The organism is Rhodophyticola sp. (genome assembly GCF_965284195.1).
Classification (GTDB): Bacteria; Pseudomonadota; Alphaproteobacteria; order Rhodobacterales; family Rhodobacteraceae; genus Rhodophyticola.
Genome location: NZ_CBDIRM010000001.1, coordinates 1,906,246 through 2,017,706 on the forward strand (window position 1 = coordinate 1,906,246; position 111,461 = coordinate 2,017,706).

At 64.9% G+C, this 111,461-nt stretch carries 111 protein-coding genes and 1 tRNA gene (1 of these 112 running past the window's edge); 49 read left to right on the top strand and 63 right to left on the bottom strand.

All coding sequences use genetic code 11. The features are described from left to right. The first annotated feature begins 29 nt into the window (after positions 1–29). On the top strand, positions 30–371 hold the full coding sequence (locus ACQ651_RS09500; RefSeq protein ID WP_430449134.1) for a DUF427 domain-containing protein: 342 nt from the start codon (positions 30–32) through the stop codon (positions 369–371). A 27-nt stretch (positions 372–398) separates the two neighbouring features. Here ACQ651_RS09500 and ACQ651_RS09505 read toward each other — a convergent pair whose 3' ends face one another. Then, positions 399–2,087: a chloride channel protein gene (locus ACQ651_RS09505; RefSeq protein ID WP_375552763.1), complete on the bottom strand. Its 1,689-nt coding sequence runs from the start codon at positions 2,085–2,087 to the stop codon at positions 399–401. 169 nt (positions 2,088–2,256) lie between these two features. Between ACQ651_RS09505 and ACQ651_RS09510 the strand changes: the two genes are divergently transcribed. Next, positions 2,257–2,715, top strand: coding sequence for an SgcJ/EcaC family oxidoreductase (locus ACQ651_RS09510; RefSeq protein ID WP_430449135.1), 459 nt, complete (start codon positions 2,257–2,259; stop codon positions 2,713–2,715). Positions 2,716–2,738: 23 nt separating this feature from the next. Here the strand turns inward: ACQ651_RS09510 and recN are convergent, their stop codons facing one another. The 25 genes from recN to ACQ651_RS09635 all read right to left on the bottom strand — a co-directional run bounded on the left by recN (position 2,739) and on the right by ACQ651_RS09635 (position 29,958). After that, entirely contained in the window at positions 2,739–4,397 is a 1,659-nt protein-coding gene (gene recN / locus ACQ651_RS09515) for a DNA repair protein RecN (RefSeq protein WP_227284671.1), read from the bottom strand. Positions 4,398–4,441: 44 nt separating this feature from the next. Beyond that, positions 4,442–5,323 carry an outer membrane protein assembly factor BamD gene (locus tag ACQ651_RS09520; RefSeq protein ID WP_286193313.1) on the bottom strand — a complete coding sequence of 294 codons (882 nt, stop codon included), beginning with the start codon at positions 5,321–5,323 and terminating at the stop codon, positions 4,442–4,444. A 112-nt stretch (positions 5,324–5,435) separates the two neighbouring features. Continuing rightward, complete coding sequence (lpxC, locus tag ACQ651_RS09525; protein WP_430449136.1) at positions 5,436–6,359, bottom strand: UDP-3-O-acyl-N-acetylglucosamine deacetylase; 924 nt, start codon at positions 6,357–6,359, stop codon at positions 5,436–5,438. Positions 6,360–6,605: 246 nt separating this feature from the next. Continuing rightward, positions 6,606–8,171: a cell division protein FtsZ gene (gene ftsZ, locus ACQ651_RS09530; protein WP_430449137.1), complete on the bottom strand. Its 1,566-nt coding sequence runs from the start codon at positions 8,169–8,171 to the stop codon at positions 6,606–6,608. 192 nt (positions 8,172–8,363) lie between these two features. Continuing rightward, positions 8,364–9,698 carry a cell division protein FtsA gene (ftsA, locus tag ACQ651_RS09535; RefSeq protein ID WP_121897061.1) on the bottom strand — a complete coding sequence of 445 codons (1,335 nt, stop codon included), beginning with the start codon at positions 9,696–9,698 and terminating at the stop codon, positions 8,364–8,366. After that, positions 9,695–10,591 (bottom strand): cell division protein FtsQ/DivIB, encoded by an 897-nt coding sequence (locus ACQ651_RS09540; RefSeq protein ID WP_430449138.1) that lies wholly within the window; start codon positions 10,589–10,591, stop codon positions 9,695–9,697. The genes ftsA and ACQ651_RS09540 overlap by 4 nt, the downstream gene beginning before the upstream one ends. After that, on the bottom strand, positions 10,579–11,505 hold the full coding sequence (locus ACQ651_RS09545) for a D-alanine--D-alanine ligase (RefSeq protein ID WP_375552762.1): 927 nt from the start codon (positions 11,503–11,505) through the stop codon (positions 10,579–10,581). Before ACQ651_RS09545 ends, ACQ651_RS09540 begins: the two co-directional genes overlap by 13 nt. 56 nt (positions 11,506–11,561) lie before the next feature. Continuing rightward, entirely contained in the window at positions 11,562–12,500 is a 939-nt protein-coding gene (murB, locus tag ACQ651_RS09550; RefSeq protein WP_375551942.1) for a UDP-N-acetylmuramate dehydrogenase, read from the bottom strand. Further along, positions 12,497–12,790: a hypothetical protein gene (locus tag ACQ651_RS09555; protein ID WP_430449139.1), complete on the bottom strand. Its 294-nt coding sequence runs from the start codon at positions 12,788–12,790 to the stop codon at positions 12,497–12,499. The genes murB and ACQ651_RS09555 overlap by 4 nt, the downstream gene beginning before the upstream one ends. Positions 12,791–12,857: 67 nt before the next feature. Next, entirely contained in the window at positions 12,858–13,106 is a 249-nt protein-coding gene (locus ACQ651_RS09560; RefSeq protein ID WP_121897279.1) for a DUF2484 family protein, read from the bottom strand. Continuing rightward, a complete protein-coding gene (locus ACQ651_RS09565) occupies positions 13,106–13,357 on the bottom strand; it encodes a DUF2484 family protein (RefSeq protein WP_227284679.1) in 252 nt (83 codons plus the stop codon). Before ACQ651_RS09565 ends, ACQ651_RS09560 begins: the two co-directional genes overlap by 1 nt. A gap of 154 nt (positions 13,358–13,511) precedes the next feature. Further along, positions 13,512–14,912 (bottom strand): UDP-N-acetylmuramate--L-alanine ligase, encoded by a 1,401-nt coding sequence (gene murC, locus ACQ651_RS09570; RefSeq protein ID WP_227284680.1) that lies wholly within the window; start codon positions 14,910–14,912, stop codon positions 13,512–13,514. Then, positions 14,909–16,009, bottom strand: a complete 1,101-nt coding sequence (gene murG / locus ACQ651_RS09575) for an undecaprenyldiphospho-muramoylpentapeptide beta-N-acetylglucosaminyltransferase (protein WP_227284681.1) — start codon at positions 16,007–16,009, stop codon at positions 14,909–14,911. The genes murC and murG overlap by 4 nt, the downstream gene beginning before the upstream one ends. Before the next feature lie 4 nt (positions 16,010–16,013). Beyond that, entirely contained in the window at positions 16,014–17,180 is a 1,167-nt protein-coding gene (gene ftsW / locus ACQ651_RS09580) for a putative lipid II flippase FtsW (protein ID WP_227284683.1), read from the bottom strand. Positions 17,181–17,298: 118 nt separating this feature from the next. After that, positions 17,299–17,682 (bottom strand): VOC family protein, encoded by a 384-nt coding sequence (locus ACQ651_RS09585; protein WP_430449140.1) that lies wholly within the window; start codon positions 17,680–17,682, stop codon positions 17,299–17,301. A 51-nt stretch (positions 17,683–17,733) separates the two neighbouring features. Then, positions 17,734–19,137, bottom strand: a complete 1,404-nt coding sequence (murD, locus tag ACQ651_RS09590; RefSeq protein ID WP_430449141.1) for a UDP-N-acetylmuramoyl-L-alanine--D-glutamate ligase — start codon at positions 19,135–19,137, stop codon at positions 17,734–17,736. A gap of 115 nt (positions 19,138–19,252) precedes the next feature. Beyond that, on the bottom strand, positions 19,253–20,338 hold the full coding sequence (gene mraY, locus ACQ651_RS09595) for a phospho-N-acetylmuramoyl-pentapeptide-transferase (RefSeq protein WP_227284686.1): 1,086 nt from the start codon (positions 20,336–20,338) through the stop codon (positions 19,253–19,255). A gap of 12 nt (positions 20,339–20,350) precedes the next feature. Beyond that, on the bottom strand, positions 20,351–21,766 hold the full coding sequence (locus tag ACQ651_RS09600) for a UDP-N-acetylmuramoyl-tripeptide--D-alanyl-D-alanine ligase (protein WP_375551940.1): 1,416 nt from the start codon (positions 21,764–21,766) through the stop codon (positions 20,351–20,353). Then, positions 21,763–23,241: a UDP-N-acetylmuramoyl-L-alanyl-D-glutamate--2,6-diaminopimelate ligase gene (locus ACQ651_RS09605; protein ID WP_227284689.1), complete on the bottom strand. Its 1,479-nt coding sequence runs from the start codon at positions 23,239–23,241 to the stop codon at positions 21,763–21,765. Before ACQ651_RS09605 ends, ACQ651_RS09600 begins: the two co-directional genes overlap by 4 nt. Positions 23,242–23,260: 19 nt before the next feature. Beyond that, positions 23,261–25,045, bottom strand: a complete 1,785-nt coding sequence (locus tag ACQ651_RS09610) for a peptidoglycan D,D-transpeptidase FtsI family protein (protein WP_227284690.1) — start codon at positions 25,043–25,045, stop codon at positions 23,261–23,263. Then, a complete protein-coding gene (ftsL, locus tag ACQ651_RS09615; RefSeq protein WP_227284691.1) occupies positions 25,042–25,392 on the bottom strand; it encodes a cell division protein FtsL in 351 nt (116 codons plus the stop codon). Before ftsL ends, ACQ651_RS09610 begins: the two co-directional genes overlap by 4 nt. Beyond that, complete coding sequence (rsmH, locus tag ACQ651_RS09620; RefSeq protein WP_430449142.1) at positions 25,392–26,402, bottom strand: 16S rRNA (cytosine(1402)-N(4))-methyltransferase RsmH; 1,011 nt, start codon at positions 26,400–26,402, stop codon at positions 25,392–25,394. Before rsmH ends, ftsL begins: the two co-directional genes overlap by 1 nt. Then, entirely contained in the window at positions 26,402–26,932 is a 531-nt protein-coding gene (locus tag ACQ651_RS09625; RefSeq protein WP_375551938.1) for a division/cell wall cluster transcriptional repressor MraZ, read from the bottom strand. The genes rsmH and ACQ651_RS09625 overlap by 1 nt, the downstream gene beginning before the upstream one ends. 671 nt (positions 26,933–27,603) lie before the next feature. Next, complete coding sequence (locus ACQ651_RS09630; RefSeq protein ID WP_430449143.1) at positions 27,604–28,704, bottom strand: Mrp/NBP35 family ATP-binding protein; 1,101 nt, start codon at positions 28,702–28,704, stop codon at positions 27,604–27,606. 66 nt (positions 28,705–28,770) lie between these two features. After that, positions 28,771–29,958, bottom strand: a complete 1,188-nt coding sequence (locus ACQ651_RS09635; protein ID WP_227284695.1) for an MFS transporter — start codon at positions 29,956–29,958, stop codon at positions 28,771–28,773. A gap of 208 nt (positions 29,959–30,166) precedes the next feature. Between ACQ651_RS09635 and ACQ651_RS09640 the strand changes: the two genes are divergently transcribed. Further along, positions 30,167–30,391 carry a DUF1127 domain-containing protein gene (locus ACQ651_RS09640; RefSeq protein WP_121897042.1) on the top strand — a complete coding sequence of 75 codons (225 nt, stop codon included), beginning with the start codon at positions 30,167–30,169 and terminating at the stop codon, positions 30,389–30,391. Positions 30,392–30,751: 360 nt separating this feature from the next. After that, positions 30,752–31,285 (top strand): dihydrofolate reductase family protein, encoded by a 534-nt coding sequence (locus tag ACQ651_RS09645; protein WP_375551935.1) that lies wholly within the window; start codon positions 30,752–30,754, stop codon positions 31,283–31,285. Between the two features lie 377 nt (positions 31,286–31,662). On the opposite strand, the gene ACQ651_RS09650 is transcribed toward ACQ651_RS09645, so the two are convergent. Next, on the bottom strand, positions 31,663–32,115 hold the full coding sequence (locus ACQ651_RS09650) for an Lrp/AsnC family transcriptional regulator (RefSeq protein WP_227284697.1): 453 nt from the start codon (positions 32,113–32,115) through the stop codon (positions 31,663–31,665). Positions 32,116–32,188: 73 nt separating this feature from the next. Between ACQ651_RS09650 and ACQ651_RS09655 the strand changes: the two genes are divergently transcribed. Further along, positions 32,189–32,788: a LysE family translocator gene (locus ACQ651_RS09655; RefSeq protein WP_227284698.1), complete on the top strand. Its 600-nt coding sequence runs from the start codon at positions 32,189–32,191 to the stop codon at positions 32,786–32,788. On the opposite strand, the gene ACQ651_RS09660 is transcribed toward ACQ651_RS09655, so the two are convergent. Both ACQ651_RS09660 and ACQ651_RS09665 read right to left on the bottom strand, forming a co-directional pair. Continuing rightward, entirely contained in the window at positions 32,767–33,090 is a 324-nt protein-coding gene (locus tag ACQ651_RS09660) for a hypothetical protein (protein ID WP_375551934.1), read from the bottom strand. The genes ACQ651_RS09655 and ACQ651_RS09660 overlap by 22 nt on opposite strands. A 64-nt stretch (positions 33,091–33,154) precedes the next feature. After that, the gene (locus ACQ651_RS09665; protein ID WP_430449144.1) at positions 33,155–35,986 is read right to left on the bottom strand and encodes an ATP-dependent helicase; all 2,832 of its coding nucleotides are present in this window, start codon (positions 35,984–35,986) and stop codon (positions 33,155–33,157) included. Between the two features lie 215 nt (positions 35,987–36,201). Here ACQ651_RS09665 and ACQ651_RS09670 point away from each other — a divergent pair, with 215 nt between their 5' ends. Both ACQ651_RS09670 and ACQ651_RS09675 read left to right on the top strand, forming a co-directional pair. Beyond that, on the top strand, positions 36,202–37,335 hold the full coding sequence (locus ACQ651_RS09670; protein WP_430449145.1) for an alpha-hydroxy acid oxidase: 1,134 nt from the start codon (positions 36,202–36,204) through the stop codon (positions 37,333–37,335). Between the two features lie 112 nt (positions 37,336–37,447). Continuing rightward, positions 37,448–40,888: a pyruvate carboxylase gene (locus tag ACQ651_RS09675; protein WP_430449146.1), complete on the top strand. Its 3,441-nt coding sequence runs from the start codon at positions 37,448–37,450 to the stop codon at positions 40,886–40,888. Positions 40,889–40,945: 57 nt separating this feature from the next. Here ACQ651_RS09675 and ACQ651_RS09680 read toward each other — a convergent pair whose 3' ends face one another. Then, positions 40,946–41,182 carry a hypothetical protein gene (locus tag ACQ651_RS09680; RefSeq protein ID WP_430449147.1) on the bottom strand — a complete coding sequence of 79 codons (237 nt, stop codon included), beginning with the start codon at positions 41,180–41,182 and terminating at the stop codon, positions 40,946–40,948. A 311-nt stretch (positions 41,183–41,493) separates the two neighbouring features. Here ACQ651_RS09680 and ACQ651_RS09685 point away from each other — a divergent pair. The 13 genes from ACQ651_RS09685 to ACQ651_RS09745 all read left to right on the top strand — a co-directional run bounded on the left by ACQ651_RS09685 (position 41,494) and on the right by ACQ651_RS09745 (position 55,693). Continuing rightward, positions 41,494–41,568, top strand: a tRNA-Gly gene (locus ACQ651_RS09685). Positions 41,569–41,881: 313 nt separating this feature from the next. Next, the gene (locus ACQ651_RS09690) at positions 41,882–42,586 is read left to right on the top strand and encodes a FadR/GntR family transcriptional regulator (RefSeq protein ID WP_121897033.1); all 705 of its coding nucleotides are present in this window, start codon (positions 41,882–41,884) and stop codon (positions 42,584–42,586) included. Continuing rightward, positions 42,586–43,602 (top strand): ABC transporter ATP-binding protein, encoded by a 1,017-nt coding sequence (locus tag ACQ651_RS09695; protein WP_227284705.1) that lies wholly within the window; start codon positions 42,586–42,588, stop codon positions 43,600–43,602. Before ACQ651_RS09690 ends, ACQ651_RS09695 begins: the two co-directional genes overlap by 1 nt. After that, complete coding sequence (locus ACQ651_RS09700) at positions 43,599–44,690, top strand: ABC transporter ATP-binding protein (RefSeq protein WP_227284706.1); 1,092 nt, start codon at positions 43,599–43,601, stop codon at positions 44,688–44,690. Before ACQ651_RS09695 ends, ACQ651_RS09700 begins: the two co-directional genes overlap by 4 nt. A 38-nt stretch (positions 44,691–44,728) precedes the next feature. Then, positions 44,729–46,240 (top strand): ABC transporter substrate-binding protein, encoded by a 1,512-nt coding sequence (locus ACQ651_RS09705; protein WP_375551929.1) that lies wholly within the window; start codon positions 44,729–44,731, stop codon positions 46,238–46,240. Between the two features lie 80 nt (positions 46,241–46,320). Further along, positions 46,321–47,265 carry an ABC transporter permease gene (locus ACQ651_RS09710; protein ID WP_430449148.1) on the top strand — a complete coding sequence of 315 codons (945 nt, stop codon included), beginning with the start codon at positions 46,321–46,323 and terminating at the stop codon, positions 47,263–47,265. Beyond that, a complete protein-coding gene (locus ACQ651_RS09715; protein WP_227284710.1) occupies positions 47,262–48,143 on the top strand; it encodes an ABC transporter permease in 882 nt (293 codons plus the stop codon). The genes ACQ651_RS09710 and ACQ651_RS09715 overlap by 4 nt, the downstream gene beginning before the upstream one ends. 30 nt (positions 48,144–48,173) lie before the next feature. Then, a complete protein-coding gene (locus ACQ651_RS09720) occupies positions 48,174–49,967 on the top strand; it encodes a gamma-glutamyltransferase family protein (RefSeq protein ID WP_430449149.1) in 1,794 nt (597 codons plus the stop codon). Between the two features lie 25 nt (positions 49,968–49,992). Continuing rightward, positions 49,993–50,748 carry a DUF1028 domain-containing protein gene (locus tag ACQ651_RS09725; RefSeq protein ID WP_430449150.1) on the top strand — a complete coding sequence of 252 codons (756 nt, stop codon included), beginning with the start codon at positions 49,993–49,995 and terminating at the stop codon, positions 50,746–50,748. A gap of 100 nt (positions 50,749–50,848) precedes the next feature. Then, positions 50,849–52,387 carry an acyl--CoA ligase gene (locus ACQ651_RS09730; RefSeq protein ID WP_430450321.1) on the top strand — a complete coding sequence of 513 codons (1,539 nt, stop codon included), beginning with the start codon at positions 50,849–50,851 and terminating at the stop codon, positions 52,385–52,387. Then, complete coding sequence (locus tag ACQ651_RS09735; RefSeq protein WP_430449151.1) at positions 52,384–53,361, top strand: 2-dehydropantoate 2-reductase; 978 nt, start codon at positions 52,384–52,386, stop codon at positions 53,359–53,361. The genes ACQ651_RS09730 and ACQ651_RS09735 overlap by 4 nt, the downstream gene beginning before the upstream one ends. A 180-nt stretch (positions 53,362–53,541) precedes the next feature. Continuing rightward, positions 53,542–54,384: a formate/nitrite transporter family protein gene (locus ACQ651_RS09740; protein WP_227284717.1), complete on the top strand. Its 843-nt coding sequence runs from the start codon at positions 53,542–53,544 to the stop codon at positions 54,382–54,384. A gap of 391 nt (positions 54,385–54,775) precedes the next feature. Further along, on the top strand, positions 54,776–55,693 hold the full coding sequence (locus tag ACQ651_RS09745; protein ID WP_227284719.1) for a YihY/virulence factor BrkB family protein: 918 nt from the start codon (positions 54,776–54,778) through the stop codon (positions 55,691–55,693). Between the two features lie 45 nt (positions 55,694–55,738). Here the strand turns inward: ACQ651_RS09745 and ACQ651_RS09750 are convergent, their stop codons facing one another. Further along, entirely contained in the window at positions 55,739–56,467 is a 729-nt protein-coding gene (locus tag ACQ651_RS09750; RefSeq protein ID WP_227284721.1) for a Crp/Fnr family transcriptional regulator, read from the bottom strand. Positions 56,468–56,565: 98 nt separating this feature from the next. Between ACQ651_RS09750 and ACQ651_RS09755 the strand changes: the two genes are divergently transcribed. Next, positions 56,566–56,931 carry a hypothetical protein gene (locus tag ACQ651_RS09755; protein ID WP_430449152.1) on the top strand — a complete coding sequence of 122 codons (366 nt, stop codon included), beginning with the start codon at positions 56,566–56,568 and terminating at the stop codon, positions 56,929–56,931. A gap of 126 nt (positions 56,932–57,057) precedes the next feature. Further along, positions 57,058–57,228 carry a DUF1328 domain-containing protein gene (locus ACQ651_RS09760; protein ID WP_121897020.1) on the top strand — a complete coding sequence of 57 codons (171 nt, stop codon included), beginning with the start codon at positions 57,058–57,060 and terminating at the stop codon, positions 57,226–57,228. A 147-nt stretch (positions 57,229–57,375) separates the two neighbouring features. Here the strand turns inward: ACQ651_RS09760 and ACQ651_RS09765 are convergent, their stop codons facing one another. Further along, on the bottom strand, positions 57,376–58,188 hold the full coding sequence (locus tag ACQ651_RS09765) for a response regulator (RefSeq protein WP_227285196.1): 813 nt from the start codon (positions 58,186–58,188) through the stop codon (positions 57,376–57,378). Positions 58,189–58,289: 101 nt separating this feature from the next. Here ACQ651_RS09765 and ACQ651_RS09770 point away from each other — a divergent pair, with 101 nt between their 5' ends. The 4 genes from ACQ651_RS09770 to ACQ651_RS09785 are packed head-to-tail and all read left to right on the top strand — an operon-like array spanning position 58,290 to position 62,292. Next, complete coding sequence (locus ACQ651_RS09770) at positions 58,290–58,454, top strand: NepR family anti-sigma factor (RefSeq protein WP_158598932.1); 165 nt, start codon at positions 58,290–58,292, stop codon at positions 58,452–58,454. After that, positions 58,451–59,008: an RNA polymerase sigma factor gene (locus ACQ651_RS09775; RefSeq protein WP_430449153.1), complete on the top strand. Its 558-nt coding sequence runs from the start codon at positions 58,451–58,453 to the stop codon at positions 59,006–59,008. The genes ACQ651_RS09770 and ACQ651_RS09775 overlap by 4 nt, the downstream gene beginning before the upstream one ends. Next, a complete protein-coding gene (locus ACQ651_RS09780; RefSeq protein WP_430449154.1) occupies positions 59,008–60,741 on the top strand; it encodes a sensor histidine kinase in 1,734 nt (577 codons plus the stop codon). The genes ACQ651_RS09775 and ACQ651_RS09780 overlap by 1 nt, the downstream gene beginning before the upstream one ends. A gap of 6 nt (positions 60,742–60,747) precedes the next feature. Further along, complete coding sequence (locus tag ACQ651_RS09785) at positions 60,748–62,292, top strand: phospholipase D-like domain-containing protein (RefSeq protein WP_430449155.1); 1,545 nt, start codon at positions 60,748–60,750, stop codon at positions 62,290–62,292. Here the strand turns inward: ACQ651_RS09785 and ACQ651_RS09790 are convergent. Then, entirely contained in the window at positions 62,226–63,305 is a 1,080-nt protein-coding gene (locus tag ACQ651_RS09790) for an AI-2E family transporter (protein ID WP_375551923.1), read from the bottom strand. The two genes, ACQ651_RS09785 and ACQ651_RS09790, sit on opposite strands and share 67 nt — an antisense overlap. A gap of 117 nt (positions 63,306–63,422) precedes the next feature. Between ACQ651_RS09790 and ACQ651_RS09795 the strand changes: the two genes are divergently transcribed. The 4 genes from ACQ651_RS09795 (at position 63,423) to ACQ651_RS09810 (ending at position 65,744) form a co-directional block, all read left to right on the top strand. Beyond that, positions 63,423–63,620 (top strand): CsbD family protein, encoded by a 198-nt coding sequence (locus ACQ651_RS09795; RefSeq protein WP_227284735.1) that lies wholly within the window; start codon positions 63,423–63,425, stop codon positions 63,618–63,620. Between the two features lie 187 nt (positions 63,621–63,807). Further along, entirely contained in the window at positions 63,808–64,779 is a 972-nt protein-coding gene (locus ACQ651_RS09800) for an amidoligase family protein (protein ID WP_227284737.1), read from the top strand. Beyond that, the gene (locus ACQ651_RS09805) at positions 64,776–65,498 is read left to right on the top strand and encodes a gamma-glutamyl-gamma-aminobutyrate hydrolase family protein (RefSeq protein ID WP_227284738.1); all 723 of its coding nucleotides are present in this window, start codon (positions 64,776–64,778) and stop codon (positions 65,496–65,498) included. Before ACQ651_RS09800 ends, ACQ651_RS09805 begins: the two co-directional genes overlap by 4 nt. An 87-nt stretch (positions 65,499–65,585) precedes the next feature. Continuing rightward, on the top strand, positions 65,586–65,744 hold the full coding sequence (locus ACQ651_RS09810) for a hypothetical protein (RefSeq protein ID WP_430449156.1): 159 nt from the start codon (positions 65,586–65,588) through the stop codon (positions 65,742–65,744). A gap of 96 nt (positions 65,745–65,840) precedes the next feature. Here the strand turns inward: ACQ651_RS09810 and ACQ651_RS09815 are convergent, their stop codons facing one another. The 14 genes from ACQ651_RS09815 to ACQ651_RS09880 form a co-directional block, all read right to left on the bottom strand. Then, the gene (locus ACQ651_RS09815) at positions 65,841–66,764 is read right to left on the bottom strand and encodes a DUF3618 domain-containing protein (protein ID WP_430449157.1); all 924 of its coding nucleotides are present in this window, start codon (positions 66,762–66,764) and stop codon (positions 65,841–65,843) included. Then, complete coding sequence (locus ACQ651_RS09820) at positions 66,754–67,155, bottom strand: phage holin family protein (RefSeq protein WP_430449158.1); 402 nt, start codon at positions 67,153–67,155, stop codon at positions 66,754–66,756. Before ACQ651_RS09820 ends, ACQ651_RS09815 begins: the two co-directional genes overlap by 11 nt. Beyond that, positions 67,152–67,664: a hypothetical protein gene (locus ACQ651_RS09825; protein WP_430449159.1), complete on the bottom strand. Its 513-nt coding sequence runs from the start codon at positions 67,662–67,664 to the stop codon at positions 67,152–67,154. The genes ACQ651_RS09820 and ACQ651_RS09825 overlap by 4 nt, the downstream gene beginning before the upstream one ends. A gap of 35 nt (positions 67,665–67,699) precedes the next feature. Continuing rightward, positions 67,700–67,885, bottom strand: a complete 186-nt coding sequence (locus ACQ651_RS09830) for a hypothetical protein (RefSeq protein WP_227284746.1) — start codon at positions 67,883–67,885, stop codon at positions 67,700–67,702. Positions 67,886–68,046: 161 nt separating this feature from the next. After that, positions 68,047–68,829 (bottom strand): inositol monophosphatase family protein, encoded by a 783-nt coding sequence (locus ACQ651_RS09835; RefSeq protein ID WP_430449160.1) that lies wholly within the window; start codon positions 68,827–68,829, stop codon positions 68,047–68,049. Next, complete coding sequence (locus ACQ651_RS09840) at positions 68,819–69,835, bottom strand: LacI family DNA-binding transcriptional regulator (protein ID WP_430449161.1); 1,017 nt, start codon at positions 69,833–69,835, stop codon at positions 68,819–68,821. The genes ACQ651_RS09835 and ACQ651_RS09840 overlap by 11 nt, the downstream gene beginning before the upstream one ends. Further along, entirely contained in the window at positions 69,832–71,247 is a 1,416-nt protein-coding gene (locus tag ACQ651_RS09845) for a glycerophosphodiester phosphodiesterase (protein ID WP_430449162.1), read from the bottom strand. Before ACQ651_RS09845 ends, ACQ651_RS09840 begins: the two co-directional genes overlap by 4 nt. After that, positions 71,244–72,287 carry an ABC transporter ATP-binding protein gene (locus ACQ651_RS09850; protein ID WP_430449163.1) on the bottom strand — a complete coding sequence of 348 codons (1,044 nt, stop codon included), beginning with the start codon at positions 72,285–72,287 and terminating at the stop codon, positions 71,244–71,246. The genes ACQ651_RS09845 and ACQ651_RS09850 overlap by 4 nt, the downstream gene beginning before the upstream one ends. Continuing rightward, on the bottom strand, positions 72,287–73,114 hold the full coding sequence (locus ACQ651_RS09855; protein WP_227284751.1) for a carbohydrate ABC transporter permease: 828 nt from the start codon (positions 73,112–73,114) through the stop codon (positions 72,287–72,289). Before ACQ651_RS09855 ends, ACQ651_RS09850 begins: the two co-directional genes overlap by 1 nt. Next, entirely contained in the window at positions 73,111–74,409 is a 1,299-nt protein-coding gene (locus tag ACQ651_RS09860) for an ABC transporter permease subunit (RefSeq protein ID WP_430449164.1), read from the bottom strand. The genes ACQ651_RS09855 and ACQ651_RS09860 overlap by 4 nt, the downstream gene beginning before the upstream one ends. Positions 74,410–74,476: 67 nt before the next feature. After that, positions 74,477–75,823 carry an ABC transporter substrate-binding protein gene (locus ACQ651_RS09865; protein WP_430449165.1) on the bottom strand — a complete coding sequence of 449 codons (1,347 nt, stop codon included), beginning with the start codon at positions 75,821–75,823 and terminating at the stop codon, positions 74,477–74,479. Positions 75,824–76,080: 257 nt separating this feature from the next. After that, the gene (kynU, locus tag ACQ651_RS09870; protein ID WP_430449166.1) at positions 76,081–77,271 is read right to left on the bottom strand and encodes a kynureninase; all 1,191 of its coding nucleotides are present in this window, start codon (positions 77,269–77,271) and stop codon (positions 76,081–76,083) included. Between the two features lie 3 nt (positions 77,272–77,274). After that, the gene (locus ACQ651_RS09875) at positions 77,275–78,108 is read right to left on the bottom strand and encodes a tryptophan 2,3-dioxygenase (RefSeq protein ID WP_430449167.1); all 834 of its coding nucleotides are present in this window, start codon (positions 78,106–78,108) and stop codon (positions 77,275–77,277) included. Continuing rightward, the gene (locus ACQ651_RS09880) at positions 78,105–78,935 is read right to left on the bottom strand and encodes an alpha/beta hydrolase (protein WP_430449168.1); all 831 of its coding nucleotides are present in this window, start codon (positions 78,933–78,935) and stop codon (positions 78,105–78,107) included. The genes ACQ651_RS09875 and ACQ651_RS09880 overlap by 4 nt, the downstream gene beginning before the upstream one ends. Before the next feature lie 163 nt (positions 78,936–79,098). Here ACQ651_RS09880 and ACQ651_RS09885 point away from each other — a divergent pair, with 163 nt between their 5' ends. From ACQ651_RS09885 to ACQ651_RS09920, 8 genes are read left to right on the top strand one after another with little or no spacing between them, the layout of a single operon-like run. Next, the gene (locus ACQ651_RS09885) at positions 79,099–81,393 is read left to right on the top strand and encodes a bifunctional salicylyl-CoA 5-hydroxylase/oxidoreductase (RefSeq protein WP_430449169.1); all 2,295 of its coding nucleotides are present in this window, start codon (positions 79,099–79,101) and stop codon (positions 81,391–81,393) included. Next, positions 81,390–82,145, top strand: coding sequence for an SDR family NAD(P)-dependent oxidoreductase (locus ACQ651_RS09890; RefSeq protein WP_430449171.1), 756 nt, complete (start codon positions 81,390–81,392; stop codon positions 82,143–82,145). Before ACQ651_RS09885 ends, ACQ651_RS09890 begins: the two co-directional genes overlap by 4 nt. Then, positions 82,142–82,609 (top strand): MarR family winged helix-turn-helix transcriptional regulator, encoded by a 468-nt coding sequence (locus ACQ651_RS09895; RefSeq protein ID WP_430449172.1) that lies wholly within the window; start codon positions 82,142–82,144, stop codon positions 82,607–82,609. Before ACQ651_RS09890 ends, ACQ651_RS09895 begins: the two co-directional genes overlap by 4 nt. Before the next feature lie 5 nt (positions 82,610–82,614). After that, positions 82,615–83,418, top strand: a complete 804-nt coding sequence (locus ACQ651_RS09900) for an enoyl-CoA hydratase family protein (protein WP_375551907.1) — start codon at positions 82,615–82,617, stop codon at positions 83,416–83,418. Beyond that, entirely contained in the window at positions 83,418–84,575 is a 1,158-nt protein-coding gene (locus tag ACQ651_RS09905; protein ID WP_430449173.1) for an acyl-CoA dehydrogenase family protein, read from the top strand. Before ACQ651_RS09900 ends, ACQ651_RS09905 begins: the two co-directional genes overlap by 1 nt. Positions 84,576–84,579: 4 nt before the next feature. Next, positions 84,580–86,208, top strand: coding sequence for an AMP-binding protein (locus ACQ651_RS09910; protein ID WP_227284770.1), 1,629 nt, complete (start codon positions 84,580–84,582; stop codon positions 86,206–86,208). Between the two features lie 16 nt (positions 86,209–86,224). Continuing rightward, positions 86,225–86,617 carry an acyl-CoA thioesterase gene (locus tag ACQ651_RS09915; RefSeq protein ID WP_430449174.1) on the top strand — a complete coding sequence of 131 codons (393 nt, stop codon included), beginning with the start codon at positions 86,225–86,227 and terminating at the stop codon, positions 86,615–86,617. Next, complete coding sequence (locus ACQ651_RS09920) at positions 86,617–87,027, top strand: RidA family protein (RefSeq protein ID WP_375551905.1); 411 nt, start codon at positions 86,617–86,619, stop codon at positions 87,025–87,027. Before ACQ651_RS09915 ends, ACQ651_RS09920 begins: the two co-directional genes overlap by 1 nt. A gap of 63 nt (positions 87,028–87,090) precedes the next feature. Here ACQ651_RS09920 and ACQ651_RS09925 read toward each other — a convergent pair whose 3' ends face one another. Continuing rightward, entirely contained in the window at positions 87,091–87,831 is a 741-nt protein-coding gene (locus tag ACQ651_RS09925; RefSeq protein ID WP_227284776.1) for an aspartate/glutamate racemase family protein, read from the bottom strand. A 3-nt stretch (positions 87,832–87,834) separates the two neighbouring features. Then, positions 87,835–88,506, bottom strand: a complete 672-nt coding sequence (locus ACQ651_RS09930) for a GntR family transcriptional regulator (protein WP_430449175.1) — start codon at positions 88,504–88,506, stop codon at positions 87,835–87,837. 110 nt (positions 88,507–88,616) lie between these two features. On the opposite strand from ACQ651_RS09930, the gene ACQ651_RS09935 reads away from it, so the two are divergent. Then, positions 88,617–90,308, top strand: coding sequence for a thiamine pyrophosphate-binding protein (locus ACQ651_RS09935; RefSeq protein ID WP_430449176.1), 1,692 nt, complete (start codon positions 88,617–88,619; stop codon positions 90,306–90,308). Between the two features lie 4 nt (positions 90,309–90,312). On the opposite strand, the gene ACQ651_RS09940 is transcribed toward ACQ651_RS09935, so the two are convergent. Continuing rightward, positions 90,313–91,227, bottom strand: a complete 915-nt coding sequence (locus ACQ651_RS09940) for a LysR substrate-binding domain-containing protein (RefSeq protein ID WP_430449177.1) — start codon at positions 91,225–91,227, stop codon at positions 90,313–90,315. Between the two features lie 95 nt (positions 91,228–91,322). Between ACQ651_RS09940 and ACQ651_RS09945 the strand changes: the two genes are divergently transcribed. The 6 genes from ACQ651_RS09945 to ACQ651_RS09970 all read left to right on the top strand — a co-directional run bounded on the left by ACQ651_RS09945 (position 91,323) and on the right by ACQ651_RS09970 (position 97,611). Beyond that, entirely contained in the window at positions 91,323–92,459 is a 1,137-nt protein-coding gene (locus ACQ651_RS09945) for an enolase C-terminal domain-like protein (RefSeq protein WP_430449178.1), read from the top strand. After that, entirely contained in the window at positions 92,456–93,703 is a 1,248-nt protein-coding gene (locus ACQ651_RS09950) for an NAD(P)/FAD-dependent oxidoreductase (RefSeq protein ID WP_227284784.1), read from the top strand. Before ACQ651_RS09945 ends, ACQ651_RS09950 begins: the two co-directional genes overlap by 4 nt. Positions 93,704–93,750: 47 nt before the next feature. Continuing rightward, positions 93,751–94,734 (top strand): TRAP transporter substrate-binding protein, encoded by a 984-nt coding sequence (locus ACQ651_RS09955; RefSeq protein ID WP_430449179.1) that lies wholly within the window; start codon positions 93,751–93,753, stop codon positions 94,732–94,734. An 81-nt stretch (positions 94,735–94,815) separates the two neighbouring features. Further along, the gene (locus ACQ651_RS09960; RefSeq protein WP_375551900.1) at positions 94,816–95,352 is read left to right on the top strand and encodes a TRAP transporter small permease; all 537 of its coding nucleotides are present in this window, start codon (positions 94,816–94,818) and stop codon (positions 95,350–95,352) included. Between the two features lie 4 nt (positions 95,353–95,356). Further along, entirely contained in the window at positions 95,357–96,667 is a 1,311-nt protein-coding gene (locus tag ACQ651_RS09965) for a TRAP transporter large permease (protein WP_227284787.1), read from the top strand. Continuing rightward, on the top strand, positions 96,664–97,611 hold the full coding sequence (locus ACQ651_RS09970; protein ID WP_430449180.1) for a hypothetical protein: 948 nt from the start codon (positions 96,664–96,666) through the stop codon (positions 97,609–97,611). Before ACQ651_RS09965 ends, ACQ651_RS09970 begins: the two co-directional genes overlap by 4 nt. Positions 97,612–97,650: 39 nt before the next feature. Here ACQ651_RS09970 and ACQ651_RS09975 read toward each other — a convergent pair whose 3' ends face one another. The 7 genes from ACQ651_RS09975 to ACQ651_RS10005 form a co-directional block, all read right to left on the bottom strand. Then, on the bottom strand, positions 97,651–98,397 hold the full coding sequence (locus ACQ651_RS09975) for an SDR family oxidoreductase (RefSeq protein ID WP_227284790.1): 747 nt from the start codon (positions 98,395–98,397) through the stop codon (positions 97,651–97,653). A gap of 9 nt (positions 98,398–98,406) precedes the next feature. Then, positions 98,407–99,861 carry an aldehyde dehydrogenase family protein gene (locus ACQ651_RS09980; RefSeq protein ID WP_430449181.1) on the bottom strand — a complete coding sequence of 485 codons (1,455 nt, stop codon included), beginning with the start codon at positions 99,859–99,861 and terminating at the stop codon, positions 98,407–98,409. Between the two features lie 82 nt (positions 99,862–99,943). After that, positions 99,944–101,176, bottom strand: a complete 1,233-nt coding sequence (locus ACQ651_RS09985) for an MFS transporter (RefSeq protein ID WP_227284794.1) — start codon at positions 101,174–101,176, stop codon at positions 99,944–99,946. 49 nt (positions 101,177–101,225) lie between these two features. Next, positions 101,226–102,245 carry a diguanylate cyclase domain-containing protein gene (locus ACQ651_RS09990; RefSeq protein ID WP_430449182.1) on the bottom strand — a complete coding sequence of 340 codons (1,020 nt, stop codon included), beginning with the start codon at positions 102,243–102,245 and terminating at the stop codon, positions 101,226–101,228. Then, positions 102,242–102,829 (bottom strand): heme NO-binding domain-containing protein, encoded by a 588-nt coding sequence (locus ACQ651_RS09995; RefSeq protein ID WP_227284796.1) that lies wholly within the window; start codon positions 102,827–102,829, stop codon positions 102,242–102,244. The genes ACQ651_RS09990 and ACQ651_RS09995 overlap by 4 nt, the downstream gene beginning before the upstream one ends. 89 nt (positions 102,830–102,918) lie before the next feature. Then, complete coding sequence (locus ACQ651_RS10000) at positions 102,919–104,478, bottom strand: trimethylamine methyltransferase family protein (RefSeq protein ID WP_430449183.1); 1,560 nt, start codon at positions 104,476–104,478, stop codon at positions 102,919–102,921. Between the two features lie 108 nt (positions 104,479–104,586). Further along, positions 104,587–105,285, bottom strand: coding sequence for an HAD family hydrolase (locus tag ACQ651_RS10005; RefSeq protein ID WP_227284800.1), 699 nt, complete (start codon positions 105,283–105,285; stop codon positions 104,587–104,589). Positions 105,286–105,369: 84 nt separating this feature from the next. Between ACQ651_RS10005 and ACQ651_RS10010 the strand changes: the two genes are divergently transcribed. Next, on the top strand, positions 105,370–105,825 hold the full coding sequence (locus ACQ651_RS10010) for a MarR family winged helix-turn-helix transcriptional regulator (RefSeq protein WP_227285198.1): 456 nt from the start codon (positions 105,370–105,372) through the stop codon (positions 105,823–105,825). A 27-nt stretch (positions 105,826–105,852) separates the two neighbouring features. On the opposite strand, the gene ACQ651_RS10015 is transcribed toward ACQ651_RS10010, so the two are convergent. Then, positions 105,853–106,131 (bottom strand): DUF3572 domain-containing protein, encoded by a 279-nt coding sequence (locus ACQ651_RS10015; RefSeq protein WP_430449184.1) that lies wholly within the window; start codon positions 106,129–106,131, stop codon positions 105,853–105,855. A gap of 93 nt (positions 106,132–106,224) precedes the next feature. On the opposite strand from ACQ651_RS10015, the gene ACQ651_RS10020 reads away from it, so the two are divergent. Next, the gene (locus ACQ651_RS10020) at positions 106,225–107,595 is read left to right on the top strand and encodes a diguanylate cyclase (RefSeq protein ID WP_227284802.1); all 1,371 of its coding nucleotides are present in this window, start codon (positions 106,225–106,227) and stop codon (positions 107,593–107,595) included. 132 nt (positions 107,596–107,727) lie between these two features. Here the strand turns inward: ACQ651_RS10020 and ACQ651_RS10025 are convergent, their stop codons facing one another. Genes ACQ651_RS10025 through ACQ651_RS10040 form a run of 4 tightly spaced genes read right to left on the bottom strand, consistent with a single transcriptional unit; the run spans position 107,728 to position 109,757 of the window. After that, positions 107,728–108,270 carry a periplasmic heavy metal sensor gene (locus ACQ651_RS10025; RefSeq protein WP_430449185.1) on the bottom strand — a complete coding sequence of 181 codons (543 nt, stop codon included), beginning with the start codon at positions 108,268–108,270 and terminating at the stop codon, positions 107,728–107,730. 5 nt (positions 108,271–108,275) lie between these two features. After that, positions 108,276–108,632, bottom strand: coding sequence for a hypothetical protein (locus ACQ651_RS10030; RefSeq protein WP_227284804.1), 357 nt, complete (start codon positions 108,630–108,632; stop codon positions 108,276–108,278). Continuing rightward, positions 108,619–109,209 carry an RNA polymerase sigma factor gene (locus ACQ651_RS10035; protein WP_227284805.1) on the bottom strand — a complete coding sequence of 197 codons (591 nt, stop codon included), beginning with the start codon at positions 109,207–109,209 and terminating at the stop codon, positions 108,619–108,621. The genes ACQ651_RS10030 and ACQ651_RS10035 overlap by 14 nt, the downstream gene beginning before the upstream one ends. A 59-nt stretch (positions 109,210–109,268) precedes the next feature. Further along, positions 109,269–109,757 carry an EF-hand domain-containing protein gene (locus ACQ651_RS10040; RefSeq protein ID WP_430449186.1) on the bottom strand — a complete coding sequence of 163 codons (489 nt, stop codon included), beginning with the start codon at positions 109,755–109,757 and terminating at the stop codon, positions 109,269–109,271. Between the two features lie 173 nt (positions 109,758–109,930). Here ACQ651_RS10040 and ACQ651_RS10045 point away from each other — a divergent pair, with 173 nt between their 5' ends. Both ACQ651_RS10045 and ACQ651_RS10050 read left to right on the top strand, forming a co-directional pair. Then, complete coding sequence (locus tag ACQ651_RS10045) at positions 109,931–110,326, top strand: DUF983 domain-containing protein (protein ID WP_227284807.1); 396 nt, start codon at positions 109,931–109,933, stop codon at positions 110,324–110,326. Next, a complete protein-coding gene (locus ACQ651_RS10050; protein WP_430449187.1) occupies positions 110,299–110,991 on the top strand; it encodes an NUDIX hydrolase in 693 nt (230 codons plus the stop codon). The genes ACQ651_RS10045 and ACQ651_RS10050 overlap by 28 nt, the downstream gene beginning before the upstream one ends. A gap of 61 nt (positions 110,992–111,052) precedes the next feature. Here the strand turns inward: ACQ651_RS10050 and ACQ651_RS10055 are convergent, their stop codons facing one another. After that, positions 111,053–111,461 carry the end of an AEC family transporter gene (locus tag ACQ651_RS10055; RefSeq protein ID WP_227284809.1) on the bottom strand. Its footprint extends 521 nt past the window's final position, so the window shows 409 of its 930 coding nt (coding positions 522–930); the start codon falls outside the window, past its right edge; the stop codon is at positions 111,053–111,055.

Here is a 111,461-nt window from a genome sequence, read left to right on the forward strand (position 1 = left end):
GACCAAAGCCACATGAGGGAGGGGAGATCATGTCCGATCACATCACAATTCGAAAAGCCGCCGGCAAATGGGTCGTCCGCGCAGGCGGTGCCGTCATCGGCGAAAGCGATCAGGCATTGGAACTGGCCGAAGGCAGCTATGCCACGGTCATCTATTTCCCGCGCGGCGATATCGGCATGGCCTTTCTGGAAAAGACCGCGAAGACAACCACCTGCCCCCATAAGGGTGAGGCGACGCATTACACGGTCACCTCCACCGCCGAAGAACTGACCAATGCCGCCTGGAGCTATGAGACACCCAAGGACAACGTGGCCCAAATCAAGGATCACATCGCCTTTTACACCGACCGCGTGACGGTGGAGCAACTCTAGACAGCACCCGGGCGGCGGGCGCGTGTGTCAGCTGTGTTCCTCTGCCGCGGTCGCGGCGAGGGCGCGGTTATAGGCCTTCAGCGCGTCCACATGGAACAAGGCCCCTTCCAGCGCAGGAGGGCCATCGCCGGGCGCCAGTTGCACGACCGGGATGAAATCCAGCCCCGTACGCTCGAAGATCGGCAGGGCGCGTTCCAGCGTGGCATGCGTGTCGGTGAATATGCCCTGATCGATCAGCGTCAGCAGCGCCTCTTCGGGGGCCGCGTTTTCGTGATCCATCGGGCGCATGACCTTGCCGACGCGGAACATCGACAGAAGATAGGCCTGCGGCCCGGCGGCCAGATGAATGTTGCGCCGTTCCAGTTGCGTTAGAAAGAAGGAGCGGTCCACCAGACGCGAGGCAAGCGCCGTCGACATGGAGACCGCAACCATCACCGCCAGCCCCGTCTGCCAGTCGCCCGTCAGCTCGAACACGATCAACGTGGTCGAGATCGGCGCGCCCAGAACCGCCGCGGCGACCGCCCCCATGCCGGCCAGCGCATAGAGCGTTTCGGAGCCCGAGACATTGGGCAGAAGCCCGGTTGCGATGATGCCGAAAGCCAGCCCCGCCAGCGCCCCGACCATCAGCGACGGCGAAAAGACGCCCCCGCCCATCCGGCCGCCGACCGTGATCGCGACGGCGGCGGTCTTGATCATCGCAAACACGATGGCTTCGTGAAGCAGCAATTCACCGGTCAGCGCGGCGGAGGTCGTCTCGTAGCCGACCCCGATGATATGCGGAAACCAGATCGCGATCGCGCCCAGCATCAGGCCCGCGACCGCCGGGCGCAGCCATCGCGGCAGGTTCGCGAGACGCTGGACCAGCGAGCCCATATCCTCGGCCCAGAAGATCGCCCGCATGAACGCGACCGCGATGATCCCGCAGACCAGCCCGAGGATCAGAAAGGCCGGCAGTTCGACATAGAATTGCAGGCTGCTGTCACGGCCAAGGCTGAACTCGGTCACATCGCCGAATTCCAGCCGGTTGATGACCGTACCGGCGGCGGAGGCGATGACGATGGGCGCGAAAGCGTGAACCGCAAAATGCCTCAGGACCACCTCAAGGGCGAAAATCGCCCCGGCGATGGGCGCATTGAACGACGCGCTGACGGCGGCGGCCACGGCGCAGCCAAGAAGATCGCGCCCGGTAATGCCGTCGGCCTTGATCCAGTCGGAGACACGGCTGGAGATGACGGCCGCCAGATGGACGACAGGCCCCTCCCGCCCCGAGGAGCCGCCGCTGCCAAGGGTGATCAGGGAGGCCGCGGCGGAAGCGAGGCCCGCTTTCTGCTCCACCCGGCCATCGGCCAGCGCGGCGCCCTCGATCACATCGGCCACCGATCTGACGCGGGCATCGGGCGTGAACCAGTGCAGGATCAGCCCGACCACCAGCCCGCCGAAGGCCGGGATCATCAAGATCCAGTACCATGGCAGGCTTTCGGCGAAAGAATGCAGCATCCGCACATCTTCCACGCCGTAAAGCCGCGTCTGCAGTGCGCTGATCCCCATCCGGAACAGCAGCGCCGCAAATCCCGCCGCGATCCCGATGGCCAGTGCGATGAACCAGAACTGTACCTGGCTGGGGCCCTTCTGGCGCAGCACCTGCCAGCCACCGCGACAGGTTGCGACAACAGTGTCGAGCTGATGCTTGAAAACCGAGCGGCTGTCCTGGGCCAAAGAGGCCATCCCCGTATCGCGGACCCGGATAGATCTGGCTGACCGGTGTCGCCGGGTCCAGCGGCGCAGCGGTGGTATGCGGGCCCTGCACCTCATCCGTCGATGGCGGGCCTATCTTGGTTGTAAAACAAGACTTTGAAGCTGGAAACCCCGTGGAAGACACAAGCGCATGACCGTCCTGCCCCAAAGCCCCGGGGAAATCCCTGCCGCCTTCGTCGCCGCATGGGCGGTGCGGGACACCGGGGCGCTGGCCGCGCTCTTCGCCTCGGATGCCGGTTTCGTGAATGTGGTAGGCATCTGGTGGGAGGACCGGGCCGCCATCGAAGGCGTCCATGACCATGCGCTGACGCGTTTCTTTGCGCAGAGCAGGCCTGTGCTTGGCCCGGTGAAACCCCGCAGGATCGGCGAAGGCGTCGCGGTCATCCGCGCCAAAATGCGGCTGAGCGGGCAGCTGGCACCCGATGGGGCGGAGGCCCCGGCGCGCGGCACCATCCTGTCATTCGTGGCCGAAAAGACCGCCCGCGGGTGGCGTTTGCTCTCCGCCCAGAATACCGATATCGTCTCGGGCGCGGAGACGCAGCTTGCATCCGCCACTGGCCTGCGCCCGCAGGACTACGGCCGATCCTGAGCGCCAGCGGCAACGCAGTTCCCTCAGCCGTCCCTCGCCTGAAGTAGTGCCCGGGCCGCATCGCGGGCTGCCGCCGTCACCGTATCGCCGGCCAGCATCCTTGCGACCTCGTCAACGCGGGCGTCGGCGTCCAGCGGGCTGACCTCGGATGTGGTGATGCCGCCCCGGACCGCCTTAGCCACGCGCCAGTGATGCGCACCGCGCGCGGCGACCTGGGGCGAATGGGTCACGACCAGCACCTGCCCCCCCTCGGCCAGGGCGGCCAGACGTTTGCCCACGGCGTCCGCCGTTGCGCCGCCGACGCCCCGGTCGATCTCGTCGAAGATCATCGTCACGCCTTCCGCTTCGCGGGTCAGACAGACTTTCAGCGCCAGCAGAAAGCGCGACAACTCCCCGCCCGATGCAATCTTGTTGAGCGGCCCTGCGGGCGCGCCGGGGTTCGTCGCCACCACGAAAGCCACCGCATCCACCCCGTCGGGGCCCGCCGGTGCCTCGGCAAGCGTGGTGGAAAAAACCGCCCGTTCCATCTTCAGCGGGGCCAGTTCGCCGGCCATATCCGCATCCAGCCGCACCGCCGCCGCCGCGCGCGCATCGGAAAGCCCCGCCGCGGCGCGATCATATTCCGCCGTCGCATCGGCCAACGCGACCCGCAGGCCCTCGATCTGATCGGCGCCGCCGTCAAGTGCCGCCAGCCGGCCTTGCAGATCGGCGGCGAAGGCCCCCAGATCATCGGGCGCCACCCCGTGTTTCCGGGCCAGCCCCCGCAAGGCGAAGAGCCGCTCTTCGGTCTCTTCAAGGGCCGCGGGATTGAAGTTCAGGGTTTCGGCAAAGCGGTCCACGCCGGCCTGAGCCTCGCCCAGTTCCACCAGCGCGCGTTCGATCGAGGCCAGCGGCTCTTCCAGCCCGCCCTCCGCCTGATCGGCCAGCCCGTCGAGCCAGCGCGCCGCATCCCCCATGGCACCCTCCGCCCCCTCAGGCCCAAGCGCGCTCAACGCCTTGGCAAGATCGGCGCGCATCCGTTCCGCGCCCTGCATGAGGCGGCGCCTGCTGTCCAGTTCCGCATCCTCCCCGGGTTGCGGATCCAGCGCGTCGAGTTCGGCCACGGAATGGCGCAGAAACTCCTCCTCGGCCCGCATATCGGCCAGCGCCGCCTCGGCCTTGGCAAGGGATTTTTCCGCCGCCGACCGTGCGCGCCAAAACCCGGCGACTTCCGCGCGCATATCGGCGAGCCCGCCATAGGCGTCCAGCATCGCGCGATGCTGACGCGGGTCCAGAAGCCCGCGATCGTCCTGCTGCCCGTGCAGTTCCACCAAAGTATCGCTCAGCGCGCGCAGCACGTCACCGCTGGCGCGGCGATCATTGACCCAGGCCGTCTTGCGGCCTTCGGGTGTGTTCACCCGGCGCAGGATCAGCTCATCGCCCGCAGGCAGCCCCGCCTCCTCCAGCACCGCGAAAGCTGGATGCCCGGGGGCAAGATCGAACACCGCGACAACCTCGCCCTGATCGGCGCCGGTTCTCACCAGATCCGCCCGCCCCCGCCAGCCGAGCACAAAGCCCAGACTGTCCAGCAGAATGGATTTGCCCGCCCCGGTTTCCCCGGTCAGAACATTCAGGCCCGGCTGGAACGCAAGCTCCAGCCGGTCGATGATCAGCATGTCCCGAATGTCGAGATGGCGCAGCATCCACCTTCAGTCCGTAAGCCGGGGGCAAGACGCCCCAAATGCGGTTAAAGCCAAGCGCCGCGAACCGTCTGCCGCCAGATGTCGCGCAACCATCCTTCACCGGCCGCCTCGGGGCTCAGATCACGCCCCGTGAGAAGGCGGAAACTGTCGTCGTAAAACGGCGAAGACTGGAAGTTGTAGCCCAGAATCGCTGCGGCGGTCTGCGCATCATCGGTCAGCCCGAGCGACAGATAGGCCTCCACAAGGCGGTGCAGCGCCTCGGGCGTGTGGCTGGTGGTCTGGAATTCCTCGACGACCACGCGGAAGCGGTTGATCGCGGCAGTGTAATGGCCCCGGCGCAGATAATAGCGCCCGATCTCCATTTCCTTGCCCGCCAGATGGTCGAAGGCCAGATCGAATTTCAAGATCGCGGAGGTCGCATAAGGGCTGTCTGGATAGCGCTCGATCACAAGGCGCAGGGCCTGAAGCGCCTGAAAGGTGATACCCTGATCGCGGCCGACCTGATCGATCTGGTCATAATAGCTGAGCGCGAGCAGATACTGCGCATAGGCAGCATCCTCATCGGCCGGATAGAAATCGATATAGCGCTGCGCGGCGACACGGGCGTTTTCGTAGTCGCCGTCTGCATGGTAGGCGAAGGCCGACATGATCAGTGCGCGTTTGGCCCATTCCGAATAGGGATGCAGGCGTTCGACCTCGGTGAAGAGGCGCGCGGCCTCTTCGGGGTCGTCCTGCGCCAGCTCGAACTCGGCCAGCTGGAAAATCTCCTGCGCGCCCAGTTCTTCCAGCGGCACTTCGTTGCTGCGATTTCCGCCGCCGAACAGGCCGCCGCCGCCACCACCACCACATGCGCCAAGAACAAGAACCAAGACCATCGCAACGCTCAGTCTTGTACGCCCTGTGATGCTGTTCAGCCCGCGTGACATGCCTGCAACCCCGTCCACCGTCTCCGGCAGGCTTGCGCGCCCGCCCTGTCTATGCATGGTCCTAGCACATTAATTCTGAGGGCAAAATGCCTGAATGCAGCGCAGTCGCCCTTCAAGCGACATAGGCCAGATCGGTCGGATTGACGCCGACCCCGGGCAGACGCGCCGCCTGAGCGGGCGAGCATTCGACCAGACGGGTCGCGCCCGGGGTCGAAAAGAGAACTCTGAGCAACCGGTTGGTCAGCATGTGACCGGCCCGGACACCTTCGTAACGGCCCAGAAGCGGGGCCCCTGCCAGCGCCAGATCGCCAAGCGCATCGAGCATCTTGTGACGCACGGCTTCATCTGCATGGCGCAGGCCGCCGGGGCTGGTCACTTCATCGCCATCGAAAACCACCGCGTTTTCACCGGGGATCCCACCGAGCGCAAGACCGTTTGCCTGCATCGCATCCACATCCGCCTGACGGCAGAAGGTGCGGCTGTCGCAAAGCTCGCGCACGAACCGGCCATTGGCAAGGTTCGCCACCCGGGTCTGACGGCCGATGGCCGCATCGGCGAAATCGATCGTGAAGCTCATCGTCAGGCCCGCATCCGGGCTGATCGTGGCCGCCGCGTCGCCTTCGGTCACGGTGACCGTCTTCAGAACCTCGATCGCGTGGATCGGCGCGCCCTGATGCTGGATACCCCGGGACAGGAAGCCGCGCACGAACTGCGCCGCGGACCCGTCGAGGATCGGAACTTCGGGGCCGTCCATCTCCACAAGCGCGTTATGGATGCCGCAACCGGCCAGCGCCGCCATCAGATGCTCGACGGTCGAGACCTCCGCGCCGGCCTCGTTCCGCAACTTCGTGCATAGGCGACTGTCGGGCACCAGATCGAACCGCGCCGGGATGAGATTGTCGCGATCCCGGATGTCGGTGCGCTGAAACCAGATCCCGAAATGCGCAGCCGCAGGCCGCACGGTCATGCGAACCGGATGGCCTGTATGCAGGCCGACGCCCGCAAAGCTGATGGAGGATCGTAGGGTTGCCTGCACGTGGTTCACCAATCGGTAGCCAAGATCAACGTCTGCTCATATGTCCGGTTCCGTCTCAAACCGGTTCAACATGGTGCCTATCGGGCGCGTGCGGTAGAGACAATTCAACCTTTATGACGGGTTGCAACATTGTCCGTGAGTATCGGCAAGATTCTGCCACATTTATTGGCAACTCAGGCTACACGCATGACCGGAAACGAAAAAAGGCCGGCGCGAGGCCGGCCTTTCTTGCAGTGTTGTGATGGTTCAGTTGGCCTGACGCCGCAGGAAGGCGGGGATTTCGATCCGCTCCTGATCGGGGTCGACATGGGTGTCTTCGGGCGCCGGACGGCTGGCAACCGGCGGCTGGCGCCGCTCGACAGGCGCAGGCTGGTCCTCTCCATGGCCGGTCATCCGGTTGATCAGGGAGTTGATCCCGAAACGCGGTTTGCCCTCGGTTTCGGCCGCGCGGGACTGCGCACCGGGGGCTTCCTTGTTGATCGCGGCGCGCAGACGGGCCAGCGCCTCCGGCGAGGGTGTGCTGGCGGACACGGGCCGCGGGGCCACGAACTCGGCTTCGGGCTCGGCCGCGACAGCAGGCGCCGCAGCCGCGGGGCGCATGAATGCCGGTGGTGCCGCGGCGGGCTGCGGTTGATAGGCCGGCTCCGGCACATCGTCCTCGCCATAACCATCGGAGGCCTGGCCTGCATCCAGATCGGTGAAAAGGCTCGGCTCGGGCTGGGCATCGGCCGCGACGGCGGCGGCGATATCCGGCGTTTCCACGTCATCCGCATCCATCGGGGCGGCGGCGACCGGCTCACGCAGACGGCTGCGGGTGGTGATCGGGATATCCTGCTGGACCTCGCTGGCGTCGATGCCGGTTGCCACGACGCTGACCCGCATCCGGCCTTCCATGGCGGTGTCGAGGGTCGATCCCACGATGATGTTCGCCTCGGGGTCCACTTCCTCGCGAATGCGGTTCGCGGCCTCGTCCAGTTCGAACAAGGTCAGGTCGTAACCGCCTGTGATATTGATCAAAACGCCGCGTGCGCCCCGCAGGCTGATCTCGTCTAGAAGCGGATTGGCGATCGCCTTCTCGGCGGCCTGAACCGCGCGCGATTCGCCATCGGCTTCGCCGGTGCCCATCATCGCCTTGCCCATCTCGTTCATCACGGCGCGGACATCGGCGAAGTCCAGGTTGATCAGGCCCGGACGCACCATCAGATCGGTCACGCCCTTGACGCCCTGATAAAGCACGTCATCAGCCATCGCGAAGGCTTCGGTGAAGGTTGTTTTCTCGTTGGCGAGGCGGAACAGGTTCTGGTTCGGGATGATGATCAGCGTGTCGACGACCTTTTGCAGCGCCTCGATGCCCTCATCGGCCTGACGCATGCGTTTCGCGCCCTCGAACTGAAAGGGCTTGGTCACCACGCCCACGGTCAGCACACCCAGTTCGCGCGCCGCCTGCGCGATGATCGGGGCCGCGCCCGTTCCGGTGCCGCCACCCATGCCCGCGGTGATGAAGGCCATGTGCGCGCCCGCAAGGTGATCGACGATATCCTCGATCGATTCCTCGGCGGCCGATGCGCCGACGGCGGGCCGGGCACCCGCGCCCAGACCCTCGGTCACCCGGGCGCCCATCTGGATGCGCGCCGTGGCGTTCGACTGGGCCAGCGCCTGTGCGTCGGTATTGGCAACCACAAACTCACACCCGTCCAGCGACTGTTCGATCATGTTGTTGACCGCGTTGCCGCCAGCGCCCCCCACGCCGAAGACGGTGATGCGAGGTTTCAGGTCCGGCTGATCATCCGGCATGGTGAGATTCAAGGTCATTAGCTCTGTCCGCCTGTTTTCATGGATGTAGGCCCCGGTCTTTCGCCGTTTGGCCATGTGCTGCCTCATTTTCAGGCGAGATTAACGCTTTCATTAACCTCCGTCACGCAAAAACTGGCAGAAAACCGCAAAATATAGGGCAAATTTGAGGCTGATAGGCGGTATTTCGCCCGGTCACCCCGGATATTGCGGTTACCAGTTGTCACGGAACCATTTTACCGCCCGTTTCAGAGAGCGCGCGGGGTACCGATCGGCGGGCACTTCGAAGTCCCACCACTCGTCCTGCGGGTAGGCCGCGAAGAGCGACAGGCCCACACAGGCGGAAAATGCGGGGCCGCAGGCCGATTGCGGCAGGCCCTGCACACGCAACGGCCGCCCGAGCCGCACCTGATTGCCCAGGATCTTCGATGCCAGCGCATCGAGACCGGGCACCTGGCTGGCGCCACCGGTCAGAACGATCCGCTGGCTTGGCAGATGGTCGAACCCGGCCGCGTCCAGCCGGGCGCGCACCTCTTCGAGGATCTCCTCCACCCGGGGGCGCATCACGCCGATCAGTTCGGCCCGTGAAATCGTGCGCCGGTCGTGGTGCCAGTCGCCGGTATCGGCTTCGAGTTCGATCCGTTCCCGGTCATCTATGCCGGTGGCGACGACACCCCCGAAGCGCGTTTTCAGCCGCTCCGCATCATGCATCGGGATCTGCAGGCCCTGACTGATATCCGAGGTGACGTGGTCGCCCCCCATGCGCACGGTATCGGCGAAAATCATGTGCTTCTTGATGAAGATCGACAGCCCGGTCGAGCCGCCGCCCATATCGATGCAGGCCGCCCCCAGTTCCTGCTCATCCTCCACAAGGCTCGCCACACCGGCGACATAGGACGACGACGCGATGCCGGCCAGCTCCAGATCGCAGCGTTTGACGCAGTAGAGCAGATTTTCGATCGCGTGGGCGTCGATGGTCAGCAGATGCATATCCGTGGACAGCCGGTTGCCCACATGTCCGCGCGGATCGCTGAGCCCGGTCCGGTGATCGAGCGCGAAATTCACCGGCTGCGCGTGCAGCACCTCGCGGCCCTCGCCGAAATCCGGCACATCGCAGGCGGCCAGAACCCGGGCGACATCGCATTCGCTGACCGTTCCGGTCTGCAGGCTGACCTCCCCCGTCAGCCCGTAGGATCGCGGGCGCGCGCCGGCAAAGCTGACGATCACATGATCCACGCGGGAGGCGGCCATTTTCTGCGCGCCCTGAACCGCCGTCCGGATCGCGCGTTCGGTTTCCTGCATCGTCTCGATCTCGCCGAACTTCACGCCGCGCGACCGTGTGGTTGCCGCCCCGATCACCCGGAACGACGATTGCCCCGCCATCGCGCCGACCCCATCGGACGGGCGAAACTCGTCCGAGCTGTCGAAGCGCAGCACCAGACAGGCGATCTTGTGGCTGCCCACATCAAGGATCGCCATCACCCCGCGGCGCATGGCTTCCTGGCGTTTGGCGCGCATGGCCCGCTGCGATTGGTACAGCATACTCATCCGTTCCCGTCTCCGATGTCTGTGCCCCGCATCCGACGCAACTCGGTCAATGCATGAGGGCTGAGTTGAATATTGGGGCGCTGCGGGTTGCGCATGTCGATCCTGAGAACGGCGCGCTCCAGCACGTCCTGCGCGTCATCCAGCGCCAGCACCCGGTCAAGCGCGGGCCTCGGCTGGTCTGCGGGCAACAGTATGCGGCGCCCGTCGCGCAGGACCACATCCCATCGCCGCTCGCCCATGCGCACAAGCCCGCGCATCCTGTCCCGCAACGGGGCCGCCGTTTCGAAAAGTGCCAGCGCCTCCGCCACCGCCAGATCGGCGCCTTCACCGGCGATCATCGGCAAGGGCGCGACCAGCTCCCGGTCCACCAGCCGGGCGACAAAATTGCCCTCTCCGTCCAGCAGCACCGGTTCGACGCGGGTCTGCCAGATGACGACCGGCACCCGCTCCTCAATCTTGACGGCAAGATAGCCACCCGACTGGATCCGCAACTCGGCGCGGGATACCGCAGGAATCCGTTCCAGCGTTTCCCGCATCGCCGCAAGATCGAGATCGAAGGAGGACACCGGCAGATCAAGCGCCAGCACCGCGCGCAGATCTTCGGCAAGCTGCGGGCTTGCGCCGTTGATATTCATCAGGTTGACCCGGAATTCCGGGCGGTTCTCGATCTCCCGGCGCAGTTCCGCGACCTGATCGGAGACACCGCGCCAATGCGCCGGGTCGGACAGGTACCACCCGACACCCATGACAAGGGCGAAGGCCGGCAGCCCCACCCGCAGGAGCGACCGGAACAGCGGTGTCAGCCAGAGCCGCTGAAACCTGTAGGACCAGATCGACGGCGCGGGATCGCGATGGGTCAGAACCGGGCCGCGGCGGGCGATCAACGGTCGCATGACGCATCCTCCACCAGCCAGCGGCACATCTGGCCGAAGCTGATCCCGACGGCCTGACCCTGTTCCGGTGTCAGCGATGTGGGCGTCATGCCGGGCTGGGTGTTGGTCTCCAGCAGGATCAGACCCCCCAGGCCGCGCGTCTCGTCCCACCGGAAATCCGTCCGGCTGACCCCTCGGCATCCAAGCGCGATATGGGCCGTGAGCGCCATCTGCATGCAGGCATCGAAGACGGACGCGGGCAGATCCGCCGGCACCACATGGCGGGAGCCGCCGGGCTTGTATTTCGCGTCGTAGTCATACCACCCATCGGTCAGGATATCGGTCACCGTCAGCGGCCGGTCATCCATCACCGTGGTGGTCAGTTCGCGGCCCGGCACGAAGGTCTCCACCATCACTTCATCGGGCATCGTGTCGGCCAGTTTCGGCGGGCCGTTAGCCGCCTCATGCACCAGATAGACCCCGACCGAGGAGCCTTCGTTGTTGGGCTTCACGACATAAGGGGGGGCCATCACGTGACCGGCCATGACATCGGCCTTCGCCGCCAGCACGCTGTCGACGACGGGCAGATCATGGGCGCGGTACATATCCTTGCTGCGCTGCTTGTCGAGCGCCAGCGCCGAGGCCAGAACCCCGGAATGCGTATAGGGGACGCGCAGCCATTCAAGCAGACCCTGAACGCAGCCATCCTCGCCCCACCGGCCATGCAGTGCGTTGAAGGCGACATCCGGCCTGATCTCGGCCAGACGCGCGGGAAGGTCGGGGCCGGCATCGACCTCCGTCACCTGAAATCCCTCTCCACGCAGTGCAGCGGCGCATTCACGCCCGGTGGACAACGACACCTCCCGTTCTGCCGAGGGGCCGCCCATCAAAACCGCAACTGTGGGGAGTGTTCTGCCCGAACTCACCGCCAACATGTGCCTCATATACCGCCGGGCTTTTGGCTGCCCGTTTTGGTGTTCTTTTCCGCCGGTTAATCCGACGGTTTATCGCCTGTGGGTTCTCCCACACGCATAATTTCCCATTCTAGCTCTATTCCACTGTGTTGGAAAACCTTTTTTCGAACCTCCTCGCCCAATCCTTCCAGATCGGCGGCGGTGGCGCTGCCGGTATTGATCATGAAATTGGAATGCTTGGGGCTCATCTGCGCGCCCCCGCGCGTGGCGCCCCGTAATCCGGCATCGTCGATCACCTTCCAGGCCTTCAGATCATGGGTGTCATCGGCCCGGCCGGTAGAGCTGAACCCGGCGGGATTGCGAAAGGTCGATCCGGCGCTCCGATCCCGCGTCGGCTGCGTCGCGTCGCGCCTGGCAAGCTGGTCTTCCATGCGCGCCGCCAGCATCGCGGGATCGCCGGGATCGGCCCGGAAGGTGACCGATGTGATCACCGCGCCATCGGGCAGATCGGTCTGGCGATAGGCAAAGTGGATATCGCCGGGGCCGAGCGTCACGCGCGTCCCGTCGCGCAGGACGGCCGTGGCCGACAGGAAATGATCCGCCACATAGGCACCATAGCAGCCCGCATTCATTTTCAGCGCCCCGCCGATGGAACCGGGAATGGTGCGCAGAAACGTCAGGTCCAGCCCGGCCTTCGCCGCGTTTCGCGCCACATGGGCATCCAGCGCCGCCGCGCCGGCGGTCACCCTGCCATCGCCGGTTTCGATCCCGTTGAAGCCCCGGCCCAGCCGGATGACAACGGCCCGCAACCCGCCATCGCGGACAATCAGGTTGGAGCCGACGCCCATGGGGAACACGGGCGTGTCCGGGTCGAGCGCGGCCAGAAACTGCGCCAGATCCTCCTCGTCCGCCGGTTGGAAGAGCACATCCGCCGGGCCGCCCACCCGCATCCAGGTGAGATCGGCGAGTGGGCGCCCCCGGCTGAGCCGGCCCTTGACCTCGGGCAGTTCTCTCACGATCGGTCACCCCCGGCCTGCGCAGCCCTGCGGGCCCGCATGCCCAGCAACCCGCCGCCGACCGCCCCGATAATGGCGGGCAAGGCCACGAACAGCAGCACGACCGCCGATCCAAGCGCGTCCCAGCCGACCTGCGCAGCCATGCCGATCAGGATCCAAAGCGCGAAAGCCACGACGCAGGCCCAGAACAGGTAGACGAACCGGGGCGACAGGAACCGGCCCAGAACAAAGGCAAGGGCCGCCGATGCAAGCCCCGTTCCTGCAATGATCAGTATGACGTCAGGTTCCATGGCCGCCGCCCCTTCCACCGCGCCACTCTACCGGCACGGATCGCAAAGCTGAACCCCGGGCGGAGGCCTATTGGCCGCCGCTGGTTCGCCGGACCCACCGGCCCAGATAGATCAGCGGCCAGCGCAGGATCGAAGCCCCCGCGACCAGCACACCCAACCCCCACCACGGGCCCAGTTGCCATGTCACAAAGCCCAGAAGCGGAATGCCCGTGGCGATCAGCGCCCAGGCGGCCGGCCAGTGGTATCGCTGCGGCCCCAGGCCGATCAGGCAGGCGATCACCGCCCAGAGACAGGCCAGTGTCAGGGAAATCGGCATCAGGTGCCCCCTTTCAGCCGGGTCACGGCCCTGCGCAGGAAGTAGATCAGCGGGCGGCGGAACATCGACAGCACCGCGAAGGCGACCAGCAGCACCAGCAGCAGCCCATGCTGCGAGGCCACGAAGGCCAACAGCGGCAGCGACAGGATCAGAAGCGTGACGCCGGGCAGGTATTGCAGCCGCATCGGCAGCATCGCCACGGCGGCGGCGGCCAGAACCCACAGGCAGGACAGCGTCAGCGAAAGGCTCATGAGACCGCCTCCCGCCGGATCGGGGCGGGGCCCGGTCGCGGATGGCGCGGCCCGCGGATACTGGATGTCACATCCGGTTCGATCATGCCTGTCATGCCCGCCCCTTTCTGAGTGCAATCGCACGAGGGTTTGAGAAATCGTAACGCCACGCTGGTTAACGTTTTGATAATCGGTCAGGCAACCCGTGCGCCCAGGCCGAAATCGTGCCCGCGCCAAGGCAGACCACGATATCGCCGTCACGGGTCTGCTCCCGCACGAGGCGTTCAAGATCGTCCTCGCTGTGCAAGGCGCGGGCGTGGCGGTGACCGTGGCGGATGAGCCCCGCGACCAGATCGTCGCGGCTGGCTCCTTCGATCGGGTCCTCGCCGGCGGCAAAGACCTCGGCGATGGCGACCACATCGGCGTTGTTGAAACAGGCGCAGAACTCCTCGAACAGCGAATGCAGGCGCGAATAGCGATGGGGTTGATGCACGGCGATGACGCGGCCCTCGCTGGCCTGCCGCGCGGCCTTCAGGACGGCGGCGATTTCCACCGGATGATGGCCGTAATCGTCGATGATCGTCACGCCGCCGACCTCGCCCACCTTGGTGAAGCGACGGTTCACGCCCTTGAACGCGGCCAGAGCCTCGCGGATCTCCTCGACCTTCAGACCCAGATGGCGGGCCACGGCCACGGCGGCCAGGGCGTTGGAGACGTTGTGATCGCCCGGCATCGGCAGGGTGCAGCGTTCGATCAGCTTGCCTTCGGCCTGCAACGCGATATCGAAATGCGCCACCCCCTTGGCATAGCGCAGGTTGACCGCGCGCACATCGGCCTGGGCATTGAAGCCGAAGGTCAGCACCCGGCGATCGGTGATCCGGCCCACCAGCGTCTGCACGTCCGGATCGTCGGTGCAGCAGACCGCCAGACCGTAGAACGGGATGTTCGACACGAAATCGAGGAACCCCTGATGCAGCGCCTCTTCGGTTCCCCAATGCTCCATATGTTCGGGGTCGATATTGGTGACGATGGCGATGGTCGCGGGCAGGCGGTTGAAGGTGCCGTCGCTTTCATCGGCCTCCACCACCATCCACTCACCCTGCCCCATCCGCGCGTTCGAGCCATAGGCATGGATGACCCCGCCATTGATCACCGTGGGGTCCACCCCGCCGGCATCCAGCAGGGTCGCCACCATGGTCGTGGTCGTTGTCTTGCCATGGGTGCCGGCGACCGCGATGTTGGATTTCAGCCGCATCAACTCGGCCAGCATCTCGGCGCGCCGCACCACCGGCAGCCCCATCGCCCGCGCCGCGTCCAGCTCCGCATTCCCGGGCTTGATCGCGCTGGAGATGACGACCACCTCGGCCTCGTCGAGGTTTTCGGCCTTTTGCCCGGTGAAGATCCTGGCGCCCAGTTTCTCAAGCCGCTCGGTGATCTTCGTGGCTTTCAGGTCGGAGCCCTGCACCTGATACCCGTGGTTCAGCAGCACCTCCGCGATCCCGGACATGCCGATGCCGCCGATACCGACGAAATGGATCGGGCCAAGCTGGGTGGGAAGCTTCGTGGCGGCGTTCATGACTGGCCTTTCCTTGCCAATTCCTCGACCAGAACCGCAAGGCGCTCGGTTGCGTCCGGCAGGCCGGTGCCAAGGGCGGCATTGGCCATCTGCAAGGCGGCCTCGGGCTGGTCAAGGATGGCTGTGATATGATCCGCAAGACTTGCGGGGGTGAACTGGCTCTCGGGCATCAGGATGGCCGCATCCGCATCGACCAGCGCGCGGGCATTGGCCGTCTGCTCGTCGCGGATCGCGGCCGCAAGCGGCACCAGGATCGACGGGCGACCAATGACCGAGATATCCGCGACGGATGACGCGCCCGACCGGCTGATGATCAGTTGCGCCTCGGAAAACCGGCGCGGGATGTCCCGGAAGAAGGGCTCCACCTCGGCGGTGACACCGGCCTCGGCATAGGCGGCGGCGACACGATCCTGATCCTCCGGGCGGGCCTGCTGCGCGATACGGATATTGGCGCGGACCGCGTCCGGGAGGGCGGCGATGGCGGCGGGCACCACATCGGACAGGATGCGCGCGCCCTGGCTGCCGCCGATCACGACGACCGACATCGGATAATCCCCTGGCGGAATATAGGCCGCACCCGCGCGTTCCAGCACGGCGGCCCGCACCGGGTTGCCGGTATGAACGGCGTTCGTGCCTTCGGGGAGTTCCGTGGGCCAGGTGCCGCAGGCCACCACATCCACGCGCCTCGCAAAGAGCTGGTTGACCCGGCCCAGAACGCCATTCTGTTCATGCAGCATGCGCGGGCGGCCGGTCAGCCAGGCCGCCGCCATCGCCGGGATCGACGGGTAGCCGCCGAAGCCGACCACGACGCTCGGGCGTTCGCGTGCCATCCGTGCCGTGGCGCTCAGAACGCCGCCCAGAATACGCAGCGGCGCGATCATCTTCGCCAGAAGACCGCCCCGCGCGAAGGTGGCCGAAGACACCTGCCGTATCTCCACCACATGGGGAAACCCGCCGGTGTAGCGCGCCCCGCGCGCGTCGGTGGACAGCGTCACCCGCCACCCCCGGCGCAGCATCGCCTCGGCCAGGGCCTGGGCCGGGAACATATGCCCGCCCGTGCCGCCGGCTGCAATGATGAGATGGGGCGTCGTACTCATGGGGTTACCGGTGCCGGCTGAGGAGGATATCGCCGATCTCGCCCTGCGGGCGGGTGCGGGTCAGGGCCAGAAGCATGCCGATGGTGATGCCCGTCGCGATCAGGCTCGACCCGCCGTAGCTCACGAAGGGAAGCGTCATGCCCTTGGCGGGCAGCAGCCGCACCGCCACGCCCATGTTGATGATCGCCTGCAACGCCAGAAGGCTTGCGAGTCCGGCACCGGCCAGCCGAATGAACGGATCGCGTTCCTTCGTCAGCCGGAAGAACGCACGCAGCGCGATGGTGGCAAAGAGCGCGATGATGACAAGCACAAGAACCAGACCGTATTCCTCGGCCGCGACCGCGATGATGAAATCCGTATGCGCATCCGGCAGGGTCCATTTCACGGCCCCCTCGCCCAGACCGGCGCCAAAGAACCCGCCTTCGCGGATCGCGTTGGTGGCATAGGCCAGCTGTGTGTTCGGGTCCAGTTCCGCCGAGAGGAACCCGTCGATCCGCCGGGCGAAATGCTCCGAATTCGAATACGCGACCGACCCCGCGACACCGACCAGCGCGCCGACCCCGGCCAGCAGGAGCATCGGCGCCCCGGCCACGAAATAGACCACGCACCACGCGAAGACGACCAGCGCCGCCTGGCCGAAATCCGGCTGCATCGCCAGAAAGCCCACGATCGTGATAGTCACCACCAGCGAAACGGCCTTGCCCGGCGGGCCGCCGACCTCCTGGCTTGCGGCGATCATCCAGGCGGTGAAGACGACAAAGACCGGCTTGAGGAATTCCGAGGGCTGCACCGAGGCGAAGCCGAGCGAGTACCAGCGCACCGCCCCCTGCCCGTAATCGGTCCCGAAGGCCGGAAGCAGGGCCAGCGCCCCGAACGCGCCGAAAAAGCCCAGAACGGCCAAGCGCCGGATCTGCACCGGTGTCAGCATCGACACCATGACCATCACCGCAAGGGCCAGCCCGCCGAAGGCCGCCTGCCGGATCACGTAGTGAAACGGGTCATGTCCGTTGCGTTCAGCCAGCGGCGGAGAGGCCGCAAAGCCCAACAACAACCCGATTGCGAACAGGGCCAGAATGCACCCGATGGTGACCCGGTCAACCGTCCGCCACCAGCGCGGCAGAACAGCCTCACCCGATTGCACGACAACCGTGCCATGCGCCATTTCCGTCATGGGATACCGCCCAATACTGCCTCATTGATGCCCGGTTTGCCGGGTCTGGGGCAAAGCTTAGCGTGAAATCACCTGCGGGGCCAGCGAAACAAGCGGCCCCGCCACGGGCAGGCCGAATTCAGCTTGGCGGCTGCCAGAGCTCGATCTTGCGGCCGTCAGGGTCCAGTATCCAGCCGAATTTGCCGTAGTCCAGGGTCTGGGCGGGCTGCACCTGGTCGACCCCCTCGGCCTCTGCCCGGGCCAGCATCGCGTCCAGATCATCGACCATCAGATTGATCATGAATGGCAATGTCGACGGTTTGAAGTAGTCGCCGCCCGCCGCAAAGGGCGCGAAAATCGTCCGCGCGCCTTCGGGGAACTTCTCCGCGCTGCCCGTGTGCAGGAAATCGAAGCCGCCGTAATCGGTCGGCGTCATCCCCAGAACGCGGGTATACCAGTCCTTCGTGGCTTCCGGGTCGGCGCATTCCAGAAACACGCCCCCCACACCGATCACCTGTGCCATCTCGTCCCTCCCTGCTGTCATGCGGGGCCGACCATAGCACAGGATGGGAGTCTACCCCGCCAAAACCTTCGCGACCTGATCCATGAAATCCTGCCCGCGCTGTTCGAAGTTATCGTATTGATCGAAACTCGCCGCGGCCGGAGCCAGAAGCACCGTCTCGCCCGGCTCGGCCTCCGCCGCGGCACGGGCGACCGCAATCGCCATATCGGTGCAGACCTCCACGGGCAGATCGCCCAGTTTCAGGGCGAACCCCTCCGCCTCGCGCCCGATCACATAGGCCTTCGACACCGATCCGAGGACCGGTTTCAGCCCGTCGAGCCCGCCTTCTTTCTCCAGACCGCCGCAGATCCACCGCACCCGCGGGAAGGCGGCCAGCGCCTTGGCAGCCGCATCCACATTCGTGGCCTTGCTGTCATTCACGAACAGAACCCCGTTCCGTTCGCCAACGATCTGGCTGCGATGAGGCAGACCGCCGAAGGACTGAAACGCCGTCTCGATCACCCTGGGGGCGATGCCAAGCGCCCGAAGCGCCCCGTAGGCGCAGCACGCGTTCTGATGGTTGTGGACACCGGGCAGCCCGCGGACCCCGCGCAGATCTATCGACGCCGCCTGCCGCCCTTTCCGGGTTTCGCTCAACCAGCCCTTGCGCGCGGTCACGTCCCATCCCGGACCCGTCAGTTTCGATGTGGCGGAGACCCGGATCAGCCGCCCGTCGCCCGGCCCCTCGGCCAGTTGGTTGGCCAGATAGCGCCCTTCCTTCTCGTCGACGCCGATCACCGCCCGGTCCGGCCCGCCTTCGGCAAACAGCCGGCGCTTGGCCGCGAAATATCCGCCCATGCCGCCATGCCGGTCAAGATGATCGGGGGTGAGATTGGTGAACACCGCCACATCCGGGGTCAGGGCGCGCGCCAGATCGATCTGATAGCTCGACAGTTCAAGCACGATCACCTCGCCATCCTCGGGAGGTTCGATATCCAGCACCCCCACGCCGATATTGCCCGCCAGTTGCGCCGGCAGTCCGGCCTCCGTCAGGCAATGGTGGATCAGCGCGGCGGTGGTAGATTTCCCGTTCGACCCGGTGACCGCAATCACCCGGGGCGGGGTAACATGCCGGTCCCAGTCGCCCGCGGCGAGGGACCGGAAAAACAGCCCCACATCGTTGTCCACCGGCACGCCCGCCGCCCAGGCCGCCATGATCGCCGGGTGAGGATCGGGGTAAAGATGCGCGATACCGGGGGAGACGGTCATCGCCGCCACGCCGTCCAGCGCACCGGCTTTGAGCGGATCGACGAGCGAAAACCCCTCGCGCCCGGCGGTCTCCCGCGCCGCGGCGCTGTCGTCCCAGACCAGCGGATCGGCCCCGCCCGCGCGCAAGGCCCGGGCGGCGGCCAGACCCGATCGGCCAAGCCCCAGAACCGCAACCTTCGCGCCTTCAAACCCAGTTACCGGGATCATACGTGCCTCACTCCACCTCGTCTTGTCGTCTCCGATACCGTCGCGGGCTGTTGCGGCCCGATAACCTCCCCGTGCCCGCCCGCCACCGATACGCTGAGAGGGACGGGCGCGGCCATCAGCGCAGCTTCAGCGTGGCCAGACCGATCAGCGCAAGGATCAGCGAGATGATCCAGAACCGGATCACGACCTGCGGTTCCGTCCAGCCCTTCTTCTCGAAATGATGATGGATGGGCGCCATCAGGAAAACCCGTTTGCCGGTGCGCTTGAAATAGAGCACCTGAATGATGACGCTCAGCGTTTCGGCAACGAAAAGCCCGCCGACGATGGCCAGAACGATCTCGTGCTTGGTGCATACCGCAATCGCGCCGAGGGCCCCCCCAAGAGCCAGCGATCCGGTATCGCCCATGATCACCGCCGCCGGGGGCGCATTATACCACAGAAACCCAAGCCCCCCGCCTATCAGACCCGCCGTGAAAACCAGCAACTCACCGGTTCCCGGCACATAATGCACGTCGAGATAGGTGGTGAAGTCGACGCGCCCCACCGCATAGGCGATCACACCCAGAGTGCCCGCAGCGATCATGACCGGCATGATCGCCAGACCGTCCAGACCGTCGGTCAGGTTGACCGAATTGGCGCTGCCCACGATCACGACCATGGCAAAGGGCAGGAACATCCAGCCCAGATTGGGCAGGAAATCCTTGAAGACCGGCACCGCCAGCCGCTGCGACAGCTCGTCGGGGTGCATGTACATCACCACGATGGCCGCCACCGCCGCGATCAGAAAACCGAGCGACAACCGGATCCGCCCCGATACGCCCTTGGTGTTGTTGCGGCTGACCTTGGCCCAGTCATCGGCAAAGCCGATCAGCCCGAACCCCACGGTCACACCCAGCACGACCCAGACATAGGGGTTGTCGAGCCGGGCCCATAGCAGCGTCGACAGCGTGAGCGCCGCCAGGATCAGCAGCCCGCCCATGGTCGGTGTACCGGCCTTGGCGGTGATGTGATGGGCCGGGCCGTCCTCGCGGATAGGCTGGCCGTTTGCGTACTTCCGCCGCAGCGCATTGATCAGCGGTTGGCCGAAAATGAACCCGAAAATCAGTGCCGTAAAAAACGCGGCACCGGCGCGAAAGGTGATGTAGCGAAACAGGTTGAAAAAATCGCCGCCGTCGGACAGTTCACTCAGCCAAAACAACATATAGCGGTTTCCTTATGTTCTATCCGCAATCGCTTGCCCCAGTTTCCTGAGCGCGTCAACAGCGAGGGACAGCCGTGACCCCTTGGAGCTTTTGATCAGCACGATATCGCCCGGTCGCAGCAGTCCGGGAAGAATGCGGGCCATCTCGGCGGCGGTCTCCGTATGGGGGCCGCGCTTGTCGACCGGCAGGATGGCGTCCAGATGCGCCATCAACGGGCCCGATGTGCAGATCAGATCCAGCTCCGACAGCGCCGGAAGATCAGCCAGATCCGCATGCATCGCGGGCCCGTCGGGGCCCAGTTCAAGCATGTCGCCCAGAACCGCGATCCGCCGTCCGCGCCCCTCGGGCGTCGCGGCGGCCAGAACCTCCAGGCTTGCGGCCATCGACGCGGGCCCGGCATTGAAGGCATCGTCGATCATCTCGATCGCACCGTCCCGGGCCGGGTCCAGAACGATCCGTTCCCGCTTGCCGCGACCGGTCACCGCCTCCCACGCGCCAAGCGACAGGGCCGCGCGCGGAATATCCGCCCCCACGGCCGCCACCGCGGCCAGCGCGGCCAGCGCATTCAGCGCCAGATGCCGCCCGGGTGCCGCCAGCTTGAACAGAAGCGGCATGTCATGGAGCGAGGCCTGGATAACGGTTGTCTCGTCGACCAGCGTCACCTCGCCAAGCGTCGCGGGCAATCCGGGCGTCTGGCCGAACTCGACCACCTTTGCGGCATGCGCCTCGGCGGCCTGCCGCAGGATCGGGGTCGTCTCCAGATCGGCATTGATGAGGGCCACGCCGCCGGGCTCCAGCCCCTCGAAGATACTGGCCTTCTCGCGCGCGATCCCCTCGATCACGCCGAAGGCCTCCAGATGCACGGCCGCCACGGTGGTCACCATCGCCACATGGGGCCGGGCCATCCGGCTGAGCGGCGCGATCTCCCCGGGGGCGTTCATTCCGATCTCGATCACCGCGAATTCCGCATCCGCCGGCATCCGCGCCAGCGTCAGCGGGACGCCCCACTGATTGTTGTAGCTGGCCTCCGCCACATGGGTGCGGGCCTGCGCCCGGAGCGCCACGCGCAGCATGTCCTTGGTGGTGGTCTTGCCCACCGATCCGGTGATCGCGATCACCCGGCCCGCCATCCGCTCCCGCCCGGCGCGCCCCAGATCGGCCAGCGCGGCCAGAACGTCCGGCACGATCAGAAGCGGCGCCTCCGCGGCCACATCATCGGGCCTGCGGCTGACCAGTGCCGCGGCTGCCCCCTTTTCAAGGGCCTGCGCAACAAACTCATGGCCATCGCGCACATCCTTCAGCGCAACGAACAGGTCTCCCGGCAACAGGGTACGGGTATCGATGGACACACCGGTTGCGGTCCAGTCGCCATCAGTCCGGCCGCCGGTGGCGGCGGCGGCCTCCGCGGCGGTCCAGAGCGCGGTCATACCCGCCCCTCCAGCGCCGCAACGGCGACACTCGCCTGCTCCACATCGTCAAAGGGATAGACCACATCGCCCACGATCTGGCCGGTTTCATGGCCCTTGCCCGCAATCAGAAGCGCATCTCCGGGCTGCAGCGCGTCGACGCCGCGCAGGATCGCCTCCGCCCGGTCGCCGACCTCCGACGCCTCAGGGCAGGCCTGCAGGATTGCGGCGCGGATCGCGGCGGGATCCTCGGATCTGGGGTTGTCATCCGTCACGATCAGAACATCGGCATTTTCCGCCGCCGCCTGCCCCATCAGCGGGCGCTTGCCGCGATCCCGGTCGCCGCCCGCGCCGAAGACCACGATCAGGCGACCGAGCACATGCGGGCGAAGCGCTTTCAGCGCCGTTTCCAGCGAGTCGGGCGTATGGGAGTAGTCCACGTAAACCGGTGCGCCGAAACTGCGCCGGGCCGCCAGTTGCATCCGGCCGCGCACGCCCTGAAGCCTGGAGAGCACGCCGAACACCATCTCCGCATCGGCGCCACCCGCGATGACAAGCCCCGCGGCCGTCAGCACATTCATCGCCTGAAATCCGCCGATTAGCTCCAGCCGGGTCTGATATTGCTGCCCCTGCCAGCGAAACAGGACATCCTGCCCGGCTTCGTCCAGGCGGCGCCCGGTGATCTTCATCCGGGCGTCTTCGGCATATTGGCCGATGGTGATCGCCTCGATATCGCGCGCCGCACAGGCGGCGACCACATCGGCGCCGCGCGGATCGTCGAGATTGACGACCGCCGTGCCCTCTTCGGGCAGAAGCTCGGTGAACAGGCGAAGCTTGGCGTGAAAATACGCCTCCATCGTGCCGTGATAATCCAGATGGTCCTGGGTCAGGTTGGTGAAGGCGGCGGCGGCCAGATGCACCGCCTCCATCCGGCGCTGGTCCAGCCCGTGGGACGACGCCTCCATCGCCACGTGCTGCACGTCGGCGGCGGCCATATCGGCCAGCAACTGATGCAGCGTCAGCGCGTCGGGCGTGGTGTGGATGCCCGGCGCGGTGAACGCGCCTTCCACTCCGGTGGTCCCGATGCTTGCCGTCTCGATGCCCAGAGCGGCCCAGATCTGGCGGGTGAAACTGGCCACGCTCGTCTTGCCGTTGGTGCCGGTGACGGCAACCATCGTTTCGGGCTGCGCCCCGAACCACAGCGCGCAGGCATGGGCAAAGACCGCGCGCGGATCCTCGGCCAGAACCACACCGACATCGCGCAGATGTTCGGCGGCGATCTCCGCCCCCTCCCGGTCGGTCAGGATGACACCCGCCTGCATGCGCACCGCATACTGGATGAACTCGGCGCCATGGACCCGCGTGCCGGGCAAGGCCGCGAACAGATGCCCCGGCTTGACCGCACGGCTGTCAAGGCTGAGCCCGCTGACCGACACGTCGCCGCCCCGGGTGGGCGTCAAGCCAAGCGCAGATAGTGTCTTCACTCCTGGCGCCATGGCCGATTCCCCCAACATCTCAGTCTGAGGCGCTGGATAGCTGAAAGCCGTCCAGGGGTTCAATCTCTGGTCTGATCCCCAAAAGCGGCGCCACGCGGCGGATCACCTCCGCGGCGACGGGAACGGCGGTCCAGCCGGCAGTCCGCCGGGCTTCGCCGAGGGCCACGATCTCGGGCTCATCGAGCGTCACGATCAGGACATATCTGGGATCGTCGGCGGGGAAGATGCTGGCGAAGGTGGACAGCACGCGATCCTCGAAATAGCCGCCGGTGGGGCGCGGCTTGTCCGCCGAACCGGTTTTTCCGCCAACGGCATAGCCGGGCACATCGCCGAAACTGGCCGTGCCATCGGTGACCACGGCGCGCAGCATGTCGCGGATCTGGGCCGAGACGGCCTCCGACACCACGCGCTCGCCCATCTGCGGCCCGTCCTGACGCAACAGTGTCGGGCGGATCAGCGTGCCGCCATTGGTGATCGAGGCATAGGCCGCGGCCAAATGAAGCGGCGAGGTCGAAATGCCATGGCCATAGGACACGGTCATCGTCGTCAACTCGCCCCATCTGGCGGGCAGGAGCGGTCGGCCGGACCGGCTTTCGACCATCTCCACCAATGTCGGCTGAAAGAAGCCGAGCTGTTCCAGAAACCGCTGCTGCCGCTCGGCGCCCATCATCTGGGCAAGGCGCGCGGTGCCGATGTTGGAGGAATGCACGATCACATCGCTGACCGACTGGCTGGGGCCGTAGCTGCGGAAATCGCTGATCGAAAAGCCGGACATGCGGAGCGGCCCGGTCGTATCCACCATGGTGGCCGGGTTGACCAGACCTTCGTTCAACGCCTGCGCAACGGTAAAGATCTTGAAGACGGAACCCAGCTCATACACGCCCTGAACGGCGCGATTGAACAGCGGGCTGTCGGCCTGGTCCCCTTCGGTCAGGGGTTGGGGGCGCGCGTTGGGGTCGAAATCCGGCAGTGACGCCATGGCCCGGATCTCGCCCGTATGGACATCCATCAGGACCGCCGACGCGCCGCGCGCATTCATGATCACCATGCCGCCCGCCAACACCTGCTCCACCGCCGATTGCACGGTCAGGTCGATCGACAGTTCCAGCGGGGCACCGTCGCGGGCCGGATCGCGCAGATCCTCGTCGAACTGGGCCTCCACCCCGGCCACGCCGATCACTTCGGCGGCGTTCACGGCCTCCTGTCCGAAACCGGCACCTCCCAGGATATGGGCCGCGACCGAGCCGTTGGGATAAAGCCGCATCTCCCGCGGCCCGAAAAGGAGACCGGGCTCCCCCAACTCGTGCACCTGCTGCTCCTGCTCGGGCGAGATGTAGCGGCGCAGCCAGATGAACCGGCTGTCCGATGTGAACCGGCGCAGAAGCGCCTCCTCCTCCAGATCCGGGAAAATCCCGGCCAGCCCACGGGCGGCCGCCACGGGATCGATGATCTCATGCGGGTGGGCATATAGCGAGTTCGTCACCAGATTGGTCGCCAGCACGCGGCCCTCGCGGTCCACGATATCGGCGCGCGTGTTGAGAATGGCCGAACCCGATGTCGCGATCCGCGGCTCCTCCGGCTCGGAGGCGGCAAGGGTCGACATGCGCAACCCCACGGTCACGAAAGCGGCGAAAAAACACATCGCCAGAAGCAGCAGCCGCGTCTCGGCGCGCTGGCGCATCTTGTCGCGTATCGCCTCATGCCTCAGACGCAGGTTCTCCCGCTCGATCGCATCGGGGTTTTCCCCATGCTCCCGGGCTTTCAGGATCCGCGTGAGCGGGCGTAAGGGCGTGCGAAGCGTCATGGCAGCTGCTCCGGGTCATAATTGAGGCCGGTCAGCGTCTCGTTGATCAGCTGATCCAGCAGCGGGGGGTAGACCACCTGATGCACGTCACCGAAATGATCGGGCGACATCGGCATCAGCCCCAACCGGTCGAAATTCAGATCGGCCAGTTCCCGCAAACGGTCGGGGCGGTTCAGATACGCCCATTCGGCCCGCAGGACCGACAACCGCTCCCGCTCGGCGCCAATGGCGCTTTGCAGGCGCTCCACCTCGCGGACGGAATGCTGGGTCAGGATGTTCTGGTGATAGGCCCAGTATCCGAGCCCGATCACGGCCAGGGCCGCCAGAACGGTCGCAAATCCGCGCATCAGGTGATCTCCGCCAGTTGCGGAAGGCCGAAGACCTCCTGCGGGACGGGGCTGGCGGGCACATCGGTCCGCCGGGCCACGCGCAGTTTCGCCGACCGGGCGCGGGGATTTGCGGATAGCTCCTCGGCATCCGGCGCAATGGCGCGGCGGGGCGTCAACTCGAACGCCGGCTGGCGCTCCGCCGCCTCGGGCGCATAGCGCGAGCCGCCGCCGCCGGTGCTGGCGCGGTCCTGCAGGAACCGCTTCACGATCCTGTCTTCGATGGAATGGAAGGTCACGACGGCAAGCCGGCCACCGGGTTTCAACGCGCGCTCCGCGGCCTGCAATCCTTCGGCCAGCTGGCCCAGTTCGTCATTCACCGCGATGCGGATCGCCTGAAAGCTGCGGGTCGCGGGATGGCTCTGGCCCGGCTTGGCACGCGGCAGGTTCTTCTCGACAATGGCGGCCAGTTCCGAGGTTCGCGTGATCCGCGCCTCGGCCCGCGCGGCAACGATCGACCGCGCGATGCGCCGGGCCCCGCGTTCCTCGCCGTAATGGTAGAGAATATCGGCCAAGAGCGCCTCGGGCGCGTCATTGACGATATCTTCGGCCGAGAGGCCGGCCTGCCCCATCCGCATGTCCAGCGGGCCGTCGTTGCGGAACGAAAATCCGCGCTCCGCCCGGTCCAGCTGCATCGAGGACACGCCCAGATCGAGCACGATCCCGTCCAGCGCGGGATAGCCCGCTTCGGCGGCATGGATGTCTATTGCGGAAAACTCGCCTGCGACCAGCACCAGCCGGTCGCCCATATCGCGGGCCCAGTCTCCGGCCATTTCGAAGGCCAAAGGGTCGCGATCCACACCGATCACCGTGTCCGCTCCGGCGTCAAGCAAGCCACGGGCGTAGCCACCAGCGCCGAAAGTGCCGTCCAGCCAGACCCCGCCAACGGGGGCCACCGCGCGCAACAGCGGCGCCAGCAGAACGGGAATATGGGGACGCTCGGCCGGGCTGGAAGGCCTCTTGGCCGACATCACGCATGCCCGTCGTCGGAAGAATCAAGCCCGGCCTGCCCGGCCAGCGAGAGCGGATCGAAGAATTCATTGCCTTGCCCCAGAGCCGCCAACAGTGCCTCGATATTCTCATCCGCTGCGGCTCCATCGGCGGAGTTGAGAATGTGGAACTTGTCGCCCTTGCCCTGAAACAGGGCTTCGGCGCCCAGGCCGATCTTGTCGCGGGCCTGGGCCGACAGAACCAGCCGGCCGGTATCGTCGACGCTGGTTTCGTCGCATTTCGAATAATAGAGATATTCCAGTGCCGTCCGAAGCTGCGTGCCGCGCTTCTCGGCCCGGATTATCGCGTCGATCTCGTCGAAAGCATCGCCGGACAGGCATTCAAGATAATTCGCGTTCGAGTTGCCATAGGCAATGTAGAGACGCGGTGCGCCGCCGGGGGTGTAGTGCTTGTCGGAGTTTTGCAGAACGCGACGAAATTTGACCGGGATCGACACCCGGCCCTTTCCGTCCACCTTATTCAGGCTTTCACCCTGAAACCTGCGTTCCACTGTCTCGCGCCCTCTTTGTGCCGCAATTCGGCCACATATCGGCTCCGGAACGGACAACGGCGGATCGAGCAAGCTGCCACTGCCCAATCCGCCGCCCTCGTCCCATTGCTGGGTGTCCGACTGCGCAGGCCACCTGGGGGGATGTCTGCTCGCTTGCGCGCCGGATCTCTTTGTTCAGCGTGTGAGAGTGCCTGTATAAAACCTGCCATTTTTTGTTTTTGTCCCGAACCTTGTCCGGCCCGGTGCGATCTCAACTGCTGTGGGAAGTTTGTCTCATGGAATGATTTCCCATGCAATCCCTTTCTATGGGAATTTTCCCCAAGATGTGGTTTCAAAGGCAACCCTGGCACAAGTGATAGTGGTCAAAACGGCGCAACGGCGCCCACAATTTGTGCCCCGGTCCACATGGCGCCCAAGATGTAGAGAAGATAAGAGGCCGTACCCTCACGGGAAAAAAATCCAGCAATCCTGAAAATCGACAGCGATATCGCCGGGATCCATCATGATCGGCCGCGAATCACCCTGCATCACGCGCCATTCGCGGCGGAAACACCGCGTCGGCCATGAGGAAACCGGTCAGCCCGGTGCCGCACCATAGCCGCCCCCGCCCGTCGCGGCCGATATGATGAAACCGGGACGGACGCGCGGCGCGCATGTCCCGCCGGTGAGGCTCAGGCCATGCCGCCCGCCACCAGCCGCGCGGCCAGCGCAGCATAAGCCTCCGCCATCGGGCTGTCTCCGGCGGCAATCGGCACGCCGCTATCGCCGGCAAGTCGCGTTTCCAGCGAAATCGGCAACGCGCCCAGAAACGGAAGGCCCACGGCTTTCGCCTCCGCCTCGACCCCGCCCTGTCCGAAGATATGCGTTTCATGCCCGCATTTCGGGCAATGAAAGGTCGACATGTTCTCGATCAGCCCCAGAACCGGGGTCTTCAACGTCTCGAACATGTTCAGCGCCTTGCGCGCGTCCAGCAGCGCAACGTCCTGCGGCGTCGATACCACGATCGCCCCGGTCAGTTTCGACCGCTGGCAAAGCGTCATCGCGACATCGCCCGTGCCCGGCGGCAGATCGACCAGCAACACGTCCAGCTCGCCCCATTGCACCTGCCCCAGCATCTGCTGCAACGCCCCCATCAGCATGGGGCCGCGCCAGACCACGGCTTGCTCCTCGGGCAGCATGAAACCGATCGACATGCAGGTGACGCCATGGCTGTGCAGCGGGATGATCGTCTTGCCGTCCGGCGAGGCGGGGCGTTTGTTCACGCCCATCATCCGGGGCTGGGACGGCCCGTAGATATCCGCATCCAGAAGCCCCACCTTGCGGCCCTGCCGGGCCAGCGCCACGGCCAGATTGGACGAAACGGTGGATTTGCCGACCCCGCCCTTGCCGGATCCGATTGCGATGATCCGCGCGACACCCTTCGGGTTCATCGGCTCGGCCTGCGGTTTCGGATGGCCGCCGATCTTCAGGGTGGGCGGTGCAGCACCCGGCGCGCCCGCCGGCGGCGCCGGTGCCTTCGCAGCGGGGCCATGGGCGGTGAGCGCCACCGTGGCGGAGGCAACGCCGGGCAGTTTATTCACAAGCTGTTCGGCGGCCAGACGCACGGGCTCCATCTTCCGCGCCTGATCGGGGCTTTCGGTTTCGATGATGAAACTGACCCTGTCGCCCTGAACCTGCACCGCGCGCACCAGATCGCGACTGATCAGATCGCCGCCATCGGGCAGGGTCAGTCCGGAAAGGGCATCAAGAACGGTTTGCTTGGTCAGGGTCATCTCAGGGCTCCGTGCAGTATCGCCTGAGCGATTTGGTCAGGCTTTGCCAATCACATAGGGCAGAACTCACCTGCGCGCACCCCATGCGATCAGGATCAAATGACACAGCCCTCCGGCAAGACCGGCAATCACCAGCGCCGCGCCGATCCCGACCCAATCGGCCAGCGCGCCGATGGCAAACGCCCCCAGGGCGACGGTGCCGAAGCCCGCCACGGTCCACAGACTCATCACGCGGCCCCGCAATGCGTCGGGCAGATCGGTCTGGATCGCGGCCTGCAGGCTGACCCCGCACCATGTGGAGCAAAACCCCGCCAGCCCGACCGCCAACAGGGCAACCGACCAGACCGGCGCCACCCCCATGCCGACAACGGCCAGTTGCCCGCCCATCACCGCCGCATAGACCGCAAGCGGAATGCGCGCGCCCACGGCCCCGACCCCCACCGCCTTGACCAGCGCGGCCACAACGGCCCCGGCACCCGCCGCCGCGGTCAAGAGACCCAGACCTTCGGCGCCCCTCTCGAACGCGCCATCGGCCAGAACCGGCAACACCTCCAGCGCTCCCCGCGCGCTTGTTGCGAAAATCATCGTCAGCAGAAAGGCAAGCCGGATCAGCGGCGTGTCGCGGGCATAGCGAAACCCGTCGGCAAGCTCGCCGAAGAACGGCCGCGCCTGGCGCGGCGGCAGATCCCGCGGGCGCAATTGGCTCAGCACCGCAAGCATCGGCAGATAGAAGGCGACCGCGACCCACAAGGCCACCGGCGCGCCGAACTGCGCGATGATCAGGCCCGCGCCCGCCGGCGCCACAAGGCGGGCCATGTTGAAGTTGAGCGCCGTGGCCGAAACCACATGCTGCACCAGTTCCGTCGGGACGAGACGCGGGCCGAGCGACATCCTGACGGGGTGGTGCGCCGAGCTGACGATACCGATGGCCAGCGCCGCCAGCGCCAGCCCCGGCGCCCCGATCCAGGGCAGCGACAGCGCCAGAACCGTGATGCAGATCACCTGTCCCGAATTGGTCACGATGGAGGCGCGGCGGATATCCACCCGGTCGGTGAGCACGCCAAAGAAGGGACCGGTAAGCAGGGTGGGCAGCAGGCTGAGCCCCGCGACGAGGCCCACGAATCCCGCCGATCCCGTCCGCTCCCAGGCGAGCCAGGAAATCGTCACCCGCTGGATCCAGATCGCCTGCACCGCGAAAAACACGCCGATGAAGAACAACCGGAACTGACGGTTGGAAAAAGCGGCGACTTTCATGGCGCGTGCCCAAAAACGCAGCAAAACAAGGATGATGGGTATGCATGTTCTGCATAGCAGCATTGTCCCTGCCGGGGATTGTGCATGCGCAGCATGTGGCTATCTTTCTGTTGCAAGAGGCAGAATGCCCCCGCAAACAGATCGCCATCCAAAGCGCTTCGGAAATGGGTCCGGGCACCGTTGGCGGCACTTAATTGAGGTACGACCAATGGCCTATGTATCGGGCTCTCATTCATCCGCTCTCTCTTTCGGCGACCGTCTGGCAGAGATCAAGACCCAGCTTGTCGAGGCCTATACCGCCCACAAGCTGTATCGCCGCACGATGACCGAGCTGGAACGCTGCTCGGACCGCGAATTGAACGATCTCGGGCTGTCACGCTCGATGATCAAATCGGTGGCCCTTGAGGCCGCCTATGGCAAGGCCAAGCGCTGAGCCACCCGAAATTCGCGCGGCCCGCTCCTCCCTTAGGGCCCGCGATGCGACGCGGCAGCATCCTCCTCCTCCCTTTGGATGAGGCCGCAAAGCGGATCGAACCTCTCCTCCTCCCTTTTGAGGTTTGGTCCATTCACGGCGGCTCCGTCCTCCTCCCTTGGGGTCGCCGTTAAGTTCCGGGCCATCTGGCCCACATATCGGCCCCCTCTCCTCCTCCCTTTGAGGGGCGCTGAGATCTGGCGGTGGCACCTTCTCCTCCCGTTTTGGTGTCACCGCCTTTTTTCTTTCCCCTAGAGATCGCCCTGTCCCGCTCCGCCCTTTGATCTTATTTGTACAATGTACGAATGATCGGAGCGTTTCATGATCGAAGGCCATGTCTTCATCGCAACGTCGCAAGACGGCTTCATCGCCCGCAAGGATGGCAGTCTCGACTGGCTGACCGAGGTGTCCGTTGCCGGGGAAGATCACGGCTATGATGCCTTCATCGACACCGTGGACGGGATCGTCATGGGGCGGGGCACATTCGACGTGGTGACCGCGTTCGATCCCTGGCCATATTCCAAACCGGTGATCGTGATGAGCCGCACCCTGCGGCAAGCGGACCTCTCGGACGATCTGAAAGACCGGGTGGAAATCACCGACGAAACGCCGCAATCGGTCATGGCCCGGCTCGCCCGCCGCGGGTGGACAAAGGCCTATATAGATGGCGGACGGGCGATCCAGTCGTTTCTGGCCGCCGGGCTGATTACCGAAATGTCTCTGTTCCGGATGCCTGTGCTGATCGGCGAGGGCCGCCCGCTGTTCGGGCCGCTGGAGAAGGATCTGCGGCTGGATCTGGTGGAGGTGACATCGTTTCCTTCCGGCATCGTCAAGACCCGCTACCGGCCCCGCTGAAAGGCCTCCGACCGGTCGCGACAGACGCATGCCTTGGAGGGGAGCGCATTCGGGCCGCCGCCCTGACCCTTCTGCGCGATGCGGGGGCCAGCGCCCTGACCCTCCGGTCTCTGGCACGGTCTCTCCGTGTCGCCCCGATGGCGGTCGCCCATCATATCCCGATCTGACACTGCATGTGCCGGTTCATCGGGCGCGGATCGCGGGCCCGCTGGCCGAGACAACCGAAAGGGTCGAAAAGGACCTGGCGGCAGCCGCGCGTTGGCAATCCGCAGCCAGTGCGCGGCACCCTGATCGAGGTCGCCCATGGCGTTGCGCTCTCAGCGGGGCCAGCGGGCAGATTGCCGCCGGCCTCTGTCCCGCCTGCTGCCGGACCAAGCTCAGGCCCGGTCGTCCTTGGGCGAGCCCATCACCACATAGGTGGTGATCGTCGCCACCTGCGGCAGCGCGCCCAGAAGATCCGTATGGAGCCGCTTGTAGCTGGGCAGATCCGCCGCCTCGACCCGCAGCAGATACTCCACCGAGCCAGTTATGTTATGGCACTCCCGCACTTCGTCGGTGCGCGAAATCGCCGCCTCGAACGCTTCCTGCGCGCGCTTGGTATGCTCCGACAGGCCGACGGCGATATAGGCCGTGAAGCCCACGCCCATCTGCCCTGGGTCCAGCACCGCGCGATAGCCCTTGATGACCCCCGACTGCTCCAGCGCCGCCACCCGCCGCAAACAGGCCGAGGGCGACAACGACACCCGTTCCGCCAGATCGAGATTGCTGATCCGGCCCTCCCGGGACAGAACACGCAATATCTGGCGGTCTTTTTGATCAATCTTCGTCATTTATTGTGAATATAGATCAGCTTTAGGCAATCTTGCAATTTCATTGTGCAGCTTGCGCCATAACGTTGCGCTCATGACACCTGATCTGATCCTCGCACTCGCGCTTTTCGCCTTCGTCAGCTCCATCACGCCGGGGCCGAACAACCTGATGCTGATGGCGTCCGGGGCCAATTTCGGCATTCGGCGAACCATTCCGCATATGCTGGGCGTGGCGCTCGGCTTCGTGATCATGGCGCTGGCAATCGGTGTCGGGCTGATCCGCGTCTTTGACGCATACCCGGTGATCTACGATATCCTGAAGGTGGTCAGCATCGGCTATCTGCTTTATCTGGCATGGAAAATCGGAACCGCCGTGCCGATTCTGCCCAACGCGCAGGCGACAGGCACACCGCTGACCTTCCTGCAGGCGGCCGGGTTTCAATGGGTGAACCCCAAGGCGCTCAGCATGGCGCTGACCGCGATCACGGTTTACACGCCGCCGGGCCGCGACTTGGGCGATCTTCTGATCATGGCCACGGTTTTCGGGCTGGTAAATCTGCCCTCGGTCGGTTCCTGGGCATGGCTCGGCCTGCAAATGCGCCGGTTCCTGACCAATCCCGCCCGGCTGAAAGCGTTCAACATCACCGCCGCGGCTCTTTTGGTGGCCTCGCTTTATCCGATCCTCATGGCCTGAGGCGGCTCGGCTCTCAGAACCTCGCCCATCGACGGTCCGGAAACGGACCGCCGGGTCATGCGCGCCAGATCGACGATCTCGCACTCCGGGTTGCAGGCCCGCGCCACCGCAAGGATGGCGTGGCTTTGACCGCCCAGATGCCCGAGGCGCAGGCAGAGCCGGTCGTAACAGGTGCCGATCAGCATCAGACGGGCCTGTGCCGCGCTGATCGCCACATGGCAGGTGTTGTCTGCTCCCGCCGCATAGCGCGCGACCCAGGCCCGCGCACGGGTGACATCCGGTTCCAGAACAAGTGTCTTCATGGCAGCCTCCCGTCTTGGCCAAAGCGGCCCCGTCCGAAATCCTGCCCCTGGTCGTTTTTTTACGTCAGAACGGTACGTCGCCGACGCTGTCGGCGGCGGTCAGAAACCGGCCCACCACATGCTTGATACCGGCCTTGTCGAACGCGACTTCGACCTTGTCCCCTTCTACCGCATTCACGCGGCCATAGCCGAATTTTTGGTGAAACACCCGGTCACCCAGCAAAAACGCGCTGATCGCCTCGGTATCTATGGTCATGTTGCGGGCTTCGCGGGGCTGGCTCATCCCGCGCTGGCCCTGATTGGCCTGCAGGCGGCGCCATCCCGGGGAGTTGTAGACATTCGCCTCCGCCGCTTTCTGGTGCAGGTCCGAGCCGCGCATCATGCCGGCCACGGGCGAGGCGCTGGCCGACATCGCACCGCCATGGCCGTACAGCCCCGGAGGGGTGAGCACCTCCACATGTTCTTCGGGCAATTCGTCGATGAAGCGGGAGGGCATCTGGCTTTGCCATTGGCCGTAAACCCGGCGGTTGCCCGCAAATGAGATGGTGCAGACCTCCTCGGCCCGGGTGATGCCGACATAGGCCAGCCGCCGCTCCTCCTCCAGGCCCTTGATCCCCGATTCGTCCATGGAGCGTTGAGAGGGAAACAGCCCATCCTCCCAGCCCGGCAGAAACACGGCCGAAAACTCCAGCCCCTTGGCTGCATGGAGCGTCATCAGCGTGACCTTCTCCTCGCCATCCTCGGTCTCGTTGTCCATGATCAGGGCGACGTGTTCGAGGAAGCCCTGCAGGTTCTCGAACCCTTCCAGCGCCTTGACCAGTTCCTTGAGGTTCTCCAGCCGTCCAGGCGCTTCCGGCGTCTTGTCGTTCTGCCAGTGGCCGGTATAGCCGCTTTCGTCGAGGATGATCTCGGCCAATCGGACATGATTGCCCCTCAAAATCTCGCAGTAGCTTTCCAGAACCTGAGCTCGACCGCGAAGTGCGCGCCACTCAGATACAGCATCAACCAAATGTGCCCCGAACGCCTCAACGCTCCTACCGCTTTGCAACTCTGTCAAGATTTCCGAGAAAGAGGCCTCGCCGAACTCATCCTCAAAATCACGACGAAGCTTCGTCGCCTCTGCTTGCAGAAGCTGCGCATCCGTAGCAAGTCGTTCAATCTCAACCTCGTTGCCTACTTCGCGGAGAAGCCAACTCCAGCGCGAAAACGATGAACATAAGACGCTCAGTTCCTTGCCGCCCTTGCCCGAAATCGCCCCCGCCTCGACACACAGCCGCGCGCGCTCGATGAGGCTGACCCCGTTCGACCGCGCCATCTTCTGGATCGTCGCCTGCGCCTTGTCGCCGAGGCCGCGCTTGGGCGTGTTGACGATCCGCTCGAAGGCCAGGTCATCGTCGGGGCTGACGACAACGCGGAAATAGGCCATCGCGTCGCGGATCTCCATCCGCTCGTAGAAGCGCGGCCCGCCGATCACGCGATAGGGCAGCCCGATGGTCAGGAACCGGTCCTCGAAGGCGCGCATCTGGTGGCTCGCGCGGACGAGGATGGCGATTTCCTCATGGCTGTACTTCAGAAATGCCGGCGAAAGCGGCTCACCAGCTTTGTGACGCTCGGTCAGATCCCAAATCAGCTTCCGGGTTTTGTACTCAACAAGCGTGCTGTTCTGGCTGCGCAGACGGTCGAACAGTTCAGCGGTTGTGCGTGCGCCTTGCAAAGCACCTTTTTTCGCGAGCCTTTCAAATTCCTGAAGAATAGTTTTTGAACGCGGGTTAGTACGTTCAAGAGCCTCTCGTGCAGTACCACTAACAAGGCTTTCGACCTTATCGCCGACCCACCGGGCTTCCTCATCGCCGTCCCAGTGGCCGATAAGGCGCAGCTTTTCGCCATCCTCGCCCTCGGTCCAGAGCGTCTTGCCCAAGCGGTCCTTGTTGCCCGCAATCACGCCGGAGGCGGCGGCGAGGATATGCCCTGTCGACCGATAATTCTGTTCCAGCCGCACCACATGGGCGCCGGGGAAGTCTTTCTCGAACCGCAGTATATTGCCCACCTCGGCCCCGCGCCAGCCATAGATCGACTGGTCGTCATCGCCGACGCAGCAGATGTTCCGGTGGCTCTGGGCAAGCAGCCGCAGCCAGAGATACTGCGCGACATTGGTATCCTGATACTCGTCCACGAGGATGTAGCGGAACCGGCGCTGGTACTGGGCCAGAACATCCGCGTTCTCCTGAAAGATCGTCACGATATGGAGAAGCAGATCGCCGAAATCGACTGCGTTCAGGGCTTTCAGCCGGGCCTGATAGGCGGCGTAAAGCTCAACCCCGCACTTGTTGAAGGCCCCGGCTTCGGCGGCGGGCACCTTTTCGGGTGTCCAGGCGCGGTTTTTCCAATTGTCGATGACACCGGCCAGCATCCGGGCGGGCCAGCGTTTTTCGTCGATATTCTCCGCCAGGATCAGCTGTTTCATCAGCCGCACCTGATCGTCGGTGTCCAAGATCGTAAAATTCGACTTCAGCCCCGCAAGTTCCGCATGCCGCCGCAGCAGCTTCACGCAGATCGCATGGAAGGTGCCGAGCCACGGCATCCCCTCGGCCGGCTGGCCCAGAAGCGCGCCGACACGGGTTTTCATCTCGCGCGCGGCCTTGTTGGTGAAGGTGACGGCGAGGATCTCGTTGGGGCGGGCCGTGCCTGTGGCCAGAAGATGCGCGATCCGGGCAGTCAGCGCGCGGGTCTTGCCCGTGCCCGCCCCCGCCAGCATCAGCACAGGACCCTCCACCGCCTCCACCGCCGCGCGCTGCGCGGGGTTCAGGCCCTCCATATAGGCCGCCGCGCGGGGCGCCATCGCCCGCGCAGAAAGGGACGCGGCCTGAAACGCCTCTGACTCGTCGAAACTGCTCATGGGCGAAGCATATAGCGCGGCTGCGCGGGTGGAAAGCCATGTTCTTCGATTGTTCCCACGCATCCATGGCCGGGCCCGGAGCCTCCGGCGGGGATGATTTGCAAGCGGAGAGATCGGGAAAGCAAGGCGTTCACCCCGTTGCCCGTGCCAGGAAAGAGAGGGAGGCGGTTGATTTCGCTGGACAAGCCCCGCGCGGCGAGGGCTGATTGCGCGTCATGACCCATGACCAGAGATTTCCGGCCATCGCCGATCTGAAGGCCCGTGCCAGACGGCGGATACCGCATTTCGTGTGGGAGTATCTGGACAGCGCCACCGGGGCCGAGACGGTGACCGCGCGCAATCGCGCGGCGCTGGACCGGGTTCTGTTCCGCACCTCCATCCTGCACGGAGAGATGGTGCCGGATCTCTCCACCACGTTTCTGGGCAAGGACTATCCGGTGCCCTTCGGGATCGCGCCCCTTGGCATGTCGGGGCTGATCTGGCCGGGGGCGGAGCGGATCCTCGCAGCCCATGGGGCGGCGGCGGGGGTACCCTATTGCCTGTCGACCGTGGCCACGCAGACCCCGGATGATCTGGCCGGTGTGATCGGCGATCAGGGCTGGTTTCAGATGTATCCACCCCGCGACCCCGCCATTCGCGCCGACATGCTGGACCGCGCCCGGCGGGCCGGATTTCACACGCTCATCCTGACCGTGGATGTGCCCGCGGCCTCGCGCCGGGAGCGGCAGACGCGCGGCGGCCTCGTGCAGCCGCCCCGGCTGACGCCGCGCCTTGCCATGCAGGTGGCGCAGTGCCCGGCATGGGCGCTTGGCATGCGCAACTCGGGCATGCCCCGGATGCGGCTGATGGACGGCTACGCGCCCAGGACAGAAGGCACCCTGCCCTCGACGGCGCATGTGGGCTATCTGCTGCGCACCTCGCCGGATTGGGCCTATCTGGCGGAGCTGCGGGCCGCATGGGACGGGCCGCTGATCGTGAAGGGCGTGCTGAATGCAGGCGACGCCGCGCGTCTCGGGGCGGAAGGGGTCGATGCCATCTGGGTCTCGAACCATGCCGGACGCCAGTTTGACGGCGCGATCGCCAGCCTCGACGCGCTGCCCGCCATTCGCGCGGCGACCGATCTGCCGCTTCTTTTCGACAGCGGCATCGCGGGCGGGCTGGACATTCTGCGTGCCCTCGCCCTTGGGGCCGATTTCGTGATGATGGGGCGGGCATGGCACTATGCGCTTGGCGCGCTCGGGGCGGACGGTCCTGCGCATCTGCAGCATATTCTGGCGCAGGACATGACCGCGAACATGGCGCAGATCGGCACCGCGCGTCTTGCCGATCTGCCCGGTCACGTGCTTTAGCGGCTTCCCTTTCCCTAGGTCACCCCTATTATGCCGCTCTGCAGCATGAGGGCTTGACCCGACAGAAGCAGACCGGGAAAACGGCTGCGTGACGGCGCAAAAGGGACATTGGATGACCGAATTCAGCAAAATCCTCATCGCAAATCGCGGCGAGATCGCCATCCGCGTGATGCGCGCGGCCAATGAGTTGGGCAAACGCACGGTCGCGGTCTATGCCGAGGAGGACAAGCTGAGCCTGCACCGGTTCAAGGCCGACGAGGCCTACAAGATCGGCGAGGGTCTGGGCCCGGTCGCGGCCTATCTGAGCATCGAGGAGATCATTCGCGTGGCGCGCATGGCGGGCGCGGATGCGATCCATCCCGGTTATGGGCTCCTGTCGGAAAACCCCGATTTCGTGGATGCCTGCACCGATGCCGGTATCGCCTTTATCGGCCCGAAGGCCGAAACGATGCGGGCGCTTGGCGACAAGGCCAGCGCGCGCCGCGTGGCCATCGAGGCCGGTGTGCCCGTGATCCCGGCGACGGAGGTTCTGGGCGATGACATGAAAACCATCGCCAGGGAGGCCGAAGAGATCGGCTATCCGCTGATGCTGAAGGCGTCATGGGGCGGCGGCGGGCGCGGCATGCGCCCCATCGCCGGGCCGGAGGAGCTGGAGGAAAAGGTGCGCGAGGGCCGGCGCGAGGCCGAGGCGGCGTTCGGCAACGGTGAGGGCTATCTGGAGAAGATGATCCTGCGCGCGCGCCATGTGGAGGTGCAGATCCTGGGCGACAGCCACGGCGCGATCTATCACCTTTACGAGCGCGATTGCTCGGTCCAGCGGCGCAACCAGAAGGTCGTGGAGCGCGCGCCCGCCCCCTATCTGAGCGAGACTCAGCGCGAGGAGATCTGCGCGCTTGGCAAGCGCATCTGCGAACATGTGAATTACGAGTGCGCGGGCACGGTCGAATTCCTGATGGATATGGAGACCGGCAAATTCTACTTCATCGAGGTCAACCCGCGGGTGCAGGTGGAGCACACGGTGACCGAGGAGGTCACCGGCATCGATATCGTCCGCGCCCAGATCCTGATCGCCGAGGGCAAAAGCCTCGTGGAGGCGACCGGCACCGCCTCCCAATACGATGTGAAGCTGGACGGCCACGCGATCCAGTGCCGGATCACGACCGAGGATCCGACCAACAACTTCATCCCCGATTACGGGCGCATCACCGCCTATCGCGGGGCGACCGGCATGGGCATCCGGCTTGACGGCGGCACCGCCTATTCAGGTGCGGTCATCACCCGCTATTACGACTCGCTTCTGGAAAAGGTGACTGCATGGGCCCCCACGCCCGAGGCCGCCATCGCCCGGATGGACCGCGCGCTCAGGGAGTTCCGCATCCGCGGCGTCAGCACCAATATCGCCTTTGTCGAGAACCTGCTGAAGCACCCGACCTTTCTGAATTATCAATACCACACCAAGTTCATCGACGAGACGCCGGAACTGTTCGACTTCAAGCCGCGTCGGGACAGGGCGACCAAGATCCTGACCTATATCGCCGATATCACCGTGAACGGGCACCCCGAGACCGAAGGCCGCCCCCTGCCCCGCTCCGACATCAAGCAACCCAAGGCGCCCCCGCAAAGGGCCGAGATCGTGCCCGGCACCCGCAACCTTCTCGATGAAAGGGGCCCGCAGGCCGTGGCCGACTGGATGGCCGCGCAGACGCATCTGCTGGTCACCGACACCACCATGCGGGACGGCCACCAGTCCCTGTTGGCGACCCGGATGCGCTCCATCGACATGATCCGTGCGGCGCCCGCCTATGCGGCCAATCTGCCCGGGCTCTTCAGTGTCGAATGCTGGGGCGGAGCGACCTTCGATGTGGCCTACCGCTTCCTGCAGGAATGCCCGTGGCAGCGGCTTCGCGATATCCGCCGCAACATGCCCAACATTATGACGCAGATGCTGCTGCGCGCGTCCAACGGCGTGGGTTATACGAATTATCCCGACAACGTGGTGGAAAGCTTCGTCGCGCAGGCCGCCAAGTCGGGCGTGGACGTCTTCCGCGTCTTCGACAGCCTGAACTGGGTCGAGAATATGCGCGTGGCGATGGATGCGGTGATCGCGGCAGAGAAGGTGTGCGAAGGCACGATCTGCTACACCGGCGACATCCTGAACCCCGATCGCGCGAAATACGACCTGAAGTACTATGTGTCGATGGGCAAGGATCTGAAGGCCGCGGGCGCCCATGTTCTGGGCCTGAAGGACATGGCGGGCTTGCTGAAACCCGCCTCCGCCTCGATCCTCATCCGGGCCCTGAAGGACGAGGTGGGCCTGCCGATCCATTTCCACACCCATGACACGGCAGGCATCGCCTGCGCCACGATCCTTGCCGCCTCCGAAGCGGGGGTGGACGCGGTGGATTGCGCGATGGATGCGCTGTCGGGAAACACCTCGCAGGCGACGCTTGGCACCGTCGTGGAGGCGCTGAAACATACCGATCGCGATACCGGGCTCGACATCGGGTCGGTCCGCGAGATCAGCGATTACTGGGAAAGCGTGCGGGGCCATTACGCCGCCTTCGAAAGCGGCATGCAGGCGCCGGCTTCCGAGGTCTATCTTCATGAAATGCCCGGCGGCCAGTTCACCAATCTCAAGGCGCAGGCGCGCAGCCTCGGGCTGGAGGAGCGCTGGCACGAAGTGGCGCAGATGTATGCGGATGTGAACCGGATGTTCGGCGATATCGTGAAGGTCACGCCCTCCTCCAAGGTGGTGGGCGACATGGCCCTTATGATGGTGAGCCAGGGCCTGACCCGCGCCGACGTGGAGGACCCCGCCAAGGACGTGGCCTTTCCCGACAGCGTGATCGACATGATGCGCGGCAATCTGGGCCAGCCGCCCGGAGGGTTCCCGCCGGGCATCGTGAAAAAGGTGCTGAAGGATGAAAAGCCGGCGCTGGAACGCCCGGGCCGGCACCTCAAACCCGTCGATCTGGAGGCGGAGCGGCAGAAGCTTGCCACGCAACTGGGCGTCGAGATCGATGACGAGGATCTGAACGGATATCTGATGTATCCCAAGGTCTTCACCGACTACATGACGCGCCACGCGGAATACGGGCCGGTCCGCACGATCCCCACCCGCACCTTCTTTTACGGAATGGAACCCGGCGAGGAGATCGAGGCAGAGATAGACCCGGGCGTGACGCTGGTGATCCGCATGCAGGCGGTCGGTGAAACGAACGAGGAAGGCGAGGCCAAGGTTTTCTTCGAGCTGAACGGCCAGCCCCGCACCGTCCGTGTTCCCAACCGCCGTGCGGCGGCCACCACGGCCAAGCGCCCCAAGGCGGAGATGGGCAACCCCTGCCATATCGGCGCGCCGATGCCGGGCGTCGTGGCCTCCGTCGCGGCGACTGCGGGCAAAAAGGTGAAAGAGGGCGATCTGCTTCTGACCATCGAGGCGATGAAGATGGAAACCGGCATCCATGCCGATCGCGATGCGGTGATCAAGGCGGTGCATGTCTCGCCGGGCGGACAGATCGACGCTAAGGATCTGCTTGTGGAATTCGAGGCCTGACCTCCGACCGGAACCGGCCGCCGCATCACCGGATGCAGCGGCCGGCCTTGCGTGCGGTTAGGCGTCGAAGGTGCCGGCCTCTTCCGCGGCGGCCAGTTCATCTTCCGACAGGAAGCCGTCGCCATCCGTATCGGCGGCGGCGAACATCTCTTCGGTGACGTCTTCCATCGCGGCCTGCACCTCTTCGAGGCTGTAGAGGCCATCTCCGTCTGTATCGCTGACCATCGTTTCGGCGAACGCCGGCGCGGCGGTCAGGGCTGCGATCAGGGCAACGGTGGAAACAACGGTTTTCATTTGCTTTCGCTCCTTGGAACGGGGGCCGTATCTGGCCCGAAGTCAGAGGCACCATGCCTCATGCGGCGCATATGGGTTGGGCCCGCACGGGGAAAAGAGGGGGCCGATCCGTTTTTCACCATGGGCCCGGCGCGATGAGCGGAACGGCGCCGAAAGGCCGCAGGACGCTCCTTTGCGCCGGTTCAGGGCGGCCCCGCCATCCCCAAGGATACCCGGCGCCCACGGTGCCCGTTTGGACCGACGGCAAGCGGTTCACGCAATTTTGGTCTTGCACCGCCTTTGCGAAGTTTATAACACGCCTCTCACAGAGAGCGGGCGTAGCTCAGGGGTAGAGCATAACCTTGCCAAGGTTAGGGTCGTGAGTTCGAATCTCATCGCCCGCTCCAATTCGACAAGACTGCATCGAATGCTCAAAAGGCGTCCTTCGGGGCGCCTTTTTGCTGTTTGGGTGCCGGTTTCGCATGCAGTTGTGAAATCGCGCCCGCCCCTGCCCCGCATGATGTGGATCGCCCGTTTCACGGCCCTAGTATCGGGGTATCCGGAACCTCCGTCACCACCTGCCCGCCACGGGCCCAGCCCCGACATTCGGAACGCCGGATCAGAGCCGTTACAGGAATCGCTTGACCATGTTTACGGACTGAACCATTCTGACATTGGTTCGACGCCAATTTCCCTTTGGTTCACATGCAGGTCACCTGAATGCCCGACACCGCGCACAGAATTGACAATGCATCGCTTGCGCGCGCCGAAATCCGGGAGATGATCCGAAAAGGCGAGATCGCCGAGGACGGGAAGCTTCCCACGGAACGCGACCTTTGCGCCCGCTTCGATGTCAGCCGCCGCGCGGTGCGCCGGGCGCTTGATGCGCTTGAGGCCGAGGGGCTGATCTGGCGGCGACAGGGCAAGGGCACCTTCGCCGGCGAACCGCCCGACCCGAACGGGCGGCTGGTCGCCGCCATCGCACCGGACACCGACCCGATGAGCGTGATGGAGGCGCGTCTTGCCATCGAACCCGAACTTGCAGCGCTCTGCGCGCGGCGCGCGACCTCCGAGGATGTGGCGCGGATGCATGATCTGGCGGATCGCACCGGGCGCTCGGCGGATGCCGATGCGGCCGAGCTCTGGGATGGATCCCTGCACCGGCTGATTGCGCGCATCGCGGGCAACCCGATCCTGCATACCGCCTTCGCGCTGATCAACGAGGTGCGGGCAGATCCACGCTGGCGGCAGGAACGCGACACCGCTCGGTCCAAGGACCTGATGGCGGAGTACGACGCGCATCACCACCAGATCATCACCGCGATCAACGCCCGCGACGAAGAGGGCGCCCGCGCCGCGATGCGCGCGCATCTGACCGCGCTGAAGGAGAATCTGGAACTCTCCCGCGAAAGGGGTCCGGAGTGATGCCGTCACCCGCCGATGCCTTGCCGATCCTCGATGTCGACGGCCTGTCGGTGCGGTTGGGCAAGATGGATCAGAACATCGTCGACAACGTGTCCTTCACGCTGGTTCCCGGACAGACGCTCTGTGTCGTGGGCGAAAGCGGCTGCGGGAAAAGCCTGACGGCGCTGGCGCTGATGGGGCTGCTGCAATCCCCGCCGCTGTCGATTTCGGGCGGCACAGCCCGGCTTGACGGAGAGGATCTTCTGTCGATGCAACCCGCGGACTTCCGCGAGATCCGCGGCGGCCGCATGGCGATGATCTTTCAGGAACCGATGACCTCGCTCAATCCCGGGCTGCGGATCGGGGAGCAGATCGCCGAATCCGTGCGGCGGCACAAGGGCGTCTCCCGCGCCGCGGCAAGGGACCGCGCGTTGGAGATGCTGCGCCGGGTGCGCATCCCCGCGCCGGAAAAACGGCTGGACGAATACCCGCATCAGCTTTCGGGCGGCATGCGGCAGCGCGCGATGATCGCCATGGCGCTTGCGAACGACCCCGAACTTCTCATCGCCGACGAGCCGACCACGGCACTCGATGTCACGATCCAGGCCCAGATCCTCGATCTGATGCGCGATCTGCAATCCGAAACCGGCGCCGCGATGATCATGATCACTCACGATCTGGGTGTGGTGGCGGAAATGGCCGACAAGGTGGCGGTGATGTATGGCGGGCACATCGTGGAGGCCGGCAGCGTGGAACGCATCTTCACCGACCCCCAACACCCCTACACGATCGGCCTGATGAGTTCGATGCCCTCGCTCGGGCGGCGGCAGGACCGGCTGGTGACAGTGCCGGGCGTGGTGCCGCAACCCGGCACGATGCCCAAAGGGTGCCGTTTCGCGACCCGCTGTCCGTTTCGCACGGAGGCATGCGAGACCGTGCCGGTGCTGCGCCCCTGCGGCGAGGGGCACGAGGTCGCCTGCATCCATGCGCCGCTTGAAAACCTCGCCGCGCGCGATCTGAGGGAGACCGGGACATGACCGCCATTCTTGCCGCCCGCGACCTGCGCAAGGATTTCGTCACCGCAAGGCCGATTTTCGGCACGCCGACAGTGGTTCGGGCGGTCGACGGTGTGTCGCTCGATATCGAGCAGGGCGAAACCTTCGCCATCGTGGGCGAAAGCGGATGCGGCAAGTCCACCTTGGCGCGGCTGCTGCTTCGCCTGATCGAGCCGACATCCGGCGAGGTCTGGTATGATGGGGAGGATCTGGCCCATATCGACAAGGAGCGGATGCGCGCGTTGCGGCGCGATCTGCAATTCATCTTTCAGGATCCCTTCTCCTCGCTGAACCCGCAAATGACCGTCGGCGCGCTGATCGAGGAGCCGTTGCGCGTCCATGGCACCGGGCCCGCCCGCGTGCGGCGCGAACGGGTGGCCGAACTGTTGACGCGGGTCGGCCTGCGGCCCGCCCATGCGGATCGCTATCCGCATGAATTCTCCGGCGGGCAGCGCCAGCGGATCGGGATTGCCCGGGCGCTGGCCACGGGGCCCACCGTGCTGATCGGGGACGAACCGGTCAGCGCGCTGGACGTTTCGATCCAGGCCCAGGTGGTGAACCTGCTGGAAGACCTGAAGGACGAGTTCGGCCTGACACTTGTGGTGATCGCCCATGACCTTGCCGTGATCCGGCACATGGCCGACAGGGTCGCGGTGATGTATCTGGGTGAGATCGTGGAATGCGCCCCCGCGGACGCGCTTTATACATCTCCGCGCCATCCCTATTCCGAAACGCTTCTGGCCGCGATCCCGGTCGCCAGCTATGGCGCGCGGCGCGCCCACACGCCGGTGGAGGGCGATCCCCCAAATCCGATCTCCCCGCCATCGGGGTGCCGGTTCCACCCGCGCTGTCTCTATGCGACCGAGCTGTGCCGCAGCGCGCGGCCCGAATTGCGGACCCTGCCCGGCGGGCGGCAGGTCGCGTGTCATCACGCCGAGACGCTCACGCTTGAAGGGCTCACCAATGCCGAGGCAGCGCGCAGCCCGGCGGCAACGGAACGCTTTGCGCTTTACGCCCGCGCGATGGCAGGCAGCGCCGCCGCGCCGACCGACAAGAATAACGACCCGTAACCGGGCGCACCCAATCCCACCAGACGGAGGACCAAGAAATGGTAACACCGAAACTCACGGCTTTTGCACTCGCCTTCGGGCTTGCGGCAACGGCGCTTCATGCACAGGATCTGCGGATCGGCCTTCAGGAAGATCCCGATGTGCTCGACCCTGACCAGTCCCGCACATTCGTGGGCCGGATCGTCTATGCCTCGCTGTGCGACAAGCTGGTCGACATCACGCCGGATCTGGAGATCATCCCGCAACTGGCGACGGGCTGGGAATGGTCCGATGACGGGCTGCAACTGACCATGACACTGCGCGAAGGCGCCGTGTTCCATGACGGCACGCCCTTCAATGCCGAGGCGGTGGCCGCGAATATCGACCGCAGCCAGAACCTGCCGGAAAGCCGCCGGAAATCCGAGTTGAGCTCGATCACCGGCGTCGAGGTGGTGGATGACATGACCATCCGCTTCACCCTTGGCGCGCCTGACGCCACGCTTCTGGCGCAGTTCGCCGACCGCGCCGGCATGATGCTGTCGCCGACCGCGTTCGAGGCGGCGGGCACCGATCTGGGGCTGAACCCGGTCTGCTCGGGCCCGTTCAGCTTTGGCGAGCGGATCCAGCAGGACCGCATCGTTCTGAACCGGTTCGCCGATTACTGGAACGCCGATGCGATCAATGTCGACAGCGTCACCTTCCTGCCGATCCCGGATACAACCGTGCGCCTCGCAAACCTGCGAGCGGGCGATCTGGACATGCTGGAACGCCTCGCGGCAACCGATGTGGCATCTGTCAACAACGATGAAGACCTGCAACTGGAACAGGCGGTTTCGCTTGGATATCAGGGCATTACGATCAATGTGAACAATGGGGCCGGCGCGGATAACCCGCTTGGGCAGGATGCCCGGATCCGTCAGGCGCTGTCGCTTGCGATTGATCGCAATGTCATCAACCAGGTCGTGTTCGAAGGTGCGTTCGCGCCGGGCAACCAACCGTTCCCGCCGACCTCGCCCTGGTACAATGATGCCTATCCCGTGCCCGAGCGCGATGTGGAGGCCGCCCGTGCACTTCTGGCGGAAGCCGGATTTGCCGATGGCATCGACATCACCATCCAGGTCACAAACAACCCGGTGCAATTGCAGATGATGCAGGTCGTTCAGTCCATGGCGTCCGAGGCCGGCATCAATCTGGAGCTGCAGGCCAAGGAGTTTGCCACGCTGCTCGCCGATCAGTCGGCCGGCGACTATACCGCCAGCCAGATCGGCTGGTCCGGCCGGGTCGATCCGGATGGCAACATCCATCAGTTCATGACCACCGATGGCGGCATCAACGACTCGGGCTACTCCAACCCGGAGGTGGACCGGCTCCTCAACGAGGCGCGCACATCGACCGACATGGCCGTCCGCCAGGCAAGCTACAACGCCGCGCGGGATATCCTGATCCAGGATCTGCCGATCGTCTATCTCTACCACCCGACATGGATCTGGGCGTTGAGCAACTCGGTCGAAGGGTTCACTCCCTATCCCGACGGGATGATCCGGCTTGAAGGCGTCACCCTGTCCGAATGACGGGCTGATCGAAAACAGGGATGCGCGGGGTCTGACCCGCGCATCCCACCCCTCGCCGCTTGTTCACGCAGGAGAGCCCCATGCTGGCCTTCATCGGACGCCGCATCCTCATCGCGATCCCGACGATCATCCTGATCTCGATATTCGTCTTCACGCTGCAGCACCTGCTGCCCGGCGACCCGATCCTGGTGCTGGCCGGGGAGGAGCGCGACCCCGAAGTGCTGGAATTCCTGCGCGAAAAATACCGTCTGAACGACCCGATCCCGATCCAGTATCTGGCCTGGGTCGGCAGTGCGATGCAAGGCGATCTCGGGATCTCGTTGAGAACGAACCAGCCGGTTCTGGAACTGATCGGTGAAAAGCTTCCCGTCACCCTGCAACTTGCAGTCATGGCGCTGGTCTTCGCACTGGTGATCGGTGTGCCCGCCGGCGTTCTGTCAGCTTACAAGAAGGGCACATGGATCGACTGGGTCGCCAATGTGGTGGCTCTGTCCGGCCTGTCGGTGCCCAATTTCTGGCTGGGGATCATGATGATCCTTCTGGTCTCGGTGAAGCTTGGATGGCTGCCCGCCTCGGGCTACCAGCCGTTCAGCGAAGACCCGCTGCAATCCATACGAACCATGCTCATGCCGGCCTTCGTGCTGGGCACCGCGCTCGCTGCCACCCTGATGCGCCACACAAGATCGGCAATGCTGAGCGTGCTGCAGTCGGACTATATCCGCACCGCGCGCGCCAAGGGTCTGGCCGAGCGCGTGGTGCTGGTGAAACACGCGCTCCGGAACGCGCTGGTGCCCATCGTCACGGTCACCACGCTGATCTTCGGGGAACTTCTGGCAGGCGCCGTCCTGACGGAGCAGATTTTCACCATTCCCGGCTTTGGCAAGCTGGTCGTCGATGCCGTGTTCAACCGCGATTATGCGGTCGTGCAGGGGATCGTGCTGTGCACCGGTGTCGCCTTCATCTTCATGAACATTCTCGCCGACGTGGCCTACCGCGTCCTGAACCCGCGCATGAGGGACAAATGACCGCCGCCACCGAACCCGCAGAAACCGCAACCGCAACGCTGCCAAGAAAGCAGAGCCGTTTCCTGCGCAAGATGCGGGCCAGCCCGGCGGCGCTTCTGGGCGGGGCGATCGTGCTATTCTTCGTCGTCGTGGCCCTGCTGGCCCCGATCCTGCCCATCGTCGATCCGGTTGCGACGGACTGGATGGCCGTCCGTCAGGCGCCCTCCGCCGCCCATCCGTTCGGCACCGACGAGATCGGCCGCGACGTGCTGTCCCGCATGGTCTGGGGCGCGCGGGCTTCGCTGCTCGCCGGTGTCATCTCCGTCGCGATCGCGGTCTGTCTTGGCGTGCCTCTCGGGGTGATGGCGGGCTATTTCGGCGGCTGGACGGATGCGGTCATCAGCCGCGTGACCGAGGCGCTTCTGGCCGCGCCGTTTCTGATCCTGGCCATCGCCCTGGCGGCATTTCTGGGCCCCTCCCTGACAAACGCGATGATCGCCATCGGCCTCTCCGCAATGCCGATCTTCATACGTCTGGCACGGGGCCAGACCATGATGGTGATGACCGAAGACTATGTGGAAAGCGCGCGGGCCGTCGGATTGAAGCCCTTCGCGCTGGTGTCCCGCTATGTCGTGCCCAACATCTTCCCGCCGATCCTCGTGCAGGCCACGCTGACCATCGCCACCGCGATCATCGCCGAGGCATCGCTGTCGTTTCTCGGTCTGGGGCAGCAGCCTCCCGCGCCCTCCTGGGGCTCGATGCTGAATGTGGCGAAGAACTTCCTAGAACAGGCGCCGTGGATGGCGCTTTACCCCGGCGCAGGTATCTTTCTGGTCGTTCTGGGCTTCAATCTCTTTGGCGACGGGCTGCGGGATGCGCTAGACCCGCGCGATCATTAGACCAACGACAATAACAATCGGACGCTCAAGATGACTTTCACGACCCGACCCGAAATCACCGGCACCTTTGGCGTGGCGACCTCGACCCACTGGATCGCGTCGGCCGTGGGCATGAAACTGCTTGAAGAGGGCGGGAATGCCTTCGATGCCGCCGCCGCAATGGGCTTCGTGCTCAATGTGGTGGAGCCGCATCTGAACGGACCGCTCGGGGATATGCCGCTGATGATCCGTCTGGCCGGGGCGGAGCAACCGAAGGTGATCTGCGGTCAGGGCACCGCGCCCTCAGGCGCCACCATCGCGCATTACAAGAGCGAGGGGCTGACGCTCATCCCCGGCTCCGGTCTGCTGGCCACCGTCGTGCCCGGCGCATTCGGCGCATGGATGCTGATGCTGCGCGACCACGGGCGCCTGCCGCTTCGTGCGGTGCTGGAACCCGCCATCCACTATGCGCGCGCGGGCCACCCGGTTCTGCCGCGCGTCGCCCATACCATCGCGGGGCTGGCGGCGTTCTTTGAAGAGGAATGGCCAAGCTCCCATGCCACATGGCTGCCCGGCGGGGCCGCGCCGGAGCCGGGGGCGCTGTTCGCCAATCCCGATCTGGCGGATACCTGGGACCGGCTCCTGACCGAAGCCGAAGCGGTGGACGGCCGCGAGGCCCAGATCGAGGCCGCGCGGCGTGCCTTCTACGAAGGCTTCATCGCCGAGGCCATCGACGATTACCTGTCCGAGGCCTGCGTGATGGATGCAGCGGGCGGGCGGCGCAAAGGTGTGCTGAACGGCCAGGACATGGCCGGATGGTCGGCCAGCTACGAAGACCCGCTTGGCATCGAGTATCATGGCTGGACAGTCTGGAAACCGGGCGCATGGACCCAGGGCCCGACGCTTCTGCAATCGCTGCGGACACTCTCGGGTATGGATATCGCGGGGATGGATCTGAACGGGGCCGACTTCGTCCATGCGGTGACCGAGGCGATGAAACTCAGCTTTGCCGACCGCGAAGCCTATTACGGCGACCCGCTGCACACCGATCTGCCCATCGAAACGCTCCTGTCGGCAGACTACGCCGCCACCCGCCGCGCCCAGATCGGGGCCACGGCCTCCCTTGAGCAGCGCCCGGGCAGGATCGCGGGGTTCGAGGCCTGGGCCGATGCGGCGGTTGCGCGCGCGGGCATGGATCTGGCCCAAGGGCCCGGCGTCGGCGCCGGGGAGCCGACCATGGCCCACCTGACCGAGCGGCGCGGGGATACCGTGCATATCGACGTCATCGACCAATGGGGCAACATGGTTTCGGCCACGCCATCGGGTGGCTGGCTGCAATCCTCGCCCGTGGTGCCGGGGCTAGGCATGCCGCTCAACAGCCGGGCCCAGATGTTCTGGCTGGACGAGGGCCTGCCTACATCGCTTGCACCGGGCCGTCGCCCGCGCACGACGCTTTCCCCCTCGATGGCGGCCCGGACGGACGGATCGCTCGACCTCGCCTTCGGCACGCCCGGCGGCGACCAGCAGGATCAGTGGCAGCTGATCTATTTCCTGCGCCTGGTCCATGGCGGGCTGAACCTTCAGGAAGGCATCGACGCCCCCCTGTTCCATACCGGGCATTTCCAGTCGTCCTTCTACCCCCGCGCCACGCGGCCCGGCCATCTGATGCTGGAGCCTGCCTTCGGCAAGGCCGTGATCGACGCCCTTGGCCGGAAGGGCCACGACATCGAACTGGCCGAACCCTGGACTGTCGGCCGCCTGACCGCCGCCTCGCGCAGCAGGGACGGGCTGCTGAAGGCCGCAGCCACGCCGCGCCTGATGCAGGCCTATGCCGCCGGCCGATAGACAGACACGCAGAAAGAAGACGCCCATGACCTACTCCATTGTCGCCCGCGATGCGGAAACCGGCCAGTACGGCGTGGCCGTGGCCAGCCGCTTCTTCGCCACCGGCGCGCTTGTCCCGCATCTGCGCGGCGGCGAATGCGCCGTCGCCACCCAGGCCTTCGTCAGCCCGATCTGGGGGATCGAAGCCGCGGACCGGCTGGCCGCGGGCGAGAAGTCGGAGGATGTGGTGGCCGATCTGGTGGCCCGTGACGCAGGCCAGGCAAGCCGCCAGATCCACATGATCGACGCGCAGGGGCATGTCGCCGCCCATACGGGTGCGGACTGCGTGGACTGGTGCGGCCATACCGCAGGCCGGGAGGTTTCGGTGGCCGGCAACATGCTGGCCGGACCCTCGGTGATCAGCGAAACGCTCGCGGCCTATGACGCCCACCGGCATCTGCCTCTGGCGGAACGGCTTATGGCCGCGATGGAGGCCGGTGCCGCCGCCGGTGGGGACAAGCGCGGCACCCAGTCGGCGGCACTGGTCATCCATCGGTCCGAGGATTACCCGTGGCTGTCCCTGCGGGCGGACGACCACCCCGATCCGCTGGCCGAACTGCGGCGGCTTTACGATGTGGCCCATGAACGGTTCGTCTACGTGGCCGATGCGATGCCGACCCGCGCCAATTTCTCCGGCACGACGGATCGCCGCGGGATCGACGCCGCGATCACGGCCGCGGACGAGGCGCGCAAGGCCGAGGGCCGGGCCAGCCGCTCCTTCGCGACCGAACTGGATACCTGAAGGACGTGGCCGGCACCCGGCGTAGCGCGCCATGGTTGCAGGCCGGGGCCAAACAGCCGAACCTGCACCCCTGCACTGGCAAGAACCGGAGATGACCCAGATGACCGATACGATCGCCGCCCTGTTCGCGTCGCAGGATGCAGACGCGCCCGCCTTTGGCGCACCGGGCCGCACATGGCTCAGCTATGGCGGACTGCGCGATCTGTCGGCCACGGTCGCCGCTACGCTGCACGCCGCCGGGATCGGTCGGGGCGACCGGGTCGCCATTGTCCTGCCCAACGGTCCCGAAATGGCCGCGGCCTTCGTGACCATCGCGCAGGCCGCTGTGACCGCCCCGCTGAACCCGGCCTATCGCGAAGAGGAATTCGCCTTCTATCTTGAAGATCTCGGGGCGCGCGCGGTGGTCCTCAAGGCGGGAGACAGCGGCCCGGCCTTCGAAGCCGCGCGAAAGATGGGCCTGACGATCCTGTGGCTGGAGGCCGGGGACGACGACGCCGCGGGCCTGTTCACGCTCCGCGCGGACGGATCGGCGGGCCAGACCGATGGCACCCTGCCCGATGGCGGCGACGTGGCGCTGATCCTGCACACATCGGGCACAACCTCACGGCCCAAGATCGTGCCGTTGCTGCACTCGAATGTCGCGGCCTCGGCGCTGCATATCAGGGCCTCGCTCGATCTGACATCCGCGGATCGCTGCCTGAACGTGATGCCGCTTTTTCACATTCACGGGCTGATCGCCGCGGTTTCGGCTTCGCTCGCGGCGGGCGGATCGATCTGGTGCGCGCCCGGCTTCGACGCGATCCGGTTCTTCGGCTGGATGCGCGAGGCGCGTCCAAGCTGGTACACGGCGGTGCCGACGATGCATCAGGCGATCCTCGCGCGCGCGCCGCGCAATGCCGACACCATCGCCGACGTGCCGCTGCGGTTCCTGCGCTCCTCCTCCGCCTCCCTGCCCGGCCCGGTGATGGAGGCCCTGTCAGAGACCTTCTCGGCCCCGGTGATCGAAGGCTACGGCATGACCGAGGCCGCCCATCAGATGGCCTCCAACCCGCTGCCGCCCGGCGTCCAGAAGCCCGGATCGGTCGGTGTGGCGGCGGGGCCGCTGGTCCGCATCGCCGACGAGACCGAAAACAGGCTTGCCGACGGTGTGGGCGAGGTGGTGATTTCGGGCCCCAACGTCACCCCCGGCTACGAGGGGAACCCGGAGGCCAACGCCAAGAATTTCTTCGAGGCCGAAGGGCGGCGCTGGTTCCGCACCGGGGATCAGGGAACCTTCGATCCCGATGGATACCTGACCCTGACCGGGCGGTTGAAGGAAATCATCAACCGTGGTGGCGAAAAGGTCAGCCCGCTGGAGGTGGATGGCGTGCTGAGCGCGCATCCCGCGGTTGCGCAAGTCGTGACCTTTGCCCTGCCGCATCCGAAACTGGGCGAAGACGTCGCGGCGGCCGTGGTGCTGAAGGAGGGAGCCGAGGCGACCGAAGCCGATATCCGCGCCTTCGCGGCGGAGCGGGTGGCGGGCTTCAAGGTGCCGCGCAAGGTGCTGATCCTCGACGAAATTCCGAAAGGCGCGACCGGCAAGCTGCAACGGATCGGGCTGGCCGAAAAACTCGGGCTCGCGGATGGAGCGACCTCATGAAGATCTGCATTTTCGGGGCGGGCGCCATCGGCGGCTATATGGGGGCGAAACTGGCAGAGGCGGGCGCCGATGTCAGCCTTGTGGCGCGGGGGCCGCACCTGGCCGCGATGCAGGCGAACGGGCTGACGCTGATCGAGGACGGGCAGAGCACGACCCTGCCCGTCACCGCCTCCGACGATCCCGAAGAGCTCGGGCCGCAGGATTACGTGATCATCACGCTGAAGGCCCATTCGGTGCCGCCCGTCGTCGGCCGGATGCAGCCGCTGATCGGGCCGGACACCACGGTCGTCTCGGGCGTGAACGGCGTTCCCTGGTGGTATTTTCACAAGATCGGCGGCCCGCTGGAGGGCACACGTCTGCACTCGGTCGATCCGGGCGACGCGCAATGGGAAGGCTTCGGCCCCGACCGGGTTCTGGGCTGTGTCGTCTATCCCGCCGCCGAGGTGGCAGAACCCGGTGTAATCAGGCATGTGGAAGGCAACAGGTTTTCCCTGGGCGAGCCCGACGGCTCGAAATCGGACCGGGCTCAGGCGCTGTCGAAGGCGCTCATGGCGGCCGGGCTCAAGGCGCCGGTGCGCCCGCGCCTGCGCGACGAGATCTGGGTCAAGCTTTGGGGCAACCTGTCCTTCAACCCGATCTCGGCGCTGACCCATGCGACGCTGGACGTGCTGTGCACCGATCCGGGCACCCGCGCGGTTGCAAGGGCCATGATGCTGGAGGCCCAGACGATCGCCGAGAAACTGGGCGTGAAGTTTCCCATCGATGTGGAGCGCCGGATTGACGGCGGCGCGGCGGTGGGCGCGCACAGAACCTCCATGTTGCAGGATCTCGATGCGGGCCGCCCGATGGAGATCGATGCGCTGGTCGGCTCGGTTCAGGAGCTGGGGTGCGTAACCGGCACCGAGACCCCGACAATCGATACGGTTCTGGCCCTGATCCGGCTGCGCGCGAAATCCGCCGGATTGGCCGCCTGACGGACCGCCATCGTCGACAAATGTCGCTGCGAACTGCTGTCTCCGACGCCCACGGACGGCGCCGGCATGTTGAGCAGGTCGGTAAAACGCACGGCAGAGCTGACAAGTTCCGAAGATTGCCCGGAACCGGACCTGCCGGGCTGCGTTGGTATGTCATGTTTTAACTGACGGAGATTTTTAGTGACCGTTCAAAAGACCGAAACGAACAGCAGTGTCGAGCAGGCGGCGGAGGAGGCTTCGGTCGAAGACGCCGCGAAGCTTTCCCCCAAACTGATCTATGAAGTCATCCGCCGCGACGGCGTGGAAGAACTGGAACGCCCGACCCGTTCGTTGATCTGGTCAGGCATCGCCGCGGGGATCATGATCAGCTTTTCGGTTCTGGGCGAGGCGATCTTCCGCACCTATCTGCCGGACAGTCCGCAGAGATATCTGCTTGAAAACCTGGGCTATTCCCTGGGTTTCCTGCTGGTGATTCTGGGCCGGATGCAGCTTTTCACCGAAAACACCATCACGACCGTTCTGCCGTTGATGACGCGCCCCACACCGCGCATGTTCGGGGCCGTCGCGCGGTTGTGGGCTATCGTGCTGTCCGCCAATGTGGTGGGCGCCTTCGCGATTGCGATACTTTATGCCCATACGCCCGCCCTGCCCGCGGAGCTGACGCCCGCGATCATGTCGCTCTCGGAACACGCGGTCGGCATGCCGGCGGTGGACAGCTTCTTCCGGGCCATTCCCGCAGGCATTCTGGTGGCCGCGATTGTCTGGATGATGCCGCAGGCCGAAGAAAGCAGCTTTTTCATAATTCTGGTCTTCACATGGCTGATTGCCGCGGGGGATTTCACCCATATCGTCGCGGGCTCGGTGGAAATGGCCTATCTGATGGTGCAGGGCATGCTGCCTCTGGGCGAGGCGGTGTTCGGATTTTTCCTTCCCGTACTGGCGGGCAATATCGTCGGTGGCACAGCGATATTCGCGCTGATGGCATGGGGGCAGGTGAAGGATGAACTGCATGCCGGAAAATAACTTCGCCCTGCCGTGGAACCAAACCGGCTGACAGGCGTTTGACGGGTGATGAACGCCCCATCTCAAGCGTTCGTATCACCACCGGCGCGGCCTTTTCCGACTGTCCCCTCGTGGCCGCGCCGGTCCAAAACTTCCGATCCCGCGACATGCCGGTGATTAAGCGTTATATATGCAGCACGGACGGGCTCTGTTCTCGGCGCCGGCATTCGGGCCAATCGGGCAGGAGGGATTGACGTGTATCGCAAGCAGCCTCGCACTTTCGCCCCGATCAAACGGGCGTACCACCGCCCTCCGACCGGGGCCGGCCCTGTGCCCATGATCGTGCTTGCGCGCCATGGCACGACCTTTTCGGGTCTGGCGGGGTCATCCCCCGAATGCGGAGCCATGTAGGATGAAGATTGTTCCTCGCCATGGATGGCCTGTCTGGTGGGCGGTGTCGAAGCGTGTTTTCGCCCAGATCGACCGGAAGAACCTCGGCCTGATTTCCGCCGGGGTCGCGTTTTATGGTATTCTGGCCATTTTCCCGGCCATCACAGCGGTCATCGCGATCTGGGGGCTGATCGGGGACCCACGGGCGATCATGCCGCAACTGGAAGCGTTTCGCGCCATCCTGCCCGAGGATGTCTTCACCCTTCTGGGCGACCAGATCTCGGCACTCGCCTCGGCCAGCACCGACAGTCTGGGGCTGGCGACGATCCTGTCCATTCTGCTCGCGCTCTGGTCCACGCGCGCGGGCGTGGCGGCGCTGATGCGCGGCATGAACGCCGTCTATGACGAGCGCAACCGCAGGGGGCTTGCCCATTACGCCTCTGCCTTCGGGCTGACCGTGGCGCTGATCCTCGTTGCTCTGATCTCGATCGCGTCGGTCGTGGTCACGCCCTTCGTCCTTGCAATCCTGCCGCTTGGTACTCTTGCCGCGCTTGCGCTGGAGGTGGTTCGCTGGCTGGTGGCCATCGGGGTGTTGCTGGCGGGAACGGGCCTTGTCTATCGCTACGGGCCGAACCGGCGGGGGGCGCGGCTGCCCTGGATCACGCCGGGCGCCGTGCTGGCCGTGACGATCTGGGCCGCGGCATCGGCCGGGTTTTCGCTCTATCTGTCGAATTTCGGAAACTACAATGAAGTCTACGGGTCGATCGGTGCGGTGATCGCGCTGTTGATATGGCTGTTCATCAGCGGTTTCCTTTTGCTGCTTGGCGCGGCCTTCAATGCCGAACTGGAGCGCCATACCAAGATGGACAGCACGGTCGGCCCGGACCGGCCCATCGGGGAACGGGGCGCCGTCGTCGCCGATACCTATAAGGAAGTCTGATCCCGCCCGATCCGGCATGCCACCCGCAGCGGGCGGATCCGGCATTCACATCAGCGGCCGGACCATGGGCTCCTCCACCGTCATATGCGCGATCTTCGCAAGCTCCTCGATGTCATTCACATAGAGATAGCCGTCGGACCAGTTGGCGAGTTGACGGTCGCGCAATTTGCCGAGGGTCTTGTTGGTGTGAACCAGCGACAGGCCAAGCGCATCGGCCAGATCCTGTTGCCGGTAGGGCAAGGGCATGGTCCGGTTCTGCACCAGTCCCGTCGCCTTCCCCCGCAGCATGATCCGCGTCAGGGACCAGGCCACGGCTTCGGTCGCGCTGCGTTGCCCGACCGAAGCCAGTGCTTCGCCCAGAAAATGTTCCTCCACCGCGGCCAGCCACGTGACGTCGAAGGCGCGTTCGGGATGGGAGCGGAAGAAATTCCAGAACTCCGTTCGGTCGAAAACACAAAGCGTCATCGGAGAGCTTGCGGCAACCGAATGCTGCATCTCCCCCATCACGGCGGCCTGCAAGCCGATGAAATCCCCTGGGAAAACGAAATTGATCACTTGGCGCTGCCCGGTTTCGAGCGTCTTGTAGCGCACGCCCATACCCCGAAGTGCCGTGAAAAGCTGCGGGCTTTTCGAGCCTTCCATCAGCAACGTCGTGCCCGGGTCGATGACCAGTTCACCGACCTTGAAGCGTTGCATGAAGCGCGTGTCCTCGTCCGTGTGGGTGACGAAGAGAGGGCTCTTACGCAGCGGGCAATATTTGCATTTCGTCGCCATAATTCCCGAGATATCTTATGTATGTATGTCACAGTTTAATGCGGCGCGACGGAAATAGTTCCATCAAGTTAACGAGCACCAGACCCAGGAACTGAGACATGTCGCCCGTTTTCGTTGTGATCGAAGCCGATCCGTTCGTTCGACAGGATCTGTCGGAGATTCTGCAAATGTCTGCGGAGGGCGCGCGGATTCTGTGCGCCGAAGCGCTGGAAGACGCCCGCGGGCTCATGGCCGAAATAGCGCAGGTCGATCTGGTTTTCTTCGGAACCCCCGGCGCGCCCGTCGGTGTGGCCGATCTGGTCGAGCAGGTGCGCAATCTGGGCGGCACACCGGTTTTTATCGGTGGCCCCGAGACGCCGAGCGCGACCGAACGGATGGCGCTTTTCCTGTCCTCCCCCTTCACCAACACGTCGGTCGCGGAACTTGTGGCCGAATGGCAGAATTCAGGCCGGATCAAAGGCTGAACGTCCGGCCTGATCGGGCGCGGCCAACGCTCCTGTGATCGCTATGGAACCATTGTCCGGCGCTCACGTTGTCCTTCCATGATTGGTCACACCGTGGCCTGACACTCAAGTTAGGAAGGAAACACCATGCTATATTGGGCAATCTTGTTCTTCGTCGTGGCCGTGGTGGCCGGCGTTCTCGGGTTCGGTGGCATCGCGTCGGCCTCCGCCGGCATCGCCCAAATCCTCTTCTTCATCTTTATCGTGCTGTTCATCGTGGCGCTTGTCATGCGGGCCTTGCGCGGCCGCGCACCCTAAATGCCGCGACATGCATCCCGGGTCGGCGATCCGGGCGGTCTTCCCCATCTGTGTCGCCACCCGGAAACTGCACCCACCATCAAAAACGCGCCCTGCGGATCCTGCAGGGCGCGTTTTTTTTTGCATTCTTCGAGCGATGTCGCCGTTTCAGGCCTTGAGCGTTTCGGTGCTGGAAAAGAACATCGCCTGGCTCACCGCCGATTTCACCTGCCCCTCGGTATAGGGCTTGGCGATCATGAAAGCGGGCTCCGGCCGCTCACCGGTCAGAAGACGTTCGGGATAGGCGGTGATGAAGATCACCGGCACCTCGCCAAATTCGCCCAGAAGGTCATTGACCGCATCGATCCCCGAAGAGTTGTCGGCCAGATGAATGTCGGCCAGGATCAGATCCGGTTTGTCCGACGCGCCAAGGCGAACGGCCTCAGACCGGGTGCGGGCGACACCGGTGATCTGATGGCCCAGATCGCTCACCATGTTTTCAAGATCCATGGCGATCACCGGCTCGTCCTCGATGATCAGGACGCGGCCGGCGATACTGTCGGCCATTTCCGTATGGGCCACGCTCACAAGGTGCTCGGCCTCGGCCTGTTCGACATCCATGATCTTGGCGATATCGCCGAAGTTGAACCCCTCGATCGTGTGCAGCAGCAGCGCCTCGCGGGTGTTTTCGGTCAACCTGTCGAGATGGGCGCGCGCGGCTTTCTCCAACGCCGTCTGCTCGTCGCCGACCGATATCTGCCGGCTGCTCGCCCAGATCGTGTGCAGCGCCTTGAACAGCGCGACCTTGGCGTCCAGCTCGCCAATCAGCGACGGATCTTCCAGGATCGCTTCAAGCGTCGCGGCGGCGTAGTTGTCGCCACTGTCCTGGGAGCCCGTCAGGGCGCGCGCATAACGGCGCAAAAAGGGGAGTTCGGTGCCAATCGCCGTGGCCAGATCGACCGGGGAGGACTCTTGTGTCATCATGACCTTCCAGTTTTTTTGACTTTCTGTGGAACCTAACGCCGATCTCCACGTTTGGTTCCCACAAAGGTGCGCACTTCTGAAAACCCTACAGGCTACTTATGTCAAGCAAACAACCAGACCCAAAGACACGGCAGCAAATCGACGAGAACCTGAAACGCGTTTTCGAACATCAGCTTCAGGAAGAACTGCCGGACAGGTTCAAGGATCTTCTCTCGCAACTCAAGGCGCAGGACGCGGCCAAAGGTCAAGGTTCCAAAAAATGAGCCAATCGGATCCCAGAGATGAGCTGGTGGATCATCTGCCGGCTCTGCGGGCGTTCGCCATAAACCTGACGCGCAACAGCAGCACGGCGGACGATATGGTGCAGGACACCGTGGTGAAGGCTTGGAGCAATATCGAGAAGTTTCAGCCCGGCACCAACATGCGCGCCTGGCTTTTCACGATCCTGCGCAACACCTATTATTCGAACCGTCGCAAGGCCAAGCGGGAAGTGCCGGACGTTGACGGCGCCTTTACCGAAGGGCTGGCGGAAAAGCCCGCCCATGACGGGCACCTGCACCTGACCGATTTCCGCAAAGCCTTCATCCAGTTGCCGGACGAACAGCGCGAAACGTTGATCCTTGTCGGCGCGTCCGGGTTTTCATACGAAGAAGCCGCAGACATGTGCGGCGTGGCCGTGGGCACGATCAAGAGCCGGGCCAACCGGGGCCGCAAACGTCTGGCGGAACTGATGCATCTGGATGAGGACGAGGCCATGGAACTGACCGACAAAGCCACTGTCGCTGTTGTCACGGCGAGCGGGCCAGCCGCGTTCTGATGTCCGAGACGGAGCGTGCCCGGCGACCTGTTTCCGGCAGGCTGCGGTTTCGTGTGGCGGCGCTTCTGGCGCTGGCGCTGCTGCCGATCGGCATCCTGGGCGTCGTGCAGACCCGAAGTCTGGCCATCGAGGCGCAGACCAGTTCCGAACTGAGCCTTCTTGCGCTGACGGAACGCGCGACATTCGGCGAGCGTCAGGTGCTGGAACGTGCCGTGGGTACCGCCGAGGCGCTGACACCCTTTCTGGAGTTGATCCGCGACGATCCCGAAGCCTGCAGCAACTACCTGGACGATTACGTGGGCCTGTCCCCGCGCTATTCCTTTGTGGGTTTCGTGCCGATCTCGGGTCTGGTGACATGCTCCTCCGCCAATCGCACGGTGGATTTTTCGGGCGACCCGCTTTTCCAGACGCGGATGAGCGCGCCGAGGCTCTATATCGATCTGATCGAAGCGCCCGCCGTCAGCGCGAGTTCGGTCATCAATGTGATGTTTCCCACCTATGAGGGAACGGATTTCGTGGGCTTCATGTCGATCTCGTTCTCGACCGAGGCGCTGGCCGCCCGCGGCGACCGGGTGGCCGACATGCGGCCCGACAGTGTCGTGACGTTCAACGCCGAGGGCGTCATCCTGTCGACCGAAGCCAGCGCTGAGGGGGATCCGATTTCCCTGCCGCGATCGGTGACACTGGAAGACCTCGTGACCCGGCCCGACGAGACATTCATCGATCTCAGCCAGAGCGGCGAAGAAAGGATCTTCGCCATCGTGCCCGTCGTTCCCGGCGTGGTCTATGCGCTGGCGGGCTGGCCGCGCGAGGCGTTCCGTCTGGGGGGTGGCATGCTGCCGCTGCCAACCGCTGCCTTCCCGCTGATGATGTGGGTCGCCAGCCTCTTCGTGGCCTATATCGCGGTGGACCGGCTTGTGGGGCGGTATGTTCGTGGCCTCAGCGATCAGATGCGAACCTTCGCACGCGACCGGCGGATACCGAAAACGGCCGTCTCTTCGGGCGCTGCGCAGGAATTGCAGGATCTGGAAACCTCGTTCGTGCAGATGGCCTTCGCGCTTCTCGATGACGAAGCGCAGATGGAAGACGCGCTGCGCGAAAAGAACGTTCTGCTGAAAGAGGTCCATCACCGGGTCAAGAACAACCTGCAGATGATCTCGTCGATCATGAACATGAACATGCGCACGGCGGAGCATCCGGAAACGCGGGCCGTCCTGCGACAGTTGCAGGATCGGATCCTGGGCTTGTCGACGGTGCACCGCAACCTCTACATGGCCGAAGACCTTGGCCGCACGAATGCCGGCGAATTGATCAAAGAGCTGTTGAACCAGGTATTTGCCGTCGGCGCCGCGCCCGGCAGCAACCTGGATATCGAAATGGATTTCGACGACGTCATCCTGTTTCCCGATCAGGCGGTGCCGCTGTCGATGCTGGCGACGGAACTCGGCACCAACGCGTTGAAACATGCCGGCGCCGCCGAGGGCGCGCGCCCGTGGATACGGGTAAGCCTGAAACAGCCCGAGCCCGGAAAGGCAATTTTCGTGTTCCGCAACTCCATCGGGGCCGAGGCGGTGACCAAGGATGCGGAAAGTTCGGGGCTTGGCCTGCGCCTGGTGCGCGCCTTTGCCAGCCAATTGGGTGCGGTCGTTGAAACCAGCGACACAAACAACGAATATAAAGTGGTAACGAGTTTCGATCTCGAAGATTTCGACCCGGAACCAAGAGAAGGCTGACCGCCTGTGCCGGAGAACCATTCAGGCACCGCGCCGCACCTGATGATCACGGCGGCGGAAGCGTATCCGGTTCTGGAGCGCTGTTTTCTCGGCGCAAGGGAGTCGATCTCGGCGGGGTTCAGGGTTTTCGATCCGGCAACGCGCCTTCACTCCAGGGAGGCCTTGTCGGTCGGGTCGACATGGGCCGATCTTGTCGCCCACACCCTTGCCCGTGGCATTCGCTTTCGCCTGATCCTGTCGGATTTCGATCCGGTCGTGCGCCCTGCCCTGCATCGCGCAACCTGGCGCTCCGCCCATCAATTGCGCAAGGCGGCCATACGCGCGGGCCGCCCCGAGTTGTTGGAGGTCATCCCGTCGATGCATGCCTCACGTCTCGGGGTCGTGCCGCGCCTGTTCTTCTGGCCGAAGATTCTGGGCGAGATCCGCGAAGAGCTGGACCGGCTGAATGCCGGCACCCGCGAGGAGGCCGAAGCCGATCTGGCCCTGATGCCGGGTCTTGTCCCCCATATCCGCGGGACGCATCCCGATCTGAAGGTTCGACGCTGGCCGATCCCGCCGCTGGTGCCGGCCACCCATCACCAGAAAATCGCCGTTTTCGACGATGACACGCTCTTCATCGGCGGGCTCGATCTGGACGACCGCCGTTTCGACACGCCCGAGCACGATCAGCCCGGCCCGGAAACCTGGGCGGATATGCAGATCCTTCTGCACGGACCGGTTGCGCATGCGGCCAGACGGCATCTTGACGAACTTCGCGATGTGGTGGCCGGAAAGAAACCTCCGTCGCATCAGCCCCGCTTGCTCCGCACGCTGTCGACGCGGCACGAACGGCAGGCCTTCCGGATGTCGCCCAAGACCGTGCTGTCGGAAATCGAAACGGCGCATCTGGAACAGATCGCGCGCGCGAGGACGCTGATCTATCTTGAAACGCAGTTTTTGCGCAGCCGTCCCATCGCGCAGGCTCTGGCAAGGCGGGCGCGTGAGACCCCCGATCTTCAATTGCTGCTTGTGCTGCCTGCGGCCCCCGAAGAAGTGGCGTTCGAAGGCGCAAGAAAGGGCGACTCGCGCTATGGCGAGTATCTGCAGGCGAAATGCGTCGAAATGGTGGGAAACGCGTTCGGGCCGCGCGCCTTCGTGATGGCCCCGGGCCAGCCGCGCGAAACCGCCGAAGCGGGCCGCGCCTCCGTTGCGGGCGCGCCGCTCATCTATCTGCATTCCAAGGTCTCGGTCTTCGATGAAACGACGGCCATCATCTCTTCGGCCAACCTGAACGGGCGCAGCATGCGTTGGGATACGGAAGTCGGCGTCCTGCTGGAGGATCCGGCGACCGTTCGGGAGCTGCGCATCCGGTGCCTGCAGCACTGGCTGCCCGATCAGGCCGAGGACAGATACCTGGACCCCGCGACGCTTGTGGGCGCATTCCGGGAGCTTGCCCAAAGGAATGCGAACACCCCGCCCGAGGACCGGACCGGTTTCGTGCTGCCCTACCCCTTGGCGCCCGCCAAACGGTTTGGCCGCAACTTGCCCGGTGTGCCCGAGGAAGTCGTCTGAGCGGCGCGGCTGCGCTTGAACAACACCATCCCCCAGACCAGGAGCGGGATGGCGATGACCCCGCCGACCGGCCCCCAGAGCCACAGCCAGCACACCAGCGACAGAAACACCATGAGCGGGTTCACCGACATCTGCCGCCCGACAAGCGCGGGTGTCACGAACTGGCCTTCGGTCATGTTCATCAGCAGATAGACCGCGGCGGGCGCAAAGCTCATCGGCCCGTCGAAGGCCACCAGACCGCCCAGAAGCAGCGCCAGCGCAAAGACCGCGGGGCCAAGATAGAGGATGAAATTCATCAGGAACGCAACGAAGCCCCAAAGCGGCGCATAGGGCATACCCAGAAGCAGCAACACGCCGGTGACCAGAAGGCCGAAACAGCCGTTGATCACCGAGATCGTCAGGAAGTACCGGGACACCTCGCGCTCGGCCTCAAGCATGTCGGCCGTGCTCAGGGGGACATCGCGGCTGGAACTGATCCAGTCATAGACCTCACGGCGGGCCAGCAGGAAGAAATAGAGCGTGCCCACGAAAATCATCACCGCTGCGGCAAATCCGGGCGCGAGGAACAGCGCATCGGTGATGCTGGGCAGCGCGATCTCGTCTTCCCCGCCATTGCCGCTCTCGGGCACGGCCTGCGGCGTGTCGCTCAACGCTGTCGCCACCTCGGCTGTGACCTGATCGAGACCGCGCAGGGCGTAACGGACATTACTGACGATCTCGCGCAGCTCTTCCCAGATGATCGGGGCCCGGCGGATCGCGTTGCTGAGAACGGGCTCCAGCAGGACAAACAACGTCAGCAGGAAAAGGATCGACGCGAACAGCGCGAAGAAAGCGCTGAGCGCGCGGGGCGCGCCCAACCGGTCGATGCGCCGGGTGACCGGCGACAGAACCACACCCATCACGAGGGCAAGCAGAATGGGTGCAAGGATGGCTGATGCCAGTTTCAGCGCAGCCACAACTGCAAAAGCTGCCAGAAACCAGACCGGCAGAGAGGCGACGCGCGAACGGCTCATGATATGTCCTTTTCTTTGCCTAACGCGATCCGAAGCGGATTAGTTCCCGGCAGAGAGGAACAAGTTTACCCGATCCAGCGTTATCCTGACACTACATCGCAACACAGGAGCGCTGCTATGAACTGGGATCAAATCGAAGGCCAATGGAAACAACTCAAGGGCCGTGCCAAGGAACAATGGGGCAAGCTCACCGATGACGAGCTGGACCAGGCGGAAGGCAACCGCGAACAGCTTGAAGGCGCGATCCAGCAGAAATACGGCAAGACCAAAGACGAGGCGCGCAAGGAAGTCGACGAGTGGATCAAGAAGATGTGACGCTCGACGAAATCGGCGCCTTCGCAGGCGAGAAGACGGCCAGTTGTTCCTGCAACTGGCCATTTTCCCGTGAAGCCGCGCCACGTGCTGTAACCTGCGGGGACCGGGCCCGAGTACCCGTCCGGCCTGAAATCTCGGCGTCTTGCGGGAACAAACTCGCGGGCTTCCGCGTTCATGGGAAATGAATATGTCTTTTCGTGCCGAGCCGCTGGACCTTCCGACCCCCACCGACATGAGTGGAGACCGCCGCAAGGTCGGAGTTGAGATCGAACTCGCCGGTCTTTCCGAAAAAGAACTCGCACATCTCATCGCAGACGAATGCGGCGGGACGGTCGAAGAAGAGGCCGCCCATGAATTCCGGGTGCTCGATACGGATCTTGGCGATATCGAGGTCTATCTCGATACCGCATTCCGGAAGTCCGCCACCAGCAAATGGCACGAGGCCGGCCTTGATCTGGCCCGCGAGATCGTCCCGGTGGAGATCGTCACGGCACCTCTTGACCCGAACCAGTTGGGCCATCTTGACAGCATATGCGCCACGGCCCGCGAAAACGGCGCAATCGGAAGCCGCAGCGGCTGGCTTCTGGGTTTCGGCGTGCATCTCAATGTTCAGATCAAGGGCGAGCGGCTGGAGGATGTACTCCCCACATTGCAGGCCTATGCCCTCTGCGAGGATGTGCTGCGGCACACCGACCCCATCGACACCTCGCGCCGCCTTCTGCCCTTTGTCGACCCCTACTCCCGCGCCCTTGTCGATTGCCTCGCCAAGGCAGATTTCCGGACGATCGGCGATCTTATCGCCGCCTATCTGGAGACAGATCCGACGCGGGATCGCGGGCTCGACATGCTGCCGATCTTCAAACACATCGATCAGAAGGCGGTGGATGCCGCCGTTCACGGCCTGTCGCCGGTCAGCGCCCGGCCCGCCTATCACTACCGCCTGCCCGATTGCCGCATCGACGAGCCGGACTGGTCGGTCGGCGCGGAATGGGCCCGGTGGGTTGCCATCGAACGCATCGCCGAAGACGGTGCGGTGCTGGCGGAGCTTGCCTCCGCATGGGCAGACCATCGCGCGGCGCTCACCACCTTGCGGACCGACTGGGCGCAGACGGCCATGGAAATCCTCTCCCGGAGCGGCCATCGGGAGCTGCTGCCATGAAGCCCCGGATCGGCGTCACGGTCTCTCATCGCTCGGGCTGGCGGATCTTTCCGCTGATGGCTTTGGGCGTCTGGCTTGCGGGCGGCAAGGCGCTGCGCTGGCAGAGCGCCGAAGACGTGGATATCTCCGCGGTCAGCGGGGTCATCATCGGGGGTGGCGACGATATCGCGCCTGCGCTTTACGGCGGAGAGATCGTGATCGGCGCGCGGCTTGACGAGGCCCGCGACGAGATGGAGAAAAGCGTTCTGGAACAGGCTTTTGACGCGGGCTTGCCGATCCTGGGCATTTGCCGTGGCTCTCAGATGCTGAACGTGGTTCTGGGCGGCGATCTGGATCAGGATGCCTATGCCACGACCGGCGGGCGGCGCTTCAACACCATCCTGCCGCGAAAATCCGTACATATCAAACCGGGGTCGCGGCTGGCCCGGATCGCGGGCTTTGATGTGATGAAGGTCAACGCGATGAACACGCAGGCCGTCTGCAAGCTGGGGACCGGTCTTGCGGTGGCCGCTCGCGATGAGGACGGCATGATCCAGGCCGTGGAACGGGTGAAGGAGCCCTTTGCGCTTGGCGTTCAGTGGCATCCGGAGCATCTGTTTTACGCGCGCCGCCAGCGCGCCCTCTTCCGCGCGCTGGTCGCCGCTGCCAAGGCCTGCCAGCAGGATCGCCCGCAGCTTGGCGCCGTCGACCGGCAGGACGCGCAGGCAGACCCAGCCTGATATCGGGCAGCTGTTGGAACATTTCTTCATCTTTTCGCGTTTAGTCTCGAATCCGAAGCAACGGAGGGCCCTGAAATGACCTTGGACATGCTCCTGATAACCGCAAGCGGCCTGGTCTTCGTGGCCGTCACGATCATTGCGATCACCGCCAGACGGAAGACGGAAGACGGGGTCGATAAGGCGTCGAGAGTCAGATCGGACCTGTCCGACCATGACCGGAACCGTAGCGAGCCGAACCGCCGCTAATTTCGCAACTCGGCACGAAAAAGGGCACCGCTGATGGCGGTGCCCTTTTCGTTTTGACATGTTTCGATTTCAGAACAGTAGCATGACCTGCCGTGGTCAGTGCCGCGCGGCATCCTTGGCGCGGGCCACGACGCGCTCGCCCGCGTCGCGCAGCTTGTTTTCTGCGGTCGCCACGGCCTCTTCCCCGTCGGGCAGGTCCTCGGCAGCCTCCGCCGCCATGGTTTTTGCCTCGTCCAGTGCGGCCTCGCCCATGCGCTTGGCGCGCGCAACTTCTTCGTGCCAAACCCGTTCCGCCTCAGCCAGAAGCGCATCGCGATGCGCACCGAACTGCTCATCCTCGATTTGCGTGCGTGGCAGGGCCATGGCCGCCGCAGCCCCCACAACGGCGACAGCCGCACCGACAAGCAGGGGATGCTCGGCGAAGATCTTCTGCCCGCCCGCGGAGGCTCTGGACGCCGCCGCCTCGATCCGGGCCTGAGCGGAGATCGCCTTCTGACGCGCCTCGATCACCCGGGCGCGGGCCACATCGCTCAACTCCGCGGTCCCGTCATAAAGCGTTTCGCGCATTTTGGCGGCACTGCGGGCCACCTGGGTGCGGGCACGCTCGAATGCCGACGGCTCTTCTTCGGTGAACCGGTCTTTCCTGATCGCGGCATCCGCCGCCTCGACCCGGGCGGTGAAATCCTGCGGGTCCGTATCTTCCGCGAACCCGCCCGCCGTGGGGCGCGGGGTCGTGTCATAGGTCGCAGGCGACGGCTTCGTCTTGGTCGCGGACGCCCCACCCAGCACCAGCCAGGCAAGGCCCGCGCCGACAAGGCCCACGGCCACGGGGTTTTCCCGCACACCACGCACCAGTGTTTCGGCCACGTCGCCGCCATGGGTCTTGATGGTCTCGGACACGGTTTCAACCAGCTTTTCGGGCGAAAACTGCTCTGTCAGTTCCGAAAGGCTCTCGGCCAGCGCGCGACGTTCCTGCGCGATTTCGGTCTCAATATCTGCGGCGGTTTTCTCATTGGTCATGGATGCTCTCCTTCAGGGTCGCAAAATCGTTTGAGATCGTCTCGACCGTTTCGGTCGGGGCAAATCGGGTCGTCTTGAGAATGCTGATCCCCCTCGCGGCCAGCACGGCGGCGATCAGCAGCACCACACCGGAGACGGCCAGTGCCGCCCATCCGGGTGTCAGTCCCAGCTCGACAAGGCCGGCAACCGCCGCCCCCGCAAGCACGTTCAGCGCACTCAGCAACAAGATGGCGCCGATCACCAGCAAGCCGATCGCAAAGGCGGCGCGATTGACCTTCTCGCTCATCTCGGCCTTCGCCAGCTCGAATTCCTTCCGGATCAGCCGGCTCAGATGCAGCAGGACGGAAGAGATGAGCGACCCGGACTCTTTGGTATCGGGCGTGTCAGTCATGCGCTGTCGTTCCCCAGTTGCGCGGGCGCGGGCTGCGGGATGTGATGCGGCTGGACATCGCTCTGCATCGCCGGCTCCGGACTGCTGGCCTTCAGGAAGCGTCCGGCCGCGATGCCGAGAATGGCCGCCCCGCCGAGGAAGGCCGCCGGGTTGCGGCGGGCAAAGCTCGACAGACGTGTGGCGATCGTGCCCAGATCCGCCTCGCGCACGGCGTCTGCGGTCCGATCCAGTTGCCGTGCCACCGCCGCAACGGTTTCGGTATGCGGCGCGTCCTCCGTCATGCGTTCGGAAGTCCGCGAGACGCCATCGGCGACGGCGGTGATCTCATCGGCCAGCCGCGCCTTCACGCCGGAGGCTTCGGCTTCGACCTGCGCGCGCGCATCGTCTGCGGCAGTCGACGCCGCCGATTTGAGGTCTTCGGCAGCGGATTTGGCGCGCGATTGCGCGGCCTCCTTGGCTTCAAGCGCCTTGGATTTTACGGTCTGCTTCGCTTTCTTGATCTCTGTCATGGGGTCCTCCAATGCTGAGCTGGCCGGGGTCGGCGTCACGGCGCCCGTTCGGTCGCGGGCGCATCGGTCTCCGCGCCGAAGCCGGTCTCGTCCGGGTCCGTCGCCACCGTCAGGAAGAGAAGAAAGAGCAACCCCGCGAACACGACGACCCCGGCAATTCCGAAAAGAGCGCCGCGGTGACGCTTCGCCTGTTTCTGGACGTCTGTGTCTGGGGCGCTCATGTCGTTCTCCGATCCGTTCGTCAGGGATGAAACGTTTCCAAGGCCCGGATAGTTCCATCGCTCTCCCGCCGGCGGTGCAGCTTCGGAGCGGCCGCGCCCGGCGCCGATCCATGACTGTTTGGGGGATGGGGTTTCTCTCGTGGCGACCCGCGGGCAGCTCTTCAGCGCCGCCCGGAAGCCTCAAGGGAAAGGAGGCTGCGCAAGCCGGCGATCTGGCCGGTTTCCGCCAGCACCTCGGAAGGCCGCTCCAGAAAGGACGCGAGCGGATCATGATGCACGAGGCCGCCCGCGGCCTCTATCAGCACAAGGCCCGCCGCCGCATCCCAGATGTTGAGCATCGGCTCATGATAGGCATCGAACCACCCCGCCAGAACCCCGAGAAACCCAATGGTCGCGGCCCCGTGGCGGCGGTGCTCGATACCATCGGCCAAAAGCGCCTCGATCCGGGCCAGATAGTCGGGAAGCGATCCGCGCGCGGAGTATCCCAGAGCCACGATCGGGCCCATGGTGCGCGCCGCATCAAGGCGGATTTCGACCCCGTTCAGACGGGCCTTGCCCCCGCGCGCGGCCGCGGCGGTCAGGCCCAGATCCGGGGCGTGGATGACCCCTGCGGTCAGCGCCTCCCCGTCGAAATAGGCGATGGAGATCGCCCAGTCCGGCGTGCCACGGGCGAAATTCACCGTCCCGTCGATCGGATCGACGATCCAGCAGGCCCGGCCCGCACCCGTCCGCCCCTTTTCCTCGCCCAGGACGGAGGCGGCGGGATCGGTTTCGGCCAGCCGGTTCCGAACCAGCGCCTCCACGGCGTGATCGGCGGCGGTAACCAGATCCATCGGCCCCTTTTCGGTGATGTCGAGCCGTTCCGGGTCGGACCGGAGGGACCGCGCAAGGGCCGCGGCCTCGTCGGCGAGCGAAACGGCGAGCGCCAGGCGATCAACGGTCATGTCTGGTGGTTCCCCGATAGACCGGCACAAGGGTCTGGGTTACGGTGCGCGGCGCCATGTCGATATCGGCGGCGCGTTCCTTCAGCAGCCGCATCGCCAGCGCGGCCTGCTCTTCCAGATCCTGATGGACGGTCGAGAGATCATACGCGGCCCATCCGGCTTGTTCGATATCGTCAAAGCCGACAAGCTGGATCTCGTCGGGCACGGCGCAGCCAAGGTCGAAGCGCAGCGCATCCAGCGCGCCCATCGCCATCAGATCCGTCGCGCAAAAGAGCCCGTCGACCCCCTCCAGCGCCGCCGATTGCGCCTTCAGCGCGGCCCGCGCACTGCCATAGGCCGGGTCGTCGGCCAGCAGCATCCTGCAGGGCACCCCGGCAGCCTCGGCACGGCCCATGAATGCGTGGATGCGCCCGGCGACGGAGAAGGTTTCCACCCTCGGCGCAAGACAGGCCAGATTGGCCGCACCCGAGGATCGGAGCATGTCGAAGACCAGTTTGCCGCTGGTTTCACTGTCGGCGACGATCCTGTCGCCCCAGCTTGTCTTGCCCGCCCGGTTGATCAGCACCACCGGCAGGCCAAGGCGGCCGCAATCCTCGATCAGGGCGCTTGGCGGCGTGTCCGAGGTCACGATCATTCCGGCCACGCTATAGCCGAGAAGCCCGTCGATCAGCCCGCCGACCTCGTCCGGTTTTTCGGCCGTGAGCAGCATCGGCCGGAACCCTTCCCGGATGAGGGACTGCCCCAGAAGGCGCACCTGCCGCGACCGGAGCGGTGTGTCCAGCCGCGACGCGACCAGACCCACGATCCCGGAATGCTGGCCTTGCAGACCGCGTGCCAGCGAATTGACCCGGTAGCCCAGTTCGGTGGCGGCGGCGTGAACTTTCTGGCGCGTCGCCTCGGCGATATGGGCCCCGGGCGTATAGGCCCGGGAGACCGCCGAGCGCGACACCCCGGCCAGCCGGGCGACATCGAAGGAGGTGGGTTTGCGTTTCGGGCCGTCGGTCATGAAATGTCACATGCCGCAAGGTGCCGCCGAAAGGCGAAGGGATCGTCCAGATTGACCATATCGGGGCGCATCGCGATGATCCGATCGAAGATATCGGGCGTCTTTTCCATGTAGGCGACCATGCTGCGGATGCGACCCCCCCGGAGTGCCGCGACCTCCAGCGGATCGTCACTCGGCAGGAATTCGATCAGATCGGCGCCATAATCGTCAATGGCGGCTTGCAGGTCCGGGTAATCCTGCCGACGTGCCATGATCCGCGCGGTCGGCGCGAGCGACCGCAGGTTGCGCAGAAAATCACGATTGAAGGACCAGAAGAACACCCGCTCCTGCAGCCCGGCCTGGGTCACCTGATCCCAGACCGGCGCAGGCGGGGCCGATTTGAGCTCCAGATAAAGCTGCCCGTCATGTTTCAGCGCGACCGCCAGCACCTCTTGCAGGGTCGGTATCCGCGTGCCGGCAAAAAACGGGTCGAACCAACCCCCCGCATCCAGCGCCCGCAGCTCCGCCAGCGTCATCGCCGGGACCGGACCGGTGCCGGAGGTCGTGCGATCCAGCGTCGGGTCATGGATCACGACGATCCTGCCGTCGGTCGTGAGGTGCAGATCGACCTCCGCATGGGAAAAGCCGGCGGCCAGCGCGCATTCCACGGCCGGCAGGGTGTTTTCCGGGGCGATCCTGTTGGCCCCGCGATGGCACACGACCTCCACCGGCCATGTGGCGGGCGGGCGAAACGGGTTCACCAGTTCGGGCATGTCCGAGCAGATACCGGTGACCGGACGGGTGCGGATCGCGGCCATGCGCACCGGGTCTTCCTCATGCCAGAGGACCACCCGCTGACCATCCGCAAAGGCACGCCGAAAGAAGCTCTCGGTCAGGGTATCCTGCGGGCGCTCCATCCGTTCCCAGCACAGGTGGATGATATCCGCGCGCGGCGCATGATCGTGCGGATCGGCCCCAAGCGGCACCAGCGCTGCAATCGGATAGGGGCAACCGGCATGGCGCAGCAGATCGGTCACATCGGTGTCGAAGGCGCCCAGAATGGCAAGGTCGATCTCGTGGGTCTTCAGCCCGGCCAGCGTGGGCAGGCTGGCATTGATGTCCTTGATATCGGCGTAGATACCCGCGCCGGTTTCCGCCGCCAGCGCCAGAACATCCGTAAGAAGCGGGCAATCGGGTTTGGCTTTGCGCAATTCGGCCAGTGTCACATCGGCAATAGCGCGGCCATCGGCCAGTGCCGGATCGTGGAAGGCCACAATCGCGCCATCCGCCGTCATTCGAATATCGACCTCCCACATATCGGCGCCAAGCTCCGCGGCCTTACGGAACGCCGCAAGCGTGTTGTCCGGCGCATAGGCGGAGGCGCCGCGATGCGCGATCGCATAGGGTCGCGGCGGCAGTGGCTGGTCGATCACAGGCGCGCGCCTTCCGATGAGAATGCAAGTATGCGTTTGGCATCGACCCCCCAATCGACCCGCTGGCCAAGCGCATGCCCGGTGCCCGAAGGCAGGATCGCGCGCAATTCCGCGCCGGAGGCAAGGCGGATATCGACCAGCTCCTCCCTGCCCTGCGGCTCGACAAAGACCACCTCGCCCTCCAGCCCGGTGCCGAATTGGGGGCCGACATGTTCAGGCCGGATGCCAAGCGTGATCTCGCCCCTGGCCTGCAACCCGTCCGGCCTCGCGATCCGGAGCCCGTGCCCCAGATCGAGGCTGTCACCCGATTGCGCCTGCACGAAGGAGATGGGCGGATTGCCCAGAAAACCCGCCACGAACTTGTCCGCCGGGTCTGTATACATCCCCATCGGCGTATCAAGCTGCACGATCCCCCCGTCCTTCATCAGCGCGATCCGGTCACACATCGACATCGCCTCCACCTGATCGTGGGTGACGAGGATCGCGGTGATCCCGGTTTCGCGCTGGATGCGCCGGATCTCGGATCGCATTTCAAGCCGCAGCTTGGCGTCGAGATTGGCCAGCGGTTCGTCAAGCAGCAGAACATCGGGTTTGCGCACCATCGCGCGGGCCAGCGCCACGCGCTGCTGCTGCCCGCCCGACAGTTGCGCCGGGCGCCGGTCCAGCAGGTTCGAGATCTGCACGAGCTCCGCCATCCGGCCCACCTCATCGGTGATCTCGGATCTGGTCTTGCGCTGAACCCGCAAGGGAAAGGCGATGTTCTGGGCGACGGTCATGTGCGGGTAGAGCGCGTAGTTCTGGAACACGACACCGACCGGGCGCTGTTGCGCGGGCAACCGTGTCACCTCCTCCTCCCCGAAATGGAGCGTGCCGCCATCCATCTTGTGAATGCCGCAGATCGCAAACAGCGTCGTGGATTTTCCGCAGCCCGACGGGCCCAGAAGCGCCATCATCTCGCCGCTTCGGACGGTCAGGTCCATCTTGTCGATCACCGTCACATCGCCGAAGCGTTTGGTGAATTTGCTCAGCCTGAGATCCATCAGCCCTTCGTACCTCCGCCGTAAATGTTCATGAGCTGTTTCTGGAACAGCAGGTAGACCAGGATCACCGGCAGCGAATAGAACATGCCGACCGCCTTGAAGAGGCCGAAATCCTGGTTGGTATCGTCGTTGATCACGGCGTTCATGTAGGTCGCCAGAACCTGCGCCCCCGAGCCCGGCGCCAGCACCAGCGGCAGCACGAATTCCGACCACGCCGCAAGGAAGGAGATGATCAAGAGCGCCGAGAGGCCCGGTTTGATCTGCGGCAGGACCAGTTCCCACCAGACGCGCAGCCGGCTTGCGCCATCCTGCACGCCCGCCATCTCGATCTCCCACGGCACGGTGTCGTAGAAGCCCTTCATGATCCAGATGCCGAAGGGCAGTTCCAGCGCCGCCTTCACCAGAATGATCCCCAGAAGCGTGTCATAAAGCCCCATGATCTGCAGGATGATGAAAATCGCGATGATCAGGGTGACGGTCGGGAAGGCATGCAGGATGATCAGCCCCCCCAGAAACAGGGGCCGGGCGGGCAGGTTCAGACGCGACAGGGCATAGCCCGCCGTCAGCGACAGCGCACAGACAAGAAAGGAGGTGATGCTGGCAAAGAGGAACGTGTTCAGCGTGACCCGCCAGATGGAGGGGCGACCGCTGTCGATACTGCCCCATAGAAAGCGCCAGTTCTGCAGGTCCAGCTCGCCCGGGATCAACGAGCCCGGCGCGGGCGCGGCGACGCTTTCGACAACCTGGAACACATACATGATGATCAGCGGCAGAGAGAAAATGCCGAGGATCGCCACAAGATGCCAGATGCGTGCATGTCCCGTCATTGTTCGATCCTCGGCTTGGCGACCAGTTCCCTGAAGTTGAAAAAGCGAAGGTAGAGCGCCGACAGAACGATGCCGATCACCACCAGGATCAGCGCAAAGGCGGCGCCAAGCCCGTATTGCAGATTGCCCCCGTAATTGCTGAGCGCCGTGTGATACGCGGCGAGCGCCCAGACTTCGGTCGTGCTCCCCGGCCCGCCATCGGTGGCAAGCAGGATGTATTCGAAAGAGGTGAGCAGGCTGAGCGTCTGGTACGATGTCAGGAACAGGATCGGCCAGCGCATCTGCGGCAGGATGATGTAGCGCACCTGCTGCCAGCGGTTCGCACCATCCACCTCGGAGGCATAGAGCATCGGAAGCGGGATCGCCTTGATCGCCGAGGAAAACAGGATCATCCCGAGCGACGCACCGACGAAGCCGTTGATCAGGATGATCACGGTCCAGGCGTGGGTCGGGGTCTGCATCATCCAGTTCTGCTGCGGGACGCCGAACCAGCCGGTGACCGTGGCGATGAAACCGTTATCCCAGGTGAACCAGTTCCACATCAGCACATACATGACCGGCGGCAGGATGCGGGGCAGGAACCAGATCGAGCGGAAGACATTCGCAAGCTTCAGCGGCAGGTAGAAGGTCGAGATCGCCAGAAAGAGGCCGAAGGTGATGTTGAACGCCAGCGTGCAGACAACATAGAACGCCGTGTTCAGCACATAGCGCAGGGTCGAAGGCAGCTCGAAAAGAAGCGAGAAGTTGTCGCTGGTCCAGATCCAGCCGGTATAGGCCGCGGTGACAAGCGCGTCGTGATCCGTAGGGTTTATGCCCGTGTCCGAAAGGGCGTCGCGAAACGCGGTTTCGGTGTCGTATCTCTCGCCGACGATCGTGACGGCGAAAAGGTCGGCGGCGGCCTTGCGCTCGCGGGTGTTGCGGATCGGATTGTCGTCCAAATCGCGCAGCAGGCGCTCCAGATCGCGGCGCGCCTCGAATGTGTCGCCAAGGTAATCCTCGCGCAACTCCTGTGCACGGTCTTCGCCGAACGCGGCGGCCATGCGCGCCAGCCCGACCTCGGTAATCGCGTATCCCGCCTCGCCAAGCTGCGTGACGGTCTCCGCGCTTACGCCCTGCGCGGGCAGGTCGCGCAGATCGGTTTCAATGATCAGGTACTCGCCGCCGCTGATGCCCGTGGAGGTGGACATGTTCGTGAAGGAGAATACCGCGGTCAGCAGGACCGGCAGCAGGAAGAACAACGACACCGCGACAAGTGCGGGAGCCAGAAAACCGATACCAAGCAGGCGGGCGCGCATGAGGGAGACCTCTTTGCAGGAAGGGATCGGGACGCCGTTCTTCGGCGCCCCGTCACAGGTGGCCGCCCTAGCGGATGATCAGATCGTCGCCCAGGGTCGCGCGCATCTGCGCCTCGACCTCGGCAACGGCCTCCTCGACACTCTGGGTGCCGCTCCACGCGGATTCCAGACCGCTGAACATCGCCTCGGAAAAGGCCCCGTATTGCAGATGGTTGGGTTGCGCATTGGCCGAGGCCAGCAGCACCTCGGTCGCCTCTGACGCCCATCTGTCGCCGCTGTAGAGATCCAGACCCTGCTGCGCCTGCGCCACCGCAAGATGGTTCGACTTGATCGCGTGCAGCGTGTTCAGGCGCGGCTCGGTCGCGATGGCCACCAGTTGTGCGGCAATCTCTTCGGCCCGGTCATCGTCCTGATCGGTCAGCAGATAGACAAGCGGATGCGTGATCGTGTTGGGGCGGCCGGCATCATTGCCCGCCGGGATCAGCGAAAACTGGATCGTGTTCCAGAAATCCTCGTTCCCCTCGCGGCCGTAGCGGCCGAAATGCCATGTCCCGCCATGCCAGAACGCGGCACGGCCATTGGCGACCTCGTTGTACCACTGGTCCCAGTCGGTGCCGATATGGTTCTGCCGGGTCACGCCCGCCTCCACCGCATCGACAAAGAACTGGTAGAATTCGGTCATCGCCGCGCGGTCGAAGACCAGTTGTCCGGTTTCGGGGTCGATCAGTTCGCCGCCGAAGGACTGATAGAACTGCGCATAGTCCGGCCCGTTGGAGACGCGCGGGTAAAACCCGTATCCTTCCTCCACAAGGCCCATTTCGACGGCGCGGGTGGCATCGGCCAGCATGTCGCGGAGCGTGTAATCGCCGCTGGCGACCATGTCGGGTAATGCATCGATCTGCTCTTCGGTATAGCCCAGCCCGCTCATCGTTTCGCGCCAGAAGAAGAAGGGGCGCGACTCGGAATCCTGCGGCACACCCCATTGCGTGCCGCCGAAGGCGGCGATTTCCATGAGGTTCGGATAGACGTTGTTCAGCGGCCAGGCATCCAGATCGACATAATCCTCGACCGGCACGATGTACCCGGCCTGGCTCCACGGGGCGATGTCGAGATGCGAGGTGACGACGATACTGGGCGCGGTGCCGGCCTCGGCACCAAGCGTCACGGCCTGCTTGAATTCATCCCATCCGGCGAAATCCCACCGGCCGTCGACGGTGATGTCGATCTCTTCGCCCCGGATCGCGGCTTCGCGCTCCAGAATGTCGGCGGCCATCTCGATCGCCTCGATACGGTAACTGTCGTTGTCGTTCGAACCTCCGGCCCAGACGGTGATGGTGATCTGCTCGGCAAGGGCCGGAGCCGCGAGGGCAGCGAAGGCAGCGGCGATAGCCGTGCTGCGGGTCAATATGGTCATCAGTTTCTCCAAAGAACGATTGTGGCAGAGGATGCGCCAGAGTGCACACGTGTGCAGAGCCTCTTCGATTCTTGTAACACCATCAAGACAATGTTTGCCGCTACGTCAGCCTGGGGATGGAGACCGGACCCGGAAATCGGCCCCGCCAAGCGCCTCGATCCGCGGGCCGGGCGTCTGGTCAGGTCATCCCGCGGGCAGGCCGCCGGGCGCCAATCCGGCACACCCGCCAAGCCCCCTTCTCCGGCCCGAAAAGAGGCTCAGGTCACCTTGTTCGCCGTCTTGTATGCCGGATCGTCCCAAAGCCGGTTGGCCATGATGTCCTGCAAGATGCCGGCGGCCGCCACGATATCGTCCTCGTCCAGATAAAGCGGGGTAAAGCCGAAGCGCATGATATCCGGCGCGCGGAAATCGCCGATGACGCCACGGGCGATCAGCGCCTGCATCGCGGCATATCCCTCTGCAAACGCAAAGGAAACCTGGGACCCCCGCATCGCCGGCTCCCGCGGGCTGGCCAGCACCAGTTCCGGGCAGCGGGCTTCCACCTCCTGAATGAAGCGTTCCGACAAGCGGATCGAAGCGGCCCGGATTTCATCCATCGTCACACCGTCCCAGACGGACATCGCTTCCTCCAGCGCGCTCATCTGAAGAACCGGCGGCGTGCCCACGCGCATCCTCTCGATGCCCGCGGCCGGGCGATAGTCCAGATCGAAGGCAAAGGGCGCGTCATGGCCCATCCATCCCGACAGGGCGGGCCGTACCTGATCCATGATATCGGGCCGCACATAGATGAAGGCCGGCGCGCCGGGGCCGCCATTGAGATACTTGTAGCTGCACCCGACCGCGAATTCGCAGTGCGATCCGGTCAGGTCCACCGGCAGCGCACCCGCCGAATGGGCCAGATCCCAGATCATCACCGCCCCGGCATCATGGGCCCGCCTTGTCAACTCCGCCATGTCGTGCTTGCGGCCCGTGCGGTAATCAACTTCCGTCAGCATCACCGCCGCCACAGTCTCGTCCATTGCGCCCGCGACGTCCTCGGGGTCCACGATCCTCAGCTCGTGGCCTTGCCCGAGCGAGGTCAGAAGCCCCCTCGCCATGTAAAGATCGGTTGGGAAATTGCCGCTGTCGGACAGGACCACCTTGCGGTCCGGGCGCATCTCCAACGCTGCCGCCAGCGCCTGATAGACCTTGATCGACAGGGTATCGCCCATCATGACGCTGCCCTCCGGCGCGCCGATCAACCGGGCCACCAGACCGCCGACACGCCCGGGCTGATCCATCCAACCGGCGTCGTTCCAGCCCCGGATCAGGCTTGTGCCCCATTCCGCCCCGATCACGTCGCCCACCCGCGCCCTGACCGATTTCGGCAGGGGACCAAGGGAGTTGCCATCGAGATAGATCACGCCCTCGGGCAGATCGAACAGGTCCTTTCTGGGTAATGTTGCCATGGTCTAAAGCCCTCCGCGCAAGTGCCAGAGTTCGGGAAACAGCTCCACCTCCAGCATTCGGCGCAGATATTGCACACCGCTGGTGCCGCCGGTACCGCGTTTGAACCCGATGACGCGCTCCACCGTCGTGACATGGTTGAACCGCCACCGCCGGAAGTAATCCTCAAGATCGACCAGCTTCTCGGCCAGCTCGTAGAGTGTCCAATAGGTTTCCGGCGCCCGGTAGATCTTGGTCCAGGCCGCGATGACGGTCTCATCGGACTGATGCGGCGCGTCCATCCGGAACACGGCCGGATCGAAGGAGATCCCGGTCTCTCCCGAGAGCGCATCGAGCGCCACATGATAGAGCGAGGGCCGCGCCAGTTCGTCCTGCAGCAGCCGGTGCAGTTCGGGCCTGTGTTCATGCATCTTCATCATGCTGGTGTTGCGATTGCCAAGCGCATATTCGATCAGCCGGTACTGGTGCGACTGAAACCCCGACGAATTGCCCAGAGCCTCGCGGAAGGTCGTGTAATCGCTTGGCGTCATCGTGCGCAGCACATCCCAGGCCGAGTTCAACTGATCGAAGATCCGGGCGACCCGCGTCAGCATCTTTAAGGCCGGCTGGAACTGCCCGCGGCCTATCAGATCGCGGGCCGCCGATATCTCGTGCAGCACAAGCCGCATCCACAACTCGGAGGTCTGATGCTGAATGATGAACAGCATCTCGTCATGGGCGTCGGACAGGAGATGCTGCGCGCCCAGCACCTGATCCATCCGCAGATAGTCGCCATAGCTCATGTCTTTCCTGAAAGACATCTTGGCGCCGTCATCGGTGGGGTCATAGGCATCGGTCATGGGGTCACCTTCTTGGGTGCGGTCAGTGTGTTCACCAAGGGGCTTTCGGCATCGGCCAGCGCGGAGATGACCGAGAAATGATCCTGCCCCGGCTCGTAAACCTCGCTGGTATCGGCACCTTTCGCGCCCCAGATCTCGCCGATCAGGCGGGTCTGTCGAACCAGTTCCGGACGCTCGGCCGCCCCGACCCAGAAACAGATCGGGATCGTCTCATGCGGGTCCTGCAGCGCCGGGCTCTCGGCCTCCGCCTCCGCCTCGCTCAGGCGCAGGGTCTTGTTCATATCGGTCTGCAGAAGCGGGCGCAGATCATGAATGCCGCTGACCGAGATCGCCCGTTCCAGCCGATCCAGCACCGGGCTGTCCAACGGACCCGATCTGCACAGCATCCGGGATACGAGATGCCCGCCCGCGGAATGGCCGATGATCCGGATCGGGCCCGGCACCTCGCCTGCCGCGGCGGTGATCGCCGCGCCGATCTCCCGCGTGATCTCCGAAATGCGCGCCTCCGGTGCAAGCGTATAGCTGGGGATCGCCATCGCCCAACCATGGGACAGCGGACCGGCGGCCATATGCGACCAGAAGGACCTGTCCAGCGCCTTCCAATAGCCGCCATGGATGAACACGATCAGCCCTTTCGGCTTTGTCCCCGGCAAGAACAGGTCGAACCGGTTTCGCGGTCCCGGCCCGTAAGGAATATCCAAACGCGCCCGGCCTGCCGGCATGGCCCGGTCCCGATAGGCCGATGCCGCATCGGACCAAAGCCCGGCCAGCTTGTCGCTGCCGGGTACATAGCTGGAATTGTCGAACGCGTCCGTCCAGTCGATCATCGCCCCTTCCCTTTCAACGCCCCAGTCATACGCAATGGTTAGGCCTTCCGAAAATAAACTTCAAGCTTAAAATTTTATACTTGAAATACTTTCAGTGCCGGTTAAGATGATTCCTATTAACAGAAGCGCCACAAGCCAGCGCCGAGAAATCAGGGAGACGAAGATGCGCATCGCATGTCTTGGAGGGGGTCCGGCAGGTCTCTACTTCGCCATCTCGATGAAACTGCGCAACCCATCCCATGAGGTCACCGTTTTCGAGCGGAACAAGGCCGACGACACTTTTGGCTGGGGGGTGGTTCTGTCCGACGATGCGTTGGAGAACATGGCGCAAAACGATCCCGTCTCCGCCGCTGCGATCCGCGAAAACTTCGCCTATTGGGATGACATCGCGGTAGTTCATGACGGCCATCGCACCGTTTCCGGCGGCCATGGCTTTGCCGGCATCGGGCGCAAGAAGATGCTTCTGTTGCTGCAGGAGCGCGCGCGGGAGCTTGGCGTCGATCTGCGCTTCGAAACCCCCATCGGGCCGGTGGAGACCTATACCGGCGACTATGATCTCGTGGTGGCCTGCGACGGGATCAACAGCGCCGTGCGCACCGCATGGGCGCAGCATTTCAAGCCCGAGGTGGATATCCGGGAGTGCAAGTTCATCTGGCTTGGCACCCATCAGAAATTCGACGATGCCTTCACCTTCATCTTCGAGAAGACGGCCCATGGATGGGTTTGGGTCCATGCCTATCAGTTCGACGCCGACACCGCGACGGTGATCGTGGAATGCCAGCAGGACACATGGGACAGGATCGGGTTCGAGACGATGTCGAAATCCGAGATAATCGCCAAATGCGAGGAGATTTTCGCCGATCATCTGGACGGCCATCCGCTGATGTCGAATGCCGATCATCTGCGCGGATCGGCGGTGTTCATGAATTTCCCCCGCGTGTTGTGCGAGAAATGGCACCACGAGAACGTCGTTTTGCTGGGCGATGCCTCGGCAACGGCGCATTTCTCCATCGGGTCGGGCTCCCGGCTGGCCTTCGACAGCGCCATCGCCCTGGCCGAATTCCTGCACAGCGAACCGGACATGCAACGCGCCTTCGAACGGTATCAGGACGAACGCCGCCTCGACGTGCTGCGCCTGCAATCGGCGGCGCGCAACTCGCTGGAGTGGTTCGAACAGGTGGACCGCTATCTCGACATGGACCCCGTGCAGTTCAACTACGCGCTCCTGACCCGGTCACAACGGATTTCGCACGAGAACCTGCGCCTGCGCGACCCGGACTGGCTTCGCTCGGCCGAGGGATGGTTTCAGCAAAAGGCCAGACTGCCCGCCGACGCGCCTGTCCGCCCGCCGATGTTTGCGCCCTTCAGGCTGCGCGAGATGGCATTGGACAACCGCATCGTCATGTCGCCGATGGCCCAGTACAAAGCCGTGGAGGGCTGCCCGACGGACTGGCATCTTGTCCATTACGGGGAGCGCGCCAAGGGGGGCGCGGGACTTGTCTATACCGAGATGACCTGCGTGTCGGAGACCGGGCGGATCACGCCCGGCTGTCCCGGGCTCTACGCGCCGGAGCATGAGGCCGCATGGTCGCGTCTCGTCGATTTCGTCCATGCGGAGACTCGGGCTAAGATTTGCTGCCAGATCGGGCATTCCGGGCGCAAGGGCTCCACCAATATCGGGTGGGAGGGGATGGATACGCCGCTTGCAACCGGCAATTGGGATCTGATCTCCGCCTCCGCTATTCCCTGGTCCAGCGGCAACGCCACCCCCCGCGCGTTGACCCGCGATGAGATGGACAAGGTCCGCGATCAGTTCGTGGCCGCCACCCGGATGGCCGAACGGGCGGGCTTCGACATGATCGAACTGCATGCCGCCCATGGCTATCTGATCTCCTCCTTCATCTCGCCGGTGTCCAATACCCGCGAAGACGCCTATGGCGGCAGCCTTGAAAATCGCCTGCGCTATCCGCTGGAGGTGTTCGCGGCGATGCGCGCCGTCTGGCCGGCGCCGAGACCGATGTCGGTCCGGATCTCCGCCAATGACTGGGTGGGCGAAGACGGCGTGACCCCCGGGGATGCGGTGGAGATTGCCCGGGCCTTCAAGGCCGCCGGCGCCGATATCATCGACGTGTCCGCCGGCCAGACCACGACCGAAGCGAGGCCGGTTTATGGCCGGATGTTCCAAACCCCGTTTTCCGACCGGATCCGCAACGAGGCCGGTATCAGCACCATGGCCGTGGGCAACATCTACGAGGCGGATCATGCGAACTCGATCCTGATGGCGGGCCGCGCCGATCTGGTAGCCCTTGGCCGCCCGCATCTGGCCGATCCCTACTGGACGTTTCACGAGGCCGCGCGGATCGGCGACCGCCATGCCATCTGGCCCCTGCCTTACGAGGCGGGCCGCGATCAGGCGTGGCGACTGGCCGACCGCGAAGCGGAGGCGATCCGGGCATGAGCATGACAGGCAGACATATCGTCATAACCGGCGGAGGCACCGGGGTCGGCGCCGAAATCGCGCTGCGCGCGGCGGCTCTGGGCGGCAAGGTCACGATACTGGGCCGCCGGCCTGACCCGTTGCGGTCGGTCGCGGACCGGACCGGCGCGCTGGCGCTCAGCTGCGACGTGACCGATGCCGATGCGGTCAGATCGGCGCTGGACGAAGCCCGCGCGGCGCAGGGCCCCGTCGACATCGCCATCGCCAATGCAGGCGCGGCAGAGAGCATTCCGTTTTCGCGGATGGCTGTGGGGGATCTGGCCCGCGACCTGTCGGTCAATCTGGCGGGCGTCTTCAACCTCTGGCAGGCCGCCCTGCCGGACATGACGTCGCGCCGGTGGGGGCGGATGATCGCGATCGCCTCCACCGCCGGTCTCAAGGGATACCCTTATGTGTCGGGCTATTGCGCGGCCAAGCACGGGGTCGTGGGGCTGACCCGCGCGCTTGCGCTGGAACTGGCGAGAACCGGCATCACCGTCAACGCGGTCTGTCCCGGCTTCATCGAAACGCCGCTTCTGGACCGTTCCATCGAGACCATCGTCGACAAGACCGGAATGAGCGCCGAAGACGCCGCCAGCTCACTCCGCCGGAGCAACCCGCAGGACCGGTTCGTGCAGACGTCGGAGGTGGCCGAAGCGGTTCTCTGGCTCTGCTCCGACGGCGCGCAATCGGTCAACGGCCACGCACTCAGCATGTCAGGAGGTGAAATATGAATACCAATCCAAATCCGGACCCGTTCGAGCCCGAGAGCAAGGAGCGACTGCGTCTCTGGCTGCGCCTGCTGAAGACCACCCGGCTTGTCGAGGCCGAGTTGCGGGAACGGCTGCGGCTTGAATTCACCACGACCCTGCCGCGCTTCGATGTCATGGCCGCCCTGCACCGCCATCCCAAGGGCCTGAAAATGAGCGAACTTTCACGGTTTCTGATGGTATCGAACGGTAATGTCACGGGCATCGTCGACCGGCTTGCCGAAGACGGGTTCGCCCTGCGGGAACAGGTCCCAGGGGATCGGCGGGCGGCGCGCGCGCGGCTGACCCAGAAGGGCAAGGAGGAGTTCGTCCGTCAGGCCGAGGCGCATGAGGCGTGGCTGGATGCGATGCTGGCCGAGATCGGCCCCGACATGGCCAGCGACCTGAGCACTGCGCTGGCCCGCATTTCCGACAAGTTCGAGGATTGATCCCCATGGCCCGGCCCGACCCACAGCATTTCCTCTGCCAGATCGAGAATGGTATCGCCACGATTGCGCTGAACCGGCCCGAGCGGATGAACCCGCTGACCTTCGACAGCTATGCCGAACTGCGCGACTGGTTCCGCGACCTGCCCTATGCGGAGGATGTGGATGCGGTGATCTTCGCCCCGAATGGCGGAAATTTCAGCTCGGGCGGGGATGTGCATGACATCATCGGCCCCCTGACCCGCATGAACATGAAGGAGCTTCTGGCCTTCACTCGGATGACCGGCGATCTGGTCAAGGCGATGGTCAATTGCGGCAAGCCCGTCATCGCGGCGGTCGACGGCGTCTGCGTCGGCGCGGGCGCGATCATCGCCATGGCGTCGGATCTGCGGATTGCCGCCCCGGGGGCCAAGACCGCCTTTCTGTTCACCCGTGTCGGGCTTGCCGGTTGCGATATGGGCGCCTGTGCGATCCTGCCGCGGATCATCGGCCAGGGGCGCGCGGCGGAACTGCTTTACACCGGCCGGTCGTTCACCGCCGAGGAGGGTGCGGCATGGGGGTACTTCAACCGCGTCGTTCCGGCCGAGGATCTCATGGAGGCCGCGCAGGACATGGCGGCGCGCATCGCCGCCGGCCCCAATTTCGCGCATATGATGACCAAGACGATGCTGGCGCAGGAATGGTCCATGTCGATTGAACAGGCGATCGAAGCCGAAGCGCAGGCGCAGGCCATCTGCATGCAGACCGGCGATTTCACGCGCGCCTATGACGCCTTCGTCAAGAAGGAAAAACCGGTGTTCGAGGGGGAGTGATGGCGGATAGAACCTTTCTCGACTGGCCGTTTTTCGAGCCCCGTCACAAGACGCTGGCGCAGGATCTGGACCTGTGGGCCGCCCTGCATCTGGGCGATATCGACCATGGGGATACCGATGCGGCCTGCCGCGCGCTTGTCGCCACTCTGGGAGAGGCGGGCTGGCTGCGCCACAGCGGCGCGGCAGACGGCGAAACGCTGGATGTGCGCACGCTTTGCCTGATCCGGGAAACGCTTGCGCGCCATGACGGCCTGGCCGATTTCGCCTTTGCCATGCAGGGGCTGGGGACCGGTGCGATTTCCCTTTTCGGCACAGAAGCCCAGAAAGCCGAATGGCTGCCGCTGACCCGGTCCGGAAAAGCCATTGCCGCCTTTGCCCTGACGGAGCCGCAATCGGGTTCGGATGTGGCCAACTCGACGATGACGGCCACGCGCGACGGCGATCATTTCATCCTGAACGGCGAAAAGACATGGATCTCCAACGGCGGCATCGCCGATGTCTACACGGCTTTCGCCCGCACGGGCGAGGCGCCGGGCGCGAAGGGACTCTCGGCCTTCGTGCTCCCCGCCGATCTTCCGGGCCTCCACGTCGTCGAACGGCTCCGGACCATTGCGCCCCATCCTCTGGCCACGCTCCGCTTTTCGGAATGCCGCGTTCCGGCCGCAAACCTCATCGGCGCGCCCGGCGCGGGCTTCAAGATCGCGATGTCGGTTCTGGATGTCTTCCGCTCCACCGTTGCGGCAGCCGCACTGGGCTTTGCGCGCCGCGCGCTGGACGAGACGCTGACCCGGGTGACGACCCGCGAGGTTCAGGGCGCCCCGCTTTTCGATCTGCAGCTGGTGCAGGGCCATATCGCGGATATGGCGCTCGATGTGGATGCCGCGGCCCTTCTGGTCTATCGCGCCGCCTGGACCAAGGACAGCGGCGCACCGCGCGTCACCCGCGAGGCCGCGATGGCCAAGCTGTTCGCCACCGACCATGCCCAGCAGGTGATCGACAAGGCGGTGCAGCTTCATGGCGGGGACGGCGTGAAATCCGGCGAGATCACAGAGCGGCTCTATCGCGAGATCCGGGCCCTGCGCATTTACGAAGGCGCCTCGGACGTGCAGCGCGTGGTCATCGCCCGTCAGGCGCTTGGCCTGCATCAGGGAGGGTAAGACCATGCTGCGACCATCAGCCCATACCGACACGTTTGCGCGCGACAACCTGCCCCCGGCGGACACATGGCCCGACCTGCTTCTGGACGGCTTCGACTACCCCGACCGGCTGAACGCGGCGGTGGAACTGACCGATGTGATGGTGGCGAAGGGGTTTGGCGATCACACCGCGCTGATCGGGAACGGCCGCCGGCGCACCTACAAGGAACTGACCGACTGGACCAACCGTCTGGCCCATGCGCTGGTGGACGATCTGGGCATCCGGCCCGGCAACCGGGTGCTGATCCGCTCGGCCAACAATCCCGCGATGGTCGCCTGCTGGCTGGCCGCGACCAAGGCGGGCGCGGTGGTGATCAACTCGATGCCGATGCTTCGGGCTGGCGAGCTGAGGTCCTATGTGGAGCTGGCCGAAATCGCGTTTGCGCTTTGCGATACACGGCTGATGGACGAGATGACCGCCTGCGCCAAGGACAGCGCCTTTCTGAAAACCGTCGTGGGGTTCGACGGCACCTCGAACCACGACGCCGAACTGGACCGTCTGGCGCTTGAAAAGCCGGTCCGGTTTCAGGCGGTCGACACGGCGCAGGACGATGTGGCGCTTCTGGGCTTCACCTCCGGTTCCACCGGTGCGCCCAAGGCCACGATGCATTTTCACCGGGATCTCCTGATCATCGCCGATGGCTACGCGCGCGAGATACTGAATGTCACCGATACCGACGTTTTCATCGGCTCGCCGCCGCTTGCCTTCACCTTCGGTCTGGGCGGGCTCGCGATTTTCCCGCTGCGCTTCGGCGCGGCCGCGACGCTGCTGGAAAACGCCTCTCCGCCCAACATGATCGACATCATCGAGAAATACCGCGCGACGGTCTGTTTCACCGCGCCGACCGCCTATCGCGCGATGATGAAGGCGATGGATGAGGGGGCCGATCTCTCCTCCCTCCGCGCGGCGGTTTCGGCCGGAGAGACCCTGCCCGGCCCGGTTTACGAAGAATGGATGGCCCGGACCGGCAAGCCGATGCTGGACGGGATCGGCGCGACGGAGATGCTGCATATCTTCATCACCAACCGGTTCGACGACCATAGACCGGCCTGCACCGGCAGGCCCGTCACGGGCTACGAGGCCAAGGTGATCGGATCTGACGGGCAGGATCTACCGGCGGGCGAAATCGGCCGTCTGGCCGTGCGCGGGCCCACCGGCTGCCGCTATCTGCGGGGCGCGCGGCAGGCGGATTACGTGCAGGATGGCTGGAACATCTCGGGCGACACCTTCGTGATGGATGCCGAGGGCTATTTCCATTTTTCCGCCCGGAATGACGATATCATCCTCTCCTCGGGCTACAACATCGCCGGCCCGGAGGTGGAGGCGGCCCTTCTGGCCCATGCCGCCGTGGCCGAATGCGCCGTCATCGGTGTGCCGGACGAGGACCGGGGCGAGATCGTGCAGGCCCATGTGGTTCTCTCCGCGGGCGCGGAGCCCGGGGAGGCCCTGAGCAAGGAGCTTCAGGACCATGTGAAGGCCACGATAGCGCCCTACAAGTATCCCCGCTCGATCGTCTTCGTCAGCGATCTGCCAAAGACGGAAACCGGCAAGATCCAGCGGTTCCGTCTGCGGCAGACGCGGAATGGCGGGTAGTAAGATGGCTTTTTCGATGCGCCAGAAAGTGCTCTTCAAGCATTGCGACCCCGCCGGGATCGTCTTTTATCCGCGTTACTTCGAGATGATGAATGACTGCGTGGAGGCGTTCTTCGACCATATCGGCCATCCGTTCGAAGAACTGCACGCGAAGGCCGCTGTCCCCACCGCGCAGATCGAAACGACCTTCACCGCACCCAGCCACCACGGCGACATGCTGGATATCCGCCTGGGATGCACCCGGATCGGAACCAGCAGTCTGGGCATCGCTTGGCACGCATCGGCGGACGGAGAGACCCGCTTCACCGCAAGCGCCACGCTTGTGCATGTGGGGCAAGACGGGCGGCCCCTGTCGTGGCCGGCCCCGCTCAGAGATACGTTGGAACTGCATTTGGAAGGAGCCGATTAATGGCGCACAGGATCATCCAGCCCGACGGGTGGGCCCCGGCAAAGGGGTATGCCAACGGCGTTCTGGCCGCCGATGGCCGTTTGTCCGTCGCCGGGCAGATCGGCTGGAACCATCAGAAAGTCTTCGAAACCCATGATTTCATCGGCCAGACGGAACAGGCTCTGAAGAACGTCGCCGCCGTGGTCGAAGCGGCGGGCGGCCGGGTCGAGGATATCACGAGGCTGACATGGTATGTCACCGACAAGACCGAATATCTCGCCCGCCAGCGCGAGGTGGGGGAAGCCTATCGCCGGGTCCTGGGCCGCCATTTTCCGGCGATGACCATGGTCGTGGTCGTCGGGCTGGTCGAAGATGCGGCCCTGGTCGAGATCGAGGCCAGCGCCCTGATCCCGCCCCCGGCAGACGGCTGACGTTGAAAAGGTCCGACCGGCCGGCATGGGGAGGGCCGTGCCGCCCGCCCAAGGGAGACGCGATCAGCCGCGCGGGTCGTCCAGATCGCCGGGAAACCTGCGCGGCATGAGCCCGGCCTGAAACCATGTCAGGAAACTGTGGATCGAATAGACCGGCAGCCCGGACTGCCGCCGGATATCCGCCGCATAGGGCACCATGTTCGTGCATTCCAGCACGATGGCGCCGGTTTCGGGATGGCGCGCGGTCAGCGTCGCCGCCGCGTCCAGCAAATCCGCGCGGCAGGCCGCGAAGTCAATCTCGGCCTCGTCGCCCAGCACCGCACGGGTAAACTCGCGCCCTTCATCGGTTCCGATCACGGGCGTGTCGGCAGGGACACCCGCCGCCGCCAGATGCGCGGGGCCGAGCGTTTCCTTCGAAATCGTCAGGATCGCCACCCGCCTGTCCGGCGGCAATGTCGCCTGCACCATGGGCACCTGCATCAGCGCGGAGGTCGCCACCGGCACACGCAGTTCCGCGGCCATTTCCCGTTGCAGCAAGGCCAGAAATCCACAATTCGTGGCGATCCCGTCGCATCCCATTTCCACCAGATCCCGCCCCGCGGCAATGAAGTCCTCCAGCCGCGACCGGGGGTCGCCGCGCACCACATTGTCCGGCGTGGCCCCCCGCACCACGCGGTACTGCACCGGAAAGGGCCAGCTCAGCGCATTGCCGATATCGCCGGGGATGCGCGGAAACCGCGTCTCCAGCATCAACACCCCGACCGAGGCGCCATAAACGGTTTTGCCACCCGGTGTCTTCCGCATCGCTCAGCCCGCCTGCACGTAGATATGGGAAAAGGCATCGCGGACCGCTTGGGTCGCATCCTCCTTGCGCATCTCGATATGGGCGCGCAGTTCGGCCAGAAGCAGGTCCTGATCCCGCGCGATCAAGGCCCCCAGAATGGTCCGGTGCGCGCCCATGCGCCCCGGCCTGCCATCCTCCATCTTCAGCCCCATCATCCGCACGTAGCGGATGCGACCGTTGATATTCTCCAGCATCCGTTCCAGCTCCGCATTGCCCGACAGGCGCACCAGCGCCATATGAAATGCCTCGTCCATCTCCAGCAATGCCAGACGATCGGTCGTCCGCTCGTAAAGCGGCTCGGCCCGGTCCAGATCGTCGGCCAGTCGCGCGATGGCGGCGGGGCTGGCGCGGTTCACCGCGTGGCGCATCGCCTCGCATTCGATGGCCGCGCGCGCCTCGTAAAGATCCATGATCCGTTCGGGCGTGAGCGAGCGGCAGAAAAACCCCTGCCCGCCCGTAAAGGTCAGATATCCCTCCGACACAAGGCGGTTCAGCGCCTCGCGCAGCGGTGTGCGGCTGACCGACAGGCGCTTGGCCATCTCGCCCTCCCGGATACGCTCATCGGGTTTGATCCGGAATTCCGCCGCCATCCGGCGCAGCTGCGCGGTGAGACGGTCGACATGGCTTTCGGTCATCATCGGCTCCTCCGAAAACGTCGGTGCAGGATGATATTTCATCTTGAGTATTGCAAGATATTTTGTGCTGTATACAGAATGAAATGCAGGCTGGAAGGGGGACGTGTGCCATGACCAACACAATGAACGGGGCCGAAGCACTGGTTGCGATGCTGAAGGCGCATGACGTCCAGCATATCTTCGGCCTTTGCGGCGACACGTCCCTGCCCTTTTACGATGCGATGCGATCCCATGGCGGCGCCATCACCCATGTGCTGACCCGCGACGAACGCTCCGCCACATACATGGCCGATGCCTATTCCCGCGTGACCGGCCGCCCCGGTGTGGCCGAAGGGCCCTCCGGCGGCGGCGCCACCTATATCCTGCCGGGGCTGATCGAGGCGTCGGAAAGCTCCTACGCGGTTCTGGGCATCACCACGGATATCTCCGTCGGCAGCTACGGGAAGTATCCGCTGACCGAGGTCGATCAGGCCGCACTGATGCGGCCCCTGACCAAATGGAACACGGTGATCGTGCAGGCCGCCCATATTCCCCGCATGCTGCGCGCCGCCTTCCGCGCCATGACCACGGGCCGGGCCGGGGCGGCGCATCTGGGCCTGCCCTATGACATCCAGTACGATCCGGTGGACCCGGCCGATATCTGGGCCGATCCGAAACATCGAAGCTACCCGGCCTATCCGCAAGCCCCTGAACCCGCCGCCGTCGACGCGGCGATGGAGGCGATCCTGTCCGCGAAATCCCCGCTGATCGTGTGCGGCGGCGGGGTGGTGATTGCGGGCGCCATGGCGGAACTGGCCCGGCTCGCCGCCCGGCTGGACATTCCGGTCGCCACCTCGATCTCGGGCCAGGGCGCGCTGGCCGACTCGCATCCGCAATCTCTGGGCGTGGTCGGCTCGAACGGCGGCACGGACGAGACGTGGGAGGCGATGGAGGGGGCCGATCTGGTCGTCTTCATGGGCTGCCGCGCGGGCTCCACCACGACCGCCAGATGGGAGGCCCCGAAACCCGGCGCGCGGATCGTGCATTTCGACAATGACCCGATGGTGATCGGCGCGAATTACCGGACAGAGGTGGGCGTGGTGGGCGATCTGCGCCTGTCGCTCGCGGCGTTGAATGCCGCACTCGACAAACGCCGGCAGGGTCTGGCGACATTTGGCGGGGCCAAGGCGGTGGCCCATCTCAAGGGTCGGAAATTCGCGTGGTTCGATGCGCTTGCCAAAAGCTCGCAGGCGCCCATCCGCCCCGAACGCGTGGTCGCAACGCTGAACCGCCTGCTGCCGGAGGATGCCACCATCCTGTCAGATCCGGGCACCAGTTGCCCGTATTTTTCCGCCTATTACCAACAGCCTCTGGCGGGCCGCTTCTTCATCACCAACCGTGCCCACGGCGCTCTGGGCTATGCGTTGTCCGCGTCTCTTGGTGCGTGGTACGGGCGGCCCTCTTCCAAGACCGTGGCCCTGATGGGCGACGGCTCCTTCGGCTTCACCTGCGGCGAGTTGGAGACCGTGACCCGCGCCGGCGCGAATATCACCTATATCGTGTTTTCCAATTCCAATTTCGGCTGGATCAAGGCCAGCCAGATGGCCGACAAGGGCGCGCGTTACTACAATGTGGATTTCGGGCGTGTCGATCACGCCGCCGTGGCCGCCGCCTATGGGGTGAAATCCTGGCGGGTGGAGGACCCCGACAAGCTGGATACCGTATTGAAAGAGGCGATTGCCCATGACGGCCCGACACTGGTCGACGTGATCTCGCAACCGTTGGAGGAGGCCGCCGCCCCGGTCCGCCGCTGGATGGGTTAGGCGCCTAGCCCGCGGCCGGTTCCGGTGCGGTCGCATAGGGCGCAAGCTCGGCCAGCAGAAGTGTCAGGAACTCCTGTCCAAGCGCGGAAAGCGGCCTTGCGCGCGAGGTGATGACCACCAGATCCATCATGATGCGCGGACGGAAAGGGCGGGTCACGAACCCGCCACCCTCGTCGAAATCCAGCGCGAACGGGTCCAGCATGGCAACGCCCATCCCCTCTTTCACGAAGCTGAGCTTGTTCTTGAACAGATGCGTGTGGATGCGTGTCCGCCACGGCACGCCTGCGGTATGAAACGCCTCCCGCGTGCGGCGATGGGTCATGTGATCGGGGCCCATGACGATGAAGGGCTCCCCCTCCATCAACGCGGGCGTCAAGACCGCGTGCCGGGCCAGCGGATTATCCTCATGCATCGCCACCAGGGTTTCGACGGCCAGCGGGTGATGCTCGAACGCGTCGTAGAGCAGAGGCATTTCGGAAATACCGATCTCGAACAGGCCCGCCATGACCCATTCCTGGATCTTGGAGGAGTATTGCGACTGGAACGAGATCGACATGTCCGGCCGGGTCTGCGCGAACCGGGCGATCAGCTTCGGCATGAACCCGAAGGACAGCGCGTGTTGGGAGGCGACCTGAAGCTGCCCGCCCTGCTTGTTCTGCAGATCGACCACCGCTTGGGAGACATGGTCCAGCCCGCGCACGACCGTATCGACCTCCTGATACAGGACGCCGGCCTCCGGCGTCGGGATCAGCCGGCCCTTGACCCGCTCGAACAGACGGAACCGGGTTTCGCGCTCAAGCTGCGCCAGAAGATTGGAAATGCCGGGCTGCGAGATGCCCAGTAGCGCCGCAGCGCCCGTTACCGTACCGGTTTCGTAGATTGCGTGGAAGGCCTGAAGCTGGCGGAATCGAATGGACATAACCACATGCGTAACATTTTTTATGATGAGTTTACCACAATTCCGTATTTGAAATGATGATCCTGCATTGGCACGGTTTTGCCGCAGGGGGATGCATGACGGACCAGACCCAGATCATCACGGACTTTGCCCTTTGGCATCTGTCCTTGCCGGTGAACGCGCGGCGCGACCACGGCATCGGCTCGGTCGAACACGCGATCGAGATCGTCGTGCTGCGGCTTGGCGCAGAAGGCGGCCAATACGGGTATGGGGAGGCCTCCCCCTGGGTCGTCTTCACCGGTTCGGCCGAAGCGTCATTCGCCGCGCTGGACCGCTACATCCGCCCGCTTGTCATCGGGCTGCCGGTGGGCGCACATCCCGCGATCATGGCCGAGGCGCAGGCCGCCGTCGCCCATTGTACCGAGGCCAAGGCCGCGCTGGACACGGCGCTTTACGATTTGCGCGCGCGGATCGCGGGCGTTCCGGTCTGGGCGCTGCTTGGCGGGCGCGCAAGGGATCGCATCCCGCTCTCCTGCTCCATTGCCGATCCGGATTTCGACAAGGACCTGCGACTGATGGAACGGCTTCGCGATGACGGGGTCCGGATCATCAAGCTCAAGGCGGGCTTCAGGGATCACGCCTTCGACATTCTGCGGCTGGAACGGCTGCGCAAGGATTTCCCCGAGTTCGATATCCGCGTGGATTACAATCAGGGCCTGCATCACGACACGGCGATGGCCTGCCTGCGCGATGTCGCCGGGTTCCGGCCCGGTTTCATCGAACAGCCGGTCAAGGCGCATCTGCGCGATCTGATGGCCCGCCTGAGGGACGCGATCGACGCGCCGCTTCTGGCCGATGAGTCCGTCTTCGGGCCCGAAGACATGATGCAAGCCGCCGCCCTCGGGCTGGCCGATGGCGTGTCGGTCAAGATCATGAAATCGGGCGGGCTGGCCCGTGCCCAGACGGTGGCGCGCATGGCGCAATCCGTCGGCATGTCGGCCTATGGCGGCGACATGTTCGAAAGCGGCCTCGCCCACCTTGCCGGCACCCACATGATCGCGGCGACACCCGAGATTACCCTTGGATGCGAGTTCTATCAGGCCAGCTATTTCCTCAGGGAGGATATACTCTCCACGCCCTTCGCGGTCGAAGACGGGCAGGTGGTGGTGCCCGATACCCCGGGTCTGGGCGCGGATGTGGACCCTGACGCGCTGGCCCGGTTTTCGATCAATCGCTCGGGGCTGGCCGCATGACCGCGGAGGCGCACACGATTGTCGTCGGCGCGGGTATCGTCGGCGTTTCCACCGCGATCTGGCTGCGCCGCGCGGGTGTTCAGGTGACCCTGCTGGACCGGGACGCGCCGGGGCAAGGCACCTCGTACGGAAATGCCGGTGTGCTGGCCAATTGCTCGATGGTGCCGGTGACGGTGCCGGGGCTGATCCGGAAGGGCCCGCGATATGCGCTCGATCCGAATTTTCCGCTGTTTCTGCGCTGGTCCTACCTGCCGAAACTGTTGCCCTGGCTGCTGAAGTATCTGGCCCATGCCAATGACGCGGATACCCGCCGCATCGCCCATGGGCTGACCCCGATCGTCGGCGACGGGGCCGATCAGCACAAGGCGCTCAGCGCGGGGACGGGCGCGGCGGACTGGGTGGTGGAGAGCGATTACACCTTCGCCTATGCAACCCGTGCCGCGTTCGACGCCGACAGCTATGTCTGGGACCTGCGCCGCGAGGCCGGGTTCGAACCCGAGATACTCGAAGGTGAAGCCGCCCGCGACTACGAGCCCAATCTGGGCCCCGCCGTCGATTGCCTTGCGGTGATGAAGGACCATGGTTTCATCCGCGATCCCGGTGGTTATGTCATGGCGCTGGCAGAGGAGTTTCAGCGGCTCGGCGGCACGTTCCGCAAGGCCGATGTCAGGGATTTCAGCTTTGCGGACGGCAAGGTCCGTGCGGTCGAAACCACGACCGGCGCGATCCCCTGCACCGATGTGGTCCTGGCCACCGGCGTCTGGTCGAAACCGCTGATGAAAAGACTGGGGCTGACGATCCCGCTGGAAAGCGAACGCGGCTATCACGTAGTCTACGAGGGCGCGACGGGCGGTCCGGCGATGCCGATCATGGTGGCGGCGGGCAAATTCGTGGCGACGCCCATGGCGGCGGGTCTCAGATGTGCCGGCGTGGTGGAATTCGGCGGGCTGGAGGCCGGGCCTTCCGCCGCGCCCTTCGCCCTTCTGCGCCGGGAGGTGGCGAAAGCCTTCCCCCGGTTGCAGGCCAAGGCCGAGGTGGAATGGCAAGGCCATCGCCCGGCCCCTGCGGACAGCCTGCCCCTGATCGGGCAGGTCGGTGGCACCGGCGTCTATGTCGGGTTCGGCCACCATCATATCGGCCTGACGGGCGGGCCGAAAACCGGGCGTCTGCTGGCGCAGCTGATGACGGGACAAAAGCCCAATCTGGACATGGCGCCCTATGATCCAGCACGGTTCGCCTCATGACGCACCACAACAAAACCAAAAAATCACTCAACAAGGAGAGACGAGAGATGAAAACCCTACCCCTGACCGCAGCGGCGCTGGCCGCGATCCTGGCCGTGCCTGCCAGCGCCGAAACCTGGGATATGCCGATGGCCTATTCCGGGTCCAACTTCCATTCGGTGACCGGGGCGGAGTTCGCCCAATGCGTGACCACCGGCACCGGCGGCGAGATCGAGATCGTGACCCATCCGGGCGGCTCGCTGTTTGCGGGTGCAGATATCAAACGCGCGATCCAGACCGGTCAGGTCCAGATCGGCGAGCGGCTCCTGTCGGGCCACCAGAACGAGGATGCCCTGTTCGGCTTCGACTCGATCCCCTTCCTTGTCGGCTCCTTCGATGAGCACGACATGCTGTGGGAAGCCGCCGAGCCGACCATCACCGAGCTTCTGGCAAGCCAGAACCTGCACCTGCTCTATTCTGTGCCATGGCCGCCGCAGGGTCTCTATTTCAATCAGGAAATCAATTCGGTCGCCGACATGGAGGGCATCCGGTTCCGCTCCTACAACAATGCCACGAACCGTCTTGCCGAACTGACAGGCATGTTGCCGGTGACGATCGAAGCGGCCGAGATCAGCCAGGCCTTCGCGACCGGCGTCGCCTCGTCGATGGTCTCGTCGGGCGCCACCGGCTATGACCGCCGCGTCTGGGAAAGCCTCAGCCATTTCTACGAGGTGGATGCGTGGCTGCCGCGGAATTACGTGATGGTGAACGCCGATGTCTGGAATGACACCTCCGAGGCGAACCGGAACGTCATCAACGCCTGCGCGGGCCTGGCCCAATATGCCGGCACATGGCGGGCGCGGGAATACACCGGCTTCACGCTGGCCGGTCTGCGCGCGGGCGGCATGACCGTCGAACCCGCGGGCGAGGCGCTGATGGGGGAGTTGCGCGCCATCGGCGAGACGATGACCAATGAATGGCTGGAAGCCGCCAGCGACGAAGGCCGGGCCATCGTCGAGGCCTATCGCGAAGCCGCGGCCGCCGCACAGTAGCCGCACTATCCTGGTCCCACCGGGGCGCCGATCCGTCGGCGCGCCGGTGGTATTCTCTGGTCCTCAAGACAAGGCTGACCCATGGCAGAGACGCACGGTGTGATCCGCTCTTTCCTCGACTGGCTTTACAAGGCGTCCGGCGTGGCGGCCGCGCTCTGCCTGATCGCGATCCTTCTATTGATCGTGGCACAGATGGTGGCCCGGTGGGTCGGTGATATCTTTCCCGGCGCGCCGAATTACGCGGGCTACATGATGGCGGCGGCCAGTTTCCTGGCCTTCGCCAGCGCGCTCAATGGCGGGGCGCATATCCGCGTGTCGATCCTGCTGAACGCGGTTCCCCCGAAGATCAAATGGATGCTGGAGGTCTGGTGCTTTGCCATCGCAACCGCGACCATCGCCTATTTCGTCTACTACGCCTACTGGTTCGTCTACTGGTCCTGGAAATTCAACGAGGTCAGCCAGGCACAGGACGCCACAGCACTCTGGATCCCGCAATCGGTGATGGTGGTGGGCGGTGGGATCCTGCTGATCGCCTTTGCCGACAACCTTCTCGCGGTTCTGTTCAAGGGCAGTCACCGCATCGGCAGCAACATCGTCGATCAGAGCTTCGGGGAGTGATCCGATGACAGAGATTTACGCCATCGTCCTCTTTCTCTTCGTTCTCTTCCTGCTTCTGGGCACCGGCGTCTGGGTCGGGGTCGCCCTGATGGGCGTCGCCTGGGTGGGGATGGAGCTTTTCACCTCGCGGCCGGTGGGCGACACGATGATCACCACGATCTGGGCCACCTCGTCGAGCTGGACGCTGACCGCGCTGCCGCTTTTCATATGGATGGGGGAAATCCTCTATCGCACACGGCTGAGCGAAGACATGTTCCGCGGCCTTTCCCCATGGCTTGCGCGACTGCCGGGCGGGCTGGTTCATACCAATATCGTGGGCTGCACGGTCTTTGCAGCCGTCTCGGGCTCGTCGGCGGCGACGCTCACCACCGTGGGCAAGATGTCGATCCCCGAGCTCAGGGCGCGCAAATACCCCGAGCATATCGTGATCGGGACGCTGGCGGGTGCCGCGACCCTCGGTCTGATGATCCCGCCGTCGCTGGCGCTGATCGTCTATGGCGTGGCCGTCAACCAGTCGATCACTGAGCTGTTCTTTGCCGGCGTGCTCCCGGGGCTCGTTCTGGCGCTGATGTTCATGGGGTACGTCGCCGCCTATTCGGTGATCTCCAAAGGATGGGCCCCCACCATGGAGACCGCGATGAGCTTCGGCGACAAGCTGAAGAATTCGCGCTTCCTGATCCCGGTGATCTGCCTGATCCTCGTGGTGATCGGCTCCATGTATACCGGCATCGCCACCGCGACCGAAGCCGCCGCCTTCGGCGTGATCGGCTCGCTGATCCTGGCCGCCGGTCAGGGCTCGCTGAACTGGAACAGCTTCCGCGAAAGCCTGATGGGGGCCACCCGCACCTCCGCGATGATCATGCTGATCCTTGCGGGTGCAGCGTTCCTGAAACTGTCCATGGGCTTCACCGGCCTGCCCCGCGCGCTTGCAGACGGCATCGGCGCGCTGGAGTTGAGCCGGTTCGAACTGCTGATGGCGCTGCTGGTTTTCTACATCATTCTGGGCATGTTCCTTGATGGCATCTCCTCGGTCGTGCTGACCATGGCGGTCGTCGAGCCGATGGTGGTGGAGGCCGGGATCGACCTGATCTGGTTCGGGATTTTCGTCATCGTCGTCGTGGAAATGGCGCAGATCACGCCGCCCATCGGCTTCAACCTGTTCGTGCTGCAGGGTATGACCGGGCATGAAATGGGCTATATCGCCAAATCCGCGCTGCCGATGTTCATGATCATGGTGCTGATGTGCTTCGTGCTGATCTGGTTCCCCGATCTGGCGCTCTGGCTGCCCGAAAATCTCCGACAAGGGCCGCAATGATCCGGTGGACCGGTCGGGCGCTGCAGATCTTCGCCCGGCACGGACGCCTGACGCTGGTCGCCGGGCTGGTCGCGGGTCTGGCCTTGCCCGGTCTTGCCGCCGCCATGCAGCCATGGCTGCCGCAGATGGTGGCGGTCCTGCTCACGGTCACCGCCTTCCGGATCGGGCATCGCGCGGCCTTCGGCGCCTTTGCCGATCTCCGCTGGAGCCTGCCTGCGGTGCTGATCCTGCAACTGGCACTGCCGCTCATCATGATCGCGGCGGCGGCAGGTCTCGGCCTGTCGGGCACGGCGCTGGCGCTGGCGCTTGTACTGGCCTGCGCGGCGCCGACCATTTCCGGCGGCGCCTCTCTGGCGATCATCCTGCGGCAGGATCCGGCCCGGATGATGCAATTCCTGATCCTGGGCACGGCCATCTTTCCGCTGACGATCATCCCCGTGTTGATGGCCGTCCCCGTGGCCATCAGCCCGGTGGCTCTGGCCGGGGTGGCCTTGCGCACGCTGGCGATCATTCTGGGGGCCGCGGCGCTTGGTTTCGGGCTGCGACGCTGGCTGCTGCCGAACCCGGATGCGGGGCAGATCAGGGCGATGGACGGAGCTGCGATCCTGTTTTTCGCGATCATTGTGGTGGGCCTGATGGCGGCACTCGGCCCGTTGCTCAGGGCCGATCCCGGTCTTGCCCTGCTCTGGGCCCTTGCCGCCTTCGCGCTGTCCTTCGGATTGCAGGCCATCGTCCTGCTGGCGCTGCACCGCTCCCGGCTCGCCGCCGTCTCGGGCCCGCTGGCGCTGGCGGCGGGCAATCGCAACATCGCCCTGTTTCTGATCGCCCTTCCGCCCGAAGTGACCGGGCCGATCATGATCTTCATCGCCTGCTGGCAATTGCCCATGTATCTGACGCCGATGCTGCTGCCGCGGCTCTACCGTCTGGCCCCGGCAACCGGATGACATGGCCCGCGGCCGGGCAACCCGGGTTGCGCCACGCGCTCAGATACAGCGCCCGCCATCCACCTCCATACAGACGCCCGTGATCATGCTGGCCTCGTCCGAACACAGATAGCAGGCCGCATTGCCCATATCCTCGGGGGTGGAGAACCGGCCCAGGGGGATCGTCGCCAGAAACTTCGCCCGCATCTCGGGCGTGTCCTCCCCCATGAAGCTTTTCAGAAGCGGCGTTTCACCGGCCACGGGGTTCAGCGCGTTGACCCGGATGCCCGTCGGCGCAAGCTCCACCGCCATCGCCTTGGTGGCGGTGTTCATCCAGCCCTTGGAGGCGTTGTACCAGTTCAGCCGCGGCCGCGGACTGACCCCGGCGGTGGAGGCGACATTCAGGATCACCCCCGCCCCCTGCCCCTTCATCACCGGCACGATATGCTTCGCGGTCAGATAGACCGATTTGCAGTTGACCGCGAAAACCCTGTCGAACGCGGCCTCCTCGACCTCTTCCAGCGGGGTCGGCAGATGGGTGATCCCGGCATTGTTGACCAGAATGTCGATCCGGCCGAAGGCCTCCAGCGTGGCGGTTTTCAATTCGGCCACACTGTCACCGTCGGCCACATCCGTCCGCCGCGTTCTGACCGCCTCTCCAAGCTCCGCTGCAAGCTCGTCGGCCATGTCCTTGTTCAGATCGGCGATCATCACCCGCGCGCCCTCCGCCACGAATTTGCGCGCGATGCCGGCCCCGAAGCCGGACGCGCCGCCGGTCACGATCGCCGTTTTCTCATTCAGTCGCATGAATGTCTCCTATCCGTGCAGCGCCGCAACCGTCTTCAGCGTGGAAAAGCCGTAAAGCGCCTCGAACCCCTTTTCGCGGCCATGACCCGACAGGCCCGTGCCGCCGAAAGGCAGTTCCACACCGCCGCCCGCTCCGTAATTGTTCAGGAACACCTGCCCGGCGCGCAGATGCTTTGCCAGCCGCATCTGGCGCGCGCCGCTTTCCGTCCAGACGGAAGCGACAAGCCCGAAGGATGTGCCATTGGCGATATCGAGCGCCTCCTCCTCGGTATCGAAGGGGATGATCACCTGCACCGGGCCGAAGATCTCCTCCTGCGCAAGCCGATGCATGGGTGCGACGCCCGCGAACAGCACCGGGGCCACATAGGCACCGCCGGTCGGCGCATCGTCGATGATCTGTCCCCGCGCGGCCATCTCCAGATCCGCGCCGCTGTCAAGGAATGCCTCGACGATTTCCTTCTGCCGGCCGGACACCAGCGGCCCGAGATCCAGATCCGACAAGGCAGGACCGGTCCGCAAGGCGGCGTATCGCTCGGCCATGCGGTCCACGACCTGGTCGTAGACACGCCGTTGCACCAGAATGCGCGACGAGGCCGAACAGGTCTGCCCGGCATTCTGGATCCCCGCATTCACCAGAAACGGCATCGCCGCGTCCAGATCGGCATCGTCGAACACCAGTTGCGGGGATTTCCCGCCAAGCTCCAGCGTCACCGGAACCACATTCCGCCCTGCCGCCTGCTGGATCAGCCGGCCCACCGCCACCGACCCGGTGAAGGAGATGTGATGAACCCCGGCATGCCCGCTCAGCGCGGCCCCCGCCTCGGCGCCCAGTCCGGGCACCACGTTCAACGCCCCGTCCGGCAGCCCCGCGGCCCGTGCGATCTCGGCAAAGGCAAGCGCGGTCAGGCAGGCCTCCTCCGCCGGTTTCAGGACGCAGGCATTTCCCACGGCAAGCGCGGCCCCAACCGAACGCCCGATGATCTGCATCGGGTAGTTCCATGGAATGATATGGCCCGTCACGCCATGGGGCTGGCGAAGCGTGTAGACCGTGTAGCCATCCAGATAGGGGATCGTCTCGCCATGCAGCTTGTCGGCCGCGCCACCGTAGAATTCCATGTAGCGCGCCAGCGCCACCACATCCGCGCGGGCCTGTTTCAACGGCTTGCCCACATCCAGCGCTTCCAGTCTCGCCAACTCGTCGATATGTTCCAGAACCGTCTGCCCGATCTTGTACAAGATCCGGCCCCGCTCCGCGGCCGTCGCACGGCCCCATGGCCCGGACAGCGCCGCATGTGCCGCGGCTACGCCTGCATCGACATCATCGGCCTGCCCCCGCGCGATCCGGCAAAGCTCCGACCCGTCGGAGGGCGAATGAAGCGGCAGCGTGTCACCGGCCACCGGCGGGCGCCATGCTCCGCCGATGAAACACCGGGACGGGTCAATGCCCAGAGGCCGCAAGCTCATCCTATCCCTCCCCCGATCATGGCCGCGTGTCGCGCCAAGAATGGCCAGCCGCACCGCCGGGCGCAACACCAAAGGGCCCGGCTCACGGGGCGGATATCGCCGCCGCCGCCCTGCGCCCGCCCCGGCTTGCATTCAGCAAGATCAGCACCATGATCCCGATATTGAGGAAATTCCAGACGATCCCGTTGATGAAGGCCATCTGATAGCTGCCGGTCATGTCGTAGATCCAGCCGGACATCCAGCCGCCCAGTGCCATACCGATGATTGTGGCCATCATCACGGCGCCCACCCGCGCGCCGGCCTCCCGTGCGGGCATGTATTCCCGCACGATGATCGCGTAGCTCGGCACGATACCGCCCTGGGCCAGGCCGAAGACAAGGCTGACAAGGTAGAGCGAAACCAGCCCGTCAAACGGCAGGAACAGGAACAGCGCGATACACTGCAACACCGACCCGATCAGGAGCGTCCGCACACCGCCGAGCAGATCGGCCACGAAGCCCGAGACCAGCCGCGACGCCACCCCGCCCAGCAACATCAGCGACAGCATTTCGGCGCCCACGGTGGGCCCATATCCCAGATCGACGCATAGCGCCACGATATGGACCTGCGGCATCGCCATGGCCATGCAGCAGGCGATCCCGGCGGCGGCCAGCAGCATCTGCAACTGCCCGGGCGTGAAGCTGACGCGCCCGGCCCGCCCCGGCACCGCGATCACGCCATCATTCGCGGGCATGTGGGGCACGCTCCGGCGCAGCAGAAGCGACAGCGGCAGCATTACCAGCAAGACCACGCCGGCCAGCAGCAGATAGGCGACCCGCCAGCCCTGCTCCTCCAGAACGCCGGCAAGAAGGAACGGCCAGATCGCCCCCGAAAGGTAGTTGCCGCTTGCCGCGACCGCCACGGCGATCCCCCGCCGGCGCAGGAACCAATGCGATATGTCGGCAATCAGCGGGCCGAAACTGGTGGCCGAGCCAAAGCCCACGATCACCTGCGCGATCGACAGCATCAGCACCGAGCCGGTCAGTGCCGCAAACGCAAAGGATAGGGCAACGCCTATGGCCGCCGCAATCAGGCACAGGCTGATGCCGAACCGGTCCACCGCCCATCCGATCACCAGGTTGCCGAGCGCGAAACCGACCATCGCGGCGGCATAGGGCAACGACGCGGCGGACCGGTCGACACCGAATTCCGACTGGATCGCCGGCAAGATGACGATGATCGCCCACATGCCGACATTCCCGACAATGGCGATCAGCAACGTGATGGCCAGCCGCAGCCACGAGTATCGGCTGTCGTGAAAATCCCCGGGTCCCATGGCTGCGACGCTAGGCCCGCGCCACGGCCTTGTCCACCGGCGCGGCGCCTCAGCCGGGGGCGAGATCCGGTGTGTAGAATGTATGCCGCGACCGGCCCCTGTTTTTGGAGGCGTAGAGCGCCTGATCGGCGTCGCTGAGCAACTGATCGACCGTCGGTTTGGTGTAATAGCTCGACAATGTCGTCCCGATCGAGGCCGATATGCGGCAGGTTTTGCCCTCGAAAACGGTCGGTTGTTCCAGCCGTCTGATCAGGCGCTGCGCGATCCGGTCGAGAAGGTCGGGGTCGTCGCAATCGCGGAACAGGAGTACGAATTCGTCGCCGCCGACGCGCGCCACGATATCGCCGCGGCGCACTTCGGAGCGCAGCACCTTTGCCACATGGGCCAGCACATGGTCGCCCGCGGCATGGCCAAGCGTGTCGTTGACGCGCTTGAAATAGTCCAGATCCATGTGCATCAGGCCATAACGCGCCTGCGGATTGCTGAGCGTTCGGGCAAGCGCCGTGTCCATCGCCCGCCGATTGGCGAGCCCGGTCAGCATGTCGGTCAGCGCCTGCTGCTCGGCCACGATCCGTGCGGCTTCCAGACGTTCGGTCAGCATCCGCGATTCGTGCGAGGTCAGGGCACTCGCCTCGCGCAGGTAAAGCAGGTCGACCGTCTGATCGCAGGGCGAGAAATCGCGAAGCGTCAGGTGCCACTCGGCCACCGCCTCGGCAAATGATACCCCAAGCGAGATATTCATGAAGGCGCCGCTGTCGCCGGGCAGGGCAACCACCATTCCGCGCAATGTCAGATGCGGCGCCGTGTTCAGCATCAGCGTCAGCCTTTGGCCCTGCAAGGCCATCAGATCGGGCAGCTTGCTGACAAGACGCGGGCGTTTCAGCTTCATCAGGTCGAAGATGCTGCCGCCGATGATATCGGCCTCCCGCACCATCTTGCGGAATGTCGGCCCGGCGCGCACGATCTGCCCCTTCGGGCTGAGCCAGACGTGAAGCGGCATCAACCGGTCGAGCGCCGCGCCGGACAGGCCGATCAGAGGGTCGGGAAGGATGTGTTGGGGACTGGTCATCGCATTTGCGCATCCAGCTCGAAGGTGCGGCCGGCGGCGAACTGGGCATCCAGCAGATCGATCACGACAATCTCGGCCCCTTCCCGGCCAGGCTCCGCTTCGAGCACCACCAGCGCGCCATAGTCATCCGCCATGCCCCGCAAGGCGCCCAGAAGAACCGAGCCCATGCCGTCAAGGGCCCATCTGATTTCCAGCTTGAAGCGGCCCGGTGTGTCGGTCTGCAATACGATTTCGGGCATATCCAGATCGGGCAGCGCCATGCGTGCGCGGCCCGGAAGCTCCTCCAGGGATTGCAGGAAATCCAGGAATGTCGTGCCGCCGAACCGCAGCAAGCGGCGAATGGATTCCTGCGCCGGGTTCGAGACAAGCCAGCTTCCCACATCCTCCAGCAACGACGCGGCGTCCTTGTGCAGCACGGCCGAGGCCGCATCGATCGTCAGTTTCGTCAAACGGATGTCGTAATGCAGCATCGATTCGAATTCGTCGAAGGGCAAGGCTGCCTGATCCCGCACTTCGCCCCAGATATCCGCGCCATAGGTATCCTTCACAAACTCCTGCAACGCCCGATTGACAAGACCATGCATGGCAATCCTTCCCGCAAGCCATCCGCAATGGCATACGCTGAAAACCGTAAAGAAAGCGTTGGCATGGCGGTCGACGCGGTGGTCCGGCGTCAGAAATCGGTCGGTGCGCCGCCCTCTTCCTTGCGACGGGCGACGAAGGCCTGCAATTCTTCGCGAATGGCGTCGTCCATCGGCGGCGCCTCGAACTCATCCAGTATCCGCTTGTAGATCCGATGCGCCCGCTCAGCGGTCCAGACGCTGCCTTCGAGTTGCCATGCCTCGAAATTCCGCCAGTCTGACAGGAAGGGCTGATAAAACGCGGTCTGATAGCGGGCCTGGGTATGCGCGCAGCCGAAGTAGTGGCCGCCATGGCCGACCTCGCGGATCGCATCGAGCCCGATCTCGTCCTCAGTGGTGGCCCAGAGCGCCGGCTCGAAATATCGCTGGATCTGCTGCAACACCTCGCAATCCATGACGAATTTCTCCGGGCTCGCGATCAGACCGCCCTCCAGCCAGCCCGCCGCATGATAGACCATGTTGGTGCCCGATTGCACCGCCGCCCAGAGGCTTTGCGAGGTTTCCCACATGGCCTGCCCGTCCGGCACATTGGCGGCACAGACCCCGGACGAGCGCATCGGCAGCCCGTAGAACCGGGCCATCTGCCCGGTCATCTGCGTCGCGCGCATGTATTCGGGGGTTCCGAAGGCCGGAGCCCCGGATTTCATGTCCACATTGGAGGTGAAGGTGCCGATGGCCACGGGGCAGCCCGGGTTGATGTATTGCAGCAGCGCAATCGCCGCGAGCCCCTCGGCCAGCGACAACGCAACAGCGCCCGACATCGTCACCGGTGCCATCGCGCCGGCAAGCGTGAAGGGTGTGACAACCGTGGGCTGGCCGCGCCGGGCCAACCGCATCGCCCCGTCGAGCATCGGGTGGTCATGTTTCAGGGGCGAGACGGAGTTGATGTTGGTATACATCCGCGGTGTCGCGTCGAATTCCGCATGGGTCAGGCCCCCGGCGATCCGCACCATCTCCATCACATCCTCGACCCGCTCCGCCCCCAACGAATAGGCATGAGGGACCTTGTCGGTCAGCGTCAGCTTTTCATACAGGCAGTCGAGATGGCGCACGGAGGGGTGGATATCGATCGGTTCGGGTGCATAGCCGCCGGCGAAGTGGATGCAGTTGAAGTACTGGGTAAGCTTCAGAAACTCCTTGTAGGTCTCGAAATCACCCGATCTCTTGCCGCGCTCCAGGTCCCAGGCATTTGGTGGGGAGGAGACGTTGCCGAAGGTCAGGACGTTCTCGCCGATGATCAGCTGCCGCTCGGGGTTGCGCGGCGTGATGGTGAAGCTTGCGGGCGCGTGGCCCACCATCTCCATCACGAAGCTTTCGTCCATGAAGACATTTTCGCCCTCGATCCTGCACCCCGCCCTGCCGAGTATCCTGCGCGCTTCCTCGTTCAGAAACTCGATCCCGATCTGGCCGAGGATATGCATGGCTCCGCGATGGATCGCCTGCACCCCATCTTCGTCAAGCGGTTCGGTCGGCCTGTCGGTATTCCGGATCAGCCGCCAGGGCATCTGGTCGATGGCTGCATATCCGGCGCGGTCCGCATGGCCCTTGCGGCCGCCCGTGCGGCGGCGGCGTGTCGGTGTTTCAGCGGTCATCTTCGGCATCTCCCCGCGCGTGGTCGCAAGGCCAAGATTGACCCCGCCGGGGCCGCCAGAAGTTTTCAGTTAGCGACCGATCGCGTCGCATTCCGGCGACCGGCGGGCCTATCGGGCCTGCGTATCGTCCAGCCACCCGGGGATATACCCGATATCGGGCAGAACCACATGTGCCAGATCCTCCAGATCGGCGGCGGTTGCCATGCCGGTCAGCACCCCCACGCCCACCATCCCGGCGGCCGCAGCGGCATGCAGATCGTGGCGGCTGTCGCCGACCATCACCACACGCCCGGGCGGCAGGTTGAGTGTGGTCGCAAACCCCAGGCACATGCCCGGATCGGGTTTGGCGCCATAGCCGCTATCGGCACCCGCCACATAGTCGAACGCGTCCAGAACGCCCGCCGCGGCCAGATGCGCGCGCGCGGGCGCCTCCGCATCGTTGGTGGCCACGCCGAGCCGGAGCCCGGCCGCCCTGAGCCCTGCAAGATAAGGTGCCAGCGGCACCGCCTCTGCCATCCGTGCCTCCGCCGCAGCCACTGTCAGATACGCGTTCAGCCGCGACAGCTCCCAACCCGGCAGGCCGGGCAGCAGCGCACGGGCCGTTTCGTCGGGCGTACCGGCAATGGCCACGCTGTCGGGCCGGAATCGCGCCTTTTCGATATCGAAGCCGATCCGCGCGCCCAGATCGGAGGCCAGCGCCGCCTCACCTCCCGCCAGTTCGACCAGAACATCCGCCGCCCAGCCGGACCAGCTGGCCTCGAAATCGAACAGCGTGCCGTCCTTGTCGAAAAGAATGCCCGCGATCATTTCCGCGCCCGCCCCGATTGACTTTCAGGCTCCGGGGTGACTGTGTCTTGACCAATATGCAACAAGAAAGCCATTGTGGACGGTATGGATGGCGTAAAACCTCGTTTCGGGCTTCATGAAAGCATCAGTTTCCACACCTCGCAAACCGCAAGGTTGATCGAGCGTCGGGTGGAAGAAGGATTGCGCGCTTTCGGCCTGACGCGGGTCGGATGGTGTATTCTGGTGGCCGTGGCCGAAGACGGGCTGAAAAACCCCTCCGAGATTGCAAGCTTCGTCGGCATCGACCGCACCGCGACGTCTCGCGCCCTGCGGCAGTTGGAGGATGAAGGGTTGATCGCCCGCAGCATCGGCCGTCAGGACCGGCGCACGACCGAAGTTGCGCTGACGCCCGAGGGCCGGACAAGAATGCGCGCCGCGATGCCGATCTGTTCGGAAAACATGGCGCATTTCAACGAGAAGCTGTCTGCGTCGGAACGCGTGGAACTGACCCGGCTTCTGGCGAAACTCCGCAGCGGAGAAGGGGATGACCCGCTCGACTGACGCCGCCGGCCGGATCGTCGGCGCTCATCATGTCCAGTTCGGCAAGTCGCCTCCGGGCAGCGCGGCCCGCGCCTGAGCCAGGGTTTCGTAGCGCATGTCCTGGGCGTCGCAGCAGCGGATGACCCAGGCGTCATCCATCATGACGAAATCCAGAACGCCGGCCAGAAACTGCGGATCTCCTGCCTGGGCCCTGACATCCGAAACGGACGCACCGGTTACGCCCAGAAAGACCCCGAACAGATCGGGATCCGCGGCAAGCCAAGCCAGGGTGTCGATGGCGATTTTTTCGGCGGATTCTTGCTGCATGGAGAGAAGTTGACCTTAACGTTAAATAGTTTGTTAACCTTTCATATGCAAATTGACGGACGCTGATAAAAGGCAGTTTTTGGAGCTCGGAGTATGACAGGGCGCATCCTGGTCGTCGATGATGTAGCGACCAACCGCATCGTGATGAAAGTCAAGCTTTCCGCCGCCTGTTATGAGGTGGTTCAGGCCGATAGCGGAGCCGATGCGCTGGAAAAAGCCAGGTCGCACCGGCCCGATCTGATCCTGCTTGACGTCCTGATGCCCGATATGTGCGGGCTGACCGTCTGCGACAGGCTCAAGAACGACCCCGAGACCGCGGATATTCCGGTGATCCTGATCACCGCAATGGCAGACAAGGAAAGCAAGGTTCAGGGGCTTGAAAAAGGGGCGGATGATTTTCTGACCAAACCTGTGGATGAAGTGGCGCTTCTGGCGCGGGTCCGCTCGCTTCTGCGCGCGCGCGACACGCAGCGGGAGCTGCGCCTGCGGGAGGAAACCTGCGCGGAGCTTGGGTTTGCCGAAGGCGCGGGCGAATTCGAAGGCCCCGGAAAGATCGCGCTCGTCGCCTCCGATGCGGGCCCGGCCGTGGTCTGGAAACAGGCATTGGAGGCAAAGCGCGCCGGCATCGTCCAGATCGTGGCGCAGGAAAATGTCCTGGCCGATTTCGGTCAGAGCGATACGCCGGATCTGTTCGTGATCTCGGCCGATATGGCCTGCCGCAACGACGGGCTGCGCCTTCTGTCGGATCTGCGCTCCCGCCCGATCACCCGCTATGCGGCCACGGTGATGGTATTGCCCGCCGCCGATTGCGAGCGCGCCGCCATCGCGCTCGATCTCGGGGCCGGGGATATTCTTTACGAGCCGGTGGACGCCGATGAACTGGCGGTGCGGATCAGGACACAACTCCGGCGCAAGCGCCAGTCGGACCGTTTGCGGACCACCGTGCAGGAAGGGTTGCAGCTTGCGGTGACCGACAGCCTGACCGGTCTGCACAACCGCCGCTATGCGCTGCACCATCTTGAACGCATGCTGGGCCATCCCGGGCGCGGGATCGCCGTGATGATGCTGGATCTGGATTTCTTCAAGGATGTGAATGACCGCTATGGCCACGCCGCCGGCGACGGGGTGCTGGCCGTGGTCGCGAAACGGCTTCGCGCGCAGCTTCGCAGCATGGATCTGCTGGGCCGGATCGGGGGGGAGGAGTTTCTTGTCGCCATCCCCGATGCGGATCACGCGCGTGCAATGGATGTGGCCGAACGTCTGCGCGTCGCGGTCGGCAGCACCCCGATCCTGATCGGGCCCGACAAAACGCCGATTTCCGTGACCATGAGTGTCGGCATTGCCCTGGCCCAGGATTACGAGGACAGCGCGGCGGCGATCCTGTTGAGGGCCGATCAGGCGCTGTATGGCTCCAAGGCGGAGGGGCGAAATCTCGTGACCATGGCAACGGCCTCGGCCGCCTAGCACGATCGTCGGCCCTGCCCCGCCGCCCTCTAGCGGGTCCCGTCAGTCAGACGGCGGGCTGCGATCCCGCGTCACCGCGCGAAACGGCTGAAGCCTGCGCCTGCATCCGCCGGGCAGCCCGTAACGCACCGCTCATTGAGATCTGTCCCCGCGGCGCATGCTCCGCGACAGGCGGCGTTGCAAACGGTCGGCCAGATCGGCACGGGCCTCCGGGGTCATCGCCTCCAGCTGGTCCAGAAGCAATTGATGCCCCTCGGTCTGCAAACCCTGCACAGTGCGGCGCTGCTGCTCAAGGGCCGCCGCTGCCGCTGCCCGGTCGAAGGGCTCCGTGCGCAGCGCCTCCCCGAAGCGGTGGAGCGAATTGCCAAGCCCCCGCAGCTCGGGCCGGAACCGGTCCTGCCGCTCGTCCATGCGTGCGCGCAGGGCGGCCCGGTCGTCGCGCTCCAGAACATAGATCAGCGGCCCGAGCCCGAGCGTCCGCAGCGCCAGCGGCGCATCGCCGGAGCCCGGCGGCCCGCCGAGACGGCCCCAGACCGCGCCCATGACGATACCGGCGATCAGCAGGTTCAGCGCCAGAGACAGCCCAAGCGCGATCTTGACGCCCCGGCCTGCCCCGCGCGGCGGGGGCGCCGGCAGACCCGGAGCGGTTGGAGGGATCGGCGGCGTCTCAACCATCGCGCTCAGCCCTCCCCAAAGGAAATGGCAAGAAAATCGATCCCCGGCATCAGCCCGGCGCTGTCGCCCCCGGTCAGCTCGGTCAACTGACCGTTCAGCAGCATATCGACGCTCTCCGTCGCATAGACCCCGATCATCAGGCCGGTCACGCCTGCCACGGCAAGCCCAGACAGGCCCGGCCATCCGCCGACCGCCCCCCGCATCCGCGCAAACCATCCCGGTCCGGGGCGGGGTGCCGCGATGTTTCCGGGCTGAACGCGTGCCGCGTCGGCCAGAACCCGCGCGGTCAGGTCGGCACGGGGCCGCGCGTCCTGGCGCGCGTCGGCGAACAACGCTGTCAGATCATCCTTATCCGTCACCATAGCCCAGTGCCTCCTTCTGGCCCGCCAGGGCCGCCGCCAGCGCGCGTTTGCCGCGTGCCGTCAAACTCTCCACCGCTTCGACGCTGATGTCCAACACGGCCGCGATCTCCGGGTTGGAGATGCCTTCGATATGGCGCAGAACCACCGCCTGCCGCTGCCGCTCGGGCAGCCGCGCAAGTGCTGCGTCCAGCGCCGCCATCCGCCCGCGGCGCATCAGCATGGCTTCGGCGCTTTCTCGGTCATCGGCGGGTTCGTCCACCGCATCCAGCCCCACGGCCCGGCCGGACCGGCGCAACCGGTCCACGATCAGATTGGCCGTGACCCGGTAAAGCCATGTCCCCGGTTTTGCCGCGCCGTCGCCCTGCCAGCCCGGGGCGGCCCGCCAAAGCCGCAACATGGCCTCCTGCGCCACATCCTCGGCCTCGCTCCGGTCGCCCAGAACGCGCACCGCATGGCTGAGCACACGCGGCAGGAGCCGTGCGGTCAACACCCGCGCGGCCCCCTGATCACCATTGGCGTAGAGCACCAGCAAGGCTCCATCCTCCAATTGATCCAGCTCGGCATCCACCTGCACCATGCCCCTGCTTAACGCCGGAAATCCGGGGCGGCAAAAGGTTAGCCATGCCGCCCGGCGCCTTATCCGCGGTCGCGGCCAAACCCGTAGCCGCCGCCGCGATGGCCGCGCATGACGTCTGCGGCGTCCTCGAACTCCTCTGCGCTGATGGCGCCGTTGCCGTCGCGATCCAGTCGCTCGAACATGCGTGTCTGAAAGCGTTCCGCGCGCCGATCGGCCGCCGCGTCCATCTCGGCCCGGCTGATCGCGCCGTCCTCGTCGGTATCCAGCCGATCCAGCATCCGGTCGACCCCGGCCGCGACGCGCGCCTGACCCGCCGCAATCATCTCGTCACGGCTCAGGCTGCCGTCGTTATCGGCGTCGGCCTGATCGAACCTTGCCCCGCGATGGTTGCGCATCTCGTCCAGGCTCACCTCGCCGTCATTGTTCAGATCCATTTCTTCGAACAGAAAATGCGGGCCCCGCGGCCCGGTCTGCGCTGCGGCGGGCGCGGCTGCCGCCAGCACCAGCGCCAATGCGACACCAACCGTAACAGTGGTCTTGGGGGACATGCGTAAACTCCTTTTTGCTGCCTGTCTGACCCTTTCCACGGGCGCGGCGGCCGGTTCCGTCGAAGTTTCTTGCCCGGCGCGGTTTGCGACCATGCGCCGCGTACCGGCGTCATTGGACAGATCCACCGCCATGTTACATACGGTAACAGGGATTTCCGGAAAGGCCGCGGCCCATGCCATACACATCAGATCATGCCGCGTTCGACGCGGATTTGCCCGACCGCCCCGCCTGGCCCGCGATCCGCCGGGGGCTGCGCCAGCGCTGCCCGAGTTGCGGCAGGGGGCATCTGTTCGAAAGCTATCTGAAACTGCGCCCCGCCTGCGAAAGTTGCGGCGAAGATCTCAGCCATGCCCGCGCCGATGACGGCCCGGCCTATCTGGCCATTCTGGTCACCGCCAAGGTTCTGGGCACGCTGATGCTCTGGGTCTACACCACATGGCAACCCGGGCCCTATCTGCTGTCGGCGATGTTTTCGGTTGGCGCGGTGGCGATGGCGCTATACCTCTTGCCCCGTTTCAAGGGCATGATTGTGGGGATTCAATGGGCCAAGCGGATGCACGGCTTCTAGACAAAACGGCTATCCGCGACGCGGCGACCATCATCATGTTGCGCGACGCGGAAACGCGCCCCCGCGTGCTGATGGGCCAGCGCGGCAGAACCGCCGCCTTCATGCCCTCGAAATTCGTCTTTCCGGGCGGCGCGGTCGACGCGGTCGATGCGACCATCCCGCTGGCGCGCGCGGCACGCGCCGAGATGGCGGCGCAACTGGCCGCCAAGGCAGAGGCGCCCGCAAATGCCGTGATCGCCGCGGCCACCCGCGAGCTGTGGGAGGAGACGGGCCTGCTTCTCGGGCGCACCGATGAGCGGGCCGGTCGGCTGGAGGCACCCCGCGGCTGGCGCGGCTATCTGGCAACCGGGCATCTTCCCGATGGTCCGACGCTGGAGTTCATCTTCCGCGCGATCACGCCGCCCGGACGCCCCCGGCGCTTCGATGCGCGGTTTTTCGTGGCCGATGCATCCGATCTGGCGAACGATCCCGATGATTTCAGCCGTGCCGAAGACGAGCTGAGCCACCTTCAATGGGTGCCGCTCGATACCGCGCGGGCCTTCGACATGCCGTTCATCACCGAGGTCGTGCTGGCGGAACTTGCCGCGCGGCTGAACGGTACCGCCCATCACGGTGTGCCGTTTTTCAACAATGCCGACCGGATCAGCCGGTTCGAGCGTCTCTGAGCGCCGCCGACCCGCTCCGCGCCTGCAAACATGGCGGAACGCTCGTCGGCCGCCCCCTCCCTCAAACCCCGAACACACGCTCCCCGAAGCTCAGCCACAAGGGCATCGTGGCAAAGCTGAGCAGCGTCTGCATCGTGATCATCGCCGCCATCAGCGGTGCATCGCCGCCCAGCTGGCGCGCCAGCGTATAGGCCGCGACACCCGTGGGCAGCGCGCCATAAATCAGCGCGACCTGCGCGCTGAGCGGATCGAGGCCAAGCGCCAGCGCGGTCATCAGGATCGCGGCCGGGAAAACCACGATCTTGCCGAACGCGGCCAGCGCCATCGGGCCCGCCTCGGCGCGCAGCCCTTTCAGCTTCAGGTTCGCGCCCACGCAGAGAAGCATGATCGGCAGAGCCGCCTGCCCCAGCACGCTCAGGGTTTCGTGCAATACCGGGACCGCGCCGATACCGGCGGCGTTGAAGCCAAGA

What these genes read in the sequence shown, in the direction of transcription:
- ACQ651_RS09500 (WP_430449134.1), top strand. Translation starts at nt 30, where the DNA reads ATGTCCGATCACATCACAATTCGAAAAGCCGCCGGCAAATGGGTCGTC.
- ACQ651_RS09510 (WP_430449135.1), top strand. Translation starts at nt 2,257, where the DNA reads ATGACCGTCCTGCCCCAAAGCCCCGGGGAAATCCCTGCCGCCTTCGTC.
- recN (WP_227284671.1), bottom strand. Translation starts at nt 4,397, where the DNA reads ATGCTGCGCCATCTCGACATTCGGGACATGCTGATCATCGACCGGCTG.
- ACQ651_RS09520 (WP_286193313.1), bottom strand. Translation starts at nt 5,323, where the DNA reads ATGTCACGCGGGCTGAACAGCATCACAGGGCGTACAAGACTGAGCGTT.
- ftsZ (WP_430449137.1), bottom strand. Translation starts at nt 8,171, where the DNA reads ATGACCTTGAATCTCACCATGCCGGATGATCAGCCGGACCTGAAACCT.
- ftsA (WP_121897061.1), bottom strand. Translation starts at nt 9,698, where the DNA reads ATGAGTATGCTGTACCAATCGCAGCGGGCCATGCGCGCCAAACGCCAG.
- ACQ651_RS09540 (WP_430449138.1), bottom strand. Translation starts at nt 10,591, where the DNA reads ATGCGACCGTTGATCGCCCGCCGCGGCCCGGTTCTGACCCATCGCGAT.
- ACQ651_RS09545 (WP_375552762.1), bottom strand. Translation starts at nt 11,505, where the DNA reads ATGTTGGCGGTGAGTTCGGGCAGAACACTCCCCACAGTTGCGGTTTTG.
- ACQ651_RS09555 (WP_430449139.1), bottom strand. Translation starts at nt 12,790, where the DNA reads ATGGAACCTGACGTCATACTGATCATTGCAGGAACGGGGCTTGCATCG.
- ACQ651_RS09560 (WP_121897279.1), bottom strand. Translation starts at nt 13,106, where the DNA reads ATGCCGATTTCCCTGACACTGGCCTGTCTCTGGGCGGTGATCGCCTGC.
- ACQ651_RS09565 (WP_227284679.1), bottom strand. Translation starts at nt 13,357, where the DNA reads ATGAGCCTTTCGCTGACGCTGTCCTGCCTGTGGGTTCTGGCCGCCGCC.
- murC (WP_227284680.1), bottom strand. Translation starts at nt 14,912, where the DNA reads ATGAACGCCGCCACGAAGCTTCCCACCCAGCTTGGCCCGATCCATTTC.
- murG (WP_227284681.1), bottom strand. Translation starts at nt 16,009, where the DNA reads ATGAGTACGACGCCCCATCTCATCATTGCAGCCGGCGGCACGGGCGGG.
- ftsW (WP_227284683.1), bottom strand. Translation starts at nt 17,180, where the DNA reads ATGACGGAAATGGCGCATGGCACGGTTGTCGTGCAATCGGGTGAGGCT.
- ACQ651_RS09585 (WP_430449140.1), bottom strand. Translation starts at nt 17,682, where the DNA reads ATGGCACAGGTGATCGGTGTGGGGGGCGTGTTTCTGGAATGCGCCGAC.
- murD (WP_430449141.1), bottom strand. Translation starts at nt 19,137, where the DNA reads ATGATCCCGGTAACTGGGTTTGAAGGCGCGAAGGTTGCGGTTCTGGGG.
- mraY (WP_227284686.1), bottom strand. Translation starts at nt 20,338, where the DNA reads ATGTTGTTTTGGCTGAGTGAACTGTCCGACGGCGGCGATTTTTTCAAC.
- ACQ651_RS09600 (WP_375551940.1), bottom strand. Translation starts at nt 21,766, where the DNA reads ATGACCGCGCTCTGGACCGCCGCGGAGGCCGCCGCCGCCACCGGCGGC.
- ACQ651_RS09605 (WP_227284689.1), bottom strand. Translation starts at nt 23,241, where the DNA reads ATGGCGCCAGGAGTGAAGACACTATCTGCGCTTGGCTTGACGCCCACC.
- ACQ651_RS09610 (WP_227284690.1), bottom strand. Translation starts at nt 25,045, where the DNA reads ATGACGCTTCGCACGCCCTTACGCCCGCTCACGCGGATCCTGAAAGCC.
- ftsL (WP_227284691.1), bottom strand. Translation starts at nt 25,392, where the DNA reads ATGCGCGGATTTGCGACCGTTCTGGCGGCCCTGGCCGTGATCGGGCTC.
- rsmH (WP_430449142.1), bottom strand. Translation starts at nt 26,402, where the DNA reads ATGTCGGCCAAGAGGCCTTCCAGCCCGGCCGAGCGTCCCCATATTCCC.
- ACQ651_RS09630 (WP_430449143.1), bottom strand. Translation starts at nt 28,704, where the DNA reads ATGACCCTGACCAAGCAAACCGTTCTTGATGCCCTTTCCGGACTGACC.
- ACQ651_RS09635 (WP_227284695.1), bottom strand. Translation starts at nt 29,958, where the DNA reads ATGAAAGTCGCCGCTTTTTCCAACCGTCAGTTCCGGTTGTTCTTCATC.
- ACQ651_RS09640 (WP_121897042.1), top strand. Translation starts at nt 30,167, where the DNA reads ATGGCCTATGTATCGGGCTCTCATTCATCCGCTCTCTCTTTCGGCGAC.
- ACQ651_RS09645 (WP_375551935.1), top strand. Translation starts at nt 30,752, where the DNA reads ATGATCGAAGGCCATGTCTTCATCGCAACGTCGCAAGACGGCTTCATC.
- ACQ651_RS09650 (WP_227284697.1), bottom strand. Translation starts at nt 32,115, where the DNA reads ATGACGAAGATTGATCAAAAAGACCGCCAGATATTGCGTGTTCTGTCC.
- ACQ651_RS09655 (WP_227284698.1), top strand. Translation starts at nt 32,189, where the DNA reads ATGACACCTGATCTGATCCTCGCACTCGCGCTTTTCGCCTTCGTCAGC.
- ACQ651_RS09660 (WP_375551934.1), bottom strand. Translation starts at nt 33,090, where the DNA reads ATGAAGACACTTGTTCTGGAACCGGATGTCACCCGTGCGCGGGCCTGG.
- ACQ651_RS09665 (WP_430449144.1), bottom strand. Translation starts at nt 35,986, where the DNA reads ATGAGCAGTTTCGACGAGTCAGAGGCGTTTCAGGCCGCGTCCCTTTCT.
- ACQ651_RS09670 (WP_430449145.1), top strand. Translation starts at nt 36,202, where the DNA reads ATGACCCATGACCAGAGATTTCCGGCCATCGCCGATCTGAAGGCCCGT.
- ACQ651_RS09675 (WP_430449146.1), top strand. Translation starts at nt 37,448, where the DNA reads ATGACCGAATTCAGCAAAATCCTCATCGCAAATCGCGGCGAGATCGCC.
- ACQ651_RS09680 (WP_430449147.1), bottom strand. Translation starts at nt 41,182, where the DNA reads ATGAAAACCGTTGTTTCCACCGTTGCCCTGATCGCAGCCCTGACCGCC.
- ACQ651_RS09690 (WP_121897033.1), top strand. Translation starts at nt 41,882, where the DNA reads ATGCCCGACACCGCGCACAGAATTGACAATGCATCGCTTGCGCGCGCC.
- ACQ651_RS09695 (WP_227284705.1), top strand. Translation starts at nt 42,586, where the DNA reads ATGCCGTCACCCGCCGATGCCTTGCCGATCCTCGATGTCGACGGCCTG.
- ACQ651_RS09700 (WP_227284706.1), top strand. Translation starts at nt 43,599, where the DNA reads ATGACCGCCATTCTTGCCGCCCGCGACCTGCGCAAGGATTTCGTCACC.
- ACQ651_RS09705 (WP_375551929.1), top strand. Translation starts at nt 44,729, where the DNA reads ATGGTAACACCGAAACTCACGGCTTTTGCACTCGCCTTCGGGCTTGCG.
- ACQ651_RS09710 (WP_430449148.1), top strand. Translation starts at nt 46,321, where the DNA reads ATGCTGGCCTTCATCGGACGCCGCATCCTCATCGCGATCCCGACGATC.
- ACQ651_RS09715 (WP_227284710.1), top strand. Translation starts at nt 47,262, where the DNA reads ATGACCGCCGCCACCGAACCCGCAGAAACCGCAACCGCAACGCTGCCA.
- ACQ651_RS09720 (WP_430449149.1), top strand. Translation starts at nt 48,174, where the DNA reads ATGACTTTCACGACCCGACCCGAAATCACCGGCACCTTTGGCGTGGCG.
- ACQ651_RS09725 (WP_430449150.1), top strand. Translation starts at nt 49,993, where the DNA reads ATGACCTACTCCATTGTCGCCCGCGATGCGGAAACCGGCCAGTACGGC.
- ACQ651_RS09730 (WP_430450321.1), top strand. Translation starts at nt 50,849, where the DNA reads ATGACCGATACGATCGCCGCCCTGTTCGCGTCGCAGGATGCAGACGCG.
- ACQ651_RS09735 (WP_430449151.1), top strand. Translation starts at nt 52,384, where the DNA reads ATGAAGATCTGCATTTTCGGGGCGGGCGCCATCGGCGGCTATATGGGG.
- ACQ651_RS09745 (WP_227284719.1), top strand. Translation starts at nt 54,776, where the DNA reads ATGAAGATTGTTCCTCGCCATGGATGGCCTGTCTGGTGGGCGGTGTCG.
- ACQ651_RS09750 (WP_227284721.1), bottom strand. Translation starts at nt 56,467, where the DNA reads ATGGCGACGAAATGCAAATATTGCCCGCTGCGTAAGAGCCCTCTCTTC.
- ACQ651_RS09755 (WP_430449152.1), top strand. Translation starts at nt 56,566, where the DNA reads ATGTCGCCCGTTTTCGTTGTGATCGAAGCCGATCCGTTCGTTCGACAG.
- ACQ651_RS09760 (WP_121897020.1), top strand. Translation starts at nt 57,058, where the DNA reads ATGCTATATTGGGCAATCTTGTTCTTCGTCGTGGCCGTGGTGGCCGGC.
- ACQ651_RS09765 (WP_227285196.1), bottom strand. Translation starts at nt 58,188, where the DNA reads ATGACACAAGAGTCCTCCCCGGTCGATCTGGCCACGGCGATTGGCACC.
- ACQ651_RS09770 (WP_158598932.1), top strand. Translation starts at nt 58,290, where the DNA reads ATGTCAAGCAAACAACCAGACCCAAAGACACGGCAGCAAATCGACGAG.
- ACQ651_RS09775 (WP_430449153.1), top strand. Translation starts at nt 58,451, where the DNA reads ATGAGCCAATCGGATCCCAGAGATGAGCTGGTGGATCATCTGCCGGCT.
- ACQ651_RS09780 (WP_430449154.1), top strand. Translation starts at nt 59,008, where the DNA reads ATGTCCGAGACGGAGCGTGCCCGGCGACCTGTTTCCGGCAGGCTGCGG.
- ACQ651_RS09790 (WP_375551923.1), bottom strand. Translation starts at nt 63,305, where the DNA reads ATGAGCCGTTCGCGCGTCGCCTCTCTGCCGGTCTGGTTTCTGGCAGCT.
- ACQ651_RS09795 (WP_227284735.1), top strand. Translation starts at nt 63,423, where the DNA reads ATGAACTGGGATCAAATCGAAGGCCAATGGAAACAACTCAAGGGCCGT.
- ACQ651_RS09800 (WP_227284737.1), top strand. Translation starts at nt 63,808, where the DNA reads ATGTCTTTTCGTGCCGAGCCGCTGGACCTTCCGACCCCCACCGACATG.
- ACQ651_RS09805 (WP_227284738.1), top strand. Translation starts at nt 64,776, where the DNA reads ATGAAGCCCCGGATCGGCGTCACGGTCTCTCATCGCTCGGGCTGGCGG.
- ACQ651_RS09810 (WP_430449156.1), top strand. Translation starts at nt 65,586, where the DNA reads ATGCTCCTGATAACCGCAAGCGGCCTGGTCTTCGTGGCCGTCACGATC.
- ACQ651_RS09815 (WP_430449157.1), bottom strand. Translation starts at nt 66,764, where the DNA reads ATGACCAATGAGAAAACCGCCGCAGATATTGAGACCGAAATCGCGCAG.
- ACQ651_RS09820 (WP_430449158.1), bottom strand. Translation starts at nt 67,155, where the DNA reads ATGACTGACACGCCCGATACCAAAGAGTCCGGGTCGCTCATCTCTTCC.
- ACQ651_RS09825 (WP_430449159.1), bottom strand. Translation starts at nt 67,664, where the DNA reads ATGACAGAGATCAAGAAAGCGAAGCAGACCGTAAAATCCAAGGCGCTT.
- ACQ651_RS09830 (WP_227284746.1), bottom strand. Translation starts at nt 67,885, where the DNA reads ATGAGCGCCCCAGACACAGACGTCCAGAAACAGGCGAAGCGTCACCGC.
- ACQ651_RS09835 (WP_430449160.1), bottom strand. Translation starts at nt 68,829, where the DNA reads ATGACCGTTGATCGCCTGGCGCTCGCCGTTTCGCTCGCCGACGAGGCC.
- ACQ651_RS09840 (WP_430449161.1), bottom strand. Translation starts at nt 69,835, where the DNA reads ATGACCGACGGCCCGAAACGCAAACCCACCTCCTTCGATGTCGCCCGG.
- ACQ651_RS09850 (WP_430449163.1), bottom strand. Translation starts at nt 72,287, where the DNA reads ATGGATCTCAGGCTGAGCAAATTCACCAAACGCTTCGGCGATGTGACG.
- ACQ651_RS09855 (WP_227284751.1), bottom strand. Translation starts at nt 73,114, where the DNA reads ATGACGGGACATGCACGCATCTGGCATCTTGTGGCGATCCTCGGCATT.
- ACQ651_RS09860 (WP_430449164.1), bottom strand. Translation starts at nt 74,409, where the DNA reads ATGCGCGCCCGCCTGCTTGGTATCGGTTTTCTGGCTCCCGCACTTGTC.
- ACQ651_RS09865 (WP_430449165.1), bottom strand. Translation starts at nt 75,823, where the DNA reads ATGACCATATTGACCCGCAGCACGGCTATCGCCGCTGCCTTCGCTGCC.
- kynU (WP_430449166.1), bottom strand. Translation starts at nt 77,271, where the DNA reads ATGGCAACATTACCCAGAAAGGACCTGTTCGATCTGCCCGAGGGCGTG.
- ACQ651_RS09875 (WP_430449167.1), bottom strand. Translation starts at nt 78,108, where the DNA reads ATGACCGATGCCTATGACCCCACCGATGACGGCGCCAAGATGTCTTTC.
- ACQ651_RS09880 (WP_430449168.1), bottom strand. Translation starts at nt 78,935, where the DNA reads ATGATCGACTGGACGGACGCGTTCGACAATTCCAGCTATGTACCCGGC.
- ACQ651_RS09885 (WP_430449169.1), top strand. Translation starts at nt 79,099, where the DNA reads ATGCGCATCGCATGTCTTGGAGGGGGTCCGGCAGGTCTCTACTTCGCC.
- ACQ651_RS09890 (WP_430449171.1), top strand. Translation starts at nt 81,390, where the DNA reads ATGAGCATGACAGGCAGACATATCGTCATAACCGGCGGAGGCACCGGG.
- ACQ651_RS09895 (WP_430449172.1), top strand. Translation starts at nt 82,142, where the DNA reads ATGAATACCAATCCAAATCCGGACCCGTTCGAGCCCGAGAGCAAGGAG.
- ACQ651_RS09900 (WP_375551907.1), top strand. Translation starts at nt 82,615, where the DNA reads ATGGCCCGGCCCGACCCACAGCATTTCCTCTGCCAGATCGAGAATGGT.
- ACQ651_RS09905 (WP_430449173.1), top strand. Translation starts at nt 83,418, where the DNA reads ATGGCGGATAGAACCTTTCTCGACTGGCCGTTTTTCGAGCCCCGTCAC.
- ACQ651_RS09910 (WP_227284770.1), top strand. Translation starts at nt 84,580, where the DNA reads ATGCTGCGACCATCAGCCCATACCGACACGTTTGCGCGCGACAACCTG.
- ACQ651_RS09915 (WP_430449174.1), top strand. Translation starts at nt 86,225, where the DNA reads ATGCGCCAGAAAGTGCTCTTCAAGCATTGCGACCCCGCCGGGATCGTC.
- ACQ651_RS09920 (WP_375551905.1), top strand. Translation starts at nt 86,617, where the DNA reads ATGGCGCACAGGATCATCCAGCCCGACGGGTGGGCCCCGGCAAAGGGG.
- ACQ651_RS09925 (WP_227284776.1), bottom strand. Translation starts at nt 87,831, where the DNA reads ATGCGGAAGACACCGGGTGGCAAAACCGTTTATGGCGCCTCGGTCGGG.
- ACQ651_RS09930 (WP_430449175.1), bottom strand. Translation starts at nt 88,506, where the DNA reads ATGACCGAAAGCCATGTCGACCGTCTCACCGCGCAGCTGCGCCGGATG.
- ACQ651_RS09935 (WP_430449176.1), top strand. Translation starts at nt 88,617, where the DNA reads ATGACCAACACAATGAACGGGGCCGAAGCACTGGTTGCGATGCTGAAG.
- ACQ651_RS09940 (WP_430449177.1), bottom strand. Translation starts at nt 91,227, where the DNA reads ATGTCCATTCGATTCCGCCAGCTTCAGGCCTTCCACGCAATCTACGAA.
- ACQ651_RS09945 (WP_430449178.1), top strand. Translation starts at nt 91,323, where the DNA reads ATGACGGACCAGACCCAGATCATCACGGACTTTGCCCTTTGGCATCTG.
- ACQ651_RS09950 (WP_227284784.1), top strand. Translation starts at nt 92,456, where the DNA reads ATGACCGCGGAGGCGCACACGATTGTCGTCGGCGCGGGTATCGTCGGC.
- ACQ651_RS09955 (WP_430449179.1), top strand. Translation starts at nt 93,751, where the DNA reads ATGAAAACCCTACCCCTGACCGCAGCGGCGCTGGCCGCGATCCTGGCC.
- ACQ651_RS09960 (WP_375551900.1), top strand. Translation starts at nt 94,816, where the DNA reads ATGGCAGAGACGCACGGTGTGATCCGCTCTTTCCTCGACTGGCTTTAC.
- ACQ651_RS09965 (WP_227284787.1), top strand. Translation starts at nt 95,357, where the DNA reads ATGACAGAGATTTACGCCATCGTCCTCTTTCTCTTCGTTCTCTTCCTG.
- ACQ651_RS09970 (WP_430449180.1), top strand. Translation starts at nt 96,664, where the DNA reads ATGATCCGGTGGACCGGTCGGGCGCTGCAGATCTTCGCCCGGCACGGA.
- ACQ651_RS09975 (WP_227284790.1), bottom strand. Translation starts at nt 98,397, where the DNA reads ATGCGACTGAATGAGAAAACGGCGATCGTGACCGGCGGCGCGTCCGGC.
- ACQ651_RS09980 (WP_430449181.1), bottom strand. Translation starts at nt 99,861, where the DNA reads ATGAGCTTGCGGCCTCTGGGCATTGACCCGTCCCGGTGTTTCATCGGC.
- ACQ651_RS09985 (WP_227284794.1), bottom strand. Translation starts at nt 101,176, where the DNA reads ATGGGACCCGGGGATTTTCACGACAGCCGATACTCGTGGCTGCGGCTG.
- ACQ651_RS09990 (WP_430449182.1), bottom strand. Translation starts at nt 102,245, where the DNA reads ATGACCAGTCCCCAACACATCCTTCCCGACCCTCTGATCGGCCTGTCC.
- ACQ651_RS09995 (WP_227284796.1), bottom strand. Translation starts at nt 102,829, where the DNA reads ATGCATGGTCTTGTCAATCGGGCGTTGCAGGAGTTTGTGAAGGATACC.
- ACQ651_RS10000 (WP_430449183.1), bottom strand. Translation starts at nt 104,478, where the DNA reads ATGACCGCTGAAACACCGACACGCCGCCGCCGCACGGGCGGCCGCAAG.
- ACQ651_RS10005 (WP_227284800.1), bottom strand. Translation starts at nt 105,285, where the DNA reads ATGATCGCGGGCATTCTTTTCGACAAGGACGGCACGCTGTTCGATTTC.
- ACQ651_RS10010 (WP_227285198.1), top strand. Translation starts at nt 105,370, where the DNA reads ATGGATGGCGTAAAACCTCGTTTCGGGCTTCATGAAAGCATCAGTTTC.
- ACQ651_RS10015 (WP_430449184.1), bottom strand. Translation starts at nt 106,131, where the DNA reads ATGCAGCAAGAATCCGCCGAAAAAATCGCCATCGACACCCTGGCTTGG.
- ACQ651_RS10020 (WP_227284802.1), top strand. Translation starts at nt 106,225, where the DNA reads ATGACAGGGCGCATCCTGGTCGTCGATGATGTAGCGACCAACCGCATC.
- ACQ651_RS10025 (WP_430449185.1), bottom strand. Translation starts at nt 108,270, where the DNA reads ATGGTTGAGACGCCGCCGATCCCTCCAACCGCTCCGGGTCTGCCGGCG.
- ACQ651_RS10030 (WP_227284804.1), bottom strand. Translation starts at nt 108,632, where the DNA reads ATGGTGACGGATAAGGATGATCTGACAGCGTTGTTCGCCGACGCGCGC.
- ACQ651_RS10035 (WP_227284805.1), bottom strand. Translation starts at nt 109,209, where the DNA reads ATGGTGCAGGTGGATGCCGAGCTGGATCAATTGGAGGATGGAGCCTTG.
- ACQ651_RS10040 (WP_430449186.1), bottom strand. Translation starts at nt 109,757, where the DNA reads ATGTCCCCCAAGACCACTGTTACGGTTGGTGTCGCATTGGCGCTGGTG.
- ACQ651_RS10045 (WP_227284807.1), top strand. Translation starts at nt 109,931, where the DNA reads ATGCCATACACATCAGATCATGCCGCGTTCGACGCGGATTTGCCCGAC.
- ACQ651_RS10050 (WP_430449187.1), top strand. Translation starts at nt 110,299, where the DNA reads ATGGGCCAAGCGGATGCACGGCTTCTAGACAAAACGGCTATCCGCGAC.